The following is a 113,650-nucleotide window of genomic DNA, read 5'->3' as shown; positions in this document are numbered from 1 at the left end:
CAGCGCGTCGATGATTTGGCCATATGTAACAAGCATGTCAATTAACCTCCTTGACTCGAATGTTTTCTGTTGCGACGAAATCGAGCGCCCGCCTGATTTCACCGTCCTCCCCCTGCAGTTCGACCGTCATGCTTCCAAAAGGAATTCCCTGCAGCTCCGTTATCGTTCCGTGTAGAATATTAACATCAACATCGAAACGCTTTGATACTTGGGAAAGCAACGGCCTTTCTGATGATTCCCCGACAAATTGAAATTGATAGAGATGCTTTTTATTTAATTTTTGGATCGACTCGGGAATCTCATGATCAATGGCCGAACGGATAAAATTTTTGGCCGTTTCCGTTTTCGGAGCGGAAAAAACGTCAAATACGCTGCCTGATTCAATGATTTTTCCTTTTTCAATCACCGCGACTTTGTCGCAAATTTCCCTTGCGACATTCATTTCATGGGTGATTAACAGAATCGTGATGTTGTATTGTTCATTGACGCGCTTTAACAGCTTGAGAATGTCGCTCGTCGTTTGCGGATCAAGCGCAGAGGTCGCTTCATCACAAAGCAGAACCTCCGGATTTGTCGCTAGTGCCCGTGCGATGCCGACCCGCTGTTTCTGCCCTCCTGAAAGCTGATCCGGATAGGCGCCGGCTTTGTCCTCGAGACCGACAAACCGAAGCAGCTCTGTCACCTTTTGTTTGATTTCGGCTTTCGGCGTTTTCACGAGCGCCAGCGGCGCTGCCACATTCGCAAAAATCGTTTTCGAATTTAAAAGATTAAAATGCTGAAAAACCATTCCGATTTTCCGTTTCACAGAACGTATTTCGCTTTTCGACAAGGACGTTAAATCCTGACCGCCTACCAAAACCTTTCCCGCCGTCGGTTTTTCCAGAAAATTAACGCAGCGGATCAGCGTGCTTTTGCCCGCTCCGCTAAATCCGATCACACCGTATATGTCTCCTTTATTAACATGAAGGTCTATGCCATTCAGCGCCCGGATTTTCTCTCCGCCTCTGTCATAGACCTTTTCAACTCCCTGAAATGTAATCATGGTCATCCCTCCGCTGTTTTTGAATAACAAAAAAGGCTTCCTCTTTTGAAAATAAGAAGAAGCCTTTAGACTCAGGTAAAATAGAGTGCATCCGCTCTTCTTATCTTCCAAGCCTAATATCGGCTTGTTGGAGTTGGCACAGTATTCTGTTTCGCACAGAACCCGCTGCCGAGGCTTCATAGGGCCAATTCCCTCCGCCTCTCTGAATAAGAAGTATGTTGTGTATGAAGTTTTACCTAACTTTACAGCTTCTTTGAGGTGTTGTCAATTGAATATTTAAAAATTTCAGGAAGATAGCACAGCCCGAATCAAAACTTTTACCGGTATGAACGCCTGCTGTTTTAAGAAAAATCTGCCGCCGCATATTTTTTCAAAAAAATTGCGTTTAACAGTTGTAATTTCGCTTAAACACTGGTAAAGTAAAGGTAATTATTTTTGTTCGAACTATCTTTAAGAAGAAAGTTTTGTAAGAGTTTTCGTCTTGGAAGTTTGTTTTAGAGCAAGAATAGTGAATTTAAGCGTTATCGCTTTAGGAGGAAATTTCATGCTAGAAGGTAAAGTAAAATGGTTCAACTCTGAAAAAGGTTTCGGATTCATCGAAGTTGAAGGACAAGACGATGTATTCGTTCATTTCTCTGCTATTCAAGGCGAAGGCTTCAAAACTTTGGAAGAAGGCCAATCTGTATCTTTCGAAATCGTTGAAGGAAACCGCGGACCGCAAGCTGCTAACGTAACAAAAGCGTAAGCTGTGAACCGCTGATCTTCATACGGGACTGCTGACTGAATGTCAGCAGTCTTTTATTTTAAAAAAGCCTCATGCCCGGAAAACAGGCGTGAGGCTTTTTTGCGGCTTATGAAGCGATGTCTCTCTTTGTGAATACACCGAAGGCGAGCACTTGAAAAACGATAAAATAGACAGCCAGCACCGCGATCGAGAATCCCAGCGTCATTCCTGAAACAAGCGGAACTCCGTCAAAGTATTGGGTGAGATCTGTGTTGGCAAATAAGATGTATTTCACCCAGTCAAATTTTACTGCGAGAAGATTTGTTACCGTACCGCCCACAGCTAAAAGGAAAATCGAAATGCCTACAGCAAGTGAACTGTTTCTGAAAACCGCTGAAATCATAAAGGCCATGGTCGACATCATCAAGAGCGAGATTGAATTCAGCAAATAGCTGCCGGCCAGGTGCAATAAAAGACTTTTTTCTTGAACGCTTCCGTTGGCATACACCAAGTGTACCTGGCTGCCATCACCCGCTCCGAACAAAGCAAGACCTGTAATGCCCGCGCTTGCAAACAATATGAAAAGCAAAGCCAATGCAAACAGCAGGACTGTTACATATTTTGCGAGCAGAATTTTAAAGCGGCTGATCGGCCGGATGACAAGCAGCTTCACCGTTCCCCAGCTGAATTCATTCGCAACGATTCCCGCCGCCACCGTAATCACAAACAGTCCGGCGAAGGAGATCACATCACTGGCATCGCTGATGAACGACAGTGCCGAATACTTTCCATCTTCCGGCAAATCATGCTTGATTCGATACTCATTAATCGCGGTCGATCTTTCGTAGCTTTTTTCAAGAGCCGGATTGCTGACTCCTTTAAGCTGTTCCTTCATATCCGCATTTTCCTGCGCCAGTTCCTTTTTCCAGTCTGCGTTTTGATCTGTCTCTCCGATCGTCTTTGTCAGAATGCCCAATCCGATCACAGATAGCAGCAATATCCCGATCATGAAGTATGTTCCTTTTCGGTTGAAAATCTTGATCCATTCATTAACGATGAGATTGAACATGCTGAGCCTCCCCCTTATCTGCGGTGATTTCCAGGAATCTGTCTTCCAATGATTTGTTAACGGCTTTTACTTCATATAAGCGGGCCCCGCTGTCGGTTAAATGTTTAATAAAATCAGGCACATCGTCTTTCCGGAGGCTGAGCTCAATGCCGTTTTCCGCTTTTTCAATTTTCATATCCCCGAAAGCCGCGGCCTGCCGTATCAGGGATTCAGTATCGTCAGCTTGAATATAATAGCGTTTTTCCTCATCGGCGGCAGGGACATGTACTTGCTGAATGTCGCGCAGTTTGCCGTTTTGAATGATCCCGATTCTGTCGCACATCAGCTCCATTTCTGAAAGCAGGTGGCTTGAAACGATGACCGCCATACCTTTTTCCCTTGCCAGCTTCCGCAAATAATCACGAATCTCCCGAATACCGGCCGGATCAAGACCGTTTGTGGGCTCATCAAGGATCAAGAGCTTCGGATCGTGCAGAAGGCTTTGGGCGAGACCGAGCCTTTGCCTCATACCTAAAGAGTATGTTTTGACCTTATCGTGGATTCTGTTCTTCAGTCCGACTAACTCGACGATTTCGTCAATTTTCTTTTTTGTCACGCCTTTTGTCATGCGCGCGTATTGCTGAAGGTTTTGATATCCCGTTAAAAATTTATACAGTTCAGGATTTTCAACGATCGCTCCGAGATGGCCGGCAGCCTGTTCAAAATGGTCTTTTACGCTTACTCCGCACACGGCGATCTCCCCGGCGGAGATGCTCATATGGCCGACAATCATCCTGATCGTTGTCGTTTTGCCGGCGCCGTTCGGCCCTAAAAAGCCGAAGATCTCCCCGGCGCGCACGTCAAAACTCAATCCATCGATAATTTTCTTTCCTCTGATTGTTTTTGAGACGTTTTTTAATTGCAGCAGTGTTTCCACACACTTCTCCTCCCGCCATTTGAAGATGAATTATGATTTTTCTTCGATAAACTGTTTAAGCCATTGTAAAAGCGACAATCCGGATTCTTCACGAAGTTCTTCGACATCCTTTTTTTCCTCAATCCGTCCGTTGAAGACGACGATCACCTCATCCAAAATCTGTTCGATTTCCTGAATCTCGTGCGTGGCAATGATAACCGTCTGCTTTTCAAGCTCCAGGTATGTGAGAAGGCTCTTTACAATCGATTCCCTGACCATTGGATCAAGGCCTGAAAGGGGTTCGTCAAGGAGCAGAACCGGTGCATCACGCGCTAATGTCAGCGCCAGCTTCAGCCTGCCCCTGTTTCCTTTGGAAAGCTTTCCGATTATTTTATCCTCATCGATTTTCATTTCTTGTAGAAGGTAAAAAGCCTTATCCCGCTGAAAATCGGCAAACTGGCTTCCATAAAAATCGATCATATCCTTTACACGGAAAGGATCATAAAACATATCGAGCTCTGTTAAATAGGCGATGCTTCCCGTCAAGTTCCGCGCCGCCGGCTTGCCATCGATCAACACCGTTCCCGAATCCGGAAAAGAGAGGCCTGTGATCAGCTTTAAGATTGTTGATTTGCCGCTGCCGTTCGGTCCGGCCAATCCATATATTTTGCCGGGAGACAAAGACAGATCGGCGCCTTTGAGTGCATAGCCTGTGCCGTACTTTTTCGTGACGTTTTTCAGCTCAATGTTCATTTGGATCTCCTTTCTGCAAATAACGGTCGAGTTCGGACAGCATATCCTGTTTAGACAAACCGAGCTCTTCCATGCTTTGCACAAATTGTCCGATGACCTCAGCCCGCATCTCCCGCTTCAACTCATCGATCACTTCCGTATTTTCCACAACAAACGTTCCCTGTCCCCTCCTGGTCTCCACGACTCCCATCCTTTCCATTTCATTGTAGGTCCTTTGAATCGTATTCGGATTTACTTGCGTCTGCACAGCCAGTTCCCGGACGGAAGGCAGTTTTTCTCCCGGCTTAATCTCTTCGCGGACCATTTTTTTTAAAAGCTGTTCGGCAATTTGCTTATAGATCGGCTTTGAAGCGGAAAAATCATTCGCCATCACATTTACACCTCAACTCTTCTATCAAGTATTTTGCCGGAGAAATAGAAGAGACAGAAGCCTAACACTGCGTAATACAGCAGGAGAACACCCGGAAGATCAATTTTGGAAAATGAAACGGTCCATCCCGAATCTTGATAGTAGTGAAATTTGAAATTCATTTTTAAGGAAAGGCTCCAAAACTTCTGTGCAGACTCGAACAGTCCGCTCTTGATGAACAGCCCCTCCAGCAATCCATAGGCATTGTAGATGAATAAAGGAATAAGCCAGCGGATTTTTTTGATAGCGGGATATTTTCTGAGAGCTTCATATATCGTCCATAAAAACATCACCCATATGGCAAAAAACACTGATTCTAAAAAAGCCGCGATGTTGACAAGAAACAAATCTGAAACAGAAAACATACTGTCAGCTACAGGTCTCAGAAAGCCTCTCACAATCAAGCCGAACATAAACAGAATCACCTGGGAAGCCAATTGATAAACGGCGGCTGCCGCAAGCTTTGACAGCAGCAAAACCGCACCCTTGTTCGGATTGTAGAGCCATAGCTGCGTTTTTCCTTCTAAACGGAGCTGGCTGATGATCATGAGAGGGCAAAACAGAGAATGAAACAACAAGATGGTGACAAAAGCCCCGAACAGCGCCATTGGTTCGCCTGTATAATGAGCAAACGCAAAGCTTGCAAAGATCGCCAAAAGCATACAAAACATCCATGTCACAGACCAAAATCTTGAGATGAGCAAATCTTTTTTAAATAAACCGCTGAAAGATTTCAAACGATACCCTCCCCTATATCTCTGTACCAGTGTACTACATCAATAGTACACTGGTACAGAAGAAAATACAATCAATGTGTAAAAAAATCCATAAAAAAAGCAAACCCGCTGATATTCAGCGAATCTGCTTTTAATCCTGCTTACGCTTTTGCATGGATTTTAATGCATTTCTATAGTCCATGTCATCCATCTGCGTTTTTTCAGGCTGATGCTGTTCTTTAGGCTGATGAAGCTTTTGCAGCGTCTTCCGGTATGTCTGATCATCCATGACATACCGGTCATCTTCAGAAGCGCGCTCAAGCGTCTCTTTCACGGGTTCTTCAGGCTGCGGCGCCTCGAGGACATCCCCAGCCCTGGCGGACTCCGCCTCATGCTGTTCAGGCTCGTCTTTACCCGGAGATGCAGATCGCACATTAAACACGATAAGACCGATAATGACGATGATTGCAGCTATAATGGTCAAAATAATGGTCATATCAACCACTCCTTACTGCCCGTTGACAAAACGGTCTGTCACCTGTGTGACACGTCTGCCCAAAGCCCGTCCCAGTTCAAGACCTTCCTCGGAAATCAATTCATCGCTGTCAACCGGACAGGTAATGCCCACTCCGTAATATGATCCGTATAAAGCATTTTCCGGCACATTTCCAGGCAAACCGACAACCATCATTCCTTGATGAAGCATCGGGGTGATCAGATTGAGCATTGTCGCTTCAAGTCCGCCGTGAGTCGTTGCCGTTGTGCAGAAGACTGCTCCGACCTTGTTGATCAGCTTTCCTTCGGCCCAAAGGTAGCCCAATCTGTCGATCCAGGATTTTAAACCTGAGCTGATCGTGCCGAAATGGCCGGGACATCCCCAAATGATCGCATCCATATCCTCAAGCTTTCTGATGTCCGCCTGGCTGACATGGTCGATCAGCACCTCTGCTCCTTCTGTTTCTCCAGCGCCTTCAGCGATGGATTGGGCTAATTTTTTCGTATGCTCGCCTTCACTGTCATAAACAACATAGATTTTCATATTAAAACCTCCTGGTTTAAGACTCTTTTGCTTCTTTTGGAGCCGGCAGCAAAGTCAGCTCTCCCGCTTTGCTTTTCTTGCGTTCCTTGTCTTTTCTGACATCTCTTAAAAACAGACTTAATACAAGACCGACCAGGCAGAGTCCGGCCGCCCACATAAAGGCGTCATTAATGCCCATGACGTTGGAATTGAGCTGGGCTTGTCCTGCCAGGTATTTCACAACATATTGTTGGGCTTGTTCGGCAGATATATGCATAGATTGCGCGACGGACTGTATCGTTGACTGCAATGTGTGCATAAATGTCGGATCAGCCGTATTCGTTTGATCGGCCATTGATGCGTAGTGGAATGTCGTACGGTTTGTATAAATCGTCGTAATCAAGCTTGTACCGATTGAACCGCTGATTTGACGCAGCGTATTCGACATAGCCGTTCCGTGGCTGTTTAATTGTTTCGGCAGCTGGTTCATGCCGGCTGTCATAATCGGCATCATCAGCATTGACATACCGAATGCGCGAATCGCATAAATGAGTACGATGTGCATATACGGCGTATCAATGGTAAGCGTCGTAAATTCGTAAGTCGTCACAACAGTAATCAATAAGCCGACGATCGCCAGGGGTCTCGGTCCGACTTTGTCGAACAGGATTCCTGACACAGGTGACATAATAAGCATCACGATCGCGCCCGGAAGCATTAACAAACCTGATTGAAGCGCCGTAAACCCGACCAGATTCTGCAAATAGATCGGTAGCAGGAACATCCCCGCATACAGCGCAACCGTGATGATCGCATTGATTACGCTTGACAATGAAAACATATCGTATTTGAACACCCTGAAGTCAAGCATTGGCTCTTTCACTTTCAATTGCTGAACGATAAAGGCAATGATGCCGATCGCACCGATGATAACAGTGGAAAGAACGATCGGATCATCCCAGCCGTCGGAGCCCGCTTCACTTACACCGTAAAGCAATGATGCAAAACCGATGATGGAAAGAAGCGTTCCCGCGAGATCAAGCTTGATTTTTTTAGGTTCAGTCATATTTTTAAATAAGAAAAATCCGCAAATGATCACGATGACGCCAATCGGCACGAGTCCGTAAAACATGATCCGCCAGTCGTAATTTTCGATGATCCAGCCGGATAAAGTCGGACCGACCGCCGGAGCGAACATCATCGCAAGGCCGAAGATTCCCATTCCTTTCCCGCGGCTTTCCGGAGGGAAAATGAACAGAATGGTTGTCATCACCAGCGGCTGAAGGATTCCTCCGCCGGCAGCCTGAATAAGACGGCCGATTAACATCGTTGAAAAGTTGGGTGAAATCCCGCATATCAGCGTTCCGATCGTAAACAGCAGCATCGCGGTCAAAAATAAACTGCGGCCGCCAAACCGCATAATCAAAAAAGCTGATAAAGGAATCAAAACACCGTTGACAAGCATGTATCCTGTTGTCAGCCATTGAATGGTCGTGGCGCTCACATTAAATTCCGTCATCAAGTGCGGCATCGCCACATTAAGCAGCGTCTGATTCAAAATGGCCAGAAATAGGCCGGCCATTAATATAATAAGCAGTGAGGCATTACCTTGTTTGTTTTGAGAAGCCACTTATGACATCCTCCTTTCGCTGTTTTTTTACCCTCCGGTTACTTAGAAATTTTCACTGATGCGTTCATACCCGGAAGCACTTTATCAGATGGGTTTTTAATTGAAATTTTCACAGGTACTTTTTGCGTTACTTTTGTGTAGTTTCCGCTTGAATTGCTTTGGGAAAGCAGGTCGAATGTCGAATTTGTTGCATAGCCGATTTCTTCGACATTTCCTTCAAATGTAGTGCCTTGATCACCGTCGACGACGATGTCTACTTTATCCCCTTTTTCAATTTCTTTAAGGTCTGTTTCTTTAATGTTTGCTGTAATATAGAGGTGGTCCATGTCAATCGTTTGGGCAAGCGTTTGGCCGGCTTGTACGATCTGTCCTTCTTTCGCTTCGTTTTTCACGATTGTTCCGTCCATGATGGACTTCACATCAACCGTTTGTTCGCCTTTGATTTTCGCTGTTTTTTCATCTTTAGATACTTTTGTTCCTTCTGTAACATCCCAGTCTGTCAGCTTTCCTGTAGCAGGCGCAGTGATTGTTGTCATATCGCCTGTCACATGGGCTTCATCTGTTTTGACATAGCTGATGCTGTCATAATAGAAATACGCGCCTCCCGCTATGATGGCAAGCACGATGATAAGTCCGATAATGTTGGTAGCAATTAAACGTCCTTTGCTCATTTGTTATTTCTCCTTTCAAATTCCTTCTATTTTTTAGATAACCGTCAGATCATTGCTTTTGATCAGCGGTTTATGCAAATTTGCATTTTACATGCCCCTTTTCCCGCCCAGAAATAGACCGGACGTGTACTGAGCTCCTTTGTTAAAGTTGCTCAAAACTGAGCAAGAAAGATGGGAATTCGTAAAATACATGTCACCCCTATCCAACAAATTAAAATAGTTAACAAGATTAAATATTAGTTAAAGTAATCAAGAATGTCAATAAAATTGTCTTAAAAAATTCAGTTTTAATATTTTCCACATAAAAAAGCCTCTGTTTACAGAGGCCTGGTTTGTAATGCTACGTATATTGATGCCGTTCTTCATTGCTGAAAAAGCTTTTCAGCGCTTGAAACACATCAGCTTTTTGTTTTAAAATATAATATTTGAATTTTTCATTTTTTATATTTTTATAGGCTGACATTAAAGTTGAATGCCTGTTGTACTGATTGACTTCGCCATAGCAAAACAAATTCGCTTTTTCCATAATTTCGCCGACGAGCTTGACGCAGCGGGGATTGTCAGATGTTAAATTATCGCCGTCGGAAAAATGAAACGGATAAATATTATAGCGGGCCGGGTGGTATTTTTCCTCCATCAGCTCGAGCGATTTTCTGTAGACGGACGAACAAATCGTCCCCCCGCTTTCCCCTTTTGAAAAGAAATCCTCCTCAGAGACGACTTTCGCTTCTGTATGATGGGCGATAAATTCGATCTCAACCGTTTCATACTTTGTCCGCAAAAAGCGTGTCATCCAAAAGAAAAAGCTGCGCGCCATATATTTTTCCCAGACGCCCATCGAACCGCTCGTATCCATCATCGCCAGAACGACGGCCTTCGATTCCGGCTTAACCGCGTCATTCCATGTTTTGAATTTCAGATCCTCCGGAAAAATCGGATAAAATGACGGCTTCCCGGTCATCGCGTTGCGCTTATACGCCGAAAGCATCGTTCTTTTCTTATCGATGTTGCCTGTCAGGCCTGTGTTGCGGATATCGTTAAACTCAATATCTTCAACGACAATGTCATCGCGCTCCTTCTGCTGAAGGTTCGGCAGCTCCATCTCGCTGAAAAGCGCTTCTTCCAGATCCATGAGCGAAACTTCCGCTTCATAATAATCCTCGCCGGCCTGATCGCCTGCTCCCTGCCCTTTTCCGGCGCCGCTTCTTCTGTCTGCGCCGTCTCTCGCCACGATATCTCCGACTTGGCTGTCACCGTCTCCCTGTCCAGCATGTTTATTTTTATCATAGTTATAGCGGATTTTGTACTCATCTAATGACCGAATCGGTATTTTGACGACATCCTTGCCGTTGGACATGATGATGCTTTCTTCAGTGATCAGATCAGGCAGATTGTTTTTTATCGCATCCTGCACCTTTTTCTGATGGCGCTGTTGGTCATCATACCCTTTTCGATGGAGGGACCAGTCTTCCTGAGAAATGATAAAATGGCCGTTGTCTTTGTGGGACATGAATTCCCCTCCTTATTGATCAATCCCTAATACAGGAGTTTTCCGTATGCCAATTCCTGTGAAACAAGTCTTAAAAAATGTTTACTTCTATCCTATGCGGCATGCTGATGACTTTTGACATTCAATTATGAAAATGGGACAAAAGAACCCGCCCTTGTTCCGGACGGGTCGTGAATTTACCGGTTTAATAAGCTTCCTACGTATTTCAGAAGCTCGTTGGCGCTGGTCGAGTTATAGCCATGTTCATCAATGAGCCGGGCGACAACTTCATTGATTTTTTTGAGCTGCTGTTCATCAGGCGTTTTTGTCGAAGTCGTGATTTTGACAACGTCCTTCAGATCGGCAAACAGCTTTTTCTGGATGGCCTCCCGCAAACGTTCGTGCGAGTTGTAATCAAACCGCTTCCCTTTTCTTGCATAAGCGGAAATTCTGATGAGAATTTCTTCGCGGAATGCTTTTTTCGCATTTTCGGAAATTCCGATCTGCTCTTCTATCGATCTCATCAGCTTTTCATCAGGGCTCATTTCTTCGCCTGTCAGCGGATCGCGCAGCTTGATTTTGTTGCAGTAGGCTTCCACATTATCAAGATAATTGTCCATCAGCGTTTTGGCCGATTCTTCATATGAATAGACAAACGCTTTTTGGACTTCCTTTTTCGCCATTTCATCGTATTCTTTCCTCGCCGCCGAAATAAAGTTCAAATAGCGCTCACGGTTTTCAGCGGAGATCGACGGGTGCTGATCAAGCCCTTCCTTTAAAGAGCGAAGAACATCGAGTGCATTAATCGATTCCATGTTCTTGCGGATGATCGTCGAAGAAATTCTGTTGATCACATACCTCGGATCAATACCGCTCATCCCTTCATCATTGTATTCTTTTTTCAAGTCCTCGACATCGGCCGAGTTATACCCTTCAACGCTTTCTCCGTCATAGAGCCTCATTTTTTTGACGAGGTCGACGTCTGAACGCTTCGGTTCCTTCAAGCGCGTTAAAATGGAAAACATCGCGGCCACTTTTAACGTATGCGGGGCGATATGCACTTCTGATACATCGCTTTCCGCAATCATTTTCTCGTAGATCCGTTCTTCTTCAGATACTTTCAGATTATATGGAATCGGCATGACGATAATGCGGGAATGAAGCGCTTCATTTTTCTTATTCGCAATAAATGAGCGGTATTCGGTTTCATTTGTATGGGCGACGATCAGTTCATCTGCCGAAATCAGAGCGAACCGGCCCGCTTTAAAATTCCCTTCCTGTGTCAGGGACAGGAGATGCCAGAGAAACTTTTCATCGCATTTCAGCATTTCCTGAAATTCCATCATCCCCCTGTTCGCTTTGTTCAATTCACCGTCAAACCGGTATGCGCGCGGGTCTGACTCTGATCCGTATTCAGCTATCGTCGAAAAATCAATGCTTCCCGTCAAATCGGCGATATCCTGCGATTTTGGATCAGAGGGGCTGAACGTGCCGATTCCTGTCCGCTTATCCTCGGAAAAAAAGATTCTTTCAACCTTCACATCTTCAATTCGGCCGCCGTATTCCTGCTCGAGCCGCATCATGTTGAGCGGCGAAAGGTTTCCTTGGATGCGAATGCCGTATTCCTTATAAAAATCGTCGCGTAAATGCTGGGGAATTAAATGAAGCGGGTCTTCATGCATCGGGCAGCCTTTAATCGCATACACGGCGCCCTGGTCTGTCAATGAATAAGCTTCAAGCCCCCTTTTCAGCATTGTCACAAGGGTTGATTTTCCGCCGCTGACCGGCCCCATCAGCAGCAGTATTCTTTTTCTGACATCAAGCCGTTTTGCGGCCGGATGAAAATATTCTTCTACCAGACGTTCCAACGGTTCCTCAAGACCAAACAGCTCTTTGTCAAAGAAGCGGTATACTTTTTTTCCGTCTTTCTCATCAATGCCGCTGTCTTTGATCATATTGTAAACGCGGGAGTGAGCAGATTGAGCGACAATCGGGTTTTCTTTTACGATTTCCAGATAATCGGCGAAGGTTCCTTCCCATTTCAGACGCTGTTCTTCCTCTCTATACTGTTCAATCTTTTTTAATATATCCATAAGAACCTCCTATATGATGATTGATGCAAGGTGCAAAGTGAATCACTGTTACATCCAATCTATGCGGAGATGTCCCTTTCGATGCTTTTCATATTGAAATTGAAATATACTTCCTCGAATTGACAAGAGCGGAACAAACCCTTCATAATAAAAGCAGATATGCCAGGTCCGCAGAGACACCGCGGCCCTGCCGAGGCACCGCATGCTAAAAGACAACAAGGGATAAAAGGATGAGAGGGGGATTTCATGAAAACGCTGATCATGATGGGGGTCATCCTCACGTTTCTCGTATCCATTTTCACTGCCGGGTACGAAAGCAAACCCGGGAAGTAGCATTGAAAAGAAAAAGGATGGCCGTTCAGACGCCATCCTTTTTCAGAACATAACACTGTTTTGTTTATATTTGTTGATTCTCTTTTACGTCAGCCTTCGGAGAAACCTGATAATCGCTTTTGTATTCAACGGTATGAATCCGGCATCCCGGACCGATATGGACGCGGTTTCCCCTGACAATCCCGGCAGTAGTGTTTTCCAGATAGATATCGTCTCCTTCAATGACTTGCGCAGACAGAAACCTGCTGTTCTTTTTAAACAGCCCCCGCTTGTTTTTTACTTTGATGACCGTTCCGCCGATTTCCCCGACAGAGCTCTGGCCAAACCTTAAAACAATATCAATCTCCCCGGCGTTCAGCAGACCGTTCAACTCCAGGCTCCCGTTCAATGTAAAACGCTCCGCTTCACAATCGCCCTTCACGGCAATGGTTCCTTTGATGTCACACATATCTCCGGCCATATTACCGCCGATGCTGATGACTCCCCTCACTGCCGCTTCGCCGATGTCGGCGTCACCGACAATGTCAGCCGTTCCGTAGATTTTAGCTCTATCGGCTTTCAGCCGCCCGCCGACTTCCGTTTCTCCATGAACATCAAACGACTGAACTTTCGCATCTCCCGAAAGAACGCTTGAGCCGTAGCTGCGAAACTTAAGGCAGTCAAGCCCTGCACCGATCGTTCCTTCGCCTCTGATCACGACATTGTGATAAGTGCCTCCGGCCGCGCTCCCGGAACCGTTTATTTTTAAGTTGTTTTTCTCCATGCCGCATACCTCCGCTAAATTTTTTGATTGTCTCCGACTTTCGCAGTTTTTGCCTGCCGGAATTCTTCTTTATATTCAACAAGCCCGATATCACAATTTTCGCCGATGATGACCGTATTGCCGCGGACGATTTTCGCCGTCGTGTTGGCAAGCTCAATATGATCGCCTTCAATCAATTCAGCAGTCAGTGCCGGGCGGGAAATAAACGGCGTCAACAAGGAAAGAAATTTTGACTCATGCGCCGTGCAGCAAATCCTCCGGCCGCCGATTTCTTTGGCTTTGCTTTCACCCCCGTGAATACTGATGTCAACCTGTTCTGCATTCAACAGACCGGCGATTGTAAAGTGGCCTTCTGCGGTAAAATGTTCGACCTCACAGTCTTTGCCGATTGATGCTTTCCCGAGAATGATCAGTTCATCGCCTTTTACATGCCCGTCTAATGACGCATGTCCGGCGATTTTCAATTTCCCGGCATTTACGTCTCCTTCAATCTTCGCTGAACCGTCAATCCGAATCGAAGAAGCGGAAATTCCGCCGCTTACCTTTGCACGTCCGCTGATTTTTGCTTCCCGCGCTTTCACATGTCCGTTTAAAGTCCCCGCTCCGTTGCAGTACAGCCGTTCACATTCGACCTCTCCATTGATCGTCCCTTTTCCGTTCAGCTCGACCGTCTGAAACGTTCCGCCGCTTGAGCTTCCAAATCCGTTTATCGTTAAGTTATCCATGGCCTTTCCTCCATTACATCAATTTTGTTTTCAATTCTTCTCCGGCTTCCGAGAGACTGATATCCGCAACCACTTTCACCGCTTTTTCAAAGACGATGTCACCCTCTGCAATAATGCATGTGGCAACTCCCAGTTTTCGCAGCACGATCAGTCTGCCGCTGTTTTTTGCGCTGTTCGCAAGCACGACCTCCAGCACCATTTTTCCTTCCTCAAGATTAATCTCTCCTGACTGAAGCAGTCCTTCCAGCACATACACGGCAAGCACTTCCCCGAGTCCAAATGAGTCATTGCGTTTATTTGTATTCTCAACGAAAAATGACATGACAGCCTCGGAAATCAGCCCTTTCTCAAGAAGCTCTCCGCGGCTGATATCGAGTTTATCAAGCTTTGGCGAAAACATTTCCGCCATTTCATCAAGAGATAAATTCTCTTTCATGCTTTGAATTTTTTTGATTCTATTTAAGATGTCTGCTTTCGGAAAAAACGTCTCCTGACCGGTAAAAGTGGATTTTCGAATAAACCATTCCTCAGGAATTAAATTTTTCCGTTTCCACCTGTACAGCTGCCCGTAAGATATCGATGTTAAATCAAGCAGTTCCTTTTTTGAAATTAAATCATCATGAGCCATTTTCCTCACTCCTTCCGCTCTATTGTAACATAACACTGTTACGTTTAAAACCAAAAAAAATCCGTCCCCTTCTTTTTTTGGGGACGGCAATTTGCTTATTACGTCAAATCCCTGTAGTTCTGCTGGCGAAGCGCCTCATAAACAAGGATTGCGGCCGTATTGGATAAATTCAATGATCTGACATGCTCTGTCATCGGGAGACGCAGACAGCGGTCCATATTTTGCTCGATCAAATCTTTCGGAAGGCCGTTCGTTTCCCTGCCGAACACGAAAAAATAGTCCTCGTTTTGATCTGAATAGTCAAACGATGTGTGCGGTTTTTGCCCGAACTTTGTAATAAAGAAAAATTTCCCTTCAGGATGTGCGTCAAACAGTTCCTCCAAGGAATCGTGGTAGACGACTTTGACAAACTCCCAGTAGTCAAGCCCTGCCCGCTTAAGCATCTTGTCATCGGTAGAAAAGCCGAGCGGCCTGATTAAATGAAGCGTTGTATCTGTTGCTGCACATGTTCGTGCGATATTTCCTGTATTCGCAGGAATTTCGGGTTGATATAATACGACATGCAATGCCAAAATGTTCACCTCTGTTTTTCTGATCCGCTGTTTATTATACCATGATTACGTTTTTGTCGTGTCATCTGCAATATGAAAAAACGCATATTTGATCGAAGGGGTGTATGCGGGGGAATCTTCGTATGACCAGTACCTCATCCGGCAATCATGGGTTTGGGCGTTGACAAGCGGCATATTGCTTTTATCCTTTGCCGTCACAATCGCCACATGGTCAAACCTTCCGTCCCCGTTAAAATCGTAGCAGATAACATCGCCTTCCACAAGCTCGGCGGCGGCTCCTGTTTGAATGGAACGGAGACCTGCTTTCGACTGCTTGAGAAATGTTCTGAGTGAATGTGCCACAGTCCAGCTGTAGCTCCAGGAATGATTTTGCATCCACCAGCCCGATCCTCTGTTCGGATAGCCGCGCATCGGGGCGTTTCCCGCGTGAAGGCATTGAGAAATAAAATTAGTGCAATTGTCTTCAAAGTTTTTATACGCCGAATTCCGCTTATTCCAAAACATTTCGGCATAGCGGACAGCGGCAAGCCGGTCATAGGTGAAGACGCGCCCCAATAATTCACGCTCTCCATCAAGATGCCGGCTTTCCTCATCAGGAAGCGGCTGAACGGGCGGCCGCGGGGCTTCCGAGTCCTTGATCACCATTTGATCATACAGCAGAGCGATCCGTTTTTCGATGTGCTCCTCCATATACATATCATCCCCATCTTTGCACAAGAATGCGGTATGGGTTTGATAATTGATGTGAGTTTTTCCGTCTTCCTCAAGCCAGTGTTCGTTGAGCGCCGTCCTCATCCTAGCCTTGACGATATGGACGCCCCGTTTTTCAAAAAGCCGCCGTTTCCGTTCAATGACCTCGGCATCGCCGGCATTCCGCCAGTCTCTCTTCTCATTGCCATTGATCAAATAGTCCAGCCTGGCCTTCAAGAGCTGTTCGATGATCTGTTTCAAAGGCTACACCACCATATGTTTGATGATAGAAAAATACTTGTCTTCCAAAACTGAAAACAAGCGGTTTTTCAACCCTGATACCAAACATATGTCAGGACAGGCCTCATTTAGTCATGGCGGTTTCTTTTAAAAGCCTGATGCCTTTTTGAATTTCCGCCTTTGCTTCTTCGTCCTCTTCGCGGGAATACGCTGTTTCCAGCTCCTCCAGCATGTCCGTTTCTCCGATTTTTCCGATCGCCCAGGCGGCGGTGCCTCTGATGACAGGCCGCGGATCCTGATGCATGAGAGAAACCAGCTCAGGCAGTGCACTCGTTTCTTTAAAATGGGCAAGGGCGATGATTGCGTTCCGCTGAATCGGCTTTTTCCCCCTCCAGGAGCCTGCCACATGGCCGAATTTTTCTTTGAATTCACGGTTCGACATCGTCAGCAGCGGCTTTAAAAGCGGCTTGGCAATCTCGGGATCCGGCTCCATTTCGGGATGAAGGTGAAAATCAACGCCTTTGTTTTTCGGACACACCATCTGGCACGTATCGCATCCATAGATCCGGTTGCCGATTTTCGTGCGGAATTCATCAGGCAGAAAACCTTTCGTCTGCGTCTGAAAAGCGATGCAGCGCTGGGAGTTGAGCTGTCCCGGATTGACAAGCGCACCGGTCGGGCAGGCCTCAATGCACTTGTTGCATGAACCGCATTGATCCTCTATTCTCTCATCAGGCTCGAACGGAATATTTGTAATCATTTCCGCCAAATAAACATAGGAACCGAATTCAGGCGTAATGATCATGCAGTTCTTTCCGCTCCAGCCGATACCGGCCCGTTCAGCGACGGCACGGTCGGAAAGCTCCCCTGTGTCAACCATCGATTTTGTTCTGACGTCTTCGTGCTGGGACTTTAAAAATTCTTCGAGCTGATCAAGCTTTTCCCGCAGCACATGGTGATAGTCCTTCCCCCAGGAGGCTCGGCAAAAAATGCCTCTCCGTTCACCTTTTACGCTTCTTGGCGCGTTTTTCATTTTCGAAGGGTATGCAAGCGCAATCGCGATGATCGATTTCGCCTTTGGCAGGAGAAGCTGCGGATTTGTCCGCTTCTCAATATCGGGTTCTTCAAATCCCGACTCGTAACCGAGCGCCCGATTCTCTATTAAGCGATCTTTTAATGTTTCAAACGTATCAGCGCTGGCAAAGCGTATTTTATCGATCCCGATTTGCTGCGCGAATTCAATCACATCCTGTTTCAGCTGCTTCATATCCATAATGGGCAAACCTCCTTTCTTTGTTTTGGTTTTCGATCACTGTATAATACAAGTGTAACATGATAAATGGGAGTTGAGTCTGAATTGGAATTAAATGTGCAAATAGCCACCGTTGTATTACAGCGCGTCCCCTCCTTTAAAGTCGGCGCTGTTTTATATAAAGGAATTGAGATCGCAGGCTCCCCGCAAATGCTAAAAGGCCGGCTGCGCCTGTTTCAGGAATCGCTGTTTTTTGATTTCGCCGACCGCAAGCTTTCCGATGAACCGGCAATAAAGGAATGGGAGGAGACGCGGGCAAAGCTTGATCCGTCGTTTTCCGGGCGGCAAACAAGCCTGGAATGGCTCCTGGCGGACATCCAGCGGCAGCGTTACATAGAATCCGCAGATTCAGCCACTGATTTGAGCCGTTTTTTCTCTCTTAAATATTCGATTCCGGTTCATATCTATGATGCCCGGACGATAAAGGGGCCGGTACGCATCGAGATGGGCGGAAAAGAAGACCTGCTGGCGGTTTCTGACGAATCAGGGATATTCGGCAGCCTCTCAGAGCATAGCAACCGCCGCCCCGTCAAGACGGAAACAAAAGACGCCCTGCAGCTCGTCTTTTTCAGACCGTCCACCCCAAAAGACGAAGCAAGCCGGCTGCTAGAAGCTTTGACCAAAATGTTCGAACAAATTCACGGCGGAGAGCATATATCTGCGATCATTCCTTAAAAGATCCATTCAAAAACTTGCTTTTTTTAAAAGCAAGTTTTTATATATTCATACATGAAAAAACGCAATGCTTCGTTTAATCTGAGAAACGAAACACTGCGTTATAAACAGTATGTATGGAGCGGGTGATGGGAATCGAACCCACGACATCAGCTTGGAAGGCTGAGGTTTTACCACTAAACTACACCCGCATGATCTTTTTTAAACAGATCATCGTTTTGACTTTTATAATGTTACATGTTTATTAAGATTTCGTCAAGGGGATATTAAAAATTTGTCGAAAAAAAGCGCCGGAAACAAATCGGCGCTTTTTACAGGATTTCGTTTTACCAGCTTGATTTTTTGACACCGGGAATTTGGCCTTTATAGGCCAATTCTCTGAACGCAATCCGCGACATTTTAAACTTTCTCATATATCCTCTCGGCCTTCCGGTCAGCTCGCAGCGGTTATGCAGCCTTGATGGCGCTGAATCGCGGGGAAGCTTGCTCAGCGCTCTGTAATCGCCTTTTTCTTTTAACTCTTTTCTGATGGCTGCATATTGCTCAACAAGCTTTTGCCGTTTTATTTCCTTTGCCACTTTTGATTTTTTGGCCACTCTTCACCCTCCTTGAATAAATCGCAATTATTACGATTTAAATTTACCACATATTCCGGCAGTGTGCAAACATTCGTACAGATATTGATCATAAATGTTACAGATGAATAACAGGTAAGAGAGTTGAGAGCAAGATTCGGCTGCTTCCACGAAGGCATGCACTGTCGATCTTTTACCGTTTTTTCATGCAGAGTGCTGCACTTCCCGATCATTGTGCTTCAATATTTGCTTTAAAAAACTCCAGGGCCCCCTGGAGTTTTTTGGTTTACAGCATTTTTTCCTTTTGCTTTGACGGAAAATGATCATTTCCGATGACTTCGCCGGACGCTTCTTGTTCAAGTTTCGTACGAAACGGAAGGAGCGGGAAGACTTTTTCGGCGAAATGATACGCTTCTTCAAGATGAGGATAGCCTGAAAAGATAAATGACTCTATGCCAAGATCGGCATATTCCTTTATCCGGCTGGCGACCGTTTCCGGATCACCGACAAGCGCCGTACCGGCTCCGCCCCTGACAAGTCCGATGCCCGCCCAAAGATTGGGGCTGATTTCAAGATTGCCTTTTTTGCCTTGATGCAGCTGAACCATTCTTTGCTGTCCGGATGAATCCATCCGCCGCAATGCGTTTTGGGCCGCCTCGACCGTTTCATCATCCAAATGGCTGATCAGTTTATGTGCCGCGTCCCATGCTTCTTTTTCTGTTTCGCGGACAATGACATGGAGCCGTATCCCAAAGCGGACGGTTCTTCCCTCTTTTTCGGCCAGTTCTTTGACGGATTGAATTTTTTCTTTGACAAGATGAGGCGGCTCGCCCCATGTTAAATAGACATCCGCATGCCTGGCGGCGGTCTTCTGCCCCGCCTTTGAGGAGCCCCCGAAATAGACCGGCGGATGGGGCTTTTGCAACGGCGGGAACAGCAGGCGGCCGTTTTCAGCCTTCAAATGCTTGCCTCTGTAGCTGACGGTCTCGCCTTTTAAAAGCGAACGCCATATGTCCAGAAATTCGTTGGTGGCCTCATACCGCTCATCATGACTGATAAACAGGCCGTCACCCGCCAATTCGTACGGATCGCCGCCTGCGACCACGTTGATGAGGAGCCTGCCTCCGGCAAGACGGTCAAACGTGGAAGACATCCGCGCGGCGACCGACGGCTGCATCAATCCCGGCCTGACGGCAACTAGAAATTTCAAGTCTCTCGTTTCTGCGGCTAATGCGGCCGCTGTAATCCACGGGTCTTCGCACGATTTCCCCGTCGGCAGAAGAACCCCCGTAAATCCAAGCCTGTCAGCCGCTTGCGCCACCTGCTTAAAATAAGTGTAGTCAGCTGTTCTGCCTCCCGTTTTTGTGCCAAGATACCGTCCGTCACCATGAGTTGGGATAAACCATAAAATCTCCATGCCGATCTCTCCTTTACTTATGATTTCCTAAATAGCTGTTTCTCCACCCCAGGCACTTTCTTTCCAACACTCTGACCAGGGAATCTGTCAATTTTCCGACGGCAGCAAAAATCAAAATCCCTACAAACACCTTATCGGTTTGTGAAAACTGTCTCGCATCCATGATCATGTAGCCGACTCCAGCGCTTGAGCCCATAAGCTCCGCTACAACAAGGCCAAGCCACGATACGCCGAGCGACAAGCGTATTCCTAAAAGAATATTCGGGAGCGAAGCAGGGAGAATCAGCTTTGTCACCTGCTTACACCAGTGAAACTCCAATACCCTCGCCACATCGAACAGCTTTGAATCGACACCCCTGATTCCCGAAAATGTATTGATATACACTGGGAAGAAAGCGCCAAGAGCGATCAATAGCACCTTTGACAGCTCATCAAAGCCGAACCATAAGATAAACAGCGGCGTGACGGCGAGGTGCGGAACGGTTCTCAGCATTTGCAGAGACGGATCGAGATAATCTTCGGCTATTTTGGAGAATCCGATGACAAGCCCGAGCAGCAACCCGAGTCCGGCTCCCAGGAAAAAGCCGAACGCGGCGCGCTGAATGCTGATGCCCAAATGAGTGAAAAATTCTCCTGATGCAATAAGATCCCGGAAGGTCAGCAATATGTCATAAGGCGCCGGAAGCACGGTCTTGGATATGAGCTCCAATGACCCGATAAGCTGCCATAATAAAATGATGATGACGGGCAATATAAATCCTTTTCCCCAGGCCCGCCTAAAAGCGGTCGGCTTCTGTTTGGCGACTGTTTTTGGCCCGGCTGCGGAAGTGCTTGATGAAACTGCCCTCATTCGTCGTCTCCTCCTTTGAGCGCTTTTTTAATAAACGAGTTGTCAACCACTTCTTTTACATCAATCTGTTTGTTGATCGCTTTTAACTCGTATTGAAAATCGGCAGTCTCCTGCTGCGTTTGAATGATGCGTTCGCTGATCGGTTCGTTTAACGGTTCGGTGTTATTTAACACGTTTTCAACGACCTCTTTGTCGATCCCTTTGATTTTTGAATACGCATCAACCGCTTCTTTCTTATGGGTTTTCTGCCACTTTACGGCCTTGTCGTACACTTTCAAAAAACGGACGACCTCTTCTGGATGCTGTTCGGCAAATTCGCTCCGTACAAGCGTAAAACCCGGAGAATACCGGTCAATTTGTTCCCCGTCAACCAAAATGTCGGCATCGCTTTTGATCGTTTTGAGGGACAAAAACGGCTCCCAAATCGACCAAGCATCGATGGCTCCGCTGTCAAATGCGGGCGCGGCTTCATCAGGCTGAAGCTGAATAATCTGTACGTCGGAAGGCTTCAGGCCCGCCCTGTCGATTACTTTATACAAAAAATCAAACCCGCTGCTTCCTTTTGCCACCGCTACCTTCTTGCCTTTCAAATCCTTGATGTCATGTATGCCGCTCCCTTTTTTCACAAGAATCCCGTTTGCTTTTAATCCGTCCTGTGAAAGCCCGATTTCCTTAAAATCAACGCCTGCCGCCTGTCCGGCAATCACCGGGGAGTTTCCCACCTGGGAAAAATCGAGTTTAGCTGCGGCAATTCCTTCAAACTGCGGCGGACCGCTTTGAAACTCCGTCCATTTCACCTGAATTCCTTCTTTTGCAAACTCGTTTTCAAACCAGCCTTTTTCTTTTGCAAGCAGCAACGGGCTTAAACTTTGCTGCACCCCGATGTTTATCACTTTCAAGTCTTTTCCGTTTGATTCGGCTGATGAACAGCCAGCAAGCAGCAGCAGGATTCCAAGCAAGTACACCGGCAATTTTTTCATCCACATCCGCTCCTTTCCGTTAGATGCCCGATCCCTCTTGGAAGCTGAATTCTTCCGTTTGTTCAAATTCTTTCAGCACCCTTTGTCTGATGGACTGAAAAACGGGTGATGTTCTGCTGCGAGGAAAAGGCAAGTCAACCGGAATCACTTTGTGGATTTTTCCCGGCTTTGCCGTGAGAACCGCAATCCGGTTGGCTAAATACACAGACTCGTCAATGTCATGGGTCACCAGGATCATCGTCATGTTCTTCTCTCTCCATATCTCTGTCAGTACATCCTGAAGATGCTTTCTCGTAAAAGCGTCCAAGGCGCCAAAGGGCTCATCAAGCAAGAGAATGTCCGGCTCCCTCAGCAATGCTCTGGCGATCGCGACCCTTTGCGACATTCCGCCGGACAGCTCACGCGGATACAATTTCTCCGCGCCTTTCAGGCGGACCGTTTCAATCAATTCATCGACTTTTTTACGGATGGCCTGTTCTTTGAGGCTTAAATCCGCGGCGATATTTTGCTCAACCGTCATCCAGGGAAAAAGCCGGTGCTCTTGAAAGATAAAGCCTTGCTGAATCCCGGGCGCTTTTATTTCTCTGCCGTTCATGCTGATGCGCCCGTCATAATCCCCATCCAAGCCGGCGATGATTTTCAGCAGCGTACTTTTTCCACAGCCGCTTGGTCCAATGACGGTAAGAAATTCGCCGTTTTCAACCGAAAGCTTCACATCTTGAAGAACGTTGGCTTTGCGGCCGCCGTTTACAAACGCTTTTTCGTTCACTCGGATTGATAAAGACATCTTGTTCCCCGCTTTCTTTGTCAATTTGAAAATAAAAAAGCTCATATCCCAAATGAGATAAGAGCCTTCGGTTGACCGATCAGCGCTGATGGAATGTTCCGAAATATTACATAACATACTAATTCATATAATTCCGACCTGTCAACCCTATTTTATAAAAAAACAGATGAAAGGTTCCCCTTTCATCTGCCGTATTGCTTGTATTTAATTGTAAATTTTGCTGCCTGCTTGTTTAAATTCCTTTGCTTTCTCTTCCATTCCTTTTTCAATTGCCGCTTTTTCATCAAGATTGTTTTCTTTGGCGTAATCCCGAATGTCCTGAGAAATTCTCATACTGCAAAACTTCGGCCCGCACATTGAACAAAAATGCGCCGTTTTCGCACCCTCGGCCGGCAAGGTTTCATCATGGTATTCAAGCGCTCGTTCCGGATCAAGCGAGAGGTTAAACTGGTCGCGCCAGCGGAATTCAAAGCGCGCCTTTGACAGCGCATCATCGCGGATTTGCGCGCCGGGGTGGCCTTTGGCGAGATCTGCCGCATGAGCCGCGATTTTATATGTAATCACACCTTCGCGGACATCGTCTTTATTCGGCAGTCCAAGATGTTCTTTCGGCGTCACATAGCAAAGCATTGCCGTTCCGTACCAGCCGATCATCGCCGCTCCGATCGCTGAAGTAATATGATCATAGCCCGGGGCGATATCGGTTGTCAGCGGCCCCAATGTATAGAACGGGGCTTCTTTGCAAATCTCCATTTGTTTATCGACGTTTTCTTTGATTTTGTGCATCGGCACATGCCCCGGTCCTTCAATCATCACCTGAACGTCATGCTTCCAGGCGATTTCCGTCAGCTCGCCAAGCGTTTCCAATTCAGCAAATTGCGCTTCATCATTCGCATCCGCAATCGAACCGGGACGAAGACCGTCTCCTAATGAAAAAGCGATATCGTAGGTTTTCATAATTTCGCATATTTCTTCAAAATGTGTATAAAGAAAGCTTTCTTCATGATGCGCCAAACACCACTGCGCCATGATCGCCCCGCCCCGGGATACGATTCCGGTGACGCGTTTTGCTGTCAACGGCACATACCGGAGAAGGACGCCGGCATGAATCGTAAAATAATCGACGCCTTGCTCAGCCTGTTCAATCAATGTGTCGCGGTAAATCTCCCATGTCAAATCTTCAGCGACCCCGTTTACTTTTTCAAGCGCCTGATAAATCGGCACAGTTCCGACAGGCACCGGACAGTTGCGGATGATCCATTCCCTTGTTGTGTGGATCTCCTTTCCGGTGGACAGATCCATCATGGTGTCCGCTCCCCAGCGGATCGCCCAGGTCATTTTTTCCACTTCCTCTTCAATCGAAGAAGTGACGGCTGAATTTCCGATGTTCGCATTGATTTTCACGTGGAAATTCCGGCCGATGATCATCGGCTCGCCTTCCGGATGGTTGATATTTGACGGGATGATCGCCCGCCCGCTTGCCACCTCATCACGGACAAATTCAGGAGAAACATGCTCGCGAATCGCGATGAATTCCATTTCAGGCGTGATGATTCCCTTTCTCGCATAATGAAGCTGAGTGACATTTTTTCCTGGCTTGGCGCGAAGCGGTTTTCTTTTTAGCCACGGGTAGCTGTGATTCGCCTGATGCTGTTTTTTATAGCCGTTATCTTCAGGCTTGATTTCTCTGCCCTCGTATTCCTCGGTATCTCCGCGCTCTTTGATCCAATCCGCCCGCAAAGGCTTCAGCCCTTTATGAATATCGACTGTTTCATTTGCATCCGTATAAGGGCCGCTCGTGTCATACACGCGGACGGGCTCGTTTTCTTCTTCGCCGAATGATCCCGTCGTAGGGCTCAGGGCGATTTCCCGCATCGGCACTCGAATGTCTGGCCGCGATCCCTCGACATATACCTTCCGGCTTCCTGAAAAGCTTGACATAATCGAGATGTTTGCTTGCTGTACTGACTCATGTTTCATGTTTTGATCCTTCCCCTCTTTTAAAATGATCAGGACGAAACTCCAGAACAGCACCAGCACAAAAAAACCAGGCACATGTTCATGAACCTGGTTTACAGTCAGTAAAATATCCGCAGATGGCCGCAATACATCGCCCGGTCTCTGCAAACACCTTTTTTACTTCCCCACGCTGGTACGAACCAGATCAGGTCCAAAGGGTTAAGAAACGCGCTTGTTTCTCTCTCAGCCCAAACAGGGCACCCCTAGTAAAGCTATTAAATTCGTTTTTATGGTAACATATCGATTTAGCGATGAAAAGAGAAAGTTAAAACGATTCAGAAATAAATGAATCCTTTTAGCGATCAAACGCGTATAAACATTGCCTTTATTTCAACAGAAGGAGAAGATCAATATATGTCATTTTTTAAAAAGCTTGCGGCTAGCGCGGGCATCGGGTCGGCAAAGGTCGATACGGTTTTGGAGAAAGATGCCTACCTGCCGGGAGAGGAAATCAGAGGAACCGTTTCTGTAAAAGGCGGCAATGTCGAACAGCAGATCAGGTATATCGAAGTATTGCTGAGTGCGAAATATGCCGTTGTAAAAGATGATAAAAAGGAATGGAAAACCGCCACCATCAAATCCCACCGCGTAACAGAAGCGTTCACAATCAGCCCCGGGGAGGAGCGGCATTTTTCTTTTTCATTCAACCTGCCGCTTGATACGCCGATATCGATGAAAGCAGCTGGCGTTTTCTTATTTACAGATCTCGATATTCAAGGGGGAATAGATAAATCGGATAACGACCCGATCATCGTCAAACCGCACCCGTGGATCGATGCTGTGCTGAAAGCCGTCGAAGAACTCGGATTCCGGCTTCGTGAAGCAGACTGTGAACATGCGCCATACTTCAAACAGCGGCTGCCGTTCGTGCAGGAATTCGAATTTGTTCCGGTGGCACAACATTACCGCCGCCTGTTTGACGAATTAGAGCTCGTTTTTCTTTTAGATGACAGCGGCCTGGAGATGATGATCGAGGCAGACCGCCGCGCAAGAGGTTTAAGAGGCTGGCTGGAAGAAATGTATAATGAAGGCGAAAGGCTCGCCCGCGTCCGGTTTGACGAAGCAGAGCTGAAAGATGCAGAAGCGCTGAAACAATCGCTTCAGGCAATTATTGAGCAAAATGCCGGATAAACGGAAAAGGAGCCGCTGGAACGGCTCCTTTGTCTATTTATCAATTGCGATGCAAAATGCCAAGTATCTGCTTGAGCTCCGCCGCCGCGATTTGGCCTGGTGCAGATGCCTTTTCGGCTACGCCAAACGTCATCGCCGAACCAAACACCTCTCCGGCCAGCCGGCTGATCACACCTGTCCCGGCCATTGACATCGTAATAATCGGCCGCTCCGCATAGCGTTCATTCATCGTATGAGTCGCCTCAAGCAATGTCAGCACATCAGCCGGTGTTTCAGGCATCACCGCAATCTTGGGCAAATCAGCGCCTAATTCCTGGGCTTTGCGCAAGCGGGCAATGATTTCTTCCACTGGCGGCGTCTTTTCAAAATCATGATTGGACATAATGACGAATACACGATGCATATGAGCCGTTTCAACCAGTCTTCTCACTTCTTGCTCTTCATTGAACAGCTCGACATCAATCACATCTGCCAGCCCTGTTTCGGCAACGGCGTGATTCAAGGAAAAGTAAAATTCCTTACTGACTTCTTTTTCGCCGCCTTCCTCCGCGCTGCGAAATGTAAAGATCAACGGGATATCTTTTAATATCGCTCGGATGTCAGCCAATACCTCTTTCACTTTGTCAATGTCTTCGACATCCTCAAAAAAATCAGCCCGCCATTCGGCAAGATCCGGACGAATGGATGGAAGAAAAGCGGCTTCTTCTTTCAATTGTTCAAGCGTTTTTCCGACGAGGGGCACACAGATTTTCGGTATTCCTTCCCCGAGGATGACATCTCTGATGTTGAGTGTTTTATTCACGTTTCGTCACTCCAGTTATGATGTATGTGAATGGTTTTATTGATTTAACGGTACAGGATATTGATAGGGAGTGCAAGAGGAATCCTGATTAGCACCGGTCTTTTCCAAAACTATGTATACTAACGAAACGAATCACACGCAACCAATGACCGTTACAGCATTCATTAAGCGAATCTTCTCACCTTCAAAGATTGAAAGAAGAAATGCAAACAAAAAAGGCGACAATGTTGCCGCCCTTTTTCATGCCGTTTTGCTCTTTAAGATCCGGCGCCTCTGGAAGCGAGCAGAGTTTCTGAACCTGTCGCGCTGGCCAAATCAAACCCAAGGGATGCAGTAATGAAAAAAACACTTGCGATTATTTTTTTCATGTAAAGAACCTCCTTTCATGTTAGTTTACTTGATTTTATCGCTTTTCCTAAGAAGTATGTGGAATATTTGTAATTTTTTAATAAAATGTACACTTTCGCCACATCCTCAGCAAGAGCTTCCTCATAGTCCTCTTGATGGGAAGTATTCCAGAAAAGCATCATAAGACCGTATATGAAATAGCGACAGTAAAACACTGTCGCTATTTCACCCTTTATAATAAGAGTGTAGGACGCCGTACAAAATAGCTGAAATCTCCGCTGCGTAAAGATAAGTTGCGTGTCAGTGGTTAAATTGGCCATCGTCAAGAATCCGGCATGAGTCACTTGCTTCGCGGCGCCAAATTGTTTCCGCCAACACTTGATCATGCCGGGGCCTGCCAATTCGCGAATCACCGCCCGACCATTATTTACGCCTTGCAGAATCGCCCGACTCAGGCACTGATCCAATTAGCGATGGAGCATTGTCAGTTTTTTCGGGACCGGCATTAAAAATCGAATTAGCCAGCAACCGGTATTGATGCTGCGGATGATCGTTATTGGTTAAATCGTTGGCGAAAACAGTTAAGTTCTTGTTGTTATCTTTATACGTGAAGGCCATAATCTTTCCTTTGGCAGCATCATGTCCCGGCCACCAGCCGGCCTTGAAGAAGTGATCTTCATCAGCGATCACTGCAAGCACTTTTGCCGTTTTAGGAACAGCGGTAATATAAGAACCAGTGACTGTGTAGAAGTATTCCTGTTTATTGTAAGGGGCTGTAATGGCATGATCTTGCATGACATTTGCCAAGAAGACGCCTTCGTATCTCTCCCATTCAGGTCCTTTAAAAGAAAAGCCAGGTATCCACTTCTGAACATTCGTCATACCCATATTTCCAAACGCAATGTAAGGCTTTCCTTTATTAACATATTTAGAAGAGTCGAACGTATTGACAAGCACATCTGCGCCCGACTGTTCTGATGTGACTTTAAAGCCCAGATTTTTCAGTACATATGCCGCTTCACCTAGTGCTCCTACAGTAGAAGCCTTGAGGATTTTGCCGCTTGGTTTCTTATGCCTGAATGCGCTCACGTCGAGATAGTACTTGGAAGCCAATGGGTACAGGTCCTTGTAGGCAACCAAGAAGTCACCCGCTTGATAGCCTGATCCGCTCTTGGTGAGCATTGTAACGGTCTTGCCGGCTGCCAGTAACTCGTTGACCGCCTTTATCGCATCATTGTTTGTGTTCTGAATCAGAACATAATCTGAGCGTTTTGGCATTTTAGTCCCCGGAAACGATACGGATGTGACTCGAGAAGTCTTGCCTGTGAACACCCCGGCATTCCGAATCACATAACGGTCAAATCCGCGCATATCATGGAAATTTTGAATGATCTCACCGGCTATCATTTCATAATCAGATACATCTATTCCATCATACAAGACCAAGTTCGCGAGGCCGCGGTTTGCCTGGTGCATGTTTACAATAAATGATCCTGCCGGATATGTTTTTCCGTTAACGGTTACCGCTTTTGTTGATCGTTCAACCTTTACGCCGTTGCGAAGGAAGTACTCAACCATCTTATAGGTTTCCAGCACATTCTTTTGGATGTTTTTATCAACCGGCAGTACGTAATATTCCGGGAAGAAGTTTTGGTTGCCCTTCCGCGGACGGCCGATCTCTTCATTTTTGGCGTTGATCAAGTAATGATCGACAGCACGATCATCGATATTGTCCACCCCGCGCTCGAATATTTTTAATTGGTTCAGGAACAGTTCTTCTTTCTTCCCTGCTACATATTTTGCAGCTGCCGCAGAACTGTAATACAGAACTTTGGTAGACTCCTCATTCGACTCGGGCGTTTCCAGCGTGTGCCCCATCGCACCGTGATACATGGCGAATGCAGCGGTATATGCTGCAGATGCATCATCCCATCCTGAAGCGGTGCCTTTTGACACATAATTCGGATCTTCTGCAGTTTTCCGATGTTCTTCATAAGGGATGTGATAGTAGTCGTACTTCGTATTTGCAATCCCTGCCTCACCCATAGCCTTTGCCTGTTCCACCATGTGATCAATCAAAAGATCATACTCAACGTTCGGGTTATGAGGCGGAGTAGAGGGCTCAATCAGGAAATTGGCATCGAACCCGTGCATATCCAGAAAAGACAGCGGCGACCACTTCGCGATTTGCTCCGTTATGCTGCGCGTTTCAGGCTGGGTTTGATAAGAATTATCCCGGTTCAAATCGAAATCCTCAGCATTCGAACGTGTTGTATGAACCCGGCCATCAGGATTGTCAGTATAAACGAACAGAAAGAAAACATTATTCAATGCATCGTCTATATTCAAAGTTGTCTTGCTTTTCTTGCCATTCGGCAGGACTGTATCATACGTAATGCTCTTATCCAATGCCATTGACTTAAAGTAATTCATGATCGCGTCGACTCCAGGCGCTTCATTCGGATGAATATTGTTCAGCCAGATCGGCACCTTATAGTCGCCAAATGCGCCGGATTTAATATCGGCCTGCAATTTCTTCGGGTCATTCAGCATGGCAGGGTGGGTCACCTTCTGATACTTATCGACAGAGGCTTTATCCTTGGCAAGTACCGTTAAATAGATATCACGGCCTTCGACCGATTTTCCAATGGAAGTCGTTTTGATATATCTGTTGTTTTTTTGCGCAGCTTTTGCTGTGACGGCATCGATCTCCGGTTTCAGCTCATCGTAAGTGCGGAAGCTGTCATACGGCGTCAATTTTACGGGAGCATGAGCAATGACTTGTCCGTTCGCTGTTGCTGCCAGATCAAATGTGCCCATCAGCGATGCGTATAGCGGACGCTGCAATCGCGGCTCCGCCAGATTGACTGTGTCGTAAGGAAGATCGAAGTTGATGTTAGCATGAACCTTGCCGTTGGTCACTTTTACATGGTCAACCGTAATGAAAGGTGCACCGGTGTAACCACGGTCCTTATATTTTTTCCATTGAGACAGCGGTTTGCCGTCATACGTCCAGCTTAAGCTCTTCACATCAACACCTTGCGGAAGCTTAAACGCAGCATGAAGCGTTCGTTTCTCTGTCATCGAAGCAACATTGTTGTCCAGTTTTAGCTTCTGAGATTTTTTAGTCTTATTTAGATTGGACGTCTTTACTTTTGTCTGCTGACCGGACGCCATCCCCTTGGCAGCCTGCGCCATAGCAACGCCGGGGGTTATCGCTCCCAGCAGCATCATAAGCGATAAGACCAACATCAGATAACACGTTGTGAACGTTTTTTTAAACATAGAAAAATGCCAACCCCGTTTCTGTACTGAGCGCGATATTTTCAAGTTGTTACATTGATAAGAAAAAAGTTAATCCTGGTTCTAGCAGATTCTAAGCTTCTGCATTTCGTTTAAACCTGCAGAACCTTGGTTCTGAAAATAACAAAGTATTTCAACAAGCTTACAACTTCCTCATACTGCTTCAGCAGAACTCATCCACCGCGTACTCCGATATATCTCGGAGTTCACGCTTATAAGGCTGTCTGCTCAGACGTTTCCTTCAGGCAATACTTACGAAATGTTAAAGACGAGCGCCTACCTCAGTGTTGGTCCCATAACTGGTCCCAAGGCGCTGAATGCCCGATCAAAACGTCGCATCGCTGTCTCGAGCGGACCGGTAGGGAGCTGTGCAATCAACCACCCTGTCACCATCGTCACGGTTGCGACGAGCAGATCACCGAATGGAATCGCCCCGATATCATACTCGACCCCCGATAGTTCGAGACCCCATATCACGACAAACTGAGCTGCATACATTGTCAACGCTACACGTCCGACTCCCGCGAATGGCATTAACACACCAGAGTTCTTCTTCGGTACGAGACATACCAGTCCCAGCGTCAAAAATGCGGCCCCCAGCCCCAGCAGTGTCTGGAACGTTGACGCACTGTGCGGAGCAATCGAAAGAAGATTATGCCACAGAGGCGGTTCCACGTTGAACGGCCAGATTGCATACTGGTCCGGCTGGGTGGCGGCGGTGCCTTGAACGCCTACGAGCCACTCTTCAAAGGAACGGCTCAGCCCTGGAAGAACGAAAGCGCCCAGCACCTTAGAGACAGCGAGCATGATTGCGCCGCTGCCCACTAGCCAGAGTGCAGTACGCGTCTTGGTCAGATCAAAGCGCCCGATCGCCATACCGGCGACAAAAGCGGGTGCAAGTGCGAGCGCGGACAGCGGGCCGCCTGCAATATCACCAAGTAAGTACGCTCCCGACAGGACGCTGCCTCCGAGAATCATCAGCGGCGGACTCACTGCAATCAAAGCTGCTGCCGTTGCAACGAGTACACGCGTCGAACGACGAACGAGCACCAACGCCAGCACAAACAGTGCCGCATAAGCGGGCAAGATCACCCCGAACGGAGTATTCAGCATGATGAGCAGATATCCTATCATATCGATAAATACCGCGCGGGCAAGCATCCGCGTCCGAAATGCGGCCGGGTCTGTTCCTCGATCCATCATGCGCCCGGCCATGATCGAGTAGGAAATGCCGCCACAAAGCACAAATAACAGCGTCGTATTCCCGGAGACGATTGAACCGTTCGTCTCGTTCAAGGCGAAGTGCTGCAAATACATCCCTATCACCGCCAGCCCCCGAGCTGCATCAAGCGCCACAATACGCCCTGTGCCCCGCGAATTCTTCCTCCGTACGATCTTCTGCCCTTCGGCCGAGTCCCGGGTGACGATTTCAACGTGCGCACCGTCCTGAAGCGGAGTTGATAAATTGACCAGCTTTCCGTTTAATTTGCCTGCAACCGCATTTTCCAGTCCGCAGCTAATGGAAGCCGCGACATCCTCGATGCTTGCTTCCTCTTCATATTCTCTGATAGACCCATCAGGCAGTTTAATACTGATTGACAACTTGTTTTCCTCCTCAAAAGATTAATGCTTACGTGTTCTATTTTTTCTTTGCCTATATTTGGATGAGATCTTGCTGTATTCCAATATAGCGGGCAGATGTAGCTAAAGTTTGATCAACTTGTAAACAAAACGTAAACAGATGTCTAAACTGTGGAGGGTAAGAACATATACACTTGTGATCCAAAATTTGTGTCGAGGAAAATTCTCTAAACAAATAAAAGCACCTTGTCGATGACAGGTGCCTGGTTCTTGCTAAAAGAGCTCATTTGATTGGAGGGGTTTCAATAAGGGGATCGTCAAGCAAGAGGCTGAGCTGCTTGAATGCTATAAACCATTTCATGATACGATTAATGAAGGCCGCGGACAACAACTGATCATTGAGTTTATTTTGGCAGGTTTGCCGCTTGGATGAGGAATAAATAAAAAGAGCGTTCCTTATAAAAGGAACGCTCTTTCATCGTTTGGCAATACGATGTTTAGTGATACCGGTGGTCGGGGTCGAACCGACACTCCCGAAGGAACACGATTTTGAGTCGTGCGCGTCTGCCAATTCCGCCACACCGGCATGTGTGAGCTATGGTGCCGAGGGCCGGACTTGAACCGGCACGGTAGTCACCTACCGCAGGATTTTAAGTCCTGTGTGTCTGCCAATTCCACCACCCCGGCAAGGGCACTAAGGCGACACCCGGATTCGAACCGGGGATAAAGGTTTTGCAGACCTCTGCCTTACCACTTGGCTATGCCGCCATCATTTTAGAAAATTGGAGCGGAAGACGGGATTCGAACCCGCGACCCCCACCTTGGCAAGGTGGTGTTCTACCACTGAACTACTTCCGCATGTTAATGATGAACTCATTTTATCATATTCAGCTTATTGATAAAAGATGAAACTGGGCTAGCTGGATTCGAACCAGCGCATGACGGAGTCAAAGTCCGTTGCCTTACCGCTTGGCTATAGCCCAATATTATTCATAAAGGGCGATTGATGGGAATCGAACCCACGAATGCCAGAGCCACAATCTGGTGCGTTAACCACTTCGCCACAACCGCCATAAATTCTAAGGTGTAAATTGGCAGGGGCAGTAGGAATCGAACCCACACCGGAGGTTTTGGAGACCTCTGTTCTACCGTTAAACTATGCCCCTAAAAGAATGGTGGAGGGGGACGGATTCGAACCGCCGAACCCTGAGGGAGCGGATTTACAGTCCGCCGCGTTTAGCCACTTCGCTACCCCTCCAAACAGTGCCGGCCAGAGGACTTGAACCCCCAACCTACTGATTACAAGTCAGTTGCTCTACCAATTGAGCTAGACCGGCAAAAGGTGGCTCGGGACGGAATCGAACCGCCGACACACGGATTTTCAGTCCGTTGCTCTACCAACTGAGCTACCGAGCCGTATATTCAAACTTCAATGGCGGTCCGGACGGGACTCGAACCCGCGACCTCCTGCGTGACAGGCAGGCATTCTAACCAACTGAACTACCGGACCATTTTTATTTAATCTGTTTTGGTTGCGGGGGCAGGATTTGAACCTGCGACCTTCGGGTTATGAGCCCGACGAGCTACCGAACTGCTCCACCCCGCGATAATGTGAAATTTTAATAGATATGGTGGAGGATGACGGGATCGAACCGCCGACCCTCTGCTTGTAAGGCAGATGCTCTCCCAGCTGAGCTAATCCTCCGCAGTACAGGACGTACAAGTGCATGCGTTGCAACAGGCCATCGCATTCTTAACATGCCTTCCTTTAAAAAGCTCTGGCGAAATGCTTGTGCTTCTTAACGTGCTGTCCAAAAAAGAATGGTGACCCGTACGGGATTCGAACCCGTGTTACCGCCGTGAAAGGGCGGTGTCTTAACCACTTGACCAACGGGCCAGACGTATTTGAAAGTGGCGGAGAGCAAGGGATTCGAACCCTTGAGACGGCGTTGACCGCCTACACGATTTCCAATCGTGCTCCTTCGACCACTCGGACAGCTCTCCAATAAAATGGCTCCGCAGGCAGGATTCGAACCTGCGACCGATCGGTTAACAGCCGATAGCTCTACCACTGAGCTACTGCGGAATATGGTCTGCCTGGCGATGTCCTACTCTCGCAGGGGGAGACCCCCAACTACCATCGGCGCTGAAGAGCTTAACTTCCGTGTTCGGCATGGGAACGGGTGTGACCTCTTCGCCATCATCACCAGACAATTTAGTGACAAAGATCATTATACTATGTATTTGAAAAAATGCAAGAGCATTTTTCGAGAAATTATTCTCTCAAAACTAGATAACGGGTAAAGACCATTCACAAATATTTAGGTTAAGTCCTCGATCGATTAGTATCTGTCAGCTCCATGTGTCGCCACACTTCCACCTCAGACCTATCAACCTGATCATCTTTCAGGGATCTTACTTCCTTATAGGAATGGGAAATCTCATCTTGAGGGGGGCTTCATGCTTAGATGCTTTCAGCACTTATCCCGTCCGCACATAGCTACCCAGCGATGCCCTTGGCAGAACAACTGGTACACCAGCGGTGCGTCCATCCCGGTCCTCTCGTACTAAGGACAGCTCCTCTCAAATTTCCTGCGCCCGCGACGGATAGGGACCGAACTGTCTCACGACGTTCTGAACCCAGCTCGCGTACCGCTTTAATGGGCGAACAGCCCAACCCTTGGGACCGACTACAGCCCCAGGATGCGATGAGCCGACATCGAGGTGCCAAACCTCCCCGTCGATGTGGACTCTTGGGGGAGATAAGCCTGTTATCCCCGGGGTAGCTTTTATCCGTTGAGCGATGGCCCTTCCATGCGGAACCACCGGATCACTAAGCCCGACTTTCGTCCCTGCTCGACTTGTAGGTCTCGCAGTCAAGCTCCCTTGTGCCTTTACACTCTGCGAATGATTTCCAACCATTCTGAGGGAACCTTTGGGCGCCTCCGTTACCTTTTAGGAGGCGACCGCCCCAGTCAAACTGCCCACCTGACACTGTCTCCCTGCCCGATAAGGGCAGCGGGTTAGAAGGTCAATACAGCCAGGGTAGTATCCCACCGATGCCTCCACCGAAGCTGGCGCTCCGGTTTCCAAGGCTCCTACCTATCCTGTACAAGCTGTACCAACATTCAATATCAGGCTGCAGTAAAGCTCCACGGGGTCTTTCCGTCCTGTCGCGGGTAACCTGCATCTTCACAGGTACTATAATTTCACCGAGTCTCTCGTTGAGACAGTGCCCAGATCGTTGCGCCTTTCGTGCGGGTCGGAACTTACCCGACAAGGAATTTCGCTACCTTAGGACCGTTATAGTTACGGCCGCCGTTTACTGGGGCTTCAATTCGCACCTTCGCATACGCTAAGCGCTCCTCTTAACCTTCCAGCACCGGGCAGGCGTCAGCCCCTATACTTCGCCTTGCGGCTTCGCAGAGACCTGTGTTTTTGCTAAACAGTCGCCTGGGCCTATTCACTGCGGCTCTCTCGGGCTTGCACCCTAACAGAGCACCCCTTCTCCCGAAGTTACGGGGTCATTTTGCCGAGTTCCTTAACGAGAGTTCTCTCGATCACCTTAGGATTCTCTCCTCGCCTACCTGTGTCGGTTTGCGGTACGGGCACCTCTCACCTCGCTAGAGGCTTTTCTTGGCAGTGTGGAATCAGGAACTTCGCTACTATATTTCACTCGCCATTACAGCTCAGCCTTATATGGGAAACGGATTTGCCTATTTCCCAGCCTAACTGCTTGGACGCGGATATCCAATACCGCGCTTACCCTATCCTCCTGCGTCCCCCCATTGCTCAAATGGTGAGGAGGTGGTACAGGAATATCAACCTGTTATCCATCGCCTACGCCTTTCGGCCTCGGCTTAGGTCCCGACTAACCCTGAGCGGACGAGCCTTCCTCAGGAAACCTTAGGCATTCGGTGGAGGGGATTCTCACCCCTCTTTCGCTACTCATACCGGCATTCTCACTTCTAAGCGCTCCACGAGTCCTTCCGGTCTCGCTTCACAGCCCTTAGAACGCTCTCCTACCACTGTTCGCAAGAACAGTCCGCAGCTTCGGTGATACGTTTAGCCCCGGTACATTTTCGGCGCAGAGTCACTCGACCAGTGAGCTATTACGCACTCTTTAAATGGTGGCTGCTTCTAAGCCAACATCCTGGTTGTCTAAGCAACTCCACATCCTTTTCCACTTAACGTATACTTTGGGACCTTAGCTGGCGGTCTGGGCTGTTTCCCTTTCGACTACGGATCTTATCACTCGCAGTCTGACTCCCAAGGATAAGTCTTTGGCATTCGGAGTTTGACTGAATTCGGTAACCCGGTAGGGGCCCCTAGTCCAATCAGTGCTCTACCTCCAAGACTCTTACCTTGAGGCTAGCCCTAAAGCTATTTCGGAGAGAACCAGCTATCTCCAGGTTCGATTGGCATTTCACCCCTACCCACACCTCATCCCCGCACTTTTCAACGTGCGTGGGTTCGGGCCTCCATTCAGTGTTACCTGAACTTCACCCTGGACATGGGTAGATCACCTGGTTTCGGGTCTACGACCACGTACTCATGCGCCCTATTCAGACTCGCTTTCGCTGCGGCTCCGTCTTTTCAAACTTAACCTTGCACGGGATCGTAACTCGCCGGTTCATTCTACAAAAGGCACGCCATCACCCGTTAACGGGCTCTGACTACTTGTAGGCACACGGTTTCAGGATCTCTTTCACTCCCCTTCCGGGGTGCTTTTCACCTTTCCCTCACGGTACTGGTTCACTATCGGTCACTAGGGAGTATTTAGCCTTGGGAGATGGTCCTCCCGGATTCCGACGGAATTTCACGTGTTCCGCCGTACTCAGGATCCACTCAGGAGAGAACGAAGTTTTGACTACAGGGCTGTTACCTCCTATGGCGGGCCTTTCCAGACCTCTTCATCTACCCCGTTCTTTTGTAACTCCGTATAGAGTGTCCTACAACCCCAAGAGGCAAGCCTCTTGGTTTGGGCTGTTCCCGTTTCGCTCGCCGCTACTCAGGGAATCGCATTTGCTTTCTCTTCCTCCGGGTACTTAGATGTTTCAGTTCCCCGGGTCTGCCTTCTCATATCCTATGAATTCAGATATGGATACTGCTCCATTACGAGCAGTGGGTTTCCCCATTCGGAAATCTCCGGATCAAAGCTTGCTTACAGCTCCCCGAAGCATATCGGTGTTCGTCCCGTCCTTCATCGGCTCCTAGTGCCAAGGCATCCACCGTGCGCCCTTTCTAACTTAACCGTTAAAAAGAATCACTACGTGATATCTTGCATTACAATTGAATGTGAATGTCTACTTTCGTTATCTAGTTTTCAAAGAACAACGTGCAGTGCCGCACAGGATGTGCAAACACTTGTTTGAAGGAATGATCCTTCAAAACTAAACAAGATCCAAACGCACCTGTCTATAAGACCGCGAGGTCTTATATTCCGTATAATATCCTTAGAAAGGAGGTGATCCAGCCGCACCTTCCGATACGGCTACCTTGTTACGACTTCACCCCAATCATCTGTCCCACCTTCGGCGGCTGGCTCCAAAAGGTTACCTCACCGACTTCGGGTGTTACAAACTCTCGTGGTGTGACGGGCGGTGTGTACAAGGCCCGGGAACGTATTCACCGCGGCATGCTGATCCGCGATTACTAGCGATTCCAGCTTCACGCAGTCGAGTTGCAGACTGCGATCCGAACTGAGAGCAGATTTGTGGGATTGGCTTAGCCTCGCGGCTTCGCTGCCCTTTGTTCTGCCCATTGTAGCACGTGTGTAGCCCAGGTCATAAGGGGCATGATGATTTGACGTCATCCCCACCTTCCTCCGGTTTGTCACCGGCAGTCACCTTAGAGTGCCCAACTGAATGCTGGCAACTAAGATCAAGGGTTGCGCTCGTTGCGGGACTTAACCCAACATCTCACGACACGAGCTGACGACAACCATGCACCACCTGTCACTCTGCCCCCGAAGGGGAAGCCCTATCTCTAGGGGTGTCAGAGGATGTCAAGACCTGGTAAGGTTCTTCGCGTTGCTTCGAATTAAACCACATGCTCCACCGCTTGTGCGGGCCCCCGTCAATTCCTTTGAGTTTCAGTCTTGCGACCGTACTCCCCAGGCGGAGTGCTTAATGCGTTTGCTGCAGCACTAAAGGGCGGAAACCCTCTAACACTTAGCACTCATCGTTTACGGCGTGGACTACCAGGGTATCTAATCCTGTTCGCTCCCCACGCTTTCGCGCCTCAGCGTCAGTTACAGACCAGAGAGTCGCCTTCGCCACTGGTGTTCCTCCACATCTCTACGCATTTCACCGCTACACGTGGAATTCCACTCTCCTCTTCTGCACTCAAGTTCCCCAGTTTCCAATGGCCCTCCCCGGTTGAGCCGGGGGCTTTCACATCAGACTTAAGAAACCGCCTGCGCGCGCTTTACGCCCAATAATTCCGGACAACGCTTGCCACCTACGTATTACCGCGGCTGCTGGCACGTAGTTAGCCGTGGCTTTCTGGTTAGGTACCGTCAAGGTACCGCCCTGTTCGAACGATACTTGTTCTTCCCTAACAACAGAGTTTTACGATCCGAAAACCTTCATCACTCACGCGGCGTTGCTCCGTCAGACTTTCGTCCATTGCGGAAGATTCCCTACTGCTGCCTCCCGTAGGAGTCTGGGCCGTGTCTCAGTCCCAGTGTGGCCGATCACCCTCTCAGGTCGGCTACGCATCGTCGCCTTGGTGAGCCGTTACCTCACCAACTAGCTAATGCGCCGCGGGTCCATCTGTAAGTGGTAGCTAAAAGCCACCTTTTATAATTGAACCATGCGGTTCAATCAAGCATCCGGTATTAGCCCCGGTTTCCCGGAGTTATCCCAGTCTTACAGGCAGGTTACCCACGTGTTACTCACCCGTCCGCCGCTAACCTAAGGGAGCAAGCTCCCGTCGGTTCGCTCGACTTGCATGTATTAGGCACGCCGCCAGCGTTCGTCCTGAGCCAGGATCAAACTCTCCATGAAATAATGGAGCGCAGATTAAGCTCGTCACATCCTGTGACAACATCTGCATGACCTGCATCGTGCAGGCCCCTGACTACGCACATTCGCATGCGCGATTTATTTAATGAATTAACAGGTACGTTTTGTCTTGTTTAGTTTTCAAAGATCATTTCCGCTTCAATCAGAAGCGACTTTATTAGTATAACATTTTCAACTAGGCGTGTCAAATGTTTTTTATTTTTTTCAGTCGCTGCTGCTTTAGTAAAAAACCGTTTCGCTAACAGCGACGTCTAATAATATATCACCATCAAGAATCAGAGTCAACACTTTTTTTTATAAAATATCCTCGGTGAAAAATCTTTTGTCCCTTTGTTTCAATCGGCTCTACTCCAACCAGGTCCTTTTCGACCAAAAACTCAAGAATAGCGCCGAGGTCCGCCGTGAAATATTTAAGCTCAGGATGTGTGAGCAGTTCGGCAAATTGCCAAACGTTTTTTTCGCCCATCACATTCAGAATGTGTGCGGCTCCGATTTCAGCTTTGGAATGAATGAGAAAATCGCTTGCGAGGAATAATAACTCCAGCCGTTTTTGCAGACTCTCATTGCTTTCAATCAGTTCTTTATAAAGCTTATATACCTGCGGCTCCATATGCCGGACTTGGTTCCATACCGTTACTTCGGGATGGAAGCCTTTATCAATCACTTCGATTCTGGCCAGATGATGAAGAGCGTGCACGATGGAATTGTAAGCATCCAAAAACTGATCATCTTCAAAAAACGCTTTTCCTTCTATATACCTTCTGATTAATTTTCCGTATTCAAGCCCAATTTTCAGTTTTCGCTCTGAAAAAGGGAATGTATTGAGCTGTTCAATCAGCTTTACGATATATTCGTTTCGGTCAAAGAGAATTTTCCCGTTCAAAATCCAATCTATGATTCTTCTGTTTGTTCCAAGCAGGATCCATTCTTGAAGCTGTTCAACGGAAATGATATGAAGAGAAGCCGTTTTTCCGTCAAATTCATAATGCTTCACGAATACCGGTTCCTCAGCCTTATTTACGATTACTAATAATGCCGCATCAAAGTTATCTGTTGCTGAAGAGGTTTGGTTTCTCCTCTCTATGATCATCACAGCTAAAGTATCAGGGCGGCTTGCTCTTTCTTGGTAAATCGGACGGAGAAGATTTTCCATCACCATTCCTCCAATACAGATGTAAAATACGTTCTCTAAAATGCTTCTCTTTCGTTTTCTACCTACTTCTACGAGCCAATAAAAACTCCTTTATTTTGAAAACACATTGACATATTATAATCAATTCCCCGGAAACTCTCTATAGAAAAATACCATTTCATTCATTTTTATTAAAGAATAACACATCTTAGATATGCTATATTAGAGAGAGGGGGATGAATATGGCGAAATATTCTAGTAAAATCAATAAAATCAGAACGTTTGCCTTAAGCTTAGTATTTGTCGGCTTCATCATTATGTATGTCGGTATCTTTTTCAGGTCTTCTGTCTTGCTGATGTCGGTGTTTATGCTCTTGGGGGTTTTATCTATCATGCTGAGCACGGCGGTTTATTTTTGGATTGGTATGCTTTCAACAAAAGCGGTCAAAGTCATCTGTCCGAATTGCGAAAAGCCGACCAAGGTCCTCGGCCGGGTTGATATGTGCATGCACTGCAGGGAGCCTCTTACGCTTGACAAAAATTTAGAAGGAAAAGAATTTGATGAGTCATATAATCGAAAGTCCGTCAGGCAGGCACTGAAACAAAAATAAGCTGACCGTTAAAAAAGCGGCCAGCTCTTTTTAATGGCTTTCTTTTTTATCGCATTCCTGACATAAACCGTATATCTCCAGTCTGTGGTGACTGACTTTAAATCCTGTCACATGTGAAGCAAGCTGCTCTACTTCATCCAGCCCCGGATAGTGAAAGTCTACGATCTTTCCGCAGCGTTCACAAATCGCATGGTAGTGCTCGGAAGTCACAAAGTCAAACCGGCTTGAAGAATCTCCGTATGTCAATTCTTTCACGAGCCCTGATTCTTTAAATACCCGTAAATTGTTGTAAACCGTTGCTACGCTCATGTTCGGAAATTTTCCTTCCAGAGCTTTATATATGTCATCTGCAGTTGGATGAGACATAGAATTTACGAGGAATTCCAGAATGGCATGACGTTGAGGAGTAATTCGCACCCCGGTTTCCTTCAACGCTTCCAACGCTTCTTTCAGGTTATGTTCAGCCATCGTCATGCACCTCTCTTCTAAAAAAAATTCTTATATTATAACGTTTATAATTAGTGTAACTCCAGAGCGGAATTTTTGTCAATTCCAATCCCTGTGAAAACCCTATTTTTAAATCAAAATACTCTTAATATACATCATGTTCAATCATCCGGCAGAATATGTCCATAACATGAGGCCAAACCTGTTGCGGCCCGGCCCCATGCTTGTTCTTATTTTTCATACACTTCTTTTACAGCTTGCAGAGCCTCTGCAACGTGGTCTTTCACCCTTACTTTCCGCCATTCTTTCACAAGGCGGCCTTCTTTATCAATTAGAAAGGTTGATCGTTCGATCCCCATATATTCTTTGCCAAAATTCTTTTTCAGTTTCCAAACGCCAAAGCTTTCAGCGAGTTTATGCTCATCATCGACAAGCAGCAGAAATGGCAGATCGTGTTTTTCCTTGAATTTTTCATGTTTTGCCTGATCATCAGGACTGACGCCGATGATGACGGCATCAAGTTCTGCAAAGCTTTCATGGCTGTCTCTGAAATCGCATGCTTCCGTCGTGCAGCCCGGTGTCATATCTTTCGGATAAAAATAAAGCACGATGTATTTCCCTTGAAAATCTGACAGTTTTACTTTTTCGCCGTGATCACCAAGCAGTTCAATTTCAGGAACCTTTTGTCCAATTTCTACAGTCATTGTTTTGCCTCCTGTATATTTAAAAGTTTGCTTCCCTTCATTATAAAAAACAGTTCCCTCCTGTTCAAATCAAGCCTGAGAAAACAGGGCCGGTGCGGCTGTCTTTTTGCTCTCAGATCACAACGTGTTACAATATAGCCATACACAGAGGTTATAGAAATGGGGAGGACATTATGCAGCATACACAATCAGAAAAGCTTCATGAAGAAGCTCTTCAGCATATCGTAGGCGGTGTCAACAGCCCGTCCAGATCATATAAAGCCGTGGGCGGCGGATCGCCTGTCGCGATGGAAAAAGCCCAAGGCGCTTATTTTTGGGATGTAGACGGAAATAAGTACATAGATTATCTTGCGGCATACGGACCGATTATTACCGGCCATGCACACCCGCACATTACAAAAGCCATTCAAAAAGCGGCCGAAAATGGGGTGCTCTACGGAACACCGACAAAACACGAAGTCATGTTTGCCAAAATGCTGAAGGAAGCCATTCCGGCATTGGATAAAGTAAGATTCGTCAATTCGGGAACGGAAGCTGTCATGACAACGATCCGCGTCGCCCGCGCGTATACCGGCCGGACGAAAATTATCAAATTTGCCGGATGCTACCACGGCCATTCGGATCTCGTGCTCGTCGCTGCCGGATCAGGACCTTCAACACTGGGTACACCGGATTCAGCAGGAGTGCCAAAAAGCATTGCAAATGAAGTGATCACCGTTCCTTTTAATGATATTGACGGCTATAAAAAAGCCCTTGAAAAATGGGGAGACGATGTTGCGGCAGTGCTCGTTGAACCGATCGTCGGAAACTTCGGAATCGTTGAGCCGAAAAGCGGATTTCTCGAACAGGTGAATCAGCTGACTCACGACGCCGGCGCACTGGTCATTTATGATGAAGTCATTACCGCGTTCCGCTTTATGTATGGGGGAGCACAGGACCTCTTGGGCGTCAAGCCTGATCTGACGGCGCTCGGCAAGATCATCGGCGGCGGACTGCCGATCGGCGCATACGGCGGCAAAAAGGAAATCATGGAGCAGGTGGCTCCGCTCGGCCCTGCATATCAGGCAGGGACAATGGCGGGCAATCCGGCGTCGATCTTATCAGGAATCGCCTGCCTTGAAGTCCTGAAAGAAAATGGGACGTATGAAAAGCTTGACCGCCTCGGCGCCATGCTTGAAGAGGGGATTTTGAAGCACGCCAAAACGCACGGCATCGAGATTACCATCAATCGTTTAAAAGGCGCCCTCACCGTCTATTTCACAAATGAAAAAGTCGAGAATTACGAACAAGCCGAAAATACGGACGGCGAGATGTTTGCGGCATTTTTCAAACTGATGCTTGAACGGGGAGTCAACCTCGCCCCTTCCAAATATGAAGCATGGTTTATCACGATCGCACATACGGAAAAGGATATCGAAGATACGCTGAAAGCCGTTGATGAGTCATTTAAACAATTGAAACAACAAGTGTAACAAAGAGAGCGTTTTTGCTCTCTTTTTATCAATGAACCGATATTTTGAAAAGGTGTCTCCAGGTCATTTGGCGCTAGAAGAATCAGCTTGTTTTTCTTTTTTTTGACAATGGTTTGTTTTTTCTTAGAAATGGGTTGAATATTTCAGAAGATCGCTGTATATTACTTTATTGTTTGGCAAATTAGCAGAGAAATGTTCTGGTACGATTCATTTTCTGTAAAGAACGAATTTTATTATAGAAAGGGATGCAAGTACAGCCTAATGAAACTTGGTGCCCGTATTCTCAAAACAGGCATTGCCATTACGCTTGCACTTTACCTCGCAGCATGGATCGGCCTGCCTACCCCGGTGTTTGCCGGTATTGCCGCTATTTTTGCGATACAGCCTTCGATCTATCGTTCATTTTTGACGATAGTCGATCAAGTGCAGGCGAATATTATCGGTGCTGCAACAGCTATTATTTTTGGACTTATTTTTGAACCCAGTCCGATTATCATCGGATTGACGGCGGTCATTGTCATTGCGATTAATTTGAAGCTCAAGATCGAAAATACGATTTCGATCGCGCTTGTCACCGTTATTGCGATACTGGAAAGCTCCGGCGACAACTTTTTAATGTTCGCTTTGGTGAGAACCGGAACAGTCATTCTGGGCGTTCTGTCTGCGTTCCTGGTCAACCTGATCTTTCTGCCGCCCAAATATGAAACAAAGCTCGCCAGCCATATTGTCGAGAACACAGATGAAGTCATTAAATGGATTCGTCTTTTGACGCGGAAAACGACAGAGCATAAGATGCTGAAAGAAGACATTGAAAAACTGAAAGAAAAAATGATGAAGGTCGACCATCTTTACTTGCTGTACAAAGAGGAAAGAAGCCATTTAAAACGAACGACGTATGTGAAGTCAAGAAAGCTCGTTCTTTTCAGGCAGGCGATCATCGCGTCCAACCGTGCGCTTGATACCTTAAAAAAGCTGCACCGTCTTGAAAATGATTTTTACCATATGCCGGAGGAATTCCAGGAAACGCTTGTGGAAGAACTTGATTATCTTCTTCACTGGCACGAGCGGATTCTGATGAGATTTGTCGGCAAGATTAAAACACATGATACGGAAGACCTTCTTGAAGAAGGGGACGTGTACAAACAGCATTTGACAGAATCGTTCCTGAAAAACCAGGATAAATTGAAAGAAGAACTATTGGATTACAATATGCTGACCATTATGGCGAGCACGGTTGAATACCGCGAGCAGCTCGGCCATTTGGAAACGCTGATCTCAAGCTTTCAGACGTATCATCGCGAAGACAGCGAGCTTGAAGTCGGTGATGATGAATGAGCCGCCAACGCTCGGCATGCTGAAAAGCCGGTTAACGACATCGTTAACCGGCTTTTTTATTTGCCTTCTTTCATTTTCGGGTCAAGAGTATCCCGCAGCCCGTCGCCCATTAAATTGAAGCCGAGCACCGCCAGCATAATCGATATACCCGGAAAAAACAATGTCCAGGGAGCCTGTGCCAAGTAAGGCCTGGCATCAGCAAGCATTTTTCCCCATTCAGGGTTTGGAGCCTGCGCCCCCAATCCCAAAAATCCGAGTGCGGCCGCCTCGATAATCGCTGTTCCAATATTGAGCGTGGCCTGGACGATAACGGGCGCCATACTGTTCGGCAAAATATGCTTAAACATCATGCGGAAATTGGACATGCCGACCGCCCTTGCAGAAAGGATATACTCCTCCTGTCTGATGCTGAGCACTTTTGAACGGACAAGCCTTCCAAACGTCGGGATATTAATGATGGCGATTGCAATCAGCGCATTTTCAAGTGAAGGGCCGAGAATGGCGACAATCGCAATCGCGAGAAGGATGCTTGGAAACGCGAGCATAATATCAAACATTCTGGAAATCAGCCCGTCCGCCCATTTGCCGTAAAAACCGGCAATCAGCCCTAATATCGTTCCCGCAACAGCCGAACCCAGGCAAGAAAAGAATCCCACCCAAAGAGAAAGCCTTGCGCCGTAAATCACCCTGGAAAAAATGTCTCTGCCAAAGTCGTCCGTTCCAAAGAAATGTTCTGCAGATGGCGGAGCCAGTCTTTCTGATAATGACTGGTCATTTAATCCGTATGGAGCGATGAGCGGCGCGAAAATGGCCAGAAGGATAAAGAGTGCGACAAGTATGCTGCCGGCGGCCGCAAGCTTGTGCTGAAAGAACTGCTGCATATGTTCCGACAGAGGCGAGCGGACCTTTTCTTCTACCCTCTGCCGTTCTTCCTGCAGGACAACCATATTCCCCGCCTCCTAATACTTAATTCTCGGATCGATCACGGCATACAGCAGATCAACGATAAAATTGATCATGACGAAGATGAAGGCGATCATAAGGATGCCCGATTGAATCACCGGATAATCCCTATAGCTGATCGCATCATAAATGTAGCGGCCGATGCCGGGCCATGCAAAAATCGTTTCCGTCAAAATCGCGCCGCCAAGCAAAAGTCCTGTCTGCAGGCCGATAACGGTAAGAATCGGAATAAAAGCATTTTTTAGACCGTGTTTATATACGACGGAAAACATATGAACGCCTTTTGCTTTTGCCGTGCGGATATAATCAGACTGAAGAACCTCAATCATACTTGCTCTCGTAATTCTCGCGATAATCGCCGCGGGGATTGTCGCAAGGGCCGTCGCCGGGAGAATTAAGTGGCGGATCGTTTCGCCGAACTGGTCAAATCTTCCCTGCAACAGTGTATCAAGCGTGTGAATATAAGTGATGGCTTCTACCGGATTTCTCACATTTTCCCTTCCGGTAGTCGGCAGCCAGCCGAGCTCGATGGAAAAAAACCATTGCCCCATTAATCCCAGCCAAAAAATCGGCATGGATACGCCGATTAAAGCAATCAGCATGGCTGTATAATCAAACACCGAGTTTTTAAACCAAGCGCTGATCATTCCGGCATTCACCCCGATCAATACCGCAATCATCATCGCAAAAAAAGCGAGTTCGAGAGTGGCGAACAAATAAGGCTGCATTTCTTTTGTAATCGCCGCCCCCGTGCGGATGGAAGTCCCCAGATCCCCTCTCAATAAATCTCCGATATATCTTCCATATTGAATATACCAAGGCTGGTCAAGGCCGAGCTGAACGGTCAGCTGCTGGACCGCTTCTTTTGTCGCCCTTTGGCCGAGAATCACCTGTGCAGGATTTCCGGGAATAAAGCGGATGATTGAAAAGACGACGAGGGTCATGCCGATAAGAACAGGTATCAGCATGACGGTTCTCTTCAAACAGTAAGCAAGCAATGGCAGTCACCACCTTGTTCAACTATTTCCATTCTACGCCCGACAACACTTCACTCCCCGTCGGGTGCGGGACATATCCTTTTATGTCTTTTGAGCCTGCCAAAACCGGTGTCGAGTGAACAAGCGGGACCCACGGCGATTCTTCATGAATCAGCTCCTGCGCTTGTTCATAAAGCTTATTTCTTTTCTTCTGGTCGGGATCTGCCTGTGCTTCGATTAAGATGTCGTGAAGCTCGTCATTGCTGAAATACGTATAGTTGTTGCCGCCGATATTGTCCTTATCAAGCAATGTGTAGAGAAAATTGTCAGGATCGCCGTTATCCCCCGTCCAGCCCATTAAAAACGAGTCGGCTTCGCCTTTGCTTGCTTTATCTATATAGGTAGCCCAGTCATATGTGACGATTTCCGCTTTGACTCCGATTTTTTCAAAATCAGATTGAATCACCTCGGCGATTTTCATGCCGTCCGGCATATACGGACGCGGAACGGGCATCGCCCATAGCTGCATCTTGAATCCGTCCGGATATCCCGCTTTTTTCAATAATTCTTTTGCTTTTTTGAGATCGTACGGATATGGTTCAACACTGTCATTATAGCCTTCGAGTGAAGGAGGCAGCGGATTTTTCGCAGGGTCTGCAAGGCCGCCGTAGAAGGAATCGATGATCGCCTGTTTATTGACGGCATGGTTTAACGCCTGGCGGACAAGCTTATGATCCAGCGGCTTTCTCGTTGTTGTCAGTCCGAGGTAGCCGACGTTCATGGACGGCCTTTCAAAAATTTTCAGGTTGGGATCGCTTTTGATGCTTTCAATATCTGACGGATTCACGCCGTCCATCAAATCGATTTCACCGGTTTTTAGCGCATTCAAGCGGGCCGAGTTTTCCGGAATCGCTCTGAAAATAATCTTTTTCAGTTTCGGTTTTTCCTGATCCCAATAGTCTTCATTTTTTTCAAGGACGATCCGGTCATTCGGTTTCCATTCAACGAATTGATACGGTCCAGTGCCGACGGGGTGTTCCCTGAATTTGTCCCCGTATTTTTCGATCGCCGCCGGGCTGGCGATTCCAAATGAAGTCATCGCGAGGTTTTTTAGAAACGGTGCCTGCGGACGCTTTAAAATAAATTGGATTTTATGGTCATCAAGAATTTTTATATCTTTTATGACATGCCCATCATCCTTTTTATAGCCTCCGAACATCCCATAGTAAGGAAATTTTTCTTCATCCCCGTTCATCCACCGGTCAAAATTGTATTTCACGGCTTCTGCATTAAAATCGGTTCCGTCATGAAATTTGACGCCTTTTCTCAGCTCAAGCGTATAGGTCAGACCATCGTCTGAAGCCTCCCATTTGACGGCCAGGCCCGGGTGAAGGGTAGTGTCCTGCTCTCCGTAGTTCAGCAGCGTTTCAAAAATGTTTGTCGTCACCTTGAATGCTTCGCCTTCAGTCGTTGTAATCGGATCAAGCGAGGTTGAATCACCGCCTCTTCCGAAAATGAGCGTATCTTTTTCATTTTTGGCACCGCCCCCCTCTTTTTGGCTCTCTTTTCCAGAGCATCCCATTAAACATAAGGACACAGCCAGCATCATTCCCAAGGCTTTCAGCCAATGTTTTCTTTTCATTCTCTAAGCCTCCCTGTTGGTTAAATGACATGCGGTATAATGGCCATTCGCCGTTTCGGCCAGCGCCGGCTCCGCCTCCTCGCATATTGCTTCACGTTTCCGGCATCTCCCGTAAAAAGGACACCCTTTTTCATGAGCACCAGCAATATGAACGTCTGCTGCCGCTTCATCCACTTCTCCCTTTCCGATAACGGGCACTGCTGCCAAAAGGGATTCTGTGTAAGGATGTTTCGGCGCTCTAAATAATGTGTCGGCATCAGCCATTTCGACGATTTTTCCAAAATACATGACCGCCACCCGGTCGCTGATATAGCGAACGACGCCAAGATCATGCGAAATAAAGAGAAAGGTTAGTGAAAAAGCTTCCCGCAGATCTGACAGCAGGTTTAAAATTTGCGCCTGTACAGACACATCCAGCGCTGAAACGGGTTCATCGGCAATGATCAGCTTCGGCTTTGTGATCAGCGCCTTTGCAATTCCGATTCTCTGCCTCTGTCCGCCGCTGAATTGATGGGCATAACGCTCTCCATATGAGGCGTCCATGCCTACGATCTCAAGCATTGAGCGGACGACATCTTTCCTCTCGGCTTTCGTTCCTAACCGATGGACAATCAACGGCTCTTCTAAAATATCTTTGATTTTCATCCGGGGATTTAAAGACGCATAAGGGTCTTGAAAAATCATTTGAAACTGCCTTCTCATCCCGCGGAGCTCTTTTGCTCCGAGTCCGGTGATCTCATGTCCGAGAAAGACCACCTTGCCTGAAGTCGGTTCTGTCAGCCGCAAGATCGATTTTCCCAAAGTTGATTTGCCGCAGCCGGATTCACCTACAATCCCGAGAATCTCTCCTTTTTCGACCGAAAACGAAACATCATCAACCGCTTTGACCGTTTTTTTTCGAGAGACCGGATAATATGTTTTCAGCCGGCTGACGTTTAAAAGCTCATTAGTCATCTGTCCCTCCTTCTTCCTCATAGAGAAAGCACCGTACGGCGTGTTCATCATGTAATCTGCCAAGCTGCGGTTCTTCTTGAACGCAGCGATCGACTTTGTGCGGACATCTGGGGGCAAACATGCAGCCTTTTTTGATCGTTCCGGGCTTCGGCACTTGTCCTTCAATCGACGTCAATCTCTCCGATTTGCGGGTGAATGCGGGAATGGAAGCAAACAGCCCTTTCGTATAAGGATGTTTCGGATCTGCAAAAATGGCTGCGACGCTTCCTTCTTCAACGATTCGGCCGGCATACATGATCATCACTCTTCTGCACGTATTGTGCACAACGCCGAGATCATGAGTGATCAGAAGAATGGCTGTTTGAAATGCTGTGTTCATTTTTTTTAAAAGAGAAAGAATTTGGGCCTGGATGGTGACGTCAAGAGCGGTTGTCGGTTCATCGGCAATCAGCAGCTTCGGATCGCAAATGAGAGCCATCGCGATCATGACCCGCTGCCTCATACCGCCCGATAATTCGTGGGGATACTGTTTCATCAGCTGGTCCGCCCTCGGAAGGCCGACGGTTTCCAGCATGCGGACGGCTTTTTCGGCTGCTTGCTTTTTGTGTCTATTTGTGTGGCTGGATAGAGCTTCTATCAGCTGATCTCCAATCGTGAACAGGGGGTTGAGAGAGGTCATCGGCTCCTGAAAAATCATTGCTATTTCATTGCCGCGCATATGGCGCCATTCTTTTTCCGACTGCATAAGAAGATTCTTTTCCTGAAACAAGATCCGTCCTTTAGTGCGGGTATTGGCATTCAGTCCCATCAGGGCAAGGGAAGTGACGCTTTTGCCGCAGCCGGATTCCCCGACAACTCCGATGATTTCTCCTTTATGGATGGTGAAAGAAACGCCTTGAACAATCGGAATGTCAGATTTTTTTTTTTGAAACGAAATGGAAAGATCCGATACTTCGAGCAATTTCTCCTTTGTCACATATACACCTCCGGAGCTTGTATTTTTTAAATTGTATTTACGCTGCATAGGAAATATGTACGAAATTTATAGAAGAGAAAAAGCCCGGCCTCCGTTTGCGATAAACGAAAGTCAGGCTTTATACATGTCAGCTTAATTTTTGAATCGTAAATAATTGCTTATAATGGCCGTCGCGGCTCATCAGTTCCTGATGCGTTCCCATTTCGGCAATTTGTCCGTTTTCGATCACGACGATTTTGTCAGCATGCGTGATCGTGGACAGTCTGTGAGCCACGATAAAGGTTGTCCGGTCTTTTGCGAGCTTTTCCATCGCTTCTTGAATATAATGCTCGCTTTCAAGGTCAAGCGCTGAGGTGGCTTCATCCAAGATCAAAAGCGGCGGGTTTTTCAAAAACACCCGGGCAATCGAAATCCGCTGCTTCTGCCCTCCTGAAAGCTTGACGCCCCGTTCCCCGACCTTTGTCTCATATCCCTCGGGCAGCTCCATAATAAAATCGTGGGCATTTGCCGCCTTTGCTGCTGCAATGATGCTCTCCATCGAAGCGTCAGGGTTTCCGATTGAAATATTTTCACGGATCGATTCGCTGAACAAAAATGTATCCTGCAGCACCATGCCGATCTGGTTTCTCAAGCTTCTCGCCTGGTAATCGCGGACATCGACACCATCAATATACAAATGGCCGGATGTGACATCATAGAACCTGGGGATCAGGCTGACCAGCGTAGATTTCCCGCCTCCGCTCATACCGACGAGGGCGACCGTTTCACCTTGTTTTGCTGTTAACGACAGGTTTTTCAAGATCATTTCATTTGTTTTTTCATATTGAAACGAGACGTTTTTAAATTCGACAACGCCTTGTAAATGGTCCGCTTTTATGGCATTGGGCTTATCCTTTAATTCATACGGTTCATCGATAAACTCAAACAGCCTGTCCATGGAGGCGATCGATTGGGTCAATGTCGTCGATGAATTGATAAGGCGCCTCAGCGGATTGTAAAGTCTTTCGATATACCCGACAAACGCAACCATCGTACCGACCGTCAAATTCCCGTGAATAACATGGTAGCCTGCAACTGTAATGATAATGAGCGGCGCCAGATCCGTAATCGTGTTGACAACGGCAAATGTTTTCGCATTCCATGCCGTATGGCGGATCGCTTTGCCGAGGAAATTTCCGTTTTCATGGTCAAACTGCTTTTGTTCATGATCTTCAATGGCAAAGCTTCTGATCACCGGCATTCCCTGAACCCGTTCATGAAGATGGCCCTGCACCTCGGCCAAAGCCTGGGACCGCTCTCTCGTCAGGGTTCTGAGCCTGCCGTAAAAATATTTAACCGAGAGCCCGTAAAGCGGGAACAAAATAATCGAAATAAGGGTCAGCTTCACATCCATCGTCATCATGATGGCAACGGCGATAAAAATCGTAATGACGTCCAGCCAGACGTTCATAAGCCCGATGATGACAAATTCTTTCGTTTGCTCGACATCATTGATCACCCTTGAAATAATTTCGCCGGCTCGCGTATTCGCGTAATATCTGAGGCTCAGTTTCTGAATGTGGGAAAAAAGCCTGTCCCGGATGTCATAGAGCACCTTGCTTGCCGTCCATTGCGCAAAATATTGCCGGTAGTATTCGACAGGCGGCCGAAGCACTAAATAAACGGCGAACACGACCGCCATTACGGTAAATAGTGAAGACGTTTTTTCCTGAGCCGTCCCGGTTCCCTGAATGATGTCATCGACCACATATTTCAGGAGAAGCGGGATGACGAGCGGAATCGAAAATTTTATAATGCCGATCAGGACTGTCAAGATGATTTTCCATTTATACGGCTTGACAAATTCCATATATCTTCTGATGATACCCACAGTATCCCCCCTCTGTTTTTGTCTTTGTGTGAGTCCACCACAAAAAACCTGTTGACTCTCAACAGGCTAAATGGCTTATTTTGTATAATGGAGATACCGTTCATACCAAAAATCGATAAACTCCGGAGCAAACGGACCTTTTCTTTGATGAATCCAGTGAAGCAGCGTATTCAAATGGTATCTCAGGATACCGTCTATTTCCTTTGGATAATTCATCGCTTTTTTATGGTCTGCGTATTCGTCTTCATCAAGAATATGGTAGGTCATATCGGGAAAGACCTTTACGTCCAGATCATAGTCAATGTATTTGATGGCTTCATCGTCCAAAGCAAACGGCGAGCTGATGTTGCAATAGTAATAGATGCCGTCTTCGCGAAGCATGCCGATGACGTTAAACCACTGCTTTGCATGGAAATAACAAATGGCGGGCTCTCGTGTAACCCATGTCCGGCCGTCAGATTCCGTGACCATTGTCCGGTCGTTGGCGCCGATGATGCACAATTCCGTTGCTTTTAATATCGTCGTTTCGCTCCAAATCCGATGAATTTGCCCATTGTGCTTGTAGCTATGAATTTGAATGGTTTCTCCTTCCTTGGGAAAGCCCATGTTTCTCCCCTACTTTCTTTGCAAAAGCCTTACAAGTCAGTGTTTCACATCGCCTGTCCGACAGTTCTTTTATTTATTATAACGTTTGAAAATAAAAAATGAAAATAAAACAGCCACTCCGGAACAGGAATGGCTCTTTTCAGGAAAAAAAACTCAGGCTTCAATTTTTTGATATGCCTGAATCACCTGTTCCGTCTGTTTTTGAAATAAATCCTGAATGGCGGCAAGGTCTTTTCGCTTTTGAGATATGTCTTCCCGAATCGATAAAAGCTGGGCTTTTTTTTCGAGGGCCATCAGTTCTTTTTCGATTTGCTGGCATCTTTCAATCTCGGCTTGAAGATATAGTAGCTTATCCATAATTTCCATCTGGCCTTGAACCAAATTTTCAAATTCCGGCATTTATATCCTCCATTCTTTGCTCTACTCCATTTATTGCCTAAGTATCATTTCTCTATACCTGCTGAATGTCCTTTGACTGATTCTGCCTAAGATTCGGAAGTTTTGTCGGATCACAAGCGGAAAGAAAAAAGCACCCCATCCGATCATGAAGTGCTTTTTCCTGTTTCAGTGATTAGCTGTTTTGCTGTTTGTTTTGCTCAGCTTGCTGGTTATTTTTTCTCACTTGCTGCGCGTCAGTTTCGCTGGCAAATTCAGTGCCGAACTGACCACCTTGAGCAGAAGCTTGGTTTTGTTGTCTTACTTTTTGTGCGTTTGTTTTGGATTGTTGGTTAGCCATTGTATATCACCTCCACGACACTTAGATTGTGCAGACGGGTGATATCCTATTCACTCAGGCAAAAAAATTTAAACGAGCAGGGAGCGTCCGCCGTCGATAATGATCGTCTGTCCGCGGATCATATCCGCTTTTCCTGACGTCAAAAATTCGATGGCATCGACCATATCGCCGATTTCGACCATGCGGCCGGCCGGCGTATTTTTACGGGCATCCTCAAGAAGCTCTTCCCGGTTTGGAAAATGCTTCAGCGCGTCGGTATCGATCGCACCTCCGGATACCGCGTTGACGACGATGTTTTTCGAAGCAAGCTCGACTGCAAGATATCTCGTTAATGACTCAAGCGCCGCCTTGGAAACGCCGACTGTCGTATAGTTTTCCAAATAGCGGATCGAACCGAGGGAGCTGATGCTGACAATATGGCCTCCGCCCGTTTTTTCCATCAGCTTCGCCGCTTCTTGCGCGCAAAAAAGCAATGCTTTGGCATTGATGTTCATCGTCCAGTCCCAATGGCTCTCTTCAAGCTCCATGACAGGGCGCAAAACGCCTGATGCGGCATTGTTGACAAAAACATCAAGTCTGCCGAACGCTTCTTCAATTTGCTGAAACATATCTTTAATTTTCGCCGGCTGGCCGACATTCGCTTTAACAACCAGTGCTTTTACGCCGAGCTGTTCGATTTCCTCAGCTGTTTCCATTGCCGCTTTTTTGCTTCTTGCATAGTTGATGACGATATTGTAGCCGTTTTTCGCCAGTCTGAGAGCCGCCGCTTTTCCGACTCCCCTGCTGCTTCCTGTAATCAGCGCACATTTTCTTTGTTCCATCTGTCATTCATCTCCTAGTATAGATATTTGAATCTGTTTAAAAATAATGTTATCCAAGACCAAAAGGAGGCTTTCGCCTTATGTACGTCGGACGCGACATGAGCGAGCTCGATCAAACGCCTAAGCATGAATGGAAAGATGCGGAGCTCCTCTATTTCCACCACGCCTTCCAGCAAATGATGCCTTTTTTAAATCAGGAAGGGCATGAAGAATATGTGGAGGTTGTACAAGAAATTAAAGCCAGAGGCGGCCTCCGCCGCCAAGAAGCCGACTATACGCACGGCACTGAAATTCATTATGATTAACGGGCAGCATTCACAGTCAAGCTGCCTATTTCATATACATATTCCATATTTTCTGGTGCGACACAGGGAAGGCGTATTCAGCAAGCTCTTCTTTCGTCACCCTTTTCAAATAGGTACCATCCGGCTGATTCAGCACTTTCCCGAAAAAAACGGAAATGTTCCAGACAAGGTGTGTAAAGACGTGTTCAACGATCCCTTCAAGCGGGCCGATGTCGGCCTCGATTCCGGCTTGTTCCTTCAGAAAAGCTGAAAGCTGCTCCCGTTCTGTTTTCAGGCCTTTTTGCGTTTCTGTATTTGGAAATTCCCACAAATTCGCAAGCAGGCCGGATTCAGGTCTTTTATGAATGTAGAAATAACCTTCTTCATCTGTCAGAACAACGGCAGCAAGGCTTTTCAATCCGGGCTTCTTCTTTTTGCTTTTGACGGGCAGCTCTTTTTCGCACCCTTCAGCAAAAGCAGAGCAATGTTCACGGACCGGGCACAAAAGGCAGGAAGGCGATTTCGGCGTGCAGATGACCGCGCCAAGCTCCATCAGCCCCTGATTAAATTCAGACGGTTTATCTTTTGACATAAAGGCTTCCACGATGTTTTCAAATAATGTTTTTGTCTTTGGTTTTGCGATGTCGTCCCATACGGACAGAATCCGGGACATCACCCGCATCACATTGCCGTCCACCGCCGGAACCGGCTGATTGTAGGCGATGCTCAGCACCGCGCCTCTGGTGTAAGGGCCTACTCCTTTTAACCCGCCAAATTCCTCTTTTGAGGAAGGAACAACTCCGCCATACCGTTCATGCACTTCTTTGACTGCGCTTTGCAGATTCCGGACGCGGGAATAGTATCCCAGTCCTTCCCATGCTTTAAGCACTTTTTCTTCATCAGCTTCGGCGAGGGCTTTTACGTTCGGAAACTTGTCGATAAAATTGTTAAAATAAGGGATGACCGTTTCAACCCTGGTCTGCTGCAGCATGACCTCCGAAACCCAGATTTTATAAGGGTCCGTGTCTGAACGCCAGGGAAGATCCCGTTTTTCTTTTTCATACCAAGAAATTAAATCTTCTTGAAACTGTTGAATATTTTTTTGCTCTAATTTTTTTTTCAAATCAATCATGAAACTTCTCCTTGCCTGTCCTCGTCACATTAACACACTGCACTTTTGTTCTTTTGGCTTTTTGTTGTAAACTAAATGCATACACGATAAACATGTTACATGAAAAGTGGGGAAAGAAAAAGCGTTAAATATTTCAGGACATGAATTGGGACGGCGTACAGGTTAAGGTATAACAAAACATGATTTTCAAACACCGTTAGGGGAGGTCACCAATGGATACTGGCACACACGTTGTCATGGGTGTTGCGCTCGGCGGCATCGCAACGTTGGATCCCGTCGTCGGCATGGATCCTTCTATGGCTCAGGCCGTAATGATTGCGACCATCGCCGGATCACAGGCTCCTGATATCGATACGATTTTAAAATTGAAAAACAACGCTGTTTATATAAGGCATCACAGAGGGTTGACACATTCAATTCCCGCCGTCCTCATTTGGTCTATATTGTTTCCGGGGATTCTGTATTTGTTCTATCCGGGAGCGAACCTGCTGCATCTTTGGCTGTGGACGCTCGCCGCAGTCGCATTGCACGTGTTCGTCGATATTTTCAATGCGTACGGCACCCAGGCGATCAGACCGTTTTCAAGAAAATGGGTGGCGCTTGGGTTGATTAATACATTTGATCCGTTTATCTTCGTGAGCCATCTTGCGGCCATCGCCGTCTGGCTGGCGGGCGGGCATCAGGGTTATACGTTTTTAGCCCTCTACATCATCCTGGCGGGATACTACCTGTTGAGATTTTGGATGCAAAGGCGGATCAAGCAATCGCTTCGCCAGAAAATCGATGATATTGAAGAAATCATCATCTCGCCGACAATGAAATTCAGACAGTGGCGAATCGCCGTCAAGGCAAAATCCGCTTTTTACGTCGGCAGAAGCATCGACGGAAACGTCGTTATCGTCGATACGTTCAACAGGGTGCCGGTTCCCGAATCATCTGTTATGAAAGCGGCAAAACAAGATAAAAACATTTCTGCTTTTCTTTCTTTTTCCCCTGTCTACAAATGGGAAATCGATACGTATCAAGACCATTATGAAGTCCGGTTCATCGATTTGAGATACCGCAGCAAAGGGCACTATCCGTTTGTTGCCATCGCCCATATCGACCGGGACACCATGGAATTAATCACATCCTATACAGGGTGGATTTTCAGCGAAGAAAAGCTTCAGAAAAAATTAAAGCTTGGCTCTGTTTAAGAGCCAAGCTTTTTTCTTCTCCGGCTGTACCATATACCTGCGCCAAGACTGATGATGGTGATAGCGAGTGTTTCTTTGAAGTACGGCGGCTCATATACGAGCTGTATGTCGTTTTCCCCTTTATCGACAGTGAAGCCGATGAAGGAATAGTTTGCCTTTTGAACGGTTTGTTTTTTACCGTTCACCGTGACTTCCCAGCCTTTTTCAAATGGGATCGGGAGCACCATATAGCGGTCTTTGTTTAAGTTTTGATAGCTGATCGACAATTTATTTTGTTCCCACGTCATATGCGCAGACGGCGCCTTTTTCGCTGCCGCTTTTTTTAGGGCTTGATAATTCTCCTGATACAGTTCGAGATCATCAAGTTTGTACGTTCCTTCCGGCAGCCGGATCGAAATCTTATCCGCCTTCGGCACCCTGATCGTCAAATCGTAGATTCCCGTTTTATAGATCGACTGATTTGATTTTCTTGACGTGACATAGTCATTGACTTTCAAGTTGAAGAACTGGTCTTTGGCAAGGCTCTTCAAGTAAAAGCTGACATAGTAGTCGCCCTCTTTCGGGACGTCTCCGGGAGGGATGAGATCGATTCCGCCGTTTTCCGCTGTGACATGCAGCACGCCGTTTTTATAGGTTGCCCCTTTCATGCTTACGTTCGTCTGTCTGATCAAATCAGGAGCTTTCGGAGGCTTCGCTTTTTGATCAGGGTTTTCTAAAACGATTCCCTCCAGCATCGCATGTTCTTTAGCCAATGCGGGCGCCCCCGACAAATCTCTTTCTGAAAAAGCGGTATCAGCCGTACGGATGAACGGCAGTGTATATTTGTTTTTAAATACAGCATAATGCTGCGACTCGTCCGCTTTCTCAAATCCGTATGGCGCGTCAGACGCGTTCTCTTTTTCCCTCATGTAGTACTTCCCGTACAGCAGGCTGTATAAATTGGCGCGGCCGCCCATTGTCGCGTAGCGGCTGACACTTTCCCTTCCCATGTCGACCTCAAGGTCTTTCCAATAAAATAGCAGAAGGTTTTGATTAAGAATGCTCGAATACGCGCTGAAGCCGTTGAAATCCTGGATCAGCGGCGTGTTGTTGCGAACGCCGTTCATCCAGTCGATCCTTGTATACGGGTCTCCGCCGTCGTCTTTTTTCATGTTTTGCAGGAGTTTGCGCTGTTCTTCCCCGTCGTAGTCATTGCTTGTCATATAGTCTTTCGAAACACTTTTTATATCGCTTCCTTCTGAAAGGACGTATTTTTCATATACGTTGGCTATCAAAACCGTCGAAACCAATATACAGCCGTTCAAAAAAAACAGCGATTTTTTATATCTTAAACCAACAGCCGCAAAAGCGGCGATTGCCAAAAAGAGCAGAGCAAGGATGCCCCAATTTTTCAGCAATGATAAATCAACATCTTCGTACCGGATGACGGCTATGTACACAAGAAGGGTAAGCAGGCATGACCATGCGATTTCTTTTCGCTTTATGTTTTTGATCTCCGTCAAGCCGGCGGCCACGGCCGCGCCAATCGTAAATGCGAGCAAATATTCAAATCGGTTCTGAGGGGCGGAGAAGCCGTTAAATGCGCTCGCAGCGATCGGACTGAAATGGAGAAGCCCCAATACAACGCTGATTCCGGCAAACAGCCTGAATGTTTTGTTTTTGTAAAATGAAAGGACAAACAAAAACAGGACAAAGGCTGCCGGCAGAAGGATGATGCGGCTTGAAAACAAGATGTCATCCGTGAAATCGTACATCGCGATCGTCTGGTCGTACGGCGGCCGCAAATTGTTCAAAAAGCCGTATACGGCAGGGACAAAGGAAACAGCGCTGACTCCAAAGGAGATCAGACACGATACCGCAAACAGCCTGAATTGCTCCCACTTTGACGCCTCGCGGTCATCAAGCCGGATCAGCCAGCGGAAAATGACATAGATCGCAATGAAAATCAGGTTGATATAAGCAAAATAAAAATTGTTGAACAGCGTCAAAGAACAGGCAATGATAAACAGGCCGGGACGCTTTTCCCTGATGATTTTTTCGGCGCCGACGACAAGCAAAGGCACCCATAGCATGGCATCGCTGAAAAATTCCCAGAATACCGTATGGCGGAAATAGATGACCGATGTTCCGTACAAAACGGCACCTGTAAAGGCGGCCGCTTTATGTTTTACCATATAGAAAAACGCATAGGAAGTGATCAAGATGATGAGGCTCAGCTTGACAATGCTGATAAAGACCGCGGCATTCGCCCAAAACAGCGGATCGGCATCCCCCGCCATATGAAAAAGCTGCAGCAGAAAAACGGCAACCGCAGAACCGATAAACACGAAAGATGTCGTGAAATAATAGCCAAGCTGGCTGTAGATCCCGCCTCCGAGGCCGAAGGAATAGGAATAAAAAAAGTTGCCTTGTTTATACTGGTCAAATAGAAATGACTTAAAAATGACCATTTGCGCAAGCCCGTCGCCGTTCCCTACCATGTAGCGATCTTCGGTCCACTCATATAAAAAAAACAAATGGGCGGCCAAAGAAATGACAAAGCTTGAGATGACAAATAAAAATGCTGTTTTTTTCATACTTTTCCCCTGTCTCTTTTCAAAATCTTTCCTGTCAGCAAAAATGTCAGAGGAACGGTTAAAAACATGGAAGCCAGCGGTGCTGCCGCACTGTTCATTTTTAAAAGGTTGACAAAAACATACATAAACAAAGAAGACGCGGCCAAATTGAACAGCTGTGTCAGCGGAAACTGCAAAAACTTCGCAAGAGTCGGTCTGGTTTTAAATGTAAAATAGCAATTCAAGAAAAATGAAATGACAAGGCTGACAAGAAAACCGGCAATGTGTGATGCCATGTAATCAATATGCAGCACAAAATGCAGCAGCAAATAAACTACATAGTAATTCAATGTATTCAAGACGCCGACAATGGCGAAACGAATAAATTCAAGATTCATTTTTTTCATGAGCTTCTCCATGCCCGATGTTTGCCTCCTGTATTAAATAATGAGGCCGCTTCTTCGTCTCATAGTAGATTCTCCCGATATACTCGCCGATGATCCCGAGGCTGAGGAGCTGAACGCCGCCAAGAAACAAAACCGCAGAAATGATTGTAAAATAGCCCGGAACGATCACGCCGTATTTTAGTATCCGAATGAACGTTGCAATAATATAGATCAGCGACAGAAAAAGAATGAAGATGCCGGTGTAGAAGCAAATTCTCAGCGGTCTGTTGTTAAACGAAACGATCCCGTCGATCCCATAGTTCAACAGGTGGCGGAACGACCACTTTGATTTTCCGTTTTTCCTCTCGACATTTTCATAATAAATAATTTTTTGATCAAAGCCGATCCAGCAAAACAAACCTTTTGAAAAACGGTTTCCTTCGCTGAGTTTCAAGAGCGCGTTCACGGCTTTTCTGCTTAACAGGCGGAAGTCGCCGACACCGTCCCGCAAATCAACCTCAACCGCTTTGTTGATAAAACGGTAATAAAGCGATGACAGATAGGAACGGATCGGATTGTCTCCCTTGCGGTTCCGCTGGGCGATTACTTGATCATAGCCTTCTTCAAACCCTTTAATAAAATCGTGGAGAAGGTATGTCGGATGCTGCAAATCAGCGTCCATCACAACGACCGCATCGCCCCTGGCGTGTTGAAATCCGGCGAGAATGGCCGCTTCCTTGCCGAAGTTTCTTGAAAATGAAATATATTTCACCCGCTCGTTTTTTTCTGCCAGATTTTTTATTTCCTCCAAAGTTTGATCTGTACTGCCGTCATTTATGTAGTAAATTTCATAATCATACTCAATGGATTGAAATTCGTTCCTTAATGATTCATAAATCAGTTTAATGTTGCTTGCTTCATTATAGGAAGGAATAATAATTGAAACGAATCCTTTCTTCACTTAAAGGCACCTCTTTTGGACATAATAAACTCGCATCCGGCATGCTGAGCAGGATACTTTACGCACACCTTATTACAGCAAAAAGAAAGCCGTAGGTATGCGGCACTATTTTCTACAAGATTATTTTGTCATTATATCAAACATCTATGAACAAGTGGCAAAAAATGATATCCCATCAGGAAAAATAGCGAAGAACAAGGGTTAGTTTCCCATTTTTATGATAGTTGTCTTACTGGAAAATATTGATCCATATCAAGTGCCGGCTTTTCCCCAAACGCCAAAGAAGCGGCGAGTGAACCGGCATAAGGGCCGATCGTTAAACCGGAAGGCCCGAAACCTGTGGCTGCGATCAAACCTTTAGGTCCCGGAATATATCCGAGAAGAGGCAAATAATCCTTTGTAAACGGACGGAATCCGACTCTTATTTCTTCCAGGGTGGCGCCATGAAGCCCAGGGGCAATGGACAAGGCTTCAGCCAACACTTCCTGCATCCCTCCGGCGGTGATCCTGTAATCGAATCCGGAGCCGGTTTCCCGTGTCGCTCCTGCCACAACCCGCGAACCGGAAAATGAGACGATGTAGTGGTCTGTATCAGGCAAAATGACCGGCCAACTTCCAGTCTCATGCCCCTGAAGCTTCAAATGAACGATCTGGCCGCGCTGGGGCTCCAAAGGAAGCCGGATGCCCAAAGGCTGAAGCAGTTGATTCGTCCAGGCGCCTCCAGCCAATATCACCGCGTCTGCGGACATCAGGCGGCCGTTTATGGTGACGCCCTTTACTGCGCCCTGTTCAACAGAGAGCTCTGCTTTACCGTTCACCAAGACGGCGCCGCACTTTTTGGCCGCCGAAAGAAGCGCATTCCGGAGCAGATGGCCGTCAGCGCGGGCCGCTCCTGACACATAAATCGCTTCAAGTCCTTCAGCAAGCGGCGGAAAAAGCCGTTTTGCTTCATCGTTTGATAAACGGGCGATGTCGCCGGCTTCTGGCGCTTCACGCTTTTGTTCTCTTAATTTTCTTTCAATTCGGTCGAGGGCATCAATGTCTCCGCTGACCCGCAGCGCGCCGGTTTTCGCGTAGCCCACATCAGTTTCCCCATCTCCTTCAAGCTGTGAAACGAGAGAGGGATAATATGCGGCGCCTGCTTTTGCGAGACGATACCATTCTTCGCTCCTGGAAGAAAACCACGGACAGATGATTCCTGCCCCCGCTTTGGTTGACTGCCCTTCATGTCCTTCATCCAGAATCGATACTTCCGCTCCTTTTTTCGCGAGATGATATGCGGCGCTTGCGCCGGCAATCCCCGAGCCGATGACGATTGCTTTCATTTCATCACATTCCTTTCATACATTCAGATGAAGAAACATTAATGCAGCAGTCCGTTGTCTGTAGAGAATAAATCTTGAAAAGAAGATTTGTCGGTCTGGAATAAATGCAGATGGCGGCCATAGTGGTCAATCCATTCTAAAACGACGCGCTCTGTCAGTTCTTTTCCTCTATATGGATGGCCGGCTTTGGCAAATGTCGATTCAAAGTCTTCCCATAGCAGTTCAACCCATGTTCTCGCCTGTGCGTAGCTCAGCATATGGTTCTTTTCAAGAAGCGCATTTGTCAGCTTTTCAAAGTGTTCTTCCACCTTGAATATTCCCCCCTTCCCTTAGGAAAAAACTTTCTTTTTGAAAACGTCATCCTTTTCATATACTAACATTACGTCTTCTGAAGCGAAGACGCAAACATTTTGGACTTGAATGGAGGAGCCTAAAAAGATGCGGAATAAAGCAAGAGGCTTTCCGAACATGAACAACAATAAATTTGAAGGTGAGCCCCGGGCCAAAGATGATTTTGCTTCAAAGCGCCCTGACGGAAGCACAAATACCCACCCGCAAGAAAGAATGAGAGCTTCCGGCAAACGCTAAATTTTTCTGGATGGAGTGAGTTTCTTTGTGTGCAAACCGTAAACCGTATACAAACGATTTTAACCAGATGAAAATGCAGAATTATCCGCAGCCATGGGCGAACACGAAGCATGCTCGCGCACAGGTCAACGGAGAAACGCAGCAGACCCAGGACTTGATCATTCTCCAGCGCAATACGCGCATCCGCACAAGGTAGCCGCCAATAGGAAAAGGGTTAAGCTTGTCCTTAATCCTTTTCCTTTAATAGTGAAATCGGCAGCGCCTCTTCAGCATCAGGTGTTGCTGCGCGGTGCCCCCAGGCAAAAACGCCGTTTAAGTAGCGGATATAAAAATCCTCTCCCGCATCTTCAATTTCGTATACTTCGCCTGGATTAAAATCCGCCGGATTTAACAGGTATGCCTTTGCCATCGCGATTTTCCGCTCATGGACGGCAAGCTCATTAACGATCCCCATCTGTTCCGCCTTTCTCGCCTTTTCGGTAAGGTTCCCGATCTCCCTTTGCAATTCGGCCGCTGTCATGTCACTGTATCTTTTCTCCATGTTTTCATCCCTTTTCATCTAGATATTGATCGATCATATCAAGCGAAAATCCTTTTCTGAACAAAAACTGTTTGACCTTCATTTTCGTTTCATAAGAACCGTCGTAATGATAGCGCCTCATCGCTTTTTCTCCCTGCTTGTCCAGCGCTTCTCTTTCCGAATCGTCATCATTTTCATAATCGATTTCCAAAAGAGCCGCACTGATCGCTTCAAAGGAAAATCCCTTCCGGATGAGCTGCTGTTCGATCGCTTGTTTTGTCTCTCTTGAGGATAGCTTTTTTCCTTTTTTGAGCAGTTTTTCGGCGTGCTTTACAGCGGCTGCAACCTGCTCGGAAAATGTAAATGAACGCAATGCTTCCTGAATCAGGTCTTCATCGATTCCTTTTAATTGAAGCTCCTTGTATAGGACGTCCGGGCCTTTGCCGCTCGTTTTGCGGTGGGTGCTGACATAAGCGGCCGCAAATTCCCGATCGTCCAAATATTTATGGCTTTTTAGCATATGGATGATTTCTGTCACCGCAGAATCTGCGGCGCCTTTTTTCTTGAGATGGTCTTTGACTTCTTTTGTCGAGCGCATCCTGTATGACAGATAATCGAGCGCTTTGTTAAAGCCCTTTTTAATATCATCGCCATACTGGATTTCGATGACGTCAAGCTCATCAAGCAGTTTTCCTTTTCGCAGATCGAACTTGACGAGAACATCCATATCGACGCTGAACGCGTATTTTTCGTCCAGAAAAATATTGACCCGGTCTTTATTGTTTTTCTGGGCGGAAATTTTAGTGATATACGGCATAAAAAGCTCCCTTCTCTCGTTTTCTTTTTTTACAATAAGGTAAAGGATCACCAAAAGGGAGAGATCATGATGAATATTGCGATTGCCGGCGGAACTGGTTTTATCGGAAAACATTTGATTAAAGCGTTAACCGCCGGAGGACATCACGTCTATATTTTATCAAGAAAACCGGCAGAAACCGAACAAAAAAACATTTCATATGTTCTTTGGCAAAATGACGGCGCCCTGCCGGAAAGAGAGCTGCCTGAGATTGAGGTGTGGATCAATTTGGCCGGAGCGACGATTTTCGGGCGCTGGACCGAAAAAACGAAGGCGGACATTTTGCAAAGCAGGCTTCAATCCGTGAAAGAGAGCGCCCGCATCATTCAGGAGCAAAAGGTAAAGCCGAATGTCTATATTCAAGGAAGCGCGGTCGGAATTTACGGGACGAGTGCTGACAAAACATTTACAGAAACATCGTCTGTTTCAGACGGGGATTTTTTAAGCAGGACGGCGGCCGCCTGGGAAAAAGAAGCAAAGCAAATCGAAGCGCTTGGAATCCGCACCATCTGCATGCGTTTTGGCGTAGTCCTCGGCAAAGACGGCGGCGCTCTTTCGAAGATGGCGCTTCCTTATCAATGGTTCGCCGGGGGCAGAATCGGTTCCGGCCGCCAGTGGATGTCATGGATTCATATTGATGATGCTGCCGGCATCATTCAATCCGCCATTCAAAACAGCCATCTGTCAGGTCCGGTCAATGTCACGGCTCCAAATCCCGTGCGAATGGAGACATTCGGAAAAACGGTCGCCAAGGTGAAAAACAGGCCGCACTGGCTGCATGTTCCTGGATTCGCGCTCAAAACCGTTCTTGGCGAAATGAGTCTTCTCATCCTGAAAGGACAGCGGGCCATTCCGGAGAAAAGCCTTTCAAACGGCTACCATTTCCGCTATCAAACGATAGAAGACGCCCTGCTCGATTTACTTGTTTAAGCACTTTCCCGCAATCGCCTTGTATCTTTTCCGATCTTCACGGCGTAAAATATAGAACAATTCGTTACAGCTGATATGAATAGGGAAGGCAAATGGTGCGCCACCAGATCTCTGGTTTTAGTGGGTTCGATTCCCACCCCGAATTTTTTAATGTACAGGCAAGCCGATTCGCATATTAAAAAATTTCGAGGGTGGAGCAAGCGACTTTTTTCAGTTATCAACCGCCGCCCTCGCGTGAAGGAGGGGCTCCCATGCTGAAAAAACGTGAAATGAACGACTGCCATGCGCTTTTTGAGCTGATGACACACCCTGAGGTTTTTCCTTTTGTCCGGAATAAGGCGGAGACCATTGAAGAGTACATGTTTCACGTCAAGAACATCATCGAGGATGAAGAACAGGGTAAACTGATATCCCGCACGATTCTTGATGAATGGAACCAGCCGATCGGCTGCATCAGCTTATATGAACTAGAGGAACAGCAGGGGTTTTTGGGGACGTGGCTCGGAAAGCCTTATCACGGAAAAGGCTACAATCAGCGGGCGAAAAACGCATTCTTCTGTGAGCTCTTTTATGAACAAAACATTGAGGCGGTTTTCATGAAAATCAGAAAAACAAACACCCGCTCCCTCAAAGCCGCACAAAAGCTGCCATACGCGGTTCAGACGGACTCCGGCAGGCTGAACCGCGCGGACAGCGGCGCCTATCATTTATTTGAAATTCCTAAAGATCTCTATATTCTACACAGCCTGAGGGCGTTTGAAGGCGGAAGCCGCCGGCTGAAAGAAGCCTAACATGGTATAAATGCCTCTAAAACGGACAGCCTGTGAATAAATCTGATATTTAGGAGGCTTTAAAAATGGCTGAAAAGAAAAAGCGTGACCAAATTAAATCGACCTTGACCAAAACGCAGGAAGTCATGTATCAGCGGGAATTTAAAAGAGCAAAGCGGGCCGCCAATGAAAAATCATAATGCATAGCGGCAGCCTGATCGGCGAACAATAACAGATGACCGGCTGATTAATGACGAGGAGTGATTTCGAATGGGCAGAAATTCAATCCACAAAAACCGGGATAAAAACAAACAAAAGCTTCCCCAAGTGCCTGATCAGTATAAAAAAGAAACTGACGGCGTTTATGAGGAATATTCTGCAGAGCTTGCCGATCAGGATGATCTTGAAGCTCAAGCCCGCATGAGAGAAGCTGACAACCGCGCCAAAGAGCGGCAGTCAAAGTAGCATTTCGAAAGCCCTGTTAGCAGGGCTTTCTTCTTTAAGAAAGCTCCGTAAGAAGCTGCTTTGCGGGTGTCCTTGTTTGCGCTTCGGGTATTTCCGCCGGATAGCCGATCTGCAAAAGAGCGGCAAACCGTTCATTACTGTTCAGCCCCATTAATTCCTGCAGTTTACGATTATAAAGGATCTCTCCGCTTTTCCATACCATCCCGATTCCCTTTTCCCAGGCGAGAAGCTGAAGGTTTTGGACCAAACAGCTGACAGCTGCGAAATCGTCATTTCTGGCCCGTTCATTTTCATCTTCTTTTACAACGACAAAAAGAAACGCCGGGACACTCATGATATGCTTCCTGAATTTTTTAATTTGTTCTTCCGTCCGATTGGGCTTTATTTCCTTCAATACCGCATCTAAATTGTCGGCGTGCTTCTTTTTTCCGCTCTCAGTACCGATATAAATAAACCGCCACGGCTCGGTCAGCCGGTGGTTGGGCGCATAAACCGCGTCTTCGAGCAGCTCAAGGACAAGCTCTTTAGGCACGGGATCATGTGTGAATTTTCGTATCGTTCTTCTATTTCTTACTGTTTCACGAATGCTGCCTTTTTTAGCTTGCAAGGTATCGCTCATATAAGCGCCTCCTCAAATGAAAATGATTATCATTGTTGATTATAATCGTTTATCATCACGTTTTCAATGATAAACCGCCTGTTCAACCGGAGGCCCTCCATCCTGAGCGGCCGGAATTTTAAATGTCGATTACCCGCTTTTCCGCAAAAACGGCCGTTCCCGTCATCAGCACCTTCATCCGGCCATTTTCTTCGAGAACTCCGATTTTCACTCTGCCGTCCTTGCCGATTTCCTGCCCCTGTTCGATCAGAAACTCCTTTTGATCCGCTTCACAAAATGGCTGTCCGTATATTTTCATATAAGCCCCCATCACCCCGGAAGCCGTTCCTGTAACAGGATCTTCAATTGTCCCGGAATATGGCGAAGAGAAATGCCTGCCGTGAAGGTGGCTGTCCTGATGGATCGTCTCTAAAGAAAAAGGATGGACAGAAGCGCTGGGTATGTCCGTCAAAATCGCTGGGAACTCTGAATTGTCCGGCTCCATCTTCCGGCATGCATCCAAGCTTTGCACAGGTACCAGCAGCGTCCAAATTCCTGTGCTTCCGTATACTGGCGGCAAAGCATCATGAAAATCAGCTTCAGTAATGCCAAGGGCTCCGGCCAATTTTGCCCGGTCTCCGGTAAATGGGCGAAATTCCGGCGGAGCCTGCTCCAATGTCATAAAAAAACGCTGTTCTTCCTCAGAATAATCCGTTTTAACTGTGAGATTTCCCGCCTTTGTCTCAATCTTCAGCTCCTCGCCTGCTCCGACCTCGCCTTTCTCATAAAGCGCATAAAGAGAGGCCACGGTCGCATGGCCGCATAAATTCATTTCATGCCCTGGCGTAAAATAACGGATGCGAATGTCAGCCGACTGGCTTGACAGTAAAAAAGACGTTTCGTTATATCCTGCTTTTTCGGCAATCTTCTGCATCTCTTCATCAGTCAAATGGCTTCCTTCAAGCACGATCCCCGCCGGATTTCCTTTATCCGCGGCTTTGGAAAATGCATCATATCTGAGAACTTCGACTTGTTTCATATGGATCCCCCTGGTATCTGGCTTCCTGTTTATTATAAGCGGAATATTTTGATTTTTGAATCGAATCCGGCAGCCGAACGAAAAAAGCTGTCTTCTATGCATGAGAGACAGCTTTTTCGTTGGTCTATACCGCTAATCAAAACCAGTCGTCACTTCGTCCTTCTCCCGATCAGCCTCGTCACGAGAAACATCGTGGCCGGAAGGGATCTGTTTTTTCTGTAGGCCAAATACTTTCCGCGCCAAACCGGTTTGTATTTTTCTTTGAAAGAGCGCAGGCCGCTGAAACTGTACATATATCTGACATTGTTAAAAATCACGGCGGCGAGCCGCTCCGTCCAAAATGACTGAAAGGACGTGCCGACGTTTGAGAGCGGGGCCATCCCCATATTAAACGCGGTATAGCCCTGTTCTTTGCCCCATTGAAACAGATGAATAAACAGCGCATCCATAATGCCCTTCGGGGCGTCTTGCGAATAGCGCATCAAATCGATAGAAATCTCGCCTTCCTGGTACATCGGCATGATATTCATAAAAGCGACGATTTCGCCTTCCTTATCTTTCAATACGGCGATCGGCGCCTTCTGCAAATATTCTTCCTTAAAATATCCGAGTGAAAAGCCTTTTTCCTTTTTTCGTCCGAGCCACTCATCAGATATGTCTTTCAGTTGCTGGAGAAATTCATGGGAAAACGGCGGCTGTTCGACATGAAACGTATACCCTTCCCGCTCAAAACGATTGTAGATCGCCCTTAATCCGGCCCGCTTTTTCCCTTTAATCGTGAACGAATTGAGATCGACAATCGCTTCTTCTCCAAGCTTAAAGAAGCGGTAGCCGAAATCATGATAGAGCCCCATATCCTCCCGCTCAATCTGATAGAAGGTGACGAGATACCCTTTTTGATCAGCCAAATGAAGAAATTCTTTTAAAATGAGCGGAAAGGATTCTTTTTGGCCTGACGGATCACCGAGAACGACGAGACGCTGGCCGATTTTGGCGAATTGAATCAGCGCATTGCCGTCGCTGGAATAGAAAAACCGCTTATCTCCCAGGAAGCCTAAATGGCTTAAAGCGTTCCCGCCCTTTTCGTTTAAAAATTGCTCCAGCTTTGCAAAATCGGGCTCTTCGCCGATCGGCTTTACCTTTCTGTTGAACTGCCAAATAAAAATGACGCAAAACACCGGTACAAAAATTAAAGCAAACATTGTCGTATAATTAACATGCTGTTCACTGTGGATGTAATATTCCTTTACAAGAACATGTCCAAGCCTCTCCCAGATAACGGAGGCAATGATATTGTAGTTTAAAAGGGCGAAAAGATAGATAAACCCCGCCCATGCCATTTGTGCAAATGAGTAGACAGCCCGCTCTCTCGTAAATTGCCCGCGCAGCAAAATGAACAGGATGAACACGAGAGGAATGATAAATACCGCGCTGATATTAAAACCTTTAAAAAAACTGAACACAAAAGCAAACGCCAAAGCGGTCAGCGTCATATACAAGGAACGCCTTGTCCGCTTATAAAGCTCCAGCGGAACGATCAGCAGGATTAAACCAAAGCTGATAGACAGGCCGTTCAACACCGTCAGCGCATGGCGGGAAAGGTCTGGTATGAGCATGCTTCTGTCAATCGGCAGCGCAGCCGACGCAAGGACTACCGCTCCGCAGCAAAATGAAATAATAGCAAGCGAGCCATTCAGCAAACGGAGCAGCAACGCTCTGTGTAAAATGAGCAGAATGTTGGTCGTTTCAATTGCAGGGGCAATAATCGGCTTTTCTTCAAGCTTTTTCATCGTATTCCCCGTCATGTCAACAGCCGCCAAAATCAGGCCGATTCCAAATGGAATAAATGAATACGCGAGCCTGTAAAGAACGATGGCCGTCAGCGTGATTTCACTATCGACGCCAAATTGATTCAGTCCGACTAAAAAAAGCAAATCAAACGAACCGAATCCGCCGGGGACGAGGCTGATCATACCGGCGACGGAAGCGATCGTAAAGACGCCCAGCACGATTCTTGCGTCCAGTTCGACTCCCAAGGTCACAAGGGAAAAATACATGACAATCCCCGCCGCGATCCATTCAACGACAGATGCCCCTAAATATGAAAAAAAGACGGACGGTCTCATCCCAGCCATGTTTCTTCTTCTGATCAAGAAAAGGATGATCAGAACGGGGACGATCAGCGCCATTCCGATGACGCTCAGAAAGAGCCACGTCTTTTCAACAAGCAGATTCCCCGGAGAAATCAGCTTGATCAGGACGAAAATGCTGAGAACGGACAGGCCGAGAAGAACGGAAGTTGCCAGTGACGCGATACCCTTAATCAGCCGTTTGACATCGCTGACATGCTCTTTATAAAGGATCGTTCGTAAACCTGCGCCTGACAGGCCGCCGAATCCGAGAACATTGTTAAAAGAATTGGCGATCCATGAAATCTTGACCGTTTTCCATTTGGAAATCCTCATCCCGAGGGAACGGACAAGAACAAAATCGTATAAAGACATGGCCAAAATGGCAATGAAGCCGATAAAGATCAAGATAAACAGGCTGCTTCTTTCTACATCGTTTATAATCAGCATAGTTTCTTTAAAAGATAGACCGGACAGTTCTTGTTTTGCCTGGTAAATGACCAGCAGCAGAACGGCGACCGGAAATATAATTCTCAAGACTGACAGCGCACTTTTTTTCATAAAAACCTCTTCTTTCATATGTACGTGCCGTAAACACGGCGGTTTCCAGGTAATTGGATCAATTGATTACCCTCAACCATATTACTTTAAAACATCCGCTAAAAAAAGCGATATACCAAACGGCTGCCGATTCTTTCACAGTTTTAACCATCATAGCTGAAATCAGACAACCATCGGCAATAAAAAAACGCGCAAAGCGCGCGTTTTGCTTCAGGCCCAGCCCATTCTTTCCCTGAGCGACGTGATATGGGCAATGTGGTGCTTCGAATGCCAAACATAGAGGGAAAGCGCATGATGAAGGCTGATTTCTTCCCGGCTGTCTGGATGAAGATACGCTTTCTGGTAATCCGCTTCTTGCAATGCTTCAAAAAGAGCGGCCCAGCGATTGTGCAGCGATTCCAAAAGCTCAATTGACAAATTGGGGGCAAATGTGAGGGAGTCGGTCAGCCCCGCCCAGTTTTGCTCATCAAACGTTCGAATCAGCGGCACATCTTCCGTCAATGCCAGTTTACAGCGAATATAGCCGTTCAAATGGCTGTCGGCCAGGTGGGAGACGACCTGGCGAACCGTCCACCCCCCTTTCCGGTACGGCGTGTCCAGTTGTTGATCATTCAATCCTTGAACGGCTTCTTTCAGCAAAGCAGGCGCCTGTCTCAGCGCTTCGATCAATGCCGCGCGCTCGTGCTCGTCCGTTTTCTGCGGAGCGGTGAATGCCCCGATCGGATATTTGAACTGTTCCAGTTTGATTTCCCCCTTTTAATCACAGTACGCCGGATGGGAAGCGTTTGTCTCCTGAAAAAGAAACGCAATCTGTTCGTATGTATTTCTCGCCTCTGATAATTCAGGCAGGTTCTCCAGTGAGAAAAAATCAACGTTTTTCGTTTCGGTTCCGGCGGCTGCCTTTCCTCCAACAATATCACAGGCGATAAACATTTTATAGACATGATAGGCGGACGGGGGATGATTGTGGCGCTTTTTATCCATGACCGCCAACAGTCTTTTCGCTTCAACTTTAAAGCCTGTTTCTTCGAATGCTTCCTTGACGGCAATTTCTTTCGGGGTAAGCCCGATATCAGCCCAGCCGCCCGGCAGAGCCCATTTGCCGTCTGCTTTTTCCTGAACGAGAAGGAGCCCGCCGTCTTTAAAAATGACGGCGCGGACATCCACTTTCGGCGTTTGATAACCCGATTCATCAGCAAAAAGTTGTTTCACTTTCAAAAAATCGGTTTCTGCGTATTCAGCGACCATTTCACAGCTGATCTCGCGAAGCCGAATAAAACGCTCCTTGTCAAATTCATCTTTTGTATAGGCGAGCCCGGCTTGGGCGAGCGCCTGGATTTCCTTCGCCCAGTCCAGCCATTTCATCTTCTTTTCCATCATCATCCCCCTCACGATATAAAAGATGCCGAATGATATACGCGGTCAAGCCATTTTTTCCGTTTTTCCGCTGTGCTGTCTTTCACTTCCGGCAATAAGAACCGTTTGACTTGCCGGACGCCGCAAAACTTCAAGATGTTGTCTTTGACCGTAATCCAGTCTGCGTCCCGCCTCCAAAACCGCAAATACCAGCCTGGAGCGTCAGCCGTGTAATAGACGGAAGCCGAGCGCGCCTTCAAGAGCCCTTTCGGCAGCTTTCCTTGATAAGTATAAGCTTCACCTGCGACAAATACCCGGTCAATGAAACCTTTTAAAATCGCCGGCATTCCACCCCACCACAACGGATAAATCAAAATGAGGTGATCAGCGTTTTTTATGATGCTCCGGTATTTCGCTGTTTCAGGGTCGTTCTTTAAATCTGACCGCCTTTTCTTTTCATTGAATACGAGAACAGGATTAAACTGTTCTTTGTATAAATCGATGACAGTATAAGAATGCTTTCCATCCTCAAGCGCCTGTACGACCCGTTTAAGAATCGCACCGTTAAAACTGTTTGGATCGGGGTGTGCGTATATGACGGCAACCTGCATGTTCGCTTCTCCTCTCTAGATTATTTGAAAAGAACCACCTGGTGGAATTATATTGTTTATTTTACATGTTTTAAAGAAATTAAGCTTTGATTCCAAAAGATGTTTTGGTAAAATAAAAATAAAAACGACACATGTGTCGTTTTAAAAGGAGGAACTATGAGCGTTGAAAACAGGCTGGGGCTGAACAAACCTTTTAATATTCTTATCGGCTCGCAAATTCTTTCCAACTTTGCCGATTGGATTCAGCTGCTGGCGGTTTTAAGTTTAGCCGGATTTCAGTTTCATGCCTCTTCTTTGGAAATGTCCGCTTTAATGATATGCTTTGCTGTTCCCGCAATTGGAATCGGGCCGTTGGCAGGCGTGCTGGCTGACCGCTATAACCGAAAAACGATCATGATGATCTCTGAAATCGGTCGTTCCTGCATAGCTTTTATGATGTTATTTGCCGGGTCCATTTGGCACATTTACGTTTTATTATTACTCCTTAGCTCATGCTCCGCTTTTTTCACCCCAGCCAAAAATGGTAAATTAAAAGAAATCATCCCCGGTCCAAATATGCAGCAAGCCGTTTCCGTCAGCGGAATGGTTGATCAAGGCAGCAAAATATTAGGGCCTGCTTTAGGCGGGGGATTAATCGCGGCCTTCGGCATCGATTTATCCTTTTATTTCAATGCGGCGCTGTTTCTTTTTTCCGGGCTTTTATTGTCAGCTTTGCCAAAAGACCGCTTTTTTGAACGAATTGATGCCGAGGGGAAGCCCCGCGTCCGGATGCTTGCGGGTTTTACACAAGGTCTTGTTCTTATTCAGAAAAACAGCTTGCTTTTGACAGGCTTGGCCGTTTCCTTTTTTGTCATTTTGGTGCTGCAAATGGCAGATTCACAGATTGCCGTTCTGATCAGAGAGCTGCCCGGAGCGCCGGCCGAACTGCTCGGGTTTTGCATGGCTGCAAGCGGAACAGGGATGCTGTCAATGACCGCCTTACTCGGGAAAATCACAATTCGATCGTTTTTAAGCTGCTTTATTACTGGTTCCATGCTACTCGGGATTTCGATCGGAAGCGCGCCATTGATCACAGGCCGGACTGAGGAATGGCTGTACATTTTATTTCCTATTGTTTTTTTGATCGGAGGGGCCGGATTTACACTCGTTTACATCCCCTTTCATATTCTCACACAGCAAACGGTTGATTCAGCGTACATTGGGCGCGTTTTTGGAACCGTTCAAAGCTTGACCACTTTGGGCTCTGTAGCGGGAATGGCCGGCGGCGGACTTCTCGCACAATGGGCCGGCGTCAAGAGCGCATTTATCCTTTCCGGAAGTCTGCTGACGGCTTTTGGAGCAGCCATTATGATATGGTCCAAAGAAAGGGGGGCATCCATTGTCACCGAAACTCACGAAGGAACAGAAAGACAAACGGAAGACTGACATTTTGAAAGCTGCTGAACGAGTCTTTAAGCGAAAAGGCTTTGAGATGACAACAATGAAAGATGTTGTTGAGGAATCCGGCTTCAGCCGTGGGGGCGTGTACCTTTATTTTTCAAACACAGAAGATATGTTCAAAGACATCATTGAAGAACATCTGGATGATTTTTTAACCTATTTAAAAGAACGCGGACATTCGGAAAAAAGTGTATGGAAGATCATACTCTCCTATCTCGATGATGTAAAAAAGGGGCTTGATGACATAGCGGAATCATTCGCCCCCGTGCAGTTTGAATATTTCTTTACAAGCTGGCGGAACAAAGAACGGAAAACGTATCTGATGAAAAGATATGAAACATTTACCGCCCATTTTACTGAGCTTTTGAAAAAAGGGGCGGACAGCGGAGAATTCAATCTGCTGCAGCCGCCTGACACAATCACAAAATTTTTCATCGCCATGAATGACACCATTGTGATGCAGACCATTTATTTAGGAAAAACGGAAGCAGACACACCGGGGCAAATTGAAGCTTTAAAACTCTACCTGAGGCATGTTCTCCAAGTCCAATGAGCCCTTGAAAAAACCCTTTCCGTCAGATGAGGAAGGGTTTTTCAGATTTTAATTTATCTTTGTGGCGGCTGTATTTAATTCTTTGATGATCTCCATTCCGCCTTGGCGCTCCCATTTCTCCACGGCTTCAGTAAAGCCCTGTTCATCGATTTCTCCGAGAATAAATTGAAATGTCGCATCATCGATGATCTTTTTTAATTCTGTTCCCCTGTCCGTCTGTGTATCGGAATGAAGCGGTTCGGCCGGATTGAGGACGGCGATTGCGCGGTTGTCCTTTTCCAGTTGTTCATGTTTGGCGCGCAGCGGGTCTTCAGCGCTCTTCAAAGCATGCTTATTGATGCCGATAAGCTGCTGGAGCGGCTGAATGTCCGCCTCCCATACACGATAGTTTTCTCGTTTTCGAATATATTGCTGATTTCCCTTCTTTTCATAGTGTACGCCTTCAATGCCGTATACCATTAAATGGTTAAGGTCCTCCTCAGCGATCCGGTCAAAAAAGGCAAGGATCTTTTTAGGCTCCCCTTCAGACTTGACGGTTGATTTTGAAATGGCAAACATGCCGCCATGGCCGCCGAGCGCCCATGTGTGCTCCTGTCCGTCAGGGCCTTTGATGCGGTTTGTGATATCAAGCTCAAGCCCGGCGTTCAGACTTTTACCCTGATCCCGCAAATTCATCGCATCGCTCATCGCTCCAATGTAGATCCCCGCTTTTCCTTGGATCACCAGTTCCTGCTGCTGCGTTTTGCCGGTCACCGCAAAATCCCCGTTCATCAGCCCGGCCTTATAAAGCCTTCTCATATATGTCATCGTCTCCTGATAAGCGCCGCTCTTAAAATCGGGATACAACCTCCCGTTTTTATCCACACCCCACTCGTTCGGTGCGCCGAAGTACGATGCGAGCGTTTTGAACGCCCCGAATGTCAAATCATGACGATCGGCAAGACCGATCGTATCGTCTTTTCCATTTTGATCAGGATCCTGCTCTGTAAAAGCTTTGGCTATGTCGTAGAGATCTTCCACAGTCTCGGGCATTTTTAATCCGAGGTTGTCAAGCCAGTCTTTCCGGATCACAACGCCCTGCCTGGCCAAAGGTCTTTCACGATAAATCCCGTACACTTTGCCATCGATCGAGATATTTTTTAAAATGGTTTTATCCATTTTTTTTAAATTCGGATAGTCTTTCAAATACGGACCGATTTCCCAAAACATCCCCGAGCGCAAAGCGCTGATGACAGCCGAATCCTCAAGGTCAGGCAGGGTGATGATTTTGGGCATGTTGCTGCCGGCAAGCGCAGTATTGATCCGTTCTTCCTTTGTTGAATCAGGAACCCACATGAGGTCAAGCTTTGTCTTCGTTTTTTCTTCAATGACGGCCAGCGCTTTGCCTGTCGGCGGCTGCGGGGTATGAAGCGGAACAAGCCAGTCAAGCTGAAGCACCGATTCCTCTTCATTTGCCGCTTTTTGATCATGGGCGCAGCCGGCCGATAAGACGAACACCAATACCAAACAAAATAACCTTTTCATGCTACCCCTCCGTTTCTAAAAAGACAACGTTTTCAAAAAGGAGAAATGCCCGTCATGCATCACCCGAAATATTATATAGCCGAGCATTCTTTTTCGATTCAGTATATGCAAAGGAAAGGATTTACCGAGATGAACGCACCGCATGGCCATGAAGGCTATGAACTGTATTATTTGCTGAACGGAGAACGAACCTACTTTATCAATCAACATGTATACACTGCTGAAAAAGGCAGCATGATCATCATCAACCCCCATGACTTGCACAGAACCTCAAGCTCGGAGGTTCAGGAATTTGAACGTATATTGATCAATTTTTCTCATGATTTTATCAAGCCCCTTCTCGCATGCAGCCGTTATCCGCTTCTTCCGTTTCCGGCACACACCAACTTCATCTCTTATCCGCTGCGGGAGCAAACAGCTGTTGAGCAGCTGTTATTGGAGATGAAGAAGGAGTGCAGTCTCAAAAAAGAAGGGTATGAGGATGTTGTCAGGGCCCTGTTGTTTCAGCTGCTTTTTAACATTTACCGGGCCCTGAAAAACGGCGGCCAAACCGAGGTGAAGCAGCTCCATCCAATGAACGAAAAAATATCGGAAATCGCCTCATACATCCACGATCACTATCATGAGACAATCACGCTGAACGGATTGGCAGAGCGGTTTTACATCAGTCCATCCTATTTAAGCAGAGTGTTTAAAAAGGTAACAGGCTTTCATCTTCATGAATACCTCCGTCACATCAGAATCCGGGAGGCCAAAAAATACCTTCGTGATACAGACGAAAAAATTTTGAACATCGCCGGGCAAGCCGGTTTTAATCATATCAGCCACTTCAATAAAGTCTTTAAAGACATCGTCGGCATCCCGCCGCTTCAATACCGGAAAAAAAGCAGGGATGCTTAAAAAGGCGTATAGCGGAACCAGTCAAAATCAGCGGCAAGCTTTTTCTTGCTGCCGCCGTTGTTTGCGTATATCCCGACCATCGTTCCCGTATGGCCTTTTTCGTCGCGGGAGCCTTCATCGCTTAAAAAGCTGGCGTCTTTCGTACCGCCCGCATGGTACCAATGCTTTTCTTCATAGCTGTAATAAAAATCCCTTGCCTGTTTATTGATGACCGCTTTTAAATAAATCGGCCCTTCCTTTGCGTTTTTTTCACCAAGCGTTTTCTGCACGCCGTTGCGGTTCTCCATCACCTTGACTTTTAACCGGTCTTCATAGATCAGGCAGCATTTCAAATAATTGTTCGTGCTGTAATAGCAGGTAAGCCCTGCCTGCTCACCGTATTCCGAAGGCGTAAAATGGAGCTTCAGCACCGCGCTGTATTGGTGGTGTTTTTCTCTTCTGACGATTGTATTTTTCGCCTGGATCTCGTGCAAATCAGCGTCGCCCGTCCACAGCCTGAGAAAGCCGGGCTTTTCCGTTAAAGACCAGCCGGAATGATCCGGATTTCTGACAAACTGCCACTGGACATCAAGCGAATCATCAAGAAAATCGTCAAAAGTCTTTTCTTCCCACCGGGTCTCCGGCAGATTCGGCGCCGTTTGGACGATGCTTGGCCCGTTCAGATTATTGATGACAAACCAGCCATCATCCTTCCATTGAACAGGATCCAAGGCTGTTTCTCTGCCAAGAGTCGTGAATCTTCCTTGATTCGGCCGGCCGCAAAGGTACACCGCCCGCCATTCGCCGTTTTGCGTTTTGACAAGCTTGCCATGTCCGGCTCTCTGTATCGGGGCCTCAGGATCTGATTGCGTTAAAATCGGATTATACGGACACGGCTCATATGGACCGTACAATTGCTTGGAACGGGCGGTCGTGATGGAGTGGGAGTAGCCTGTGCCCCCCTCGGCCAGAATGGCGTAATAATACCCATTGGTCCGGAGAAGGTGCGGACCTTCCGGAGCTCTTCGGCCCGTTCCTTCCCAAATCAGCGCCGGCTCGCCGATGATCTCTGTGCATTCATCATTTAAAGGAAAAAGCGTACATCCGGGACTAAGGAGCATATAATGTCGTCCATCATCATCGACAAAATGGGAAGGATCGATGCCGCTGCCTTCATCGATGAACACCGGTTTTGAATAAGGCCCCTCAGGACGGTTTGACTTCATCATGATCTGCCTGCGGATCAGCTTTTTGCCGTTGATCACGGTCGGTCCGTTCAATCTGTGGGTCGCGAAAATGTAGAACATTCCATCATGATAAGAGATATCCGGCGCCCAAATGCCGTGGGAATCTTTGATCCCAGACAGGTCCAGGCCGTCATTTTCGGTGATGCCGTGACCAATGATTTTCCAATTGACCAAATCCTTTGAATGTGAAATAACGATCGCCGGAAAATATTGAAAGGTTGAATTCACCATATAATAGTCTTCATCGACCCTGATGATGGACGGATCGGGATGAAAACCCGTCAACACGGGATTCGCATATGTCTTTTTAGTCAAAGCGGCCATCCCCCTCCTGACTGACGATAAACCAATCGAAATCGCAATAGCTGCCATCAGGCCCGTCTGTTCCTGCATCCGCACAGTACATTCCCACTTTGGCACCAATCCATATCCCCGGAACGGCCTGAAACACATCTCCCATCGCTGTGAAATGATGATGATCCTGGCTGTAGCTGAAACGGCATACCGCTTTTTCATCAACCTGTACGCGAAGATACACCATCCCATCGGAAACCGGGTGCTCCTCTGTTTTGATATCCTCGTTCCCGGCGTCTTCGATGCTGCCTTTATAAAATGCGATGACATGCCCTTCATTTTCGGACTTTGAAAGACCGAGATAAGCATACTCTTTTCCCATCACGGCAAGCCCGGCGCGGATTGTTTCTGATAAAGCATATAATGTCAGCTTGACCGTCGCCGTAAAGCCCGGTCCCGGAAATTTCTGCATGACGAGGTTCGGCATGCCGCCCAGTTTAAAACGGTCAGGGGAATGGCGGCTGTACAGACGAAGATGCCCCGGCCTGGCTTGGAGAGAATACCATTCCTCTTTCGGGTTGGCCTGCCATTGCCACTGAAGGGAGAGATTTTCTGACGTAAAATCATCGCTCGTTTGACTGGCGGGCTCTGTCACGTCTCCGCTTTTCATCTTCGGTTTCTGCCATTCTAAAACCGGCTCGCCGATCCCGTCTTTGTTGCTGTCTTCTCCCATTTTCGGCCAGCCGTCTTCCCAGCGTACAGGCTGGAGGTGAACGACCCTGCCGAATGCAGCGCGATCTTGAAAATGGAGAAACCACGATTCCCCGGTATCAAGTTCGACCAAGCCTCCCTGATGCGGTCCGTTTATGGCTGAGTTCCCTTGATGGAGGACAATCCGGTCTTTATACGGACCGTAGATCGTTCTGCTGCGGAGAACCGTCTGCCATCCTTCCTTCACGCCCCCCGCCGGAGCAAAAATATAATAATAGCCGTTCCGCTTATAAAGCTTCGGCCCCTCGATCGTAGGGTGGTTCAATGTCCCGTCAAATACGATTTCACCATCGTCCTCCAAAGCCGTCCCGTCTTCTTTCATTCTGCACAGGTTGAGCTTGCTTTTAATCCCGATCCGGCTGTTTGCATAGGCGTGTATCAAGTACGCTTGGCCATCATCGTCCCAAAATGGGCAAGGATCAATCCAGCCCTTTGTTTTTTTCACATGAACCAAAGGCTCCCAGCCGCAGAACGGATCCCTTGTCTTGCTCATGAAAATTCCTTCATCAGGAGTGGCGAAGTATACCCAAAACACGCCGCCATGGTAGCGAATGCTCGGCGCCCATGCCCCCTTTCCGTGAGCCGGTGCTTCATAATCTTCAAAAGGGAGTCGATCAAATACATGGCCGATGATGGTCCAATTCACCAAATCGGAAGAATGCAAAATCGGAATGCCGGGAAAACAAGAAAAACTTGAAGCCGCCATAAAAAAATCGCTGCCTTTCCGCACGACATCAGGATCTGAATAATCCATAAAAAGAACGGGATTACGAAACCGCCCGTTTCCGAGATTGGGATTCCAGACGGCCGAATACTTCAATTTCCCAGTCAAATGCTTTGCCACCAATCCTCACCCCTTTTATTTTTCCAAATAAAAGCATTTGGTAAATTTATGTTAGCACAGCTTTCGACTATGAATCTTTGTTATTGATGTCTGTTTTTCCACATTCTTTGCTTTATTTGTTTTTTGATCAAAATGACGGCATAAAAAAAGGCGAAACTGAATCGTTTCACCTTTTTTCTTACTTCATGGTTAATCTGATGCCGACTCCTGAAGCCGGGTCTTTAACAAACCATGCATCATCTTTTTCCTCCGGCCGATGCCCTGAGCTTTCCAGCCTATGAAGGATGTTTTCAAGCTCGGCCCGGTCTGGAAGCACAACCGTATAATACGCCATGCCGCAAGCTTCCGGCGGAGCAAAAGGAGCCTGATGTCCGGCCCACAGATTTAATCCGATATGATGATGATAGCCGCCTGCAGAGACAAAAAGTGCTGACATATACCGGTAATCTCCTGCAATCCCAAAACCGAGGACTGAATGGTAGAATTCTTTTGCCTGATGTAAGTCCCTCACATGAAAGTGAACATGGCCGATTTTGGTTTCTGGAGGAAGCCCCTGCCATTCTTGATCTCCGGCCTCCTCCAAGAGTCCCGCGATATCAACCGGCTCCGTTCCCATCACATAGTTCCCCTGATCATCCCGCTTCCAGCCTTCACGGGGGCGGTCGCGGTAAATTTCAATGCCGTTGTGATCAGGATCTGATAAATAAAGAGCCTCACTGACAAGATGATCGCCCTGGCCGATGTCAATTCCATGGCGGAGCAAATTTTTCAAAGCCAGGCCCAGCTCTTTGCGGTTCGGCAGCAAAATAGCGTAATGGTAAAGCCCTGCAGCCGCCCTTTCAGGGAGCACAACGGCATTTGGAATCTCTTCTATCACGAGCAGCGGATGCTTGCCGTCAGCAGTGAATTCTGCGGTCTTGTCATCCTGCTTTAATAGTTGAAACCCGATTACGTCCCGGTAAAAGGAGATGGACCTTTTCAGATTGCTGACTTTCAGTTTGACATAGCCCAGTTCTGTATGCGGATGTATTTCCTGAGTCATCATGATTTCCTCCTTTCCGGACGCTGTTAGGTTAAGACAATTTCTCAGATACTTCCTCTTGGCGTTTGGCGCGAAACAAGCCGTCCAAAGAGAGCAGGCTGCTTCCGCTCAGGGCAAGGTGGGCGGACATCGCAAGCAGGGTCAGGTCAAATTCATAGCCTGCTCCTCCGTTCGTACCCATAAAACCGGAAGAAAGCTTCACTGTGAAAATCGCTCCAAGCATGACAAGAGCAAATAAAACGCCTATGATCCGCGTACCAATACCAAGAATCATCAAGGCCCCTCCAGCCAGTTCAATAATTGCTACGATATAAGCAAGAAACCCTGGAATGCCGACACTGCTGAAAAATCCGACAGTGTTTTCAATTCCGCCTTGAAACTTCGAAATACCGTGAAGCAAGAATGTAAGACCTGTAATCAAACGTAAAATCAACCCGCCAATTTCATATTTTTTGTTCATTAGAATCTCCTTTTTTTTCATTTTTATGAATTCCAAAAGCTTTGACATCTAACAATTCACCCTATTAATCTATCGGCATATTCTAGATAATATACCAGTATATTCCTCCTTTTTTCGTTCGTTACTTACTTTGTGTAAGTCAGTATATATAAATAACAAACTTACGTCAAGATATTTTCTGAACTTTGCTCATTTATTCGAAAATCGTTATAATATGCCTAGAGAGGTGAGGAACATGAGCCTATCATCTTTATGTCCCAAATTTGAAAAAGGAATGAAAATGATAAGTCAGCGCTGGAATGGATTAATCATTCACCAGTTACTTAACGGACCGCAGAGGTTTTGTCAAATAGAATCTTCTCTTCCCATCAGCGGAAGACTGTTATCCGAAAGATTAAAAGAACTTGAACACGAGGGCATCATCCACCGCCATGTCTATCCGGAAACACCCGTACGGATTGAGTACTCCTTGACCGAAAAGGGGCAGGCTCTTGAACCGGTGATCAGAGGAATCGAAGAATGGTCGCAGAAATGGATCGAAATTGAAAGCTTACAAGAAAAAAAACATTAAAAAAGGCATGCCGACTTGTGCACTGCCTTTTTGTTTGCCTATTTTTCATTTTTCCTATAGTCAATCATATGTCTTCAAACGGCAAAACCGCCGTTTATCCTCCTTTGCGGCATTGGGATTCATGGTATATTGAAAGAGCAGAAAGGAGGCGAAATCATGAGCGCGGCACTAGAACAAACCATTAGAAACGTATTCAGAGAGGAGCTTCTGCCATTTAAAAAAGAACTCGTCTCGATAAAAAATGAAGTCGTTTTGATGAAAACTGACATCGCTTCGGTCAAAGGCGAAGTCGGTGAGCTTAAAAAAGACATGGCTTCGGTCAAGAGCGAAATCGGCGGACTTAAAAAAGATATGGCCTCGGTCAAGAGCGAAGTCGGCGGACTTAAAAAAGATATGGCTTCGGTCAAGAGCGAAGTCGGCGGACTTAAAAAAGATATGGCCTCGGTCAAGAGCGAAATCGGCGGACTTAAACAGGATATGGTTTCGGTTAAAAACGAAGTCAGCGGCGTAAAAAAAGATATGGCCTCGGTTAAAAACGAAGTCGGCGGCATAAAAATAGAGCTCGCTTCGGTTAAATCCGAAATCGGCGGACTTAAAAAAGATATGGCTTCGGTCAAGAGCGAAATCGGCGGACTTAAAAAAGATATGGCTTCGGTCAAGAGCGAAATCGGCGGACTTAAAAAAGATATGGCCTCGGTCAAGAGCGAAGTCGGCGGACTTAAAAAAGATATGGCCTCGGTCAAGAGCGAAGTTAGCGGCCTTAAACAAGATTTATCTTCATTTAAACAAGAATTCAACTCTTTTAAAGCTGAAACCTTGTCACATCAAGAACATTTCAATTCTTTTAAAAATGAGATTTTTTCAATGTTTCAAGCGATTAAAGAGGCTCAGGAAAAGACCCACGCCGAACTGATCTCATTCAAAATCAAAACAGGAGAAAAATTCAAAGAACTTTTTAAAAGAACCGCCTTTTTTGATCACAATTTGACCGAATTGACTAAAGAATTGGCGGCGAGTAAACGAGATATAGAAAAGCTGAAATTTGAGGCTTAACATCTAAAAGAAGCTGCCTTTTATCCAAGCTGTTTACGGACGTTCTATATTGCAAAAGGCAGCAATATTTTTTAATCTGCACTATCAGTCTTTCAGCAGCTTTTCCACCCTTTCGCGAACCTGGGGAACCGACAGGCCTATAATGATCTGCAGCGCTTTGCCGTTCCTGACGACACCGTGAGCGCCAAACGACTTAAATACGCTGTCTGGTTCGACTTTCGACTCGTCATATACGCTGACCCTCAGCCTTGTTGCACAGTTTGTCACTTCAGCTATGTTTTCTTTTCCGCCGAGCGCCTCAATGCAAAGGACCGCCTGTTCCTGATCCACGCTATCTTCCTTGCTGGCCGACACCTCTTTTGCGGAATGCTTTTTTGCCTTGTAATCTTGTTTGGAATAAAACTTTGTTTCCTGCTGCTGGTCTTTTTCACGTCCCGGTGTGGCAATATCCAATTTTACAATCAAAAATCTGAAAACGAAGAAGTAAATAGCAGTGAAGGACAGCCCGATCAAAATTTGAAAAATATAAGTGCCGCTGTGCTGATGAAAAAGAGGAATCCAGTTGAGCGTCATGATCTCGATCAGACCTCCGCCCATATTTCCGACCACTCCTGAAGCATACATGAGCGTCGCCATCGTGGCCGCTAACAGACTGTGAACACAAAACAGCAAAGGCGAAATGAATAAAAAGGTAAACTCTATCGGCTCTGTGATACCCGCTACGATGGCCGTCAAGGTAATCGGAATTAACAGTCCGGCAACGATTTTCTTTTTTTCTTTTTTGGCAGTCACATAGATCGCCAGCGCTATTCCCAAGATTCCGAAGATCTTCGAGTTTCCGTGAAGTGCAAATCCGCCTTGAGGAAACAGTTCTTTTAACGGCTCGGAGCTTGCCGAGAATTCGCTCAGATGCTGGGCCCAGTAGGTGACAATCCCGCCTTCAACGACGGCCGGTCCGAAAACAAACGGTGTATAGATGAAATGATGCAGGCCCGTCGGAATCAAGATCCGCTCCAAAAATGTATAGACCCATACGCCGAGTGCACCCGATGCAACCAGGAAGCTTTGCAAAGATGCGATTCCATTCTGAATCATCGGCCAGATAAAAGCTGTTGCCAATGCAACCGGCAGCATGACGGCAAATGAAATGATGACGACAAATGAAGACCCTTGAAAAATCCCCAAAAAATCGGGAAGCTTCTTATCAAAGTAGCGATTGTGGATATAAACGACAATTGAAGAAATTAAAATCGCTCCAATGATGTTCGTATCAAGCGTTTTAATGCCCGCAATTTCTGCAAGCCCGCTAGTACCTCCGGCTTCCTGAGTCATGTCGACACCAAAAAAATCGCCCCACACGGTCAGGATGGCGCTGACAAAGTAATTGAAAGTCAAATAGGTAGTAAGCGCTTCCAAACATGCGCGGGCCTGTGCTTTTTTCGCCAGAGCGATCGGGATTCCAACCGCGAACAGCAGCGGCATTTGCCGAAAAACGGTCCAGCCTCCTTCCTCAATGACAAACCAGAATTGATACCAAAACGTGTCCGGCCGGGCAATCGCCCCCATGAGCTGTTCATTTTTAAATAAAGTGCTGAGACCCACAACAATACCTGCAAAAGCAAATAACAAAACCGGTACAAACATGGCACTTCCGAACCGCTGCACTTTTTGCATCAATATGAAAACCCCCCTCTGTTATGTTAAACATGATTTTGGCCGGTTCGATTCTTTTCTTCAACGTAATCAATATAGCTCCGAAACAGCGCTTCACCGACAAGAAAAAAAGGAGCAAAAGCCGTCAGTTCTTTATTCGGAGCAACCGTTACTGTCTCGCTTGTCGCATAAAGATTGTAAGGCGTCAATTGAGCGAGCAAATTATTTTTTAAATTGGTGAGCGAAATAAATGGAATTCCTTTTGCCGAGAGCGTCTGCGCCTGCGGAATCAGCGACGGGGTTTCCCCGGACAGCGAAATGATGATGATGAGGTCCTTGCTGCTAAAATCAGACATCATAATGTCGAACTCGATTTGATCTTTGATGACAGTCAAATACCGGTGCTGGGGAATAAACATCCGCTGCAGTTCACAGGCGCAGGATGTTTGGGCCGTGCCGGAGCCGTACACAAAAATGCGGTCTGCTTCATCAATGAGCTTGCACATATTCCGCATATCCGTATTTTTCAAATATTTGATGCTGGCCTCCATATCTCTCATCAGCCCTTCAAAAGAACGGCAGTTTTCCCGCTCCTTTTCCCGTTTCTCTGCCTCCCATTTTAAAAATACCCGGAATTCGCTGTATCCGCTGAAATCAAGCTTTTGAGAAAGCCTTAAAATTGAAGTGCGTGAAACATTGCACTTTTTAGCCAATTCATTTATGCCCAGTTTGTAGCACGTATCCTGATGGTTCAAAATATATTTCAAAATATGAAAGTCATTATCATTTAATTTTTTATAATGTTTGTTCATCAATTCTTCCAATTGCATCATGTCCACCCCATTTTTTCTCTATATTTATTATATAAAATACGAGAAAAAATGGGGGGTATGCCAAGTAATGAAATGATGAAAGTCAGGGTTGATATTTTTAAACTTAATATTTATAAAGTCGGCTGAAGATCTTTCTCGCTTAACGGCGGCCAATAATCTTTGTTTACTTCAATAAGATCATCCAAAATCAGCTTTGCCGTTCTTGCGTTTGGAACGGTTTTTGACATAATCAGCGCCTGCCATAGTTTTTGATAGGATTTTTCAATCCAGGCTTCGACAACAAGCTTTTCAACAGATACTTGCTGTTCCATCAGTCCTTTTTGAAATTGAGGAATCTTGCCGACGGTGATCGGTTCAGGACCGTTTTTGCCGACGATGCACGGCACTTCCACCATTGCGGACGGATCGAAATTTTCGATTGTCCCATTGTTTTCGACGATCAGCAGCATCCGCTCCCCGGTATTATATGCGAGCGCCCTTGCCAGGTCGACGATATATGAAGCATGATCGTCAACTTTGATTTTGCTGTCTGCAGAAGATTGCATTCTGACGATTTTTTCGCATTCGCCGAAAATAAATTTCTCCCGTCCCTCCATGACTTCATTCGCCCGGGTAAATTCCGGATTCGATTTTTTCACCATATCATCCGGGTAAAAATAATATTGCAGGTATGTGTTCGGCAGCGTATCCGGATCAAGCTCATACACTTCACGCGCCTTTTTGAAGGTGGCGTTCCAGCTTGCTTCAGCCTGTTCATGTTCATGTTTCGGAATATAGCCGAATTGGCGGACATGCTCCTTAATCGCCGGCATCAGATCGTTTCCGTTCTTATCGCAGATCGATGTCCACCATCCAAAATGATTGAGCCCGTAATAACGGACAGTCATTTCCTTACGGGAAGATAAACCGAGGATTTGCGCCATCCTGTCTTCGATGCCGATCGGCATATCACATATATTCAACACTTTGGATGTCGGGCGCAGTCTTCTCGTCGCCTCAGCAACAATGGCAGCCGGATTGGAATAGTTCAGCATCCATGCGTCAGGTGAATAGGTCTCCATATAATCAATCAGTTCAAGGACGCCGCCAATCGATCTCATTCCGTAGGCGATTCCGCCCGGTCCGCATGTCTCCTGACCGACAACCCCGTATTTAAGCGGGATTTTTTCGTCGAGTTCCCTCATCGCATACTTTCCGACTCTGATATGGGCCATTACAAAATCGACTTCAGAAAACGCCTTTTCCGGATCGGTCGTAGCCAGAAATTCAACATGAGGCGCTCTTTCTTTAATCAACACTTCACAAGCGCCCGCAATTTTGTTTTGGCGTTCTTCGTCATTATCGTAAAGTTTCAGCCGGCTGATTGGAAAATCATCAAGATTGTCCAGCAGCATTAAAACGATTCCCGGGGTAAATGTGCTTCCTCCGCCCGCTATGACTATCGAATACGTTTTGTTCATTTTTACAGCCCCCTTATAAGCGTTTACAAGTTACTTATATCACGCTTTACACCAACATCCAACACGTTCGGGGAAGACAGTTCCTATAATCAGCTTTTGTTTATTTTCCCGAAATCCGGGAAATTTCCCATGCCGGCTTCCGTATCATGTAGAATGGCTGTAGAACATCGAAATTGGAGTTGTTTCGTTTATGCTGATGACACTGGTTTTATTTTTATTGGCGGGAGTAGCTGAGATCGGCGGAGGCTATCTCATATGGCTGTGGCTGAGGGAATCCAAACCGTTCTGGTACGGACTGACCGGCGGTCTGATTTTAATCGCCTACGGCATCATTCCGACTTTGCAAAAGTTCCCGTCATTTGGACGCGTGTATGCGGCTTACGGCGGTGTTTTCATCATTCTTGCGGTTCTTTGGGGCTGGTGGGTCGATAAAAAAACCCCTGACCTCTATGACTGGGTCGGGGCTGTCATCTGTTTAGCCGGTGTATGTGTCATGCTTTGGGCGCCAAGGGGGTAGCCTATAAATTATACTTTTGCAGCCGCTTGTAGAACGTGCTTCTCGGGATACCCGCCAGCTTTGCCGCCTTTGTCACATTGCCTTTTGTTTTTTGCAAAGCATCCATGATGGCATGTTTTTGAATATGCTCCCTGAATGTCAGCGGCGCGCGGCCGCTTGGCCGGCCATCCCCGGCAGGCAGGGCAGCGCTTTGCAGCTCGAGCGCACTCAGAACCGGTCCAAATTGCGGCGCGCCGATCATCCCGCCGAATGGAAACAGCACTCTTAATCGTTCAAAAACATTGAAAAGCTCGCGGATGTTTCCAGGCCAATGATAGTCTTGAAGCCGCCGGAAAAATTCTTCCGGAAATTCGGCATTCCACTGATGCTTCATTTTGTAATGGTGGAACAAATCGGGTATATCTTCTTTTCGTTCTCTCAACGGCGGAATATGGACGGGGTAGACATGGAGGCGGTAGTACAAGTCTTTGCGAATCTTCCCTTTTCTTAAAAGCTCGTTCATATCGCGGTGGGTAGCGGAAATGATTCTGATATCCAAAGGAATTTCATCTGACCCGCCTATTGGGGTGACCTTACGCTCCTCGATGATCCTTAATAGCGCCACTTGCATCGCATGAGGGATTTCACCGATTTCATCTAAGAAAATCGTTCCTTTATCAGCCTGCTCAAATTTCCCTTTTGAGCCGCGGCGTTTTGCCCCGGTAAACGCGCCCTCTGCATAGCCGAACAATTCGCTTTCCATTAACCCCTCAGGAATGGCGCCGCAGTTGACGGCGATAAAAGGGCCGTTTTTCCTGGAGCTCCCTTCATGGATCGCCCTTGCCGCCAATTCTTTTCCGGAGCCTGTTTCCCCCCATATGTACACATTGGCATCTGTATTTGCCGCCATTTTCATTTCATTGAGCGCTTTTTGAAACGCCTTGCTCGTTCCTGTTTCTCCTGTAAAACTGAAACGGGTGATAAAAATCCCGGATGATTCCCGCGGAACTTCTTCCAATGAAATCGATCTCCCAATCTGCACACCGCTCTTATCAGACACAATCGTCTCTTTCCGGCGGATGCGAAATCCCCTTTCAAGGAGATCGTCGACGTTCATACCGCGCCAATCGGAAAATCGCTCTCGAACCGGCTTGCTCGCCGAAACGACCTCTTTTTTCTCATTGCAGACGACAAATGGTTCATCAGAATCGATCTTCTCAACACAATGGTTGACAAGCTCCATTTCTTCTCTCTTTGTGTATACGCTGATTTCGCGTTCAATGGCATGTGCGGCAGTCGCGGCCATTCCCAGCATAAAAGGGTGCCGCCTGTCAGTCAGACAGGAAATGTCGACCACTCCCAATACCGTTCCGCCCTCATCCCGGATCGGGGCGGCCGAACAGCTCCAATGGTGGGAAGCGACGGCGTAATGCTCAGAGCCGTTAATCGTGACGGCTTCGCCGATTTCAAGCGCCGTTCCGATTGCATTTGTGCCGACTTCCGTTTCCGTCCAGCGTACTCCTTCGACAAAATTGATTTTCCTCGCCTCTTCGAGTGTTCTTTGACTGCCCGTCAAGCTTAAAACATAGCCATCCGCATCAATGAGCAGAGCCATCATCTCCGACTCTTCCAATTCAAGACTGATTTTTTTCAAATAAGGAAGGGCGGCATTGAAAAATACTGAATGCTTCTTTTTTTGAGCGTTGAATAAATCCTTTTTTAAAATTGACTGTCCTTTATCTAAATACGGATTCACATTGGCTTTTTTGCAGCGGTACCATGATTCCATGACTCTTTTGTTCAGGCGGGTCTGGTCGAGCAGCCCCTCCTGAACGAAGCGCTTCCACGTATTTAAATAGCAGGGCGTCGGATTCATTCCATCCTCTCCTAAGGGCTTTTTTCTCATTATAGAGAATAATAAAAGCGCTTTCAATAATGGTGTTCAGCCCTTTCGAAAAAACTTATGAGCAGTTGCCTAAGGACAAAATCAGGAATGGACGGCCTGGCCTGTTGTCTGCAGCACAGCTTCGTGAATCGTTTCTGAAAGAGTCGGATGGGCGGCGATAAAATGCTCCATTGTATCCGCCGTCATCTCGGCATGCATCATCATCGCTGCCTGCCCGATCAGCTCGGTGGCGCCCGGTCCGATGATGGACACGCCTACGATTTCGTGGTATTCCGGCTCAGCGATGATTTTCACTTTGCCGACCGGCTCATTTATGATGAGCGCCTTTCCATTTGCGGAAAACGGAAACTCTCCGATCCGAATATCGCCATAGCGCTCCCTTGCTGTCTTTTCATTTAATCCGACGCTGGCGATTTCAGGAGATGTGTAGATGCAGCGCGGGATAATCTGATCATTGACACACACAGCTTTGCCTGAAGCATGCGAAGCGGCGACCGTTCCCTCATGAAAGGCGGCATGTGCAAGCTGGACGCCTCCCGCGACATCCCCGCAGGCGTAGATATGCGAAAGGTTCGTCTGCATATGCTGATTGACGTGAATGCCTTTCTTATCATATTTCACTCCGATTTGATCCAGATTCAAGTCCGCCAATCTGGGCTTGCGGCCAATCGCGACTAAGCAAACATCAGCACTGATTTCCAGCCCTTCAGCCCCATTTTTCAAGAAGGCTTTCTTTAAAGCGGAATCAAGCCGTTCTACGGCAACTGATGTCAAAACATCCACTCCTGCTTCCTCAAGCCTGCTGTGCAAAAATGCAGCAATATCCGGATCTTCCCCAGGCAAAATCTGTTCGTCCTTTTCAACGATGACAACCTTTGCGCCCATCCTGCTGAAAATGCTCGCGAATTCACAGCCAATGATGCCTCCTCCAATGATCAAAATCGAATCAGGTATAGCTGAAAGAGCCATGGCATCGCCGCTATGAATAACCCACTTTCCGTCATACGGAGCAAACGGCAGCTCCACAGGCTCCGAACCTGATGCGATAATCGCTTGATCGGCCTTGATGACCTCCTGCTTTCCATCAGCTTCTACCAGAATGTCATGGCCGGAGAGAAAGGATGCTTTTCCATTCAAAATTTTGATCTTGTTTTTATTCATTAAATATTTAATGCCGTCTGAAAGCTGGCGGATGATTGCCGTTTTCCGATTTTGCACGGCCTGCCATTGAATGACCGGACTTCCTTGCGAAAATTCAATGCCAAATTCATTCGCCGACTTGATTTTTTCAAACAAATCCGCGCTTTCGAGCAGCGCTTTTGTCGGAATGCAGCCTTCATTCAGACACGTTCCCCCTAATGGTCCATGCTCAATCAATACCACATTCCTGCCGAGGCGGGCGGCGGTGATCGCCGCCACATATCCGCCGGGGCCTCCTCCGATAATGGCAAGTGTCATGTTTTCTCACCTTCTTCCTACAAAATAAGCGATGCCGGATCCTCCAAATACTGTTTTACGGTTGACAAAAATGCCGCGGCCGGCGCCCCGTCAAGCGCCTGATGATCAAATGTCAGGCTCAGCGGGAGAATGGCGCTTTTACACAATTCACCTTCTTGATAAACCGGCGCTTCATACATCCGGCCAATTCCTAGAATCCCCGCCTCCGGAGGATTCAAAATCGGGGTAAAATGCTCCACACCGTATGCACCCAGATTTGTGATCGTAAAGGTTGATCCTTCTATTTCATCAGGAAGCAACCGGCCGTCCCGCGCTTTTTTTCCGTACCATTTAATTTTTTTGGCCAGCTCGATCAATGGCAGCCGTTCAGCATGGCGAATGACGGGAACCGCCAACCCGCCGTCCAAAGCGGCGGCTATTCCTAAATGAACATGTTCAAAAGCGGTCAGGCTGCCGTCTTGGTAAGCGCTGTTCATCTCAGGGTGATCTTGCAATGAAAGCGTTGCTGCCCTGGCGGCAAAATCAGTCATCGTCAGCTTCGTATCATATTTTGTTTTGGCTGTTTCATTAAGTTGACGCTGCAAAGCCGTCAGCTTTGTCACGTCCGCCTTCATCGTGATGGTCAGCTGTGCGCTGTTTTTCAGGCTTTCTGCCATCCTTCGGGCGATCGTTTTCCGCATCATCCCGGCAGGCTGATGTTCGCCAGTATTTGTTTGTTTTTTCGGCTCATCAGCGAGCACCTTCAAAACATCTGCTTTCGTAATTCTTCCGCCCGGCCCCGTCCCTTGGATCGCATGCACGTCAACATTTGCGCCTTCTGCGATCTTACGGGCCGCCGGTGAAATTTTAAGGCGTTCTTCCGCCGGTTTCGGTTTTTGCTCTTTTGGGGTCTGTTCGCTTGAATCGCCGATGTAGCAGATGACGGTTCCCGGCGGTACGCCTTCTCCTTCAGGCACTTTTATGTCCAAAACGGTTCCTTTTGCCGGGGCCTCGATTTCCATTTCAATTTTTTCAGAGTTGATGCTTGCAATGCTTTCACCTTTTTCAACGGCTTCCCCGACTTTTTTATTCCAGACGGAAACCGTTCCTTCTTTCATTGACATTCCGAGTTTTGGCATGACGACTTCGACGGCCATGTTATCTCTCTCCTTTCTGATCGTTAAACATGCTGTCCTACAAGCTCTAAAACGGTGCTGACCACCTTTTCCGGTGTCGGCAGGTAGATATCTTCAAGCGGAGGCGAAAATGGAACGGGCGTATGCGGCGCCGTCACCTTTTTGATTGGTGCATCAAGTAAATCAAAGCCTTTATCGGCAACTAAAGCGGCGATATCGGCTGCAATGCCGCATCGTGGATTTGCTTCATCAATGATGATGAGGCGGTTTGTTTTTTCTACTGAAGCCAAAATCGTCTCCTCATCAAGCGGCGACAAGCTTCTCGGATCAAGGACCTCCGCTTCGATTCCCCTGGCCGCAAGCTGCTCTGCCGCTTTTAGAGCCGTGTTGACTTGTTTCCCGACGGCGAAAATCGTCACGTCAGAGCCTTCCCGCTTCACATCCGCTTTGCCGATCGGCAGTGTGTAATAACCTTCCGGGACATCTCCTTTCATGTTGTACAATGTTTTGTCTTCAAAAAAGATAACGGGATCTTGATCCTCAATCGCCGCCAGCAGCAAGCCCTTGGCATCATAAGGAGACGAAGGCACAATCACTTTCAGGCCCGGAATGCTTGTAAAAAGGGCATACAAACTTTGCGAATGCTGGGCAGCCGCTCTGAAGCCCGCCCCATGCGTCGTTCTGATCGTGATCGGAACTTCCGCTTTTCCCCCGAACATATAGCGGAATTTCGCCCCCTGGTTCAGCACTTGATCCAAGCAGCTTCCGATAAAGTCATTAAACATCAATTCGGCGATCGGCCTAAGGCCCGTTGAAGCGGCAGCCATGGCGGCGCCGACATATCCAGCTTCACTGATCGGGGTATCAAGCACCCGTTCGCGGCCGAATTCCTGAACAAGCCCCTTTGTCACGCCAAGCACACCGCCCCATGCTTCATCATCCTGGAGATGATCGACATTCGCACCCCCTGCAACGTCTTCGCCCATTAAAATGACATCATCGTCTTTTCTCATCGCCAGTTTGATCGCTTCGTTCAGCGCACTGGACATGCTTAATTCTCTTGCCATTTCTTCTTCCCCCTTTTGATGAATTAATAGGACACATACACGTCTGTCAGTAATTCCGCTTGATCCGGATAAGGGCTTTTTTCGCTGAATTCAACCGCTTCGTTGATCTCTTCAGTGACAGCTGCCTCAATCTGGACCAGCTCCGCCTCGGTCAGCATTTGCTTTGTCAGCAATTCGGCCCTGAAAGCGGAGATCGCGTCTTTTTCCTCTTGATGCTCGATTTTTTCTTCATTTGTTTTGTAGCGCTGGGCATCGCCCTCAAAATGGCCGTAATTCCGGTATGTCATGCACTCGATTAAAGTCGGCCCTTCGCCGTTTTTCGCCCGTTTCACAGCTTCTTCCGCGGCCTGATAGACGGCCATCACGTCTTTTCCATCCACTTGTATTCCCGGTATCCCGTAGCCTGCCGCACGGTCTGCGATCGATTTGCAGCTCGATGCATAGGAAAACGGCGTCGCTTCTCCATAACCGTTATTTTCGGCAATGAATATGACAGGCAGCTTCCAGATGGCCGCGAGATTGATTCCTTCGTGAAAAGTCCCCTGGTTATTTGCGCCGTCGCCAAAAAAGCAAACGCTTACATTTTTTGTCTTTTTATATTTCGCTGTAAGAGCCGACCCGCAGGCCAATGGAAAACCGCCGCCGACAATCCCGTTTGCTCCGAGCATTCCTTTATCAAAATCGGCGATGTGCATCGAGCCTCCCTTGCCTTTACAAAGACCTGTGGCTTTGCCGTAGATCTCGGCCATCATTCCTTTGAGGTCACACCCTTTGGCGATGCAATGTCCATGACCGCGATGTGTGCTGGTAATGCTGTCTTTATCGTTCAAATGGGCGCAGACCCCGACCGCAACCGCTTCCTCCCCCGCATAAAGGTGGACGAATCCCGGCAAAATCCCCTGGGCGAACAGTTCATGCACCTTGTCTTCAAATTGGCGGATTTCAAGCATCTTTTTGTACATCCATACTGCTTTTTCCTTCGTCAATACTGCTTCCATTTCACAAAACCTCCTCATCTTTTTTCATCTCGCTTTTTATTAAGCAAAAATCGTGCCAACGTTAAACAGCTGATCTGGCGGCTGATCAATCTGGACAGCGCGTCAAAAATAGAGACAAAATGAGACGCGTGTCTCGTTTTGTCTACGAATGATTTGCCAGAAAATCTTTTTCACCGTTAGAATGGGGGATGAGGAGGTCGATGTTATGAAAAAAGCGTTCGTTTTTTTAATTGACGGATTTGAAGAAATCGAAGCCATTGCAACGATTGATATCTTACGGAGGGCTGAGGTGGATACCGTTACCATCTCCCTTGATCCGGCCCTCAGGGTTAAAGGCGGACACGGCATCGTCATTGAAGCTGACCAAATGTATGAAGACACTGATTTTCAAGAAGCGGACATGCTGATTCTGCCCGGAGGGAACGTGGGAAGCAAAAAAATGCTTGAGCATGCCGGCTTGCATGAGACATTAAAAGAAGCCGCGGCGGCCGGCACATACATTGCCGCAATTTGCGCCGCCACGATGACGCTCGGGAAAGCAGGGCTTGTCAACGGCAAGAAAGCGACCTGCTATCCAGGCGTTGAGAAAGAACTGACTGGAGCGGATATCATCACAGATGAAAATGTCGTGACAGACGGTCGTATCATTACGTCCCGCGGCCCTGCGACGACGATTCCGTTTGCCTTACAGCTGGCCGAATTATTAAACGGCAAGGAAAAAGCCGATGAAGTCGCCAAAGGAATGCTTGTCTATTAAAAAACACCGGCTTTTCCGCCGGTGTCTTTTCTATTTGCTAAACAAGCGCTGAACGCTGATAAAATCTTTGGATATGCATGGAAATGTAGCATAATTCTTTTTCCGGGAATTCAAACCCATACTCTTTCTTGACGAATTCTCCGATTTCCCGCGCGCACAAAAAGGCTTGCCTGAATTTCTTTTTAATCAGCTCTATCATATCCGCATCCAATTCATAAAAGGTTTCCCCCGCTTCTATATGCTGAATCGCAAAGCGGAGATGAGTCACAAGCCTCTCATATGAAATCGTTTCGTCTTTGATCGTAATGTTCAGCCTGTTCTCAATGATGGCGATGATGTCCCTGATCATCGTCGTGAGATCGAGCGTTTTTGTCATATCCCCGGCGTTTGTTTTGGCGGTATGAATATGTAAAGCGATATTTGCAACTTCATCCTCGGGAATGTCGATATGGAGCCTCTCTTTGATCAGCGCTTTTGCCCAGCGGCCGATTTGAAACTCTTTTGTATAAAGGACTTTGACTTCATCAAGCAGCGGATTTTTAATGACCATTCCTTTGCTGAGACGTTCGATTGCAAAAGACAGATGGTCTGAAAAAGCCACATGGATCCGCTCGTTGATTTTAATTCCCAGCTCTTTTTCCGCATGAGAGATGATCTCCTCGGCAAGCTGAATATGATCTTCCGGAAGCGTTTTTAAAATTTTCTCAAATTGACGGTACTCTGTTGAATCCTTCATGACAAATATTTTTTCGATCTTTGACCTGTCAACAATATCATTTTTCTTTTTCTGAAATGCGATGCCGGAACCTAAAACAATTTTTTCTTCATCATGGTCTTTCACGACCAGCGCGTTATTATTTAGAATTTTCTTGATTTTCATAGCTGCCTTCCTTTCATCCTGTTTTGATGAATGAAAACGGAATTACTCTTCTTTTTCCTCTTTCAAGCCAAGACACAGCGTTGCAATAAACGCAGAAACCACCGCAATTGCAAAACCGATCAGGTAATGAATCAAATTGGCGGTCCCAAGCGGCAGTATGATCGAAATCATTGGAATGCCGCTCAGCCCGTACGAATTGGCTGCGACATTCATGAAGGTCACATATGCACCGCCAAGCGCGCCGCCGATCGATGCTCCGATAAAGGGATTTAGTCGTTTCAGGTTGACGCCGAACATGACGGGTTCGACGATCCCCAGAAAGGCGGTGAGCGAAGCGGGAATTGCAATCTTTTTTACATTTGCATTTTTCGTTTTTAAAAATACGGCCAACCCCGCGCCGCCCTGGGCAACGTTGGCCATCGACCAAATCGGCAGCAAAAAATTGACGCCGTATTCCGGATCTGCCAAGAGAGACGCTTCAATCACATAAAAGCTGTGATGCAGGCCCGACAACACGATCAATGAGTAAAGCCCGCCAAATAAAAATCCGGCTGCTGCACCCGCATATTGGTAAACAAAGCCGAGGCTTTCGCTCATCAAATGGCCGATGAACAGAGAAACAGGACCCATCATAAAAATTGCGGCAAAACCGGTAATCATCACAGTAATAAATGGAATGACGAGCAAATCCAAAGAACTGGGAACGACTTTTTTCAGCACCTTCTCAATTTTGCTCATGATATAGACGGACAACAGAATCGGAATGACCGTCCCCTGATACCCGATTAATGGCACCTGAAACCCGAAAACATCTATTGTTGACGGCGTTTTGCTGCCAAGCAATGACGGATCGAGCAAATCCGGATGAGTGAGAATCCCGCCGATGACAGCCCCTAAAAACGGGTTTGCCCCAAATTGTTTAGCCGCGCTGAATCCGAGCAGCACAGGCAAAATAATAAACGCTGAGCTTGAAAACATATCGAGCATTTTCATGACAGGTCCGTTGATGGCGCCCCCGCTGAATTCCTTGAGCACCCCGATAAGCCCCATGAGCAGCCCGCTTGCGGCCATTGCCGGAATGATCGGAACAAAAATATCAGACAATGTTTTTGCAAATCTCGTAAAATAATTCATCGCAGATTGAGATTCGGGCTGCATTCCTTCTTCCAAAGGGGCGGAAGCGCATAAATGAAGCATTTCTTTATAAATTTTGTGAACGACGCCCGCCCCGAAAATGATTTGAAATAAACCATATCTGAAAAAAGTCCCCTGTACAGACTCCATCTTTTCAATGGCAGCAATATCTATTTTCGCTTCATCCCTGACATTGAAGCGCAGTCTTGTCGTACAATGGCTGATGTTCATGACATTTTCGCTGCCTCCAATGTGAGACAAAAGTTTTCTTGCTATTTCTTCATGCTGCACAGCGGCATACCCTCCTTCAATTTTTCTATCCTATCAAATGAGCCGCTTCCAATCAAAATGAAAAATGTGTCATTTCGTTTCAAAGCCTCTTTGAAGCACATTGGTTAACAAGGTCAATAGACCGTAATACCCTTTCCGAAACAAAAAAAGACCTAAAAATATGCGAAAGAAGCCGGCCGATAGGCGCAAAAAAGCACACTAAGGGCATGGGGGTCCTTTAGCACATTTTAGGTCTTGCCTGCTTTACCAGTAACAATCCTGCCGCTATTCGTTTCTTAATACGATTCTATTCTGTTCAGCCAATGACATCAATAGTACAATTCACCCATATGTTTTAAGACTTTTCAAACAAAAAAGAGTAGGCCTGCTTTTCCTTCTCTTTCATCATGATGGCGCTAACTTCTTACGGCCGTTTTCACAACCTTACATACACTGCCGCCGTCCGTTAAAGACGTTTTTCCAATTTCCCTGCTGGATAAAGCCAGGGGAATTGGAAATTGAACAAGTGTCCGGATCATTCCCATTAGCTAAGTTCTTTTTGCTTTGTTTCCGCTCCTAAAAAGAAAACGGCTGCAACAGCTGCTAAAACCGCCAGGCAAAAAATGAGGAAAATGATTGACAGCGATGTTCCCTGACTGACGAGAGAGCCGACAAGAAGCGGCCCAAAAATTCCGCCGATACGGCCGAACGCCGCCGCCATTCCCGCACCGGTGCCCCTGATCTCCGTCGGGTACTGCTCCGGTGTATAGGCGTAAAGCGCTCCCCATGCGCCAAGATTGAAAAATGATAAAAACATGCCTGCCGCAAGCAGGAGAGCAAGCGACTCAGCCGTTCCGAAAAAGTAGGCGCTGACGGCGGTGCCAAGCAGATAGACAATCAGCACCATTTTCCTCCCGGCTTTTTCGATCAGCCAGGCGGCCGTGAAATAGCCGGGCAGCTGGGCAAGCGTCATGATCAGGACGTATTCAAAGCTTTTAATCATGCTGAACCCTTTCATGACCATTACGCTTGGAAGCCATAAAAACATGCCGTAATAGGAAAAAACAACGCAAAACCAGACGATCCACAGCATCGCCGTTGGACGGGCGAATCGGCCGGACCAGACGTTTTTTATATTATCGAACATAGACGGTTTCCGTTTTTGATCAAGCGTTTCATATTTTGGCGAGTCCGGCAGGGCCAGGCGCAAATACAGTGCGTAAAACGCCGGAAGCGCAGTAATGAGCAAGGCGATCTGCCAGCCGTAATTTGGAATGATAAAATACGAAATAAGTGCTGCGGCTAACCAGCCAAATGCCCAGAAGCTTTCAAGCAAAACAACGACTCTTCCCCTCCGCTCCGGCGGAACGGTTTCCGATACAAGCGTGGATGCGACCGGCAGCTCTCCGCCCAATCCCATCCCGACAAAAAAGCGCAAAATCAAAAAGGCTGTTAATGTCGTTGTCAAAGCGGATAAACCGCTGCCGACCGAGAAAAATAGCAGGGTGATGATAAAAACATATTTCCGCCCGACGCGATCAGCCATAAGGCCAAATAAAAAAGCCCCGACAGCCATGCCGATCGAGTTGATGCTGCCAATCCAGCTCATCTCCTGCGGCGTCAATTTCCATTCCACGTGTAAAGCGGTGATAATAAACGACAATATTCCGACGTCCATCGCATCAAAAAGCCAGCCGAGCCCGGCGATGCCGAGCAGCTTCCGCTCTGAAACCGGACGGTTCTTCTTCATACTCACTCACAACACCTCTTTTGTCTTAGCAGTTTTACATGAGTATAAGTTTACACCTGTCTTTACACATTTGTCACGAGGAATTTGCGGCTGCCACATATAATGGAGCCGTTGTTAATGTTGATGAAACTTTTCTTTATGATGATCCCATTTCGGCATGAACCCGTTCTTTTTATTGTTTTCATAGCGCCTTTCGATATGGGATTTGATTTCTTTCCCTCTCTCTTGATCGATAATCCCGTACTCCACATACTTGTTAATGAGCTGTTTTTTCTTTTCCATAATATCCTTTTGCATTGATGCCAGTTCCTGTTTTTGCTCCTCAGTCAGATTGTCATAAACGCGTGTCTCTCCATGCGCCGCAGAAAGTGAAACAGCGAAAAACAGCGGCATGATCATGAGCAGGCAGACTCCTAATTTACGCATAACGCAACACCCTTCCTTCATATGTATTCATTCTATTTTTTTCTATTTGATGCAGATTATGCGCGCCTTTCGCTAAAAACAAAAACCGCTATGATGAAAATAGCGGTTTTCATTGATGACTTTGTGGTCGAGCGTTATCGGCTGGTCTTTATCCCTCTACAGGTAATAAACACATCCGCTTTTGCAAACTCCCGAATCAATAACCGATATTTATTGATTCTCTTCTTCAACATCTTTCAGATTGGTCTCGGTGTTTTTTTCAAAAGAGGTGCTGTATTTTACATAACCTGTATCCTTTGATGTCTTCGAACATATTGGCGTTGATGCTCGTATTCATGGTCATATCTTTCAACAGTTTTGACATAAAAACATAGACGGGAAGCTGAATATTCTTATAAACTTCCTTAAATTTCATCATGCTTCTTGCTCAGGCTTTACACCGTCAGTGCCGCGCTACAGAAATTTTCCCAAAAAAAGAGACAAAATGAATCATTCATTTTGTCTCAAGTTCCCTTCCGGCAGCGGCAGCCTGCTTCAGCGCCTGAAGCATATAGCCGATTCCCCTGTACCCTTCCAATGGATAGATGATCCGCCGGCCATCGCCAAACACGCTTCTCAGAACGGGACGGTACTTTTTTCCGCCGAGCATGACGATTTCGTCATATTGCATAAGACTTTTTTGTTCGGCTTGGGCTTTCAGCTCGTCAAACGCCATCATCTCCGGATGGTGCATCCCAAAGGTGACATCATAGTTCTCCGGTACGATATCATCCGGCATGAGAAAACCGTGTTTGGCGGAGAGGATCACCCAATCCGCAAAAAAGGTCTGCGCATAATTGCGGCAGGCTTGATGGAACGGGCTGAGATAGACGTCTCGTGCGGCAGACGGGCCTCTTTCCGGTTGGATATCCCAGATTTTTTTCTTGCCGCAGGGGATGAGGCAGAGTCTTTTCATCATTGGTTCCTCCTTGGAATAAGCTAAAAAACGCCTTCAAAAAGGCGTTTTTTTATTTCAGTTTAAGCGATACGACCGATTCGACATGCGCTGTCTGCGGAAACATATCAACAGGCTGAATATATTCGACTTTATAATCCTTTGCCATGTACTGCAAATCCTTCGCAAGCGTCGATGGATTGCATGATACGTATACGAACCGCTTCGGCTTGACTTTTCTGATCGTGTCAAGGAACGTCCGGTCGCAGCCTGTTCTCGGCGGGTCGACGATGACGACGTCCGGCCGAAAGCCTTCTTTCGTCCATTTTGGCAGCCAGTGTTCGGCAGTGCCTGTGACATATTGGGCGTTTTCGATGCCGTGTTTTTTGGCATTTTTGTTGGCATCTTCGATCGATTCTTTAATCACGTCCATCCCGCGGATTTCTCCTGCGCCGTCAGCGATCCACATCCCGATCGTGCCGACTCCGCAGTAGGCGTCGACGACTTTTTCAGTGCCCGTCAGTTTGGCGGCTTTTTTGACTTCATCATAAAGCTTGACGGTCTGAACCGGATTAAGCTGAAAAAAAGCGCGGGCGCTCAGCTCAAATGAAACGTCTCCGAGAAATTCCTGGATGACCATGTTGCCAGCCAGCAGCCTTGTATCCTCGCCGAAGATGACGGATGTTTTCGCTTTATTGACATTTTGGACGACGGATGTCACCTCTGGGAGGCGCTTTTTGATTTCTTCTGTGATCAGCTCTTTGCGGGGGAGTTCGTTTTTTGCCGTGACAAGCACAACCTGCACTTCTCCCGTTTCAAAGCCGACTCTTGTGACGATCGTCCGGACGTCGCCGGTCCTTTTCCGTTCATCATAGACCGAGATGCCGAAGTCTTCGAGAATCTGCTTGACGGTCTGCGTCGTTTTATTGGTGGCCGGGTGCTGGACGATGCACTCGGTAATCGGAACGAGGCGGTGCGAGTCAAGACCGAACAAGCCGGCAACCATTTTTCCGTTTTTCGTCCGCCCGAGCTGAAATGAACTCTTATTCCGATAATGCCACGGATTGTCCATCCCGATTGTCGGTCTGATCTCCATTTTGCCGATGTCAAAGCGGGTGTGGCGTTCAAGCGACTGGATGACGATATCCCGCTTTTCCTTCAACTGCTGGTCATACGCCAAGTGCTGAAGCTGGCAGCCCCCGCACTGTTCATAGATGATGCAGGGCGGTTTGACGCGGTGTTCCGAGCGTTTGCGCACTTTTTTGACCCGGCCTTCGGAAAATTTCGGATGAACCTTTGTCGCCTCGACGACGACTTCCTCGCCAGGCAGGGCGCCGGGGACGAATACGACCTTTTTCTTAAAATAGCCCACGCCTTCGCCGTTGATGCCGAGGCGTTTGATCGTCAGCGGAAATTGCTGCCCGACTTTTAATTCTGCTGATGATCCTTTGCTTTCTCGTTTCAATCATGTTCTCTCCATTTCTATTCAATGCTCCGCCATAAATACAAGGAAGCATAGCTTAAATAAGGCTGCCATTCCCTGCTCATTTCAAGCATTTCTTCTTTTGTCGGTTTATCTTTTAAGCCAAAATGGCGTTTGATGGCATTTTGGATGCCGATATCGGCCATTGGAAAAAGGTTGGGGCGGCCGAGCCCGAAGAGCAGGACGTTTTGTACGGTCCAAGGGCCGATGCCTCTGATTTTCACCAGCTTTTCCATGATGTCTTCATCAGTGAGCGATCCAAGCTCATCAAGCTTTAGTCCGCCTTCTGCGATCATTCTTGACGTATCGATCACATATTCGGACTTTCTCATGCTGAACTGAAGCGCGCGCAGATCGGCGTAATCGAGCCCGGCAATCGTTTCCGGAAGCGGATAAAACCAGACGCCGTCTTTTTGCTCGCCAAATGCATGTACGAAGCGCTCTGTCAGCGTGTAGGCGAACGACAGGTTCAGCTGCTGGTGGATGATGCATTTCATCAGGCAATGATACAAATGAAAATCAAGCACCAGCGGCGTACCCGCATGCTCTTCAAAAAGCTGCGACAGATTCGTTTTTGAGAAATGATCCAAAACAGGCTGAAGGCTTTCTTTCCACTGAAAAATCCGTTTCACTTCATCCATCATTGCTGATTGATCATCTGTACCGCTGACCAGAAATTCCGGAGCGTCCGCCGTTCCGATTGCCCGCACCGTAACAATGCCCGGCTTTTTCGCTTGATTGCGAAGCGGCAGCCTGACTTCCCGTTTTTCAAGGCTGACTGCATTGAGCGGATCAAGCGAAAGCCTCTCCAAAACGCGATCAAAATGATACGGCGGTGATATGCTTACGATTTCCTTCCACATGGCTCCCCATCCCTTTTCGTCTTTGTCCACAGTATACCATGTTTGCTTTTCACTTATAAAATGAGCGAATTTTATTTTTACACTGAATGATTCCAGCGGCCCGGCAGCATGCTATGATGAAGGTGGAGGGTTGCCAATGTTGAAACATATCGCGATTACAAAAGATGGACGATTATTATCAGACATTTCTTCTGAAAGGCTCAAAGATCAAGATATTGAGTGGTATTGGACCGATTTTAATCAGCCCCCGGAGGAAGAAGCTTTATTACTAAAAAGCCATTTTCACTTTCACCCGCTGTCGATTGAGGACTGCTTCCATCATTTGCAGCGTCCCAAGCTTGACCAATATGAACAATACCTTTTTTTCGTGATCCATGCTTTAAATCAAAAAACTCTTGCCTCTGAAGAAGTCGATTTATTCGTCGGAAAAGATTTCATTGTGACATTTCACCTGCATCAGTCACCGGGCATTGCAAAGGTAAGAAAACAGTTTTTAGAAAACAAGGATCTGTGGAAAAAAGGACCGAACCATATCGCTTATATGGTCATGGATCAGCTTGTCGACGAATACTTTCCAATCCTGTATCAAATAGAAGACCGGCTGAATGAAATCGCCGAAAGCGACAACAGAAAAACGTATGGAACATTGATGAATGAAGTATTTGATATCAGGGGCGATCTTCTGAAACTGAGAAGGACGATCATTCCGATGCGTGATTTGCTGTACCGGATCTTAAATATTGAACATTTAAAAGAAAACCGCGAACGAAAAGCCTATTACAGCGACATTTATGACCATCTTCTCAAACTGACCGAAATTGTCGAAAACAACCGCGACATGACCGCTGATTTAAGGGACAGCTACCAGACGCTGAACTCCAATCGGATGAACGCCATCATGATGACGCTGACGATTGTATCAACGATTTTCATTCCGCTGACATTTATTGCCGGGGTATACGGCATGAACTTTGATAACATGCCTGAACTTCATTGGCGCTACGGGTATTTTTACGTTCTCGGAGTCATGGCCGCCGTTGTCGCCGGTATGGTCATCTGGTTTCGCCACAAAGGATGGTTTGACATTTTTAAGTAAAACAGGAAACCTTTTATGTTCTCCCTCGACTATTTCTATAGATAAGGAGGGAAAACATGAAGTTTCACAACGGATCGGCCGGAATCGGCCTGATGGTTTTCGGCTTATTGCTCTCTGTCAATACACACATGCAAATCCCGGCAGGAGAAGCGGTTGTTCAAGCTTTCGGAGGAGACGCAAGGACTTCTTCCGGACTCCATGTCATCGCGCTGATCGGGCTTCTTTTCATTATGGCCGGATTTGTGATGGCTTGGCTCTATTACAGAAAGATAGCTTGGATCCGTTTTAAGCTCTTTCTGTTTATGATGGGATTTGCGGCGCTTTTTCCGCTTGTCACAGAGCAGTCGATGTTTTTATTGAAATGGAATGCATCAGGAGCTGAGGCGATAGAGTACATCGCAAGAGAAAGTTCATGCAGCTATGATGGAGATGAAGAAGAAGGAAATATGGACTGCACGGTCAAGGTGAACAATTACGGAACAAACACAGAGCTTGTCTCGCTTTCACCTGGAATGATCGATGAATTTGAATATAAAGCGGAGACGCTGAAAGCACCTCCCCATTCACAACAAACATATGAGATCACATTCAAGGCTCAGGGACATGATGATGTTTCAATGTCAGGGTCCTTTGATGAACCTGAGTTTCAAATTGAGGTTTTAAATTAAGCATCTTTTTCGAAGTGCTTTAGATTTAAAACCTTTTAGCAGCCGTTTTTCCTATTTTAAACAATAAGGGGATCAAACTTAACAATATGGCACTCACAATAAGCGTTGATAAAAGCAGCTCTTTTATGGTAATCGATCGTTCCTGAAAAAAACGATACAGAATGAAACTATTGATCGGAATATTTAATAAAACGCCAGTTAAAACCCCTGGTGCATATGTTTTTAATATGATGCTGGCAAGCAGATGGGGAAAGATCGCGTTCAGAACCATTGCACCGAGGAAGCCTATTAAAATATATTTAGCCAGGATGGCATCAGGAAAAAATAAGTAGAAGAAAGCCGTAAGATAAGCCAAAGAGGTGATGCAGACCACCGCAAAATAAAATTCATTTTTCCCAGCCGGCTTCTGAAATTTTCCGGCTTGTTTTAACCATGCCGGCAGCCATAACACTTCTTCCAGATTGTGTAATGTGATAGAAAATAAAAATAAGATAACGAGCACTTCCATCAGTATGCTCCCCTCGATAGATTTCTTAAACGTCCAGCATGCCCGTGATATATTTCCTGTTCTGCAGTTATGGAGAAAAGCTGCTCCCTTTTTTCAGGAAACAGCTTTTCCATCTTAATCGTGATAAGATTCGGCAATCGCATTGGCGGCAATGATGGCGTTGTAAACGTCGTCAGGTGTGACAGGGAATGGCATGTTGCCCATTGTGTCTCCTTCCGCACAGGCTGCTTCTGCGACTTGACGCCATTCTTCTTCGACAAATTCCTCGACGCCAAGATCTTTCAATGTTAATGGAAGGCCGACGCCTTTAATGAAGTTGATGACGGTTTCCAGTTCTTCTGTCGGCACGTTTTCAAGAACAAGCTGCGCCAAAAGGCCAAACGTTACTTTTTCGCCGTGCTGCGCTCTGTGAAGAGCAGGTACGGCCGTCATGCCGTTGTGGATCGCATGAGCTGCGGCAAGTCCGCCTGATTCAGCGCCAACGCCGCTCAAATAGATCGTCGCTTCAATGGTGTCTTCAACAGCGCGCGTTGAAATTCCGTGTTTGACGGCCTCCATCGCTTTTACACCGTTTTCCAAAAGCGTGTCATAGCAAAGGCGGGCAAGTCCCAGGCCTGTTGTTGACGGCTTCATCAGCACAAGGTTGTCCCCATTTGACCGATAGCATGCTCTCGCTTCAAAGTATGTCGCCAGCGCGTCTCCGATTCCGGCTGCGAAAAAGCGCGGCGGCGCTGAGGATAAAATATCTGAATCTGCCAGAACGACATCAGGGTTTGTAGGCAAAAATAAATAGCGGTCAAATGCTCCGCTATGTTTATAGATGACGGCAAGCGCCGTACAAGGAGCATCTGTTGAAGCGATGGTCGGGAAAATGACAACCGGCAGCTTTTCATAATATGCTGTCGCCTTTGCCGTATCTAGCGTTTTTCCGCCTCCAATTCCAACGATGATGTTCGCGCCTGCTTCGCGTGCAAGCTCCCTGTTTCGGTCGATTTCTTCTTGCGTACATTCATAATTAAATTTTTCAAAAACGGCTTGATTGCCCGCTTTTTGAATTGAATCCCCGGCTTCTTTTTGAGCCCGTTCCATAATGAACTCGTCGCAAATGATGTAAGCCTTGTCGCCATAATCGTGAATGTAATCATTCAAATGCTCAAGCAATCGTTTCCCTATTATAAATTTTTTTGGTGATGTAACTGATTTTACTGAATTTGACATGGTGCCATTCCTCCTTCAATTAAATAATAAACCTATTTCTTCTGTAAATCTAGTAATATATGTATATAAATTGGTTTTTTATTCTATAGAATTGACTAGAGAAAATAAAAGTGCCTGCAGCATCATTTTTAAGACAAAATAAAAACCTCCGGAATATGCCGGAGGTTTTTCTGCTTAAAGGGGCTTTATCATCATATATTTTTCAAACATGAGATCGTCAAGGCTTTTGAATGTGTAGCCTTCCTTTTTCAAATCGGTAATTGCTTTCTCAAGCGCATCTGCATTGTCTTTTGACACAGTATGAAGCAGATAGATGGCGCCTGGATGCGCTTGTCTTAACATGTTGTCATAAGCATATTTCCAGCCTTTTTGGGCATCGATTTTCCAGTCGACAAAGGCCACTGACCAAAAAACGGTTTGATAGCCGAGCTTTTTCGTTTCGGCTAACACCCGCTCGCTGAAAACGCCGCGCGGCGGGCGCAAATACAGGTTGTTCTTTTTGCCCGTGATTTTAAAAACTTCCTCATCGACAGATTCCAATTCCTCTTTAATGACACGTCTCGTTTTCGTCGTCAGATCCGGATGGTGAAACGAATGGTTGCCGATGATATGCCCTTCATCAGCCATCCGTTTGATCAGCTCCGGTTTGTCTTTGACAAAATGGCCCGTCACAAAAAAGGCCGCCTTAACGTTTTGTTTTTTCAAGACATCGAGCACCTTCGGGGTATAACCATTTTCATAGCCGTTATCAAAGGTTAGATAGATCGTCTTTTCTTTTGTGTTGCCCAAATAGATGGCGTCATACTGCTTTAAAAGCTCATTGAGCTCTTTTCCCGCGTCAACGGGCTGATGGTTTTTGCTTTTCGCGAATCCCCAATGAAGTGACTTGTTGGATATCGCCATAGCATTGTCCGCAAAAGCCAGCATCAGAAGAAATCCGCAGCATATGGCACAGATTCGTTTCATGATCTTCGCTCCCAGCTTCATTTTTCCTTATTGTGCAAAAGAGCTTAGCCTTTCATACCAAGCAACACTTGGAAAACAGCAAAAAACCGCGGCTTACAAGCGCTGCGGTTCTACTTCCAGTCTTTTTTAAATCGTTCGTATTTGGCTTCCAGATCGTCAAGCATGCCGATCAGCCTGTCAATATCTTCAATGTCCGTCGATTCCGGGTCTAAAGAGTCGATCACGGACATAAACATATCCAATCTGTTTTTTAAATAAATGACTTGCTGTTCTTTATCAGTTACTGCGTTACCCATGCTTCTCCTCCTTTTGTTCCTTAATGGTAGCCCATCACCCGTTTTTTTTCAATGATCCGTCACTTGCGAAGCATCCGGATGAGGTCTAAAATGAATAGTTGGGCTATGATTAGTATGTCCTATCGATAAAGGAGTTAGATATATCATGACACAAAAAATGAAGGTCCGTCCGATTACACCTGAGTTTGATCCTTGGGAAGCGTATATGGACGTTGACCAGTATGGCGATATACAGCTGACGAACGTTGAATTTACGACGACGACTCTTTGCAATATGCGCTGTGAGCATTGCGCCGTCGGATATACGCTTCAGCCGAAGGATCCGAACGCACTGCCGCTCAGCCTCCTTTTAAAACGGCTTGATGAAATTCCCCGGCTCCGCTCTTTAAGCATTACCGGCGGAGAGCCGATGCTTTCGTTAAAATCGGTAAAGGAATATGTCGTTCCTTTGTTAAAATATGCGCATGAGCGCAGCGTCAGGACGCAGATCAATTCAAACCTGACGCTTGATATCGGCCGCTATGAGATGATCATCCCCTATCTGGATGTGCTCCACATCTCCCACAACTGGGGAACAGTCGAGGATTTTGCCGAAATCGGCTTTGCAATGATGGATAAAAAACCAACATTTGCACAGCGCGCCCGTTATTTCGAGAAAATGATCGAAAACAGCCGGACGCTTGTTGAGGAAGGAGTCATGGTGTCCGCCGAGACGATGCTGAATAAACGGACGCTCCCTCATATTGAGCATATTCACCGTCAGATTGTCGAAGAAATGAAATGTCAGCGCCATGAAGTGCACCCGATGTATCCGAGCGATTTTGCGAGCGCCCTTGAATCACTGAGCTTAAAGCAGATGAGGGAAGCGATTCACCGGCTTCTCGATATTCGCGATGAGGATACGTGGATGCTGTTTGGCACCCTGCCGTTTTATGCATGCAGCCCAGATCCCGAGGACCGCGCTCTCTTGCAACGGCTGTGGGAAGCCAAAAATGTCACCGTCAGAAATGACCCTGACGGACGCTCGCGCCTGAATGTCAATATTTTTGACGGCAATATCATTGTGACGGATTTCGGCGATACCCCGCCGCTCGGCAACATTCAAACTGACAGCCTGGCAGACGCCTACAGCAGGTGGAGACAAACCGAGCTCGCGCAGGAGCTGAACTGCCACTGCCCAAATGTCAGATGCCTCGGTCCGAATGTACTCGTGAAAAACAGCTACTACCAAAATGTTGATTTTTCTTCCCGGAAGGCGAGAATATAAAGAAAAAATAAGCAAGCCGTAAAGGCTTGCTTATTTTTATTTCGGCTGATGGCTCAGCTGAAAGCTGAACGTCAGGTGATCCTGTACAGGAATCCAAGCTCCGATTCCCTGAGAAGTGATATTTTTGACGACAAGCTTTCTCTTGTTGCCTCTCAGAACAAGGTACACTTCCCCGTAGGTGACTTTTCCTTTTTCATTGACAGCCGGGGCGTAAGCATTGAGATAACCAAGCTTTTTCGGTGAGACTTTGTAGACTTGATCGCGTTTTGTGCCGGCTCCGACAACAGTTTCAAATGCAAGCGGCAGCTTTGTTTTTTCCATGGCCTTGAGCATCATCATATTTTTCACATCGTCGGACTTCGGCACTTTAGCCGTTAGACCGCCTTTGATTTTACTTGTCCGCTCCTGTGAATATGTGATTTCGGCAGGCGCTTTTCCGCCTCTGTTGTCAAAGCGGTTTGTATTGATTTTGCGGTATTCCCAGTTTGCAACAGTTTCATTTGATGTGTATCCCAGCGCCCATCTTCCCAAGTAAATCGTTGCTCTGTATCCAATGGCAGTCGGCGTTCCGGAAATGCTTGTTTCGTTCAGCATTTTGATAAGGTGCGGATTTTCGATTGCCGTATCGGATGTTTTGAGAAGTTCTTCAGCCAACTCGCTCGGCTGCAATCTCGGCTGATCCTGTGAAGCGTTTGGATATGTGTTTTCTTTGGAAATATTGGTGACAGAGCTTGGAATCTTGATCGGTTTAGCTGCATCAGCTTCCTGTACAGCGAAAAAACTAAAGGATAAAAACGCAATCAGCGTAAAACACAAAAGCTTTTTCATACTATCACTCTTTCTGTTCCTTTTTCTTTAGTGTTTTCCGTAACAGACGCCTTTATCCACATTTTTTTAAAGAAGAAAAAAACCGATTCCCATGATGATATACGCCGCCAATAATGTCGCCCCTTCAAACCAGTTGGTGTCACCGTCATTGGAAATGACGATCATCAAAAGTACGGCAGAGCCCATCGCAACTAGCTCAGGCAATGTAAAGACAAGCGGCATGCCCGTTTCAAAAAACAAGGAACAGATTACAAGCACCGGCGCGACGAACATCGCGATCTGCAAGGTCGACCCGATTGCGATTTCCACCGCGACATCCATCTTGTCTTTATAAGCCATGATAACCGCTGATGCATGTTCTGCAGCATTCCCGACGATCGCGACAATGATGACGCCGATAAAAAGCTCGGACCAGCCGAACTGCTTGGCTACAGAATCAAATGTATGAACGAGGTTTTCGGAAATATAGGCGACGGCAACCGTTGCCAAAAACAAAATCAGAGTGGCGCGCTTTCCTGACCATTCCGGTTCTTCGTTCTCGTTTTCCGCCGTGTTTTTGTTGGTTTGGTATACGCCTCTATGGCTTACAAGCTTAAAATAAAGCGCGGCCATGTATAGCAGAATCATGATGATGCTGATCCCTATGCTCATCGACAATTTTTCCGGCTCTGCCATTTCGATTGTGAACACTTCCGGAATCACAAAAGCGACGATGACCGCAAACATTAACAGACCTGAATTATGCCTTGCATCGTAAACATTAAATTCCTGCCGCTTATATTTGAGGCCGCCGATGAAAAACGACAGACCGGCTACAAGCAGGAGGTTGCCGAGAACAGAGCCGGTGAGGGAAGCGAGCACGATCCCGACCAGCCCTTCTCTTAATGCGAATATGGAAATGATCAGCTCAACGGCATTGCCGAATGTGGCGTTTAATAGCCCGCCGATCCTCGGGCCGGCAATAATCGCCAGGCTCTCCGTCGCTCTTCCCATATAGCTGGCAAGCGCGATAATGGTTAGACAGTAAATGATGAACAGAAGCGTTGACGGCCAATGCAAAAGGGTTCCGATAATTGAAAGCGGAACGCCCGCAGCCATTACCAAAAAGAAAATACGGCCCATTTTTGATTCCTCTTTTCTTTGCATGTTGTTGTAGATTATTTTTACACGAACCTTTCACTTTATATACGGGCATACTGTTCTATTCCGCATTGGCGCATGCTTTTAAACCTTTCTGTTTATGAGTGAATGATGTCAAATGTTTTCTTCATGTCGATACTGTTTTCGACGGATTTTGCCATTGCACAGTTTTTCATTGCCGCTTGAAGCGCCTTTTCGATGGTTTCAGGTCTTAGGCCTTTCCCTTTTAAAATAAAATGGAAATGAATGCTTTTGATGCGGTTCGCTTCTTCCGGTAGACGTTCTTCTTTGGCCTTGATGGTCAAATCCTCCAGATGCAGCCGCTTTTTCTCCAAAATGCGGCGAAAGACCGCGCCGCTGCAGGCCGCTATCGAAGCGATCATGAGCTGGCAAGGCCTGAATCCCGTGTTTTCGCCGGTTGAAATATCGAGACGGCCGTAGTCAAAGTCTGCGAAAAAACCGGATTGGTTTGATTTGATTTCCATGGTTTTCACCTCTTTCACATTGTAGCGACAAAAAAACCGACTTGCCTAAAAACTTCCTAAAGTTGTACGATCAAAGTAGGATGTGATAAGGAGAATGGGCGATGACACGATTTCACTTTTTCATACTTGTTTTGATTGTCAGTATATCAGGCTTTTCCCAAGGGATGCTGCTGCCGGTCATCTCTGTTATTTTCGAACAGGAGGGGCATTCCGCGGCATTGAACGGGCTTCATGCCACAGGCCTTTATATCGGCGTTTTGCTCGCTTCCCCGTTTATGGAAGCCCCGCTTAGAAGGCTTGGCTTTAAACCGCTGATCGTGATCGGCGGAATCATGGTGGGCGTAAGCTTGTTCAGCTTCACATTGATACAGTCTTATATTGTATGGTTCTTTTTGCGTCTGTTGATCGGAATCGGTGACCATATGCTCCACTTTTCAACACAGACATGGGTTACCACCCTTTCATCTGAAAAAAACCGCGGCCGCAATATTTCCTTATACGGGCTTTCTTTCGGGCTGGGGTTTGCGGCAGGTCCGTTTTTAACCCCGCTGGTAGAAATTTCGCCGTCTCTGCCGTTTATCGTCTCGGGCGTGTTCAGCTTGATGGCGTGGCTGTTTATTTTTTTCCTGAAAAATGATTTTCCTGAAAAAAGCACCTCTGACACCAGAGGCGACAATAGTCTCAAGCGATTTTTCCAGGCTTTTTTGCTGGGGTGGATCGCCTTTTTGCCGACATTCGGCTACGGGTTTTTGGAAACAGCGCTGAATGGGAACTTCCCGGTGTATGCGCTCAGATCGGGAATTTCTGTTGAAGGGGTATCGATCATTTTGCCCGCCTTCGCCATCGGCAGCATTGTCTTTCAATATCCGCTCGGGATCTTGAGCGATAAATTCGGCAGAAGAAACGTCCTGCTCGTGATTTTGGCTATCGGTGCAGGCTGCTTTTTTGCGGCGGGCCTTTCCGATTCTGTTCCGCTTGTGGCCGCCTGTTTTTTTGCGGCGGGCATGGCCGTCGGTTCCACTTTTTCCCTCGGAATCAGCTTTATGGCCGATCTGCTTCCAAAGCCTCTGCTTCCGGCCGGAAACTTGATGTGCGGCATTACCTTCAGCTTTGGAAGCATTTTCGGCCCCATCGCCGGCGGCTGGTATATGCAGACATTTGAAAACGGGAATCTGTTTTATTTGATTACCCTGGTGATGGCTTTGATTTGGTTGGGCGTGCTGTTGGGAAAATCGAAAAACATGAAAGCCTCCGCCGGTCAATCAGAGGCGGAATCGCTTTAAGAAAGGCCGTCTGCTATACATGCAGACGGCCTTTTTATGCCCTTAATGGTATCCGTTTTGTCCGTTGGCGCTTCCGCTCGTTTTATTCTTTGAGCTTTGCTTTGAATTTTGCTTATTATGGCTTCCGCCTTTTTTCGTATGCTTCGTCATGATGATCCCTCCGCTTTTGAACTTTTAAACGTTCCTTCTTAGGTTGCTCGTTTTGACGGATTTTCATCAGGAATGATTTTACGTTTATGTAAGAGAGCGTTGATTTCGCCCCCTAAAATAATCATCATTCCGCTCAAATAAAACCAGATCATCAAGACGATGATGCCGCCGAGGCTTCCGTAGGTCGCGCTGTAGTTCGCAAACTCACTGACATAGTAGGAGAACAGGACGCTGACAATAATCCAGCCGGCGGTTGCCGCAATCGCGCCGGGAAGCACGAATCGAAAGGACAGCCGCTTGTTCGGCGCGAAAAAATACAAAGCCGTAAATACGATCAGCAAAACGACCGGACTGATTCCCCACCGCAAAGCGGACCAAGCCGTGAGAAACATGTCGGGAGTGCCGTCCAGATTGGCGATAAAATGGCCGATGGCTCTGCCGAATACCGGAAGAAGCAGGGCGACTAAAATGGTGAACACCATCGCTGCCGTAAGGAGAAGCGATGTCAGACGAATCATAATAAAAGAGCGGTTTTCCTTTACTTCATATGCATGGTTAAACGCCCTGACGATCGCGTTGACTCCGTTTGAAGCAGACCAGAGCGCCGCGATGATACCAAAGGAGAGGAGTCCCCTGTTTCCGGTTTTCAGCGTCTCTTCGATCACCGACATTGTGTCTTCGGGAGCGTACTGCTCGATCAGCCCGATGACATCCCCTGTTTTGACAGGCAGATAGCCGATAAGGGTAAGCAAAAAAATCATGAAGGGAAACAGAGACAAAAGAAAAAAATAAGCCAATTCGGCCGATT

107 protein-coding genes, 17 tRNA genes, 3 rRNA genes, 1 pseudogene and 2 riboswitches (2 of these 130 running past the window's edge) are annotated in these 113,650 nt (G+C 46.9%); of the genes and pseudogenes, 25 read left to right on the top strand and 103 right to left on the bottom strand.

What is annotated here, in order from left to right; all coding sequences use genetic code 11:
* Together R5H20_RS05145 and R5H20_RS05140 are read right to left on the bottom strand one after the other, a co-directional pair.
* Positions 1–36: the 5' portion of a methionine ABC transporter permease gene (locus tag R5H20_RS05145; protein ID WP_006636575.1), read on the bottom strand. 615 nt of this gene lie to the left of the window's left edge; only the first 36 of its 651 coding nucleotides appear in the window; its start codon is at positions 34–36; its stop codon lies beyond the left edge, outside the window.
* Position 37: 1 nt separating this feature from the next.
* On the bottom strand, positions 38–1,042 hold the full coding sequence (locus R5H20_RS05140; protein ID WP_029419085.1) for a methionine ABC transporter ATP-binding protein: 1,005 nt from the start codon (positions 1,040–1,042) through the stop codon (positions 38–40).
* A 97-nt stretch (positions 1,043–1,139) separates the two neighbouring features.
* Positions 1,140–1,255, bottom strand: a riboswitch (SAM riboswitch).
* A 331-nt stretch (positions 1,256–1,586) separates the two neighbouring features.
* On the opposite strand from R5H20_RS05140, the gene cspB reads away from it, so the two are divergent.
* Positions 1,587–1,787: a cold shock-like protein CspB gene (cspB, locus tag R5H20_RS05135; RefSeq protein WP_003155376.1), complete on the top strand. Its 201-nt coding sequence runs from the start codon at positions 1,587–1,589 to the stop codon at positions 1,785–1,787.
* A 106-nt stretch (positions 1,788–1,893) separates the two neighbouring features.
* On the opposite strand, the gene R5H20_RS05130 is transcribed toward cspB, so the two are convergent.
* From R5H20_RS05130 to queG, 17 genes are all read right to left on the bottom strand, one after another.
* The gene (locus R5H20_RS05130) at positions 1,894–2,835 is read right to left on the bottom strand and encodes an ABC transporter permease (protein WP_006636573.1); all 942 of its coding nucleotides are present in this window, start codon (positions 2,833–2,835) and stop codon (positions 1,894–1,896) included.
* Positions 2,816–3,751 (bottom strand): ABC transporter ATP-binding protein, encoded by a 936-nt coding sequence (locus tag R5H20_RS05125; RefSeq protein ID WP_006636572.1) that lies wholly within the window; start codon positions 3,749–3,751, stop codon positions 2,816–2,818. Before R5H20_RS05125 ends, R5H20_RS05130 begins: the two co-directional genes overlap by 20 nt.
* A gap of 30 nt (positions 3,752–3,781) precedes the next feature.
* A complete protein-coding gene (locus R5H20_RS05120) occupies positions 3,782–4,483 on the bottom strand; it encodes an ABC transporter ATP-binding protein (protein WP_006636571.1) in 702 nt (233 codons plus the stop codon).
* Entirely contained in the window at positions 4,473–4,853 is a 381-nt protein-coding gene (locus R5H20_RS05115; RefSeq protein ID WP_006636570.1) for a GntR family transcriptional regulator, read from the bottom strand. The genes R5H20_RS05120 and R5H20_RS05115 overlap by 11 nt, the downstream gene beginning before the upstream one ends.
* Positions 4,854–4,858: 5 nt before the next feature.
* Positions 4,859–5,629: a hypothetical protein gene (locus tag R5H20_RS05110; RefSeq protein WP_006636569.1), complete on the bottom strand. Its 771-nt coding sequence runs from the start codon at positions 5,627–5,629 to the stop codon at positions 4,859–4,861.
* Positions 5,630–5,759: 130 nt separating this feature from the next.
* Positions 5,760–6,104 (bottom strand): hypothetical protein, encoded by a 345-nt coding sequence (locus R5H20_RS05105; protein WP_029419090.1) that lies wholly within the window; start codon positions 6,102–6,104, stop codon positions 5,760–5,762.
* Between the two features lie 12 nt (positions 6,105–6,116).
* Positions 6,117–6,647 carry an NAD(P)H-dependent oxidoreductase gene (locus R5H20_RS05100; RefSeq protein ID WP_006636567.1) on the bottom strand — a complete coding sequence of 177 codons (531 nt, stop codon included), beginning with the start codon at positions 6,645–6,647 and terminating at the stop codon, positions 6,117–6,119.
* A 16-nt stretch (positions 6,648–6,663) separates the two neighbouring features.
* A complete protein-coding gene (locus tag R5H20_RS05095) occupies positions 6,664–8,208 on the bottom strand; it encodes a DHA2 family efflux MFS transporter permease subunit (protein WP_087962489.1) in 1,545 nt (514 codons plus the stop codon).
* A gap of 86 nt (positions 8,209–8,294) precedes the next feature.
* Positions 8,295–8,927: an HlyD family secretion protein gene (locus tag R5H20_RS05090; protein ID WP_006636565.1), complete on the bottom strand. Its 633-nt coding sequence runs from the start codon at positions 8,925–8,927 to the stop codon at positions 8,295–8,297.
* Between the two features lie 340 nt (positions 8,928–9,267).
* Positions 9,268–10,437, bottom strand: coding sequence for a sporulation protein YhbH (gene yhbH, locus R5H20_RS05085; RefSeq protein ID WP_006636564.1), 1,170 nt, complete (start codon positions 10,435–10,437; stop codon positions 9,268–9,270).
* Positions 10,438–10,613: 176 nt separating this feature from the next.
* Complete coding sequence (prkA, locus tag R5H20_RS05080) at positions 10,614–12,509, bottom strand: serine/threonine protein kinase PrkA (protein ID WP_006636563.1); 1,896 nt, start codon at positions 12,507–12,509, stop codon at positions 10,614–10,616.
* A 397-nt stretch (positions 12,510–12,906) separates the two neighbouring features.
* Positions 12,907–13,605, bottom strand: coding sequence for a hypothetical protein (locus R5H20_RS05075; RefSeq protein ID WP_006636561.1), 699 nt, complete (start codon positions 13,603–13,605; stop codon positions 12,907–12,909).
* A 14-nt stretch (positions 13,606–13,619) separates the two neighbouring features.
* Positions 13,620–14,330: a polymer-forming cytoskeletal protein gene (locus R5H20_RS05070; protein ID WP_006636560.1), complete on the bottom strand. Its 711-nt coding sequence runs from the start codon at positions 14,328–14,330 to the stop codon at positions 13,620–13,622.
* A 13-nt stretch (positions 14,331–14,343) separates the two neighbouring features.
* Entirely contained in the window at positions 14,344–14,958 is a 615-nt protein-coding gene (locus R5H20_RS05065) for a YhbD family protein (RefSeq protein WP_006636559.1), read from the bottom strand.
* 98 nt (positions 14,959–15,056) lie between these two features.
* A complete protein-coding gene (gene trmL, locus R5H20_RS05060) occupies positions 15,057–15,539 on the bottom strand; it encodes a tRNA (uridine(34)/cytosine(34)/5-carboxymethylaminomethyluridine(34)-2'-O)-methyltransferase TrmL (protein ID WP_087962487.1) in 483 nt (160 codons plus the stop codon).
* A 36-nt stretch (positions 15,540–15,575) separates the two neighbouring features.
* Positions 15,576–16,481, bottom strand: coding sequence for an amidase domain-containing protein (locus tag R5H20_RS05055; protein ID WP_006636557.1), 906 nt, complete (start codon positions 16,479–16,481; stop codon positions 15,576–15,578).
* A 103-nt stretch (positions 16,482–16,584) separates the two neighbouring features.
* Positions 16,585–17,733: a tRNA epoxyqueuosine(34) reductase QueG gene (gene queG / locus R5H20_RS05050; RefSeq protein WP_006636556.1), complete on the bottom strand. Its 1,149-nt coding sequence runs from the start codon at positions 17,731–17,733 to the stop codon at positions 16,585–16,587.
* 66 nt (positions 17,734–17,799) lie between these two features.
* Here queG and R5H20_RS05045 point away from each other — a divergent pair, with 66 nt between their 5' ends.
* Positions 17,800–18,447, top strand: coding sequence for a hypothetical protein (locus R5H20_RS05045; protein WP_040347898.1), 648 nt, complete (start codon positions 17,800–17,802; stop codon positions 18,445–18,447).
* A 117-nt stretch (positions 18,448–18,564) separates the two neighbouring features.
* Here the strand turns inward: R5H20_RS05045 and R5H20_RS05040 are convergent.
* From R5H20_RS05040 to thiC, 7 genes are all read right to left on the bottom strand, one after another.
* Positions 18,565–18,638: transfer RNA gene (locus tag R5H20_RS05040), tRNA-Gly, on the bottom strand.
* Positions 18,639–18,773: 135 nt separating this feature from the next.
* Positions 18,774–19,043: a 30S ribosomal protein S14 gene (rpsN, locus tag R5H20_RS05035; RefSeq protein ID WP_006636554.1), complete on the bottom strand. Its 270-nt coding sequence runs from the start codon at positions 19,041–19,043 to the stop codon at positions 18,774–18,776.
* A gap of 265 nt (positions 19,044–19,308) precedes the next feature.
* Positions 19,309–20,439, bottom strand: coding sequence for an FMNH2-dependent alkanesulfonate monooxygenase (ssuD, locus tag R5H20_RS05030; protein ID WP_006636553.1), 1,131 nt, complete (start codon positions 20,437–20,439; stop codon positions 19,309–19,311).
* A gap of 13 nt (positions 20,440–20,452) precedes the next feature.
* Entirely contained in the window at positions 20,453–21,289 is an 837-nt protein-coding gene (locus R5H20_RS05025) for an ABC transporter permease (protein WP_006636552.1), read from the bottom strand.
* A complete protein-coding gene (locus R5H20_RS05020; RefSeq protein ID WP_006636551.1) occupies positions 21,286–22,269 on the bottom strand; it encodes an aliphatic sulfonate ABC transporter substrate-binding protein in 984 nt (327 codons plus the stop codon). The genes R5H20_RS05025 and R5H20_RS05020 overlap by 4 nt, the downstream gene beginning before the upstream one ends.
* A 19-nt stretch (positions 22,270–22,288) precedes the next feature.
* Positions 22,289–23,056, bottom strand: coding sequence for an ABC transporter ATP-binding protein (locus R5H20_RS05015; protein WP_006636550.1), 768 nt, complete (start codon positions 23,054–23,056; stop codon positions 22,289–22,291).
* Between the two features lie 204 nt (positions 23,057–23,260).
* A complete protein-coding gene (gene thiC / locus R5H20_RS05010) occupies positions 23,261–25,036 on the bottom strand; it encodes a phosphomethylpyrimidine synthase ThiC (protein WP_006636549.1) in 1,776 nt (591 codons plus the stop codon).
* Positions 25,037–25,180: 144 nt separating this feature from the next.
* Positions 25,181–25,290, bottom strand: a riboswitch (TPP riboswitch).
* 139 nt (positions 25,291–25,429) lie between these two features.
* Between thiC and R5H20_RS05005 the strand changes: the two genes are divergently transcribed.
* Entirely contained in the window at positions 25,430–26,206 is a 777-nt protein-coding gene (locus R5H20_RS05005) for a sporulation protein (protein ID WP_029419094.1), read from the top strand.
* Between the two features lie 40 nt (positions 26,207–26,246).
* Here R5H20_RS05005 and aroD read toward each other — a convergent pair whose 3' ends face one another.
* From aroD to R5H20_RS04890, 23 genes are all read right to left on the bottom strand, one after another.
* The gene (gene aroD / locus R5H20_RS05000; RefSeq protein WP_006636547.1) at positions 26,247–27,008 is read right to left on the bottom strand and encodes a type I 3-dehydroquinate dehydratase; all 762 of its coding nucleotides are present in this window, start codon (positions 27,006–27,008) and stop codon (positions 26,247–26,249) included.
* A 771-nt stretch (positions 27,009–27,779) separates the two neighbouring features.
* The gene (locus R5H20_RS04995) at positions 27,780–30,641 is read right to left on the bottom strand and encodes a M14 family metallopeptidase (RefSeq protein ID WP_006636545.1); all 2,862 of its coding nucleotides are present in this window, start codon (positions 30,639–30,641) and stop codon (positions 27,780–27,782) included.
* Positions 30,642–30,935: 294 nt separating this feature from the next.
* Positions 30,936–32,261 (bottom strand): TGS domain-containing protein, encoded by a 1,326-nt coding sequence (locus R5H20_RS04990; protein ID WP_006636544.1) that lies wholly within the window; start codon positions 32,259–32,261, stop codon positions 30,936–30,938.
* Positions 32,262–32,744: 483 nt separating this feature from the next.
* Positions 32,745–32,826: transfer RNA gene (locus R5H20_RS04985), tRNA-Leu, on the bottom strand.
* A 12-nt stretch (positions 32,827–32,838) separates the two neighbouring features.
* Positions 32,839–32,927 (bottom strand) — tRNA-Leu (locus R5H20_RS04980).
* A gap of 10 nt (positions 32,928–32,937) precedes the next feature.
* A tRNA-Cys gene (locus R5H20_RS04975) sits at positions 32,938–33,008 on the bottom strand.
* A 15-nt stretch (positions 33,009–33,023) separates the two neighbouring features.
* Positions 33,024–33,098: transfer RNA gene (locus R5H20_RS04970), tRNA-Gly, on the bottom strand.
* A gap of 53 nt (positions 33,099–33,151) precedes the next feature.
* Positions 33,152–33,223, bottom strand: a tRNA-Gln gene (locus tag R5H20_RS04965).
* Between the two features lie 15 nt (positions 33,224–33,238).
* Positions 33,239–33,311: transfer RNA gene (locus R5H20_RS04960), tRNA-His, on the bottom strand.
* A gap of 21 nt (positions 33,312–33,332) precedes the next feature.
* Positions 33,333–33,406: transfer RNA gene (locus tag R5H20_RS04955), tRNA-Trp, on the bottom strand.
* A 7-nt stretch (positions 33,407–33,413) separates the two neighbouring features.
* Positions 33,414–33,498: transfer RNA gene (locus R5H20_RS04950), tRNA-Tyr, on the bottom strand.
* Between the two features lie 6 nt (positions 33,499–33,504).
* Positions 33,505–33,577, bottom strand: a tRNA-Thr gene (locus tag R5H20_RS04945).
* A 6-nt stretch (positions 33,578–33,583) separates the two neighbouring features.
* Positions 33,584–33,656: transfer RNA gene (locus tag R5H20_RS04940), tRNA-Phe, on the bottom strand.
* A gap of 17 nt (positions 33,657–33,673) precedes the next feature.
* Positions 33,674–33,750, bottom strand: a tRNA-Asp gene (locus tag R5H20_RS04935).
* 19 nt (positions 33,751–33,769) lie between these two features.
* Positions 33,770–33,846 (bottom strand) — tRNA-Met (locus R5H20_RS04930).
* A 23-nt stretch (positions 33,847–33,869) separates the two neighbouring features.
* Positions 33,870–33,945 (bottom strand) — tRNA-Val (locus tag R5H20_RS04925).
* Between the two features lie 117 nt (positions 33,946–34,062).
* Positions 34,063–34,137 (bottom strand) — tRNA-Glu (locus R5H20_RS04920).
* Between the two features lie 15 nt (positions 34,138–34,152).
* Positions 34,153–34,244 (bottom strand) — tRNA-Ser (locus tag R5H20_RS04915).
* 7 nt (positions 34,245–34,251) lie between these two features.
* Positions 34,252–34,326: transfer RNA gene (locus R5H20_RS04910), tRNA-Asn, on the bottom strand.
* 9 nt (positions 34,327–34,335) lie between these two features.
* A 5S ribosomal RNA gene (gene rrf / locus R5H20_RS04905) occupies positions 34,336–34,451 on the bottom strand.
* A gap of 111 nt (positions 34,452–34,562) precedes the next feature.
* Positions 34,563–37,495 (bottom strand): 23S ribosomal RNA (locus tag R5H20_RS04900).
* 205 nt (positions 37,496–37,700) lie between these two features.
* Positions 37,701–39,250: ribosomal RNA gene (locus tag R5H20_RS04895) — 16S ribosomal RNA — on the bottom strand.
* Together the 16S, 23S and 5S rRNA genes with 16 tRNA genes alongside form the textbook arrangement of a ribosomal RNA operon.
* Before the next feature lie 286 nt (positions 39,251–39,536).
* A complete protein-coding gene (locus R5H20_RS04890; RefSeq protein WP_006639840.1) occupies positions 39,537–40,421 on the bottom strand; it encodes a nucleotidyltransferase-like protein in 885 nt (294 codons plus the stop codon).
* A 221-nt stretch (positions 40,422–40,642) separates the two neighbouring features.
* Between R5H20_RS04890 and R5H20_RS04885 the strand changes: the two genes are divergently transcribed.
* The gene (locus tag R5H20_RS04885) at positions 40,643–41,011 is read left to right on the top strand and encodes a YgzB family protein (RefSeq protein ID WP_006639841.1); all 369 of its coding nucleotides are present in this window, start codon (positions 40,643–40,645) and stop codon (positions 41,009–41,011) included.
* A gap of 30 nt (positions 41,012–41,041) precedes the next feature.
* Here the strand turns inward: R5H20_RS04885 and perR are convergent, their stop codons facing one another.
* Positions 41,042–41,479, bottom strand: coding sequence for a peroxide-responsive transcriptional repressor PerR (perR, locus tag R5H20_RS04880; protein WP_003179961.1), 438 nt, complete (start codon positions 41,477–41,479; stop codon positions 41,042–41,044).
* Between the two features lie 209 nt (positions 41,480–41,688).
* Positions 41,689–42,162 carry a thioredoxin-dependent thiol peroxidase gene (bcp, locus tag R5H20_RS04875; RefSeq protein WP_006639842.1) on the bottom strand — a complete coding sequence of 158 codons (474 nt, stop codon included), beginning with the start codon at positions 42,160–42,162 and terminating at the stop codon, positions 41,689–41,691.
* A 173-nt stretch (positions 42,163–42,335) separates the two neighbouring features.
* Here bcp and R5H20_RS04870 point away from each other — a divergent pair, with 173 nt between their 5' ends.
* Positions 42,336–43,634: a glutamate-1-semialdehyde 2,1-aminomutase gene (locus R5H20_RS04870; RefSeq protein ID WP_006639843.1), complete on the top strand. Its 1,299-nt coding sequence runs from the start codon at positions 42,336–42,338 to the stop codon at positions 43,632–43,634.
* Between the two features lie 261 nt (positions 43,635–43,895).
* Positions 43,896–44,969: an FUSC family protein gene (locus R5H20_RS04865; protein WP_006639844.1), complete on the top strand. Its 1,074-nt coding sequence runs from the start codon at positions 43,896–43,898 to the stop codon at positions 44,967–44,969.
* A gap of 56 nt (positions 44,970–45,025) precedes the next feature.
* On the opposite strand, the gene R5H20_RS04860 is transcribed toward R5H20_RS04865, so the two are convergent.
* From R5H20_RS04860 to fabL, 10 genes and pseudogenes are all read right to left on the bottom strand, one after another.
* Positions 45,026–45,916 (bottom strand): ABC transporter permease, encoded by an 891-nt coding sequence (locus R5H20_RS04860; RefSeq protein WP_006639845.1) that lies wholly within the window; start codon positions 45,914–45,916, stop codon positions 45,026–45,028.
* A 12-nt stretch (positions 45,917–45,928) separates the two neighbouring features.
* Complete coding sequence (locus tag R5H20_RS04855) at positions 45,929–46,930, bottom strand: ABC transporter permease (RefSeq protein ID WP_006639846.1); 1,002 nt, start codon at positions 46,928–46,930, stop codon at positions 45,929–45,931.
* Positions 46,931–46,952: 22 nt separating this feature from the next.
* Positions 46,953–48,551: an ABC transporter substrate-binding protein gene (locus tag R5H20_RS04850; protein WP_006639847.1), complete on the bottom strand. Its 1,599-nt coding sequence runs from the start codon at positions 48,549–48,551 to the stop codon at positions 46,953–46,955.
* 3 nt (positions 48,552–48,554) lie between these two features.
* Positions 48,555–49,505, bottom strand: a complete 951-nt coding sequence (locus R5H20_RS04845; protein WP_006639848.1) for an ABC transporter ATP-binding protein — start codon at positions 49,503–49,505, stop codon at positions 48,555–48,557.
* Positions 49,498–50,481 (bottom strand): ABC transporter ATP-binding protein, encoded by a 984-nt coding sequence (locus R5H20_RS04840; protein WP_006639849.1) that lies wholly within the window; start codon positions 50,479–50,481, stop codon positions 49,498–49,500. Before R5H20_RS04840 ends, R5H20_RS04845 begins: the two co-directional genes overlap by 8 nt.
* Before the next feature lie 127 nt (positions 50,482–50,608).
* Entirely contained in the window at positions 50,609–52,351 is a 1,743-nt protein-coding gene (locus R5H20_RS04835; protein ID WP_006639850.1) for an ABC transporter ATP-binding protein, read from the bottom strand.
* A gap of 75 nt (positions 52,352–52,426) precedes the next feature.
* Positions 52,427–52,957: a nucleoside tri-diphosphate phosphatase gene (locus R5H20_RS04830; RefSeq protein WP_006639851.1), complete on the bottom strand. Its 531-nt coding sequence runs from the start codon at positions 52,955–52,957 to the stop codon at positions 52,427–52,429.
* Positions 52,958–53,110: 153 nt separating this feature from the next.
* On the bottom strand, positions 53,111–53,356 hold the full coding sequence (locus R5H20_RS04825; protein ID WP_006639852.1) for a YgaB family protein: 246 nt from the start codon (positions 53,354–53,356) through the stop codon (positions 53,111–53,113).
* 172 nt (positions 53,357–53,528) lie between these two features.
* Positions 53,529–53,678: pseudogene (locus R5H20_RS04820) on the bottom strand (gamma-type small acid-soluble spore protein); the annotation flags it as partial.
* Between the two features lie 83 nt (positions 53,679–53,761).
* Complete coding sequence (gene fabL / locus R5H20_RS04815; RefSeq protein ID WP_006639854.1) at positions 53,762–54,514, bottom strand: enoyl-[acyl-carrier-protein] reductase FabL; 753 nt, start codon at positions 54,512–54,514, stop codon at positions 53,762–53,764.
* 80 nt (positions 54,515–54,594) lie between these two features.
* Here fabL and R5H20_RS04810 point away from each other — a divergent pair, with 80 nt between their 5' ends.
* Positions 54,595–54,819 (top strand): hypothetical protein, encoded by a 225-nt coding sequence (locus R5H20_RS04810; protein ID WP_006639855.1) that lies wholly within the window; start codon positions 54,595–54,597, stop codon positions 54,817–54,819.
* 25 nt (positions 54,820–54,844) lie between these two features.
* On the opposite strand, the gene mutY is transcribed toward R5H20_RS04810, so the two are convergent.
* Positions 54,845–55,930 carry an A/G-specific adenine glycosylase gene (gene mutY / locus R5H20_RS04805; RefSeq protein WP_006639856.1) on the bottom strand — a complete coding sequence of 362 codons (1,086 nt, stop codon included), beginning with the start codon at positions 55,928–55,930 and terminating at the stop codon, positions 54,845–54,847.
* 212 nt (positions 55,931–56,142) lie between these two features.
* On the opposite strand from mutY, the gene R5H20_RS04800 reads away from it, so the two are divergent.
* A complete protein-coding gene (locus R5H20_RS04800; protein WP_006639857.1) occupies positions 56,143–57,126 on the top strand; it encodes a metal-dependent hydrolase in 984 nt (327 codons plus the stop codon).
* Here R5H20_RS04800 and R5H20_RS04795 read toward each other — a convergent pair.
* From R5H20_RS04795 to R5H20_RS04775, 5 genes are all read right to left on the bottom strand, one after another.
* Positions 57,123–59,702 (bottom strand): YfhO family protein, encoded by a 2,580-nt coding sequence (locus R5H20_RS04795; RefSeq protein ID WP_006639858.1) that lies wholly within the window; start codon positions 59,700–59,702, stop codon positions 57,123–57,125. The two genes, R5H20_RS04800 and R5H20_RS04795, sit on opposite strands and share 4 nt — an antisense overlap.
* Positions 59,699–60,100, bottom strand: a complete 402-nt coding sequence (locus R5H20_RS04790; RefSeq protein WP_006639859.1) for a GtrA family protein — start codon at positions 60,098–60,100, stop codon at positions 59,699–59,701. The genes R5H20_RS04795 and R5H20_RS04790 overlap by 4 nt, the downstream gene beginning before the upstream one ends.
* Positions 60,069–61,028 (bottom strand): glycosyltransferase family 2 protein, encoded by a 960-nt coding sequence (locus R5H20_RS04785; RefSeq protein ID WP_006639860.1) that lies wholly within the window; start codon positions 61,026–61,028, stop codon positions 60,069–60,071. The genes R5H20_RS04790 and R5H20_RS04785 overlap by 32 nt, the downstream gene beginning before the upstream one ends.
* Before the next feature lie 215 nt (positions 61,029–61,243).
* Positions 61,244–62,353 carry an NAD(P)/FAD-dependent oxidoreductase gene (locus R5H20_RS04780; protein ID WP_006639861.1) on the bottom strand — a complete coding sequence of 370 codons (1,110 nt, stop codon included), beginning with the start codon at positions 62,351–62,353 and terminating at the stop codon, positions 61,244–61,246.
* Between the two features lie 38 nt (positions 62,354–62,391).
* Positions 62,392–62,661, bottom strand: a complete 270-nt coding sequence (locus R5H20_RS04775; protein WP_006639862.1) for a YfhJ family protein — start codon at positions 62,659–62,661, stop codon at positions 62,392–62,394.
* 130 nt (positions 62,662–62,791) lie between these two features.
* On the opposite strand from R5H20_RS04775, the gene R5H20_RS04770 reads away from it, so the two are divergent.
* The gene (locus tag R5H20_RS04770; protein WP_006639863.1) at positions 62,792–62,941 is read left to right on the top strand and encodes a small, acid-soluble spore protein K; all 150 of its coding nucleotides are present in this window, start codon (positions 62,792–62,794) and stop codon (positions 62,939–62,941) included.
* 25 nt (positions 62,942–62,966) lie between these two features.
* On the top strand, positions 62,967–63,137 hold the full coding sequence (locus R5H20_RS04765) for a YpzG family protein (protein ID WP_006639864.1): 171 nt from the start codon (positions 62,967–62,969) through the stop codon (positions 63,135–63,137).
* Between the two features lie 30 nt (positions 63,138–63,167).
* Here the strand turns inward: R5H20_RS04765 and R5H20_RS04760 are convergent, their stop codons facing one another.
* Together R5H20_RS04760 and recX are read right to left on the bottom strand one after the other, a co-directional pair.
* Complete coding sequence (locus tag R5H20_RS04760) at positions 63,168–63,482, bottom strand: YfhH family protein (RefSeq protein WP_006639865.1); 315 nt, start codon at positions 63,480–63,482, stop codon at positions 63,168–63,170.
* A 4-nt stretch (positions 63,483–63,486) separates the two neighbouring features.
* Positions 63,487–64,278 (bottom strand): recombination regulator RecX, encoded by a 792-nt coding sequence (recX, locus tag R5H20_RS04755; RefSeq protein ID WP_006639866.1) that lies wholly within the window; start codon positions 64,276–64,278, stop codon positions 63,487–63,489.
* Between the two features lie 69 nt (positions 64,279–64,347).
* Between recX and R5H20_RS04750 the strand changes: the two genes are divergently transcribed.
* From R5H20_RS04750 to R5H20_RS04735, 4 genes are all read left to right on the top strand, one after another.
* Positions 64,348–65,247, top strand: a complete 900-nt coding sequence (locus tag R5H20_RS04750) for a TIGR01777 family oxidoreductase (RefSeq protein ID WP_006639867.1) — start codon at positions 64,348–64,350, stop codon at positions 65,245–65,247.
* 251 nt (positions 65,248–65,498) lie between these two features.
* Positions 65,499–66,038, top strand: a complete 540-nt coding sequence (locus R5H20_RS04745; RefSeq protein ID WP_006639868.1) for a GNAT family N-acetyltransferase — start codon at positions 65,499–65,501, stop codon at positions 66,036–66,038.
* 65 nt (positions 66,039–66,103) lie between these two features.
* Complete coding sequence (locus tag R5H20_RS04740) at positions 66,104–66,217, top strand: YfhE family protein (protein WP_006639869.1); 114 nt, start codon at positions 66,104–66,106, stop codon at positions 66,215–66,217.
* 70 nt (positions 66,218–66,287) lie between these two features.
* On the top strand, positions 66,288–66,482 hold the full coding sequence (locus tag R5H20_RS04735) for a YfhD family protein (RefSeq protein WP_006639870.1): 195 nt from the start codon (positions 66,288–66,290) through the stop codon (positions 66,480–66,482).
* Between the two features lie 34 nt (positions 66,483–66,516).
* Here R5H20_RS04735 and R5H20_RS04730 read toward each other — a convergent pair whose 3' ends face one another.
* The 6 genes from R5H20_RS04730 to R5H20_RS04705 form a co-directional block, all read right to left on the bottom strand.
* Entirely contained in the window at positions 66,517–67,101 is a 585-nt protein-coding gene (locus tag R5H20_RS04730) for a nitroreductase family protein (RefSeq protein WP_006639871.1), read from the bottom strand.
* A gap of 118 nt (positions 67,102–67,219) precedes the next feature.
* On the bottom strand, positions 67,220–68,119 hold the full coding sequence (locus tag R5H20_RS04725) for a PhzF family phenazine biosynthesis isomerase (RefSeq protein ID WP_006639872.1): 900 nt from the start codon (positions 68,117–68,119) through the stop codon (positions 67,220–67,222).
* A gap of 149 nt (positions 68,120–68,268) precedes the next feature.
* A complete protein-coding gene (gene mprF / locus R5H20_RS04720) occupies positions 68,269–70,809 on the bottom strand; it encodes a bifunctional lysylphosphatidylglycerol flippase/synthetase MprF (protein WP_006639873.1) in 2,541 nt (846 codons plus the stop codon).
* 210 nt (positions 70,810–71,019) lie between these two features.
* Positions 71,020–71,556, bottom strand: coding sequence for a YfiT family bacillithiol transferase (locus tag R5H20_RS04715; RefSeq protein ID WP_029418769.1), 537 nt, complete (start codon positions 71,554–71,556; stop codon positions 71,020–71,022).
* 9 nt (positions 71,557–71,565) lie between these two features.
* Complete coding sequence (locus R5H20_RS04710; RefSeq protein WP_006639875.1) at positions 71,566–72,186, bottom strand: NUDIX hydrolase; 621 nt, start codon at positions 72,184–72,186, stop codon at positions 71,566–71,568.
* Positions 72,187–72,197: 11 nt separating this feature from the next.
* A complete protein-coding gene (locus R5H20_RS04705; RefSeq protein ID WP_006639876.1) occupies positions 72,198–72,776 on the bottom strand; it encodes an NAD(P)H-dependent oxidoreductase in 579 nt (192 codons plus the stop codon).
* 156 nt (positions 72,777–72,932) lie between these two features.
* On the opposite strand from R5H20_RS04705, the gene R5H20_RS04700 reads away from it, so the two are divergent.
* Together R5H20_RS04700 and R5H20_RS04695 are read left to right on the top strand one after the other, a co-directional pair.
* Positions 72,933–74,201 (top strand): MFS transporter, encoded by a 1,269-nt coding sequence (locus tag R5H20_RS04700; RefSeq protein WP_006639877.1) that lies wholly within the window; start codon positions 72,933–72,935, stop codon positions 74,199–74,201.
* A complete protein-coding gene (locus tag R5H20_RS04695) occupies positions 74,155–74,769 on the top strand; it encodes a TetR/AcrR family transcriptional regulator (protein ID WP_006639878.1) in 615 nt (204 codons plus the stop codon). The genes R5H20_RS04700 and R5H20_RS04695 overlap by 47 nt, the downstream gene beginning before the upstream one ends.
* Before the next feature lie 48 nt (positions 74,770–74,817).
* Here the strand turns inward: R5H20_RS04695 and R5H20_RS04690 are convergent, their stop codons facing one another.
* Entirely contained in the window at positions 74,818–76,293 is a 1,476-nt protein-coding gene (locus R5H20_RS04690) for an extracellular solute-binding protein (RefSeq protein ID WP_006639879.1), read from the bottom strand.
* Positions 76,294–76,347: 54 nt separating this feature from the next.
* Here R5H20_RS04690 and R5H20_RS04685 point away from each other — a divergent pair, with 54 nt between their 5' ends.
* Positions 76,348–77,193 carry an AraC family transcriptional regulator gene (locus R5H20_RS04685; protein WP_006639880.1) on the top strand — a complete coding sequence of 282 codons (846 nt, stop codon included), beginning with the start codon at positions 76,348–76,350 and terminating at the stop codon, positions 77,191–77,193.
* Here R5H20_RS04685 and R5H20_RS04680 read toward each other — a convergent pair.
* From R5H20_RS04680 to R5H20_RS04665, 4 genes are all read right to left on the bottom strand, one after another.
* Positions 77,190–78,743 (bottom strand): glycoside hydrolase family 43 protein, encoded by a 1,554-nt coding sequence (locus R5H20_RS04680; RefSeq protein ID WP_006639881.1) that lies wholly within the window; start codon positions 78,741–78,743, stop codon positions 77,190–77,192. The two genes, R5H20_RS04685 and R5H20_RS04680, sit on opposite strands and share 4 nt — an antisense overlap.
* On the bottom strand, positions 78,727–80,328 hold the full coding sequence (locus R5H20_RS04675; RefSeq protein WP_006639882.1) for a glycoside hydrolase family 43 protein: 1,602 nt from the start codon (positions 80,326–80,328) through the stop codon (positions 78,727–78,729). The genes R5H20_RS04680 and R5H20_RS04675 overlap by 17 nt, the downstream gene beginning before the upstream one ends.
* Before the next feature lie 178 nt (positions 80,329–80,506).
* Positions 80,507–81,370, bottom strand: a complete 864-nt coding sequence (locus R5H20_RS04670) for a VOC family protein (RefSeq protein WP_006639883.1) — start codon at positions 81,368–81,370, stop codon at positions 80,507–80,509.
* A 31-nt stretch (positions 81,371–81,401) separates the two neighbouring features.
* Positions 81,402–81,830: a DoxX family protein gene (locus R5H20_RS04665; protein WP_029418763.1), complete on the bottom strand. Its 429-nt coding sequence runs from the start codon at positions 81,828–81,830 to the stop codon at positions 81,402–81,404.
* A 235-nt stretch (positions 81,831–82,065) separates the two neighbouring features.
* Here R5H20_RS04665 and R5H20_RS04660 point away from each other — a divergent pair, with 235 nt between their 5' ends.
* Together R5H20_RS04660 and R5H20_RS04655 are read left to right on the top strand one after the other, a co-directional pair.
* Positions 82,066–82,401 carry a winged helix-turn-helix transcriptional regulator gene (locus tag R5H20_RS04660; RefSeq protein ID WP_006639885.1) on the top strand — a complete coding sequence of 112 codons (336 nt, stop codon included), beginning with the start codon at positions 82,066–82,068 and terminating at the stop codon, positions 82,399–82,401.
* 156 nt (positions 82,402–82,557) lie between these two features.
* A complete protein-coding gene (locus tag R5H20_RS04655; RefSeq protein ID WP_088272713.1) occupies positions 82,558–83,454 on the top strand; it encodes a coiled-coil domain-containing protein in 897 nt (298 codons plus the stop codon).
* Between the two features lie 84 nt (positions 83,455–83,538).
* On the opposite strand, the gene R5H20_RS04650 is transcribed toward R5H20_RS04655, so the two are convergent.
* From R5H20_RS04650 to glvA, 3 genes are all read right to left on the bottom strand, one after another.
* The gene (locus R5H20_RS04650; protein ID WP_006639887.1) at positions 83,539–85,131 is read right to left on the bottom strand and encodes an alpha-glucoside-specific PTS transporter subunit IIBC; all 1,593 of its coding nucleotides are present in this window, start codon (positions 85,129–85,131) and stop codon (positions 83,539–83,541) included.
* A gap of 23 nt (positions 85,132–85,154) precedes the next feature.
* Entirely contained in the window at positions 85,155–85,937 is a 783-nt protein-coding gene (locus tag R5H20_RS04645; protein ID WP_006639888.1) for a MurR/RpiR family transcriptional regulator, read from the bottom strand.
* Positions 85,938–86,050: 113 nt separating this feature from the next.
* A complete protein-coding gene (gene glvA / locus R5H20_RS04640; RefSeq protein ID WP_006639889.1) occupies positions 86,051–87,400 on the bottom strand; it encodes a maltose-6'-phosphate glucosidase in 1,350 nt (449 codons plus the stop codon).
* A 190-nt stretch (positions 87,401–87,590) separates the two neighbouring features.
* On the opposite strand from glvA, the gene R5H20_RS04635 reads away from it, so the two are divergent.
* On the top strand, positions 87,591–87,917 hold the full coding sequence (locus R5H20_RS04635; RefSeq protein WP_006639890.1) for a YnfA family protein: 327 nt from the start codon (positions 87,591–87,593) through the stop codon (positions 87,915–87,917).
* A 1-nt stretch (position 87,918) separates the two neighbouring features.
* On the opposite strand, the gene R5H20_RS04630 is transcribed toward R5H20_RS04635, so the two are convergent.
* The 5 genes from R5H20_RS04630 to R5H20_RS04610 form a co-directional block, all read right to left on the bottom strand.
* Positions 87,919–89,772: a sigma-54-dependent Fis family transcriptional regulator gene (locus tag R5H20_RS04630; protein ID WP_006639891.1), complete on the bottom strand. Its 1,854-nt coding sequence runs from the start codon at positions 89,770–89,772 to the stop codon at positions 87,919–87,921.
* A 111-nt stretch (positions 89,773–89,883) separates the two neighbouring features.
* A complete protein-coding gene (lpdA, locus tag R5H20_RS04625; RefSeq protein WP_006639892.1) occupies positions 89,884–91,260 on the bottom strand; it encodes a dihydrolipoyl dehydrogenase in 1,377 nt (458 codons plus the stop codon).
* Between the two features lie 17 nt (positions 91,261–91,277).
* Complete coding sequence (locus tag R5H20_RS04620; RefSeq protein WP_006639893.1) at positions 91,278–92,396, bottom strand: dihydrolipoamide acetyltransferase family protein; 1,119 nt, start codon at positions 92,394–92,396, stop codon at positions 91,278–91,280.
* Between the two features lie 23 nt (positions 92,397–92,419).
* Positions 92,420–93,442: an alpha-ketoacid dehydrogenase subunit beta gene (locus R5H20_RS04615; protein ID WP_006639894.1), complete on the bottom strand. Its 1,023-nt coding sequence runs from the start codon at positions 93,440–93,442 to the stop codon at positions 92,420–92,422.
* 23 nt (positions 93,443–93,465) lie between these two features.
* Positions 93,466–94,440 (bottom strand): thiamine pyrophosphate-dependent dehydrogenase E1 component subunit alpha, encoded by a 975-nt coding sequence (locus R5H20_RS04610; protein WP_006639895.1) that lies wholly within the window; start codon positions 94,438–94,440, stop codon positions 93,466–93,468.
* 205 nt (positions 94,441–94,645) lie between these two features.
* Here R5H20_RS04610 and R5H20_RS04605 point away from each other — a divergent pair, with 205 nt between their 5' ends.
* Positions 94,646–95,197: a DJ-1 family glyoxalase III gene (locus R5H20_RS04605; protein WP_006639896.1), complete on the top strand. Its 552-nt coding sequence runs from the start codon at positions 94,646–94,648 to the stop codon at positions 95,195–95,197.
* Between the two features lie 37 nt (positions 95,198–95,234).
* Here R5H20_RS04605 and R5H20_RS04600 read toward each other — a convergent pair whose 3' ends face one another.
* The 7 genes from R5H20_RS04600 to R5H20_RS04570 all read right to left on the bottom strand — a co-directional run bounded on the left by R5H20_RS04600 (position 95,235) and on the right by R5H20_RS04570 (position 102,937).
* Positions 95,235–96,077: a PRD domain-containing protein gene (locus R5H20_RS04600; RefSeq protein WP_006639897.1), complete on the bottom strand. Its 843-nt coding sequence runs from the start codon at positions 96,075–96,077 to the stop codon at positions 95,235–95,237.
* 42 nt (positions 96,078–96,119) lie between these two features.
* On the bottom strand, positions 96,120–97,502 hold the full coding sequence (locus R5H20_RS04595) for a sucrose-specific PTS transporter subunit IIBC (protein ID WP_006639898.1): 1,383 nt from the start codon (positions 97,500–97,502) through the stop codon (positions 96,120–96,122).
* A gap of 523 nt (positions 97,503–98,025) precedes the next feature.
* Entirely contained in the window at positions 98,026–99,231 is a 1,206-nt protein-coding gene (locus R5H20_RS04590) for an MFS transporter (RefSeq protein WP_006639899.1), read from the bottom strand.
* A 114-nt stretch (positions 99,232–99,345) separates the two neighbouring features.
* Positions 99,346–99,657 carry a YckD family protein gene (locus R5H20_RS04585; protein WP_040348702.1) on the bottom strand — a complete coding sequence of 104 codons (312 nt, stop codon included), beginning with the start codon at positions 99,655–99,657 and terminating at the stop codon, positions 99,346–99,348.
* A 493-nt stretch (positions 99,658–100,150) separates the two neighbouring features.
* Positions 100,151–100,612, bottom strand: coding sequence for a DUF6884 domain-containing protein (locus R5H20_RS04580; protein ID WP_006639901.1), 462 nt, complete (start codon positions 100,610–100,612; stop codon positions 100,151–100,153).
* 52 nt (positions 100,613–100,664) lie between these two features.
* Positions 100,665–102,056, bottom strand: coding sequence for a 23S rRNA (uracil(1939)-C(5))-methyltransferase RlmD (gene rlmD / locus R5H20_RS04575; protein WP_006639902.1), 1,392 nt, complete (start codon positions 102,054–102,056; stop codon positions 100,665–100,667).
* 17 nt (positions 102,057–102,073) lie between these two features.
* Complete coding sequence (locus R5H20_RS04570) at positions 102,074–102,937, bottom strand: DNA-3-methyladenine glycosylase family protein (protein ID WP_006639903.1); 864 nt, start codon at positions 102,935–102,937, stop codon at positions 102,074–102,076.
* A gap of 136 nt (positions 102,938–103,073) precedes the next feature.
* Here R5H20_RS04570 and corA point away from each other — a divergent pair, with 136 nt between their 5' ends.
* Positions 103,074–104,033: a magnesium/cobalt transporter CorA gene (corA, locus tag R5H20_RS04565; RefSeq protein WP_006639904.1), complete on the top strand. Its 960-nt coding sequence runs from the start codon at positions 103,074–103,076 to the stop codon at positions 104,031–104,033.
* Positions 104,034–104,089: 56 nt separating this feature from the next.
* Positions 104,090–104,701 carry a hypothetical protein gene (locus R5H20_RS04560; protein ID WP_006639905.1) on the top strand — a complete coding sequence of 204 codons (612 nt, stop codon included), beginning with the start codon at positions 104,090–104,092 and terminating at the stop codon, positions 104,699–104,701.
* Between the two features lie 25 nt (positions 104,702–104,726).
* On the opposite strand, the gene R5H20_RS04555 is transcribed toward R5H20_RS04560, so the two are convergent.
* The 4 genes from R5H20_RS04555 to R5H20_RS04540 form a co-directional block, all read right to left on the bottom strand.
* Positions 104,727–105,209, bottom strand: coding sequence for an HXXEE domain-containing protein (locus tag R5H20_RS04555; protein ID WP_006639906.1), 483 nt, complete (start codon positions 105,207–105,209; stop codon positions 104,727–104,729).
* Between the two features lie 114 nt (positions 105,210–105,323).
* Positions 105,324–106,427 carry a glycerol dehydrogenase gene (locus R5H20_RS04550; RefSeq protein ID WP_006639907.1) on the bottom strand — a complete coding sequence of 368 codons (1,104 nt, stop codon included), beginning with the start codon at positions 106,425–106,427 and terminating at the stop codon, positions 105,324–105,326.
* A 174-nt stretch (positions 106,428–106,601) separates the two neighbouring features.
* Positions 106,602–107,393 (bottom strand): delta-lactam-biosynthetic de-N-acetylase, encoded by a 792-nt coding sequence (gene pdaA, locus R5H20_RS04545; protein ID WP_006639908.1) that lies wholly within the window; start codon positions 107,391–107,393, stop codon positions 106,602–106,604.
* 110 nt (positions 107,394–107,503) lie between these two features.
* Complete coding sequence (locus tag R5H20_RS04540; protein ID WP_006639909.1) at positions 107,504–107,689, bottom strand: SE1561 family protein; 186 nt, start codon at positions 107,687–107,689, stop codon at positions 107,504–107,506.
* Positions 107,690–107,834: 145 nt separating this feature from the next.
* Between R5H20_RS04540 and yfkAB the strand changes: the two genes are divergently transcribed.
* The gene (yfkAB, locus tag R5H20_RS04535) at positions 107,835–108,956 is read left to right on the top strand and encodes a radical SAM/CxCxxxxC motif protein YfkAB (RefSeq protein ID WP_006639910.1); all 1,122 of its coding nucleotides are present in this window, start codon (positions 107,835–107,837) and stop codon (positions 108,954–108,956) included.
* A 36-nt stretch (positions 108,957–108,992) separates the two neighbouring features.
* Here yfkAB and R5H20_RS04530 read toward each other — a convergent pair whose 3' ends face one another.
* The 3 genes from R5H20_RS04530 to R5H20_RS04520 form a co-directional block, all read right to left on the bottom strand.
* Complete coding sequence (locus tag R5H20_RS04530) at positions 108,993–109,784, bottom strand: YfkD famly protein (protein WP_006639911.1); 792 nt, start codon at positions 109,782–109,784, stop codon at positions 108,993–108,995.
* A gap of 66 nt (positions 109,785–109,850) precedes the next feature.
* Positions 109,851–110,906, bottom strand: coding sequence for a calcium/proton exchanger (gene cax, locus R5H20_RS04525; RefSeq protein WP_006639912.1), 1,056 nt, complete (start codon positions 110,904–110,906; stop codon positions 109,851–109,853).
* Positions 110,907–111,022: 116 nt separating this feature from the next.
* Complete coding sequence (locus R5H20_RS04520) at positions 111,023–111,409, bottom strand: OsmC family protein (protein ID WP_006639913.1); 387 nt, start codon at positions 111,407–111,409, stop codon at positions 111,023–111,025.
* 101 nt (positions 111,410–111,510) lie between these two features.
* Between R5H20_RS04520 and R5H20_RS04515 the strand changes: the two genes are divergently transcribed.
* A complete protein-coding gene (locus tag R5H20_RS04515; protein ID WP_006639914.1) occupies positions 111,511–112,692 on the top strand; it encodes an MFS transporter in 1,182 nt (393 codons plus the stop codon).
* Between the two features lie 188 nt (positions 112,693–112,880).
* On the opposite strand, the gene R5H20_RS04510 is transcribed toward R5H20_RS04515, so the two are convergent.
* On the bottom strand, positions 112,881–113,650 hold the 3' portion of the coding sequence (locus R5H20_RS04510; protein WP_029419815.1) for a YihY/virulence factor BrkB family protein. 55 nt of this gene lie beyond the right edge of the window; 770 of the gene's 825 nt are visible here — the last part of the coding sequence; its start codon lies beyond the right edge, outside the window; the stop codon is at positions 112,881–112,883.

The organism is Bacillus sp. KICET-3 (genome assembly GCF_033261025.1).
Lineage (GTDB): Bacteria > Bacillota > Bacilli > Bacillales > Bacillaceae > Bacillus > Bacillus sonorensis.
This window is presented reverse-complemented; position numbering and strand designations above follow the sequence as displayed.

What these genes read in the sequence shown, in the direction of transcription:
- fabL (WP_006639854.1), bottom strand. Translation starts at nt 54,514, where the DNA reads ATGGAACAAAGAAAATGTGCGCTGATTACAGGAAGCAGCAGGGGAGTC.
- R5H20_RS05105 (WP_029419090.1), bottom strand. Translation starts at nt 6,104, where the DNA reads ATGACCATTATTTTGACCATTATAGCTGCAATCATCGTCATTATCGGT.
- R5H20_RS04865 (WP_006639844.1), top strand. Translation starts at nt 43,896, where the DNA reads ATGAAACTTGGTGCCCGTATTCTCAAAACAGGCATTGCCATTACGCTT.
- R5H20_RS04605 (WP_006639896.1), top strand. Translation starts at nt 94,646, where the DNA reads ATGAAAAAAGCGTTCGTTTTTTTAATTGACGGATTTGAAGAAATCGAA.
- R5H20_RS04850 (WP_006639847.1), bottom strand. Translation starts at nt 48,551, where the DNA reads ATGAAAAGAAAACATTGGCTGAAAGCCTTGGGAATGATGCTGGCTGTG.
- R5H20_RS04710 (WP_006639875.1), bottom strand. Translation starts at nt 72,186, where the DNA reads ATGGAAAAGAAGATGAAATGGCTGGACTGGGCGAAGGAAATCCAGGCG.
- R5H20_RS04795 (WP_006639858.1), bottom strand. Translation starts at nt 59,702, where the DNA reads ATGAAAAAAACAGCATTTTTATTTGTCATCTCAAGCTTTGTCATTTCT.
- R5H20_RS04590 (WP_006639899.1), bottom strand. Translation starts at nt 99,231, where the DNA reads ATGAAGAAGAACCGTCCGGTTTCAGAGCGGAAGCTGCTCGGCATCGCC.
- R5H20_RS04680 (WP_006639881.1), bottom strand. Translation starts at nt 78,743, where the DNA reads ATGGCCGCTTTGACTAAAAAGACATATGCGAATCCCGTGTTGACGGGT.
- R5H20_RS05100 (WP_006636567.1), bottom strand. Translation starts at nt 6,647, where the DNA reads ATGAAAATCTATGTTGTTTATGACAGTGAAGGCGAGCATACGAAAAAA.
- R5H20_RS04655 (WP_088272713.1), top strand. Translation starts at nt 82,558, where the DNA reads ATGAGCGCGGCACTAGAACAAACCATTAGAAACGTATTCAGAGAGGAG.
- R5H20_RS04580 (WP_006639901.1), bottom strand. Translation starts at nt 100,612, where the DNA reads ATGAAAAGACTCTGCCTCATCCCCTGCGGCAAGAAAAAAATCTGGGAT.
- R5H20_RS04690 (WP_006639879.1), bottom strand. Translation starts at nt 76,293, where the DNA reads ATGAAAAGGTTATTTTGTTTGGTATTGGTGTTCGTCTTATCGGCCGGC.
- R5H20_RS04745 (WP_006639868.1), top strand. Translation starts at nt 65,499, where the DNA reads ATGCTGAAAAAACGTGAAATGAACGACTGCCATGCGCTTTTTGAGCTG.
- yhbH (WP_006636564.1), bottom strand. Translation starts at nt 10,437, where the DNA reads ATGTCCCACAAAGACAACGGCCATTTTATCATTTCTCAGGAAGACTGG.
- glvA (WP_006639889.1), bottom strand. Translation starts at nt 87,400, where the DNA reads ATGAACAAAACGTATTCGATAGTCATAGCGGGCGGAGGAAGCACATTT.
- recX (WP_006639866.1), bottom strand. Translation starts at nt 64,278, where the DNA reads ATGCCGTATATCACTAAAATTTCCGCCCAGAAAAACAATAAAGACCGG.
- R5H20_RS05095 (WP_087962489.1), bottom strand. Translation starts at nt 8,208, where the DNA reads ATGGCCGGCCTATTTCTGGCCATTTTGAATCAGACGCTGCTTAATGTG.
- R5H20_RS05090 (WP_006636565.1), bottom strand. Translation starts at nt 8,927, where the DNA reads ATGAGCAAAGGACGTTTAATTGCTACCAACATTATCGGACTTATCATC.
- R5H20_RS04610 (WP_006639895.1), bottom strand. Translation starts at nt 94,440, where the DNA reads ATGGAAGCAGTATTGACGAAGGAAAAAGCAGTATGGATGTACAAAAAG.
- queG (WP_006636556.1), bottom strand. Translation starts at nt 17,733, where the DNA reads ATGGATATGAAGCAGCTGAAACAGGATGTGATTGAATTCGCGCAGCAA.
- pdaA (WP_006639908.1), bottom strand. Translation starts at nt 107,393, where the DNA reads ATGAAACGAATCTGTGCCATATGCTGCGGATTTCTTCTGATGCTGGCT.
- R5H20_RS04770 (WP_006639863.1), top strand. Translation starts at nt 62,792, where the DNA reads ATGCGGAATAAAGCAAGAGGCTTTCCGAACATGAACAACAATAAATTT.
- cspB (WP_003155376.1), top strand. Translation starts at nt 1,587, where the DNA reads ATGCTAGAAGGTAAAGTAAAATGGTTCAACTCTGAAAAAGGTTTCGGA.
- R5H20_RS04635 (WP_006639890.1), top strand. Translation starts at nt 87,591, where the DNA reads ATGCTGATGACACTGGTTTTATTTTTATTGGCGGGAGTAGCTGAGATC.
- R5H20_RS05025 (WP_006636552.1), bottom strand. Translation starts at nt 21,289, where the DNA reads ATGAGGGCAGTTTCATCAAGCACTTCCGCAGCCGGGCCAAAAACAGTC.
- R5H20_RS04885 (WP_006639841.1), top strand. Translation starts at nt 40,643, where the DNA reads ATGGCGAAATATTCTAGTAAAATCAATAAAATCAGAACGTTTGCCTTA.
- R5H20_RS04750 (WP_006639867.1), top strand. Translation starts at nt 64,348, where the DNA reads ATGAATATTGCGATTGCCGGCGGAACTGGTTTTATCGGAAAACATTTG.
- R5H20_RS04845 (WP_006639848.1), bottom strand. Translation starts at nt 49,505, where the DNA reads ATGACTAATGAGCTTTTAAACGTCAGCCGGCTGAAAACATATTATCCG.
- R5H20_RS04730 (WP_006639871.1), bottom strand. Translation starts at nt 67,101, where the DNA reads ATGAGCGATACCTTGCAAGCTAAAAAAGGCAGCATTCGTGAAACAGTA.
- R5H20_RS04660 (WP_006639885.1), top strand. Translation starts at nt 82,066, where the DNA reads ATGAGCCTATCATCTTTATGTCCCAAATTTGAAAAAGGAATGAAAATG.
- yfkAB (WP_006639910.1), top strand. Translation starts at nt 107,835, where the DNA reads ATGACACAAAAAATGAAGGTCCGTCCGATTACACCTGAGTTTGATCCT.
- R5H20_RS04740 (WP_006639869.1), top strand. Translation starts at nt 66,104, where the DNA reads ATGGCTGAAAAGAAAAAGCGTGACCAAATTAAATCGACCTTGACCAAA.
- R5H20_RS05115 (WP_006636570.1), bottom strand. Translation starts at nt 4,853, where the DNA reads ATGGCGAATGATTTTTCCGCTTCAAAGCCGATCTATAAGCAAATTGCC.
- R5H20_RS05075 (WP_006636561.1), bottom strand. Translation starts at nt 13,605, where the DNA reads ATGGAGAAAAACAACTTAAAAATAAACGGTTCCGGGAGCGCGGCCGGA.
- R5H20_RS04810 (WP_006639855.1), top strand. Translation starts at nt 54,595, where the DNA reads ATGTACGTCGGACGCGACATGAGCGAGCTCGATCAAACGCCTAAGCAT.
- R5H20_RS04725 (WP_006639872.1), bottom strand. Translation starts at nt 68,119, where the DNA reads ATGAAACAAGTCGAAGTTCTCAGATATGATGCATTTTCCAAAGCCGCG.
- R5H20_RS05065 (WP_006636559.1), bottom strand. Translation starts at nt 14,958, where the DNA reads ATGGCTCATGATGATTTAATTTCAAAAAAGGAACTGCTTGATTTAACA.
- R5H20_RS04860 (WP_006639845.1), bottom strand. Translation starts at nt 45,916, where the DNA reads ATGGTTGTCCTGCAGGAAGAACGGCAGAGGGTAGAAGAAAAGGTCCGC.
- R5H20_RS04645 (WP_006639888.1), bottom strand. Translation starts at nt 85,937, where the DNA reads ATGCAATTGGAAGAATTGATGAACAAACATTATAAAAAATTAAATGAT.
- R5H20_RS04705 (WP_006639876.1), bottom strand. Translation starts at nt 72,776, where the DNA reads ATGCAGGTTGCCGTCATATACGCACACCCCGATCCAAACAGTTTTAAC.
- R5H20_RS04800 (WP_006639857.1), top strand. Translation starts at nt 56,143, where the DNA reads ATGGATACTGGCACACACGTTGTCATGGGTGTTGCGCTCGGCGGCATC.
- R5H20_RS04700 (WP_006639877.1), top strand. Translation starts at nt 72,933, where the DNA reads ATGAGCGTTGAAAACAGGCTGGGGCTGAACAAACCTTTTAATATTCTT.
- R5H20_RS04520 (WP_006639913.1), bottom strand. Translation starts at nt 111,409, where the DNA reads ATGGAAATCAAATCAAACCAATCCGGTTTTTTCGCAGACTTTGACTAC.
- R5H20_RS04825 (WP_006639852.1), bottom strand. Translation starts at nt 53,356, where the DNA reads ATGCCGGAATTTGAAAATTTGGTTCAAGGCCAGATGGAAATTATGGAT.
- mutY (WP_006639856.1), bottom strand. Translation starts at nt 55,930, where the DNA reads ATGATTGATTTGAAAAAAAAATTAGAGCAAAAAAATATTCAACAGTTT.
- lpdA (WP_006639892.1), bottom strand. Translation starts at nt 91,260, where the DNA reads ATGACACTTGCCATTATCGGAGGAGGCCCCGGCGGATATGTGGCGGCG.
- prkA (WP_006636563.1), bottom strand. Translation starts at nt 12,509, where the DNA reads ATGGATATATTAAAAAAGATTGAACAGTATAGAGAGGAAGAACAGCGT.
- thiC (WP_006636549.1), bottom strand. Translation starts at nt 25,036, where the DNA reads ATGAAACATGAGTCAGTACAGCAAGCAAACATCTCGATTATGTCAAGC.
- R5H20_RS05045 (WP_040347898.1), top strand. Translation starts at nt 17,800, where the DNA reads ATGGGAGTTGAGTCTGAATTGGAATTAAATGTGCAAATAGCCACCGTT.
- R5H20_RS04515 (WP_006639914.1), top strand. Translation starts at nt 111,511, where the DNA reads ATGACACGATTTCACTTTTTCATACTTGTTTTGATTGTCAGTATATCA.
- R5H20_RS04630 (WP_006639891.1), bottom strand. Translation starts at nt 89,772, where the DNA reads ATGAATCCGACGCCCTGCTATTTAAATACGTGGAAGCGCTTCGTTCAG.
- R5H20_RS04550 (WP_006639907.1), bottom strand. Translation starts at nt 106,427, where the DNA reads ATGTCAAATTCAGTAAAATCAGTTACATCACCAAAAAAATTTATAATA.
- R5H20_RS04555 (WP_006639906.1), bottom strand. Translation starts at nt 105,209, where the DNA reads ATGGAAGTGCTCGTTATCTTATTTTTATTTTCTATCACATTACACAAT.
- R5H20_RS05005 (WP_029419094.1), top strand. Translation starts at nt 25,430, where the DNA reads ATGTCATTTTTTAAAAAGCTTGCGGCTAGCGCGGGCATCGGGTCGGCA.
- R5H20_RS04585 (WP_040348702.1), bottom strand. Translation starts at nt 99,657, where the DNA reads ATGCGTAAATTAGGAGTCTGCCTGCTCATGATCATGCCGCTGTTTTTC.
- R5H20_RS04830 (WP_006639851.1), bottom strand. Translation starts at nt 52,957, where the DNA reads ATGGGCTTTCCCAAGGAAGGAGAAACCATTCAAATTCATAGCTACAAG.
- R5H20_RS05015 (WP_006636550.1), bottom strand. Translation starts at nt 23,056, where the DNA reads ATGTCTTTATCAATCCGAGTGAACGAAAAAGCGTTTGTAAACGGCGGC.
- R5H20_RS04870 (WP_006639843.1), top strand. Translation starts at nt 42,336, where the DNA reads ATGCAGCATACACAATCAGAAAAGCTTCATGAAGAAGCTCTTCAGCAT.
- R5H20_RS04760 (WP_006639865.1), bottom strand. Translation starts at nt 63,482, where the DNA reads ATGGAGAAAAGATACAGTGACATGACAGCGGCCGAATTGCAAAGGGAG.
- ssuD (WP_006636553.1), bottom strand. Translation starts at nt 20,439, where the DNA reads ATGGAGATTTTATGGTTTATCCCAACTCATGGTGACGGACGGTATCTT.
- R5H20_RS04665 (WP_029418763.1), bottom strand. Translation starts at nt 81,830, where the DNA reads ATGAACAAAAAATATGAAATTGGCGGGTTGATTTTACGTTTGATTACA.
- mprF (WP_006639873.1), bottom strand. Translation starts at nt 70,809, where the DNA reads ATGAAAAAAAGTGCGCTGTCAGTCTTGAGAATTATATTTCCGGTCGCC.
- R5H20_RS05020 (WP_006636551.1), bottom strand. Translation starts at nt 22,269, where the DNA reads ATGAAAAAATTGCCGGTGTACTTGCTTGGAATCCTGCTGCTGCTTGCT.
- bcp (WP_006639842.1), bottom strand. Translation starts at nt 42,162, where the DNA reads ATGACTGTAGAAATTGGACAAAAGGTTCCTGAAATTGAACTGCTTGGT.
- corA (WP_006639904.1), top strand. Translation starts at nt 103,074, where the DNA reads ATGTTGAAACATATCGCGATTACAAAAGATGGACGATTATTATCAGAC.
- R5H20_RS04735 (WP_006639870.1), top strand. Translation starts at nt 66,288, where the DNA reads ATGGGCAGAAATTCAATCCACAAAAACCGGGATAAAAACAAACAAAAG.
- R5H20_RS04790 (WP_006639859.1), bottom strand. Translation starts at nt 60,100, where the DNA reads ATGGAGAAGCTCATGAAAAAAATGAATCTTGAATTTATTCGTTTCGCC.
- R5H20_RS05140 (WP_029419085.1), bottom strand. Translation starts at nt 1,042, where the DNA reads ATGATTACATTTCAGGGAGTTGAAAAGGTCTATGACAGAGGCGGAGAG.
- R5H20_RS04615 (WP_006639894.1), bottom strand. Translation starts at nt 93,442, where the DNA reads ATGGCAAGAGAATTAAGCATGTCCAGTGCGCTGAACGAAGCGATCAAA.
- R5H20_RS04570 (WP_006639903.1), bottom strand. Translation starts at nt 102,937, where the DNA reads ATGTGGAAGGAAATCGTAAGCATATCACCGCCGTATCATTTTGATCGC.
- R5H20_RS04540 (WP_006639909.1), bottom strand. Translation starts at nt 107,689, where the DNA reads ATGGGTAACGCAGTAACTGATAAAGAACAGCAAGTCATTTATTTAAAA.
- R5H20_RS04530 (WP_006639911.1), bottom strand. Translation starts at nt 109,784, where the DNA reads ATGAAAAAGCTTTTGTGTTTTACGCTGATTGCGTTTTTATCCTTTAGT.
- R5H20_RS04780 (WP_006639861.1), bottom strand. Translation starts at nt 62,353, where the DNA reads ATGAAAGCAATCGTCATCGGCTCGGGGATTGCCGGCGCAAGCGCCGCA.
- R5H20_RS05070 (WP_006636560.1), bottom strand. Translation starts at nt 14,330, where the DNA reads ATGGATAACTTAACGATAAACGGATTTGGAAGCTCAAGCGGCGGAACG.
- R5H20_RS04890 (WP_006639840.1), bottom strand. Translation starts at nt 40,421, where the DNA reads ATGGAAAATCTTCTCCGTCCGATTTACCAAGAAAGAGCAAGCCGCCCT.
- cax (WP_006639912.1), bottom strand. Translation starts at nt 110,906, where the DNA reads ATGGGCCGTATTTTCTTTTTGGTAATGGCTGCGGGCGTTCCGCTTTCA.
- R5H20_RS04995 (WP_006636545.1), bottom strand. Translation starts at nt 30,641, where the DNA reads ATGTTTAAAAAAACGTTCACAACGTGTTATCTGATGTTGGTCTTATCG.
- R5H20_RS04620 (WP_006639893.1), bottom strand. Translation starts at nt 92,396, where the DNA reads ATGGCCGTCGAAGTCGTCATGCCAAAACTCGGAATGTCAATGAAAGAA.
- R5H20_RS04670 (WP_006639883.1), bottom strand. Translation starts at nt 81,370, where the DNA reads ATGACTCAGGAAATACATCCGCATACAGAACTGGGCTATGTCAAACTG.
- R5H20_RS04600 (WP_006639897.1), bottom strand. Translation starts at nt 96,077, where the DNA reads ATGAAAATCAAGAAAATTCTAAATAATAACGCGCTGGTCGTGAAAGAC.
- R5H20_RS05120 (WP_006636571.1), bottom strand. Translation starts at nt 4,483, where the DNA reads ATGAACATTGAGCTGAAAAACGTCACGAAAAAGTACGGCACAGGCTAT.
- R5H20_RS04685 (WP_006639880.1), top strand. Translation starts at nt 76,348, where the DNA reads ATGCATCACCCGAAATATTATATAGCCGAGCATTCTTTTTCGATTCAG.
- R5H20_RS04560 (WP_006639905.1), top strand. Translation starts at nt 104,090, where the DNA reads ATGAAGTTTCACAACGGATCGGCCGGAATCGGCCTGATGGTTTTCGGC.
- perR (WP_003179961.1), bottom strand. Translation starts at nt 41,479, where the DNA reads ATGGCTGAACATAACCTGAAAGAAGCGTTGGAAGCGTTGAAGGAAACC.
- R5H20_RS05130 (WP_006636573.1), bottom strand. Translation starts at nt 2,835, where the DNA reads ATGTTCAATCTCATCGTTAATGAATGGATCAAGATTTTCAACCGAAAA.